Source organism: Nocardia sp. NPDC059764, assembly GCF_042732555.1.
Lineage (GTDB): Bacteria > Actinomycetota > Actinomycetes > Mycobacteriales > Mycobacteriaceae > Nocardia.
On record NZ_JBHWHH010000007.1, the window covers coordinates 1 to 83,400 of the forward strand.

The following is an 83,400-nucleotide window of genomic DNA, read 5'->3' on the forward strand; positions in this document are numbered from 1 at the left end:
CGCAGGTACTGGGTCGCCATGGCGTCGGGCCCGGCGGCCGGGTCGAGCGGCGGCAGACCGGGCGCCGGGCCGGACTGCGCGGCACCGAAATCGGCTCCCGGCGCGCGGGGTTCGGGCTGTGCGCCAGCGGGTTCCAGCGGCGAGAACCCCTGATCAGGCTGTGCCGAGCCGGGTTCGGGGAAAGCCGACCCGGGTTCGGGGAACAGCGCGCCCGGTTCGGGGAACAGTGCGCTCGGTTCGGGGAACAGTGCGCTCGGTTCAGGGAACAGTCCGCCCGGTTCAGGGAACAGTCCGCCCGGTTCAGGGAAGGGTGCGCCCGGTTCGGGCAGTATGGCGCCGGGTTCGGTCAGCGGCGCGCCGTTGCGGAGCGGGTCCGCGAGGCCGAGGTCGATGGCGAGCGGGTCGCGCAGGGCGGGGGCGGTCTGCAGATATTCCAGTGCCACCCGGGCGAATTCGTTGTCCTGGGTCTCGAGCCATTCGCGGCCGGCCCGCAGGGTGTCGATCAGGTGTCCGCCGACGCCCTGTTCGATGGCGGCGCACAGCGCGTAGTACCCGTAGCCGCGGTAGTCGTCGTGGCCGACGCCCTCGGTGATCAGCAGTTGCGCATATCTGCTTGCCAGGTCGTGTCTTTCGATGTCGCCGAGCAGGGTGCAGGCGGTCATGGCCGCCATCAGCACTTCGGCGTGTTCGCCGTGGGCGCGGCGCAGGTCGATGCAGCGGTCTGCCATGAGGACGGCGCTGTCGGGCAGGTCCTGCTGGGTGGCGGCCTCGACGGCCATGGAGTACATGGTGGCGAGGGTGGCGGGCGGGATGTCGGCTGGGTAGCGAGCCGGGCCATGTTCGGCCAGGTGCAGGGCCTGGGCGTAATCGCCCGCGGCGAAGGCGGATCGGAAGCGGTAGGAGACGATCCAGCCGTATTCCTTGGGATCGGGGACCCCGGCCAGCTCGTCGTCGAACGCCGACAACCGCGCCAGCGCCTCCTCGGCCCGGCCGGTCTCCAGCATGCCGCTCGCCTCGTTCATCACCTCGACGAACGCATTTCGATCCATGGCCTACTCGCCTTCCCGCATATGTCAGCCCCGGATCGTATGACCGCACCACGATCCCGCGCGGTCACTGAGGTCAAGGTCATAGTTTGACGCCACCCCACATGACCACGCGTTGTCATTCGCGTGGCACGTTGTGTCACAACGGTATTCCCGCACCTCGACACGAACCCGCCTCCCTGCGGGCCACTCTCGCGTCGCGGCCGATCCGTCCTGCCCCCAATCTAACGACAACACACCGAACGAACCCGCAACTACTCTCGGCGCGTCTCGTTGGGCGATTCCGGATCGGCGAGCCGCCCGCGCACCGGCTCGGATATACTTCAGGAACGATTTATATATCCCTCCGGAGGTGACCATGACGAAAACCCTGATCGACATTCCGGATGACCTCATGGAACAGGCCCGGCGGGTCACCGGTGGGGCCACGAAAACCGAGACCGTTCGCACGGCGCTGCGCCTCCTGGTCCAGCAGCGTCAGCAGCACGACGCCATCGCGTGGTTCGCCGACTCGGCGCCCTTCCTACCCGAGGCCGAGCAGACCGGAGAGGCCGAGCCGCAGCAGCCGCGATGACCGGCGGCGGAAATCTCGCGCTGTACCTCGCCGATCACAGCGCGGTATCCCGAATTCAGACCTGCCCGGCCGTGCGCGCGGCATTCGACCGGCTGAACGCCGCCGTCGGTGTCCTGTGCTCGAATGCCGTCACGCTGGACGAGGCCTGCTACAGCGCCCGCACTGCTCAGGATCTGGAACGCATCATCACGATCCATACGGGAGTGTTCCGTTTCCTCCCGATGGATCCCGCGATCGACCGGTTGGTACGCACGATCCGGCAACAACTCTGGGCGCACGGTCACGGCCGTTCCGCCCAGGCGACGGATGTCCTGATCGCGGCGACCGCGGTCCATTACGACGCCACGGTTCTGCACTACGACAAGCATTTCGAACTGATCGCCGGCGTCTTCCCGACCCTGCGACACCACTGGATCGTTCCGTGCGGAACCGCCGAGTGACCGCGCGGTCCGTCACAGGGCCGGCAGGGCGGTGTCCGGGGCGGGGTGAAGGTGACGATGCGGCGGCGGGGCATGCGCAGCAGTTCGGGACGCGGTGCGGCGGAGGCGGTTTCGGAGCGCCGGGCGGGCGAGCGCGTGCAGGCGCTCGATTTCGACGGGGTTGAGGCGCAGGGCGGCGGCGAGGGAGTCGAGGACTTCGGCGGAGGGGTTGGCGGCGCGGCCCTGTTCGAGACGCTGGTAGTACTCGGCGCTGATTCCGGCGAGGTGCGCGAGTTCGGCGGTCACCCTCGACTATTCGAGCGTGTGGGGTGGTGCGCCCGCAACGGTGAATCCTGGTCAGATTCGACCGGATTGGGAGAAGTTGATCGGCGCGTTCGACGCCACGCAGCATCTGCTGGGCAATCATCTGGTGACCGTCGATGGTGATCGGGCCGAGTTGACCGCCGTCTTCCAGGCGGTGCATCTACTGGCCAATCCGCTCGGTTCGCCGCGCTGGACGCTGGGCGGCACCTACCGGATCGGCTTGCGCCTGGTGGTCGGTGCGTGGAAGGTCGAGGCCATGGTGATGACGGCGCAGTGGGCCGACGGCAACAAGGACATCATGAACCTGGTGTCGGGCGGGCAGCGGCCGACCGCCGCGTAGCGGCTGCGAGAAGGGGGATCGGGGAAGGGAATCGGGGAGGGCTGTACCTCTCTCCCCTTTCAACATATATCCCAGTGGGGGGCTTGCGGCAAGGCCCCCGTGGTGGCGCACAATCGCTGGCCGAGGGCCGCGGCCTGCGCGAATGGCGCGTGGGCGGCGGCCGGGGACCGGCTGGGCGGAAGGTGTGGTGCTGATGTCTGATCAGGGGTACGAGAAAGAACTGCGCTCCGAGCGCGAGTACGTGGCCGGGCTGTACGCGCGGTTGGACGCCGAGCGGGCGCGGGTACGCGGCCGGTACGGCGAGACGCTGACCGTGCGCGGCAATGCGACGGTGCTGGTGGAGCGGGATGCCGAGGCGCGGGCGCTGGCCAAGGAGATGACCCGGCTGGGTGTGGCGGACAACGGCCTGTGCTTCGGCCGTCTCGACAGCGAGACCGGTGAGCACGCGTACATCGGCCGGATCGGCATCTACGACGAGACCAACGAATTCGAGCCGCTGCTGCAGGATTGGCGCGCCCCGGCGTCGCAGGCGTTCTACACCGCGACCGCCGCGACTCCGGAGAACATGCGCCGGCGTCGCCAATTCCACACGCGGGGCCGGGACGTGGTGGATTTCACCGATGAGGTGTTCGGTCGTCCCGGGGACGGGGAGCGCGGTGACGCGGCGCTGCTGGCGGCGGTGAACGCGCCGCGCGGCGAGGGCATGCGCGACATCGTGGCGACGATCCAGGCCGAGCAGGACCGGATCATCCGGCTCGATCACCCCGGTGTGCTGGTGATCGAGGGCGGGCCGGGCACCGGCAAGACGGTGGTGGCGCTGCACCGGGTGGCATATCTGCTGTACACGCAGCGGAAGCAGATGGAACGCAACGGCGTGCTCGTGGTGGGCCCGAATACGGCTTTCCTCAGGCACATCGGGCGGGTGCTGCCGTCGCTGGGCGAGACCAACGTGGTGTTCACCACCACCGCGGATCTCATGCCCGGCGTGCACGCGACCGCCGAGGACATTCCGGAGGTGGCCCGGCTCAAGGGCACACTCGGCACTCTCGAGGTGCTGAAGGCGGCGATCGCGGACCGGCAGCGGGTGCCCGCGGAGCCGGTGTCCCTCGAACTGTCGGATGTGACGGTCCGCATCGGCGCGGATATCGCGGACTGGGCGCGGTCGGAGGCTCGCGAGAGCGGCCTGCCGCACAATCTGGCCCGCGCCACGTTCGTGGAGGTGCTCACCTGGGCGCTGACCGAGCGCGCGATCGCCCGCATCGGTCAGGGCTGGCTCACCCGCGAGGACCGCGAGGCGTGGGAGAACATGCGCACCGACCTGCGCACCGAACTCTCCGAGCACGAGGGCTTCACCGCGCTGCTCGACGAGCTGTGGCCGGCGCTCACGCCGGAACAGCTACTGGCGGAACTGTTGTCGTCGACCGACCGTCTGCGCGCGGCGGGCGCCGACCAGTCGCTCTGGCGGGCCGAGGGCGAGGCGTGGACGGTCTCGGATGTCCCGCTGCTCGACGAGCTGGCCGACCTGCTGGGCCGCGACACCTCCGCCGAGGAGGCCGCGGCCGAGCGGGAACGCAAGGCGCAGGCCGCCTATGCCGAGGGCGTGCTGGATCTGCTGGTGAACCGCGCCGACCACATGGACGACGAGGACCATCTATTCGCCACCGACATGCTCTACGGCGAGGACCTGGCCGAGCGTTTCATCGAACGCGACACCCGCGAACTGGCCGAACGCGCTGCCGCGGACCGGGATTGGACCTACCGGCACATCGTGGTCGACGAGGCCCAGGAGCTGTCGGCCATGGACTGGCGGGTGCTGATGCGCCGCTGCCCCGGCCATTCCTTCACCGTGGTGGGCGATCTCGCGCAGCGTCGTTCCGCGGCGGGGGCGACGTCGTGGGCCGAGATGCTGGACCCCTACGTTCCGGACCGCTGGCAGTACCGCTCGCTCACCGTGAACTACCGCACGCCCGCGGAGATCATGGCTGTCGCCGCGGCCGTGCTCGCCGACTTCTCCCCCGACGTCACCCCGCCGGATTCGGTCCGAGCCTGCGGTGTCCAGCCGTGGGCCCGGCAGCTCGCCACCGACGACATGCCCTCGGCCATCGAGGAATTCGTCCGTGACGAGGCCGGCCGCGAGGGCACCAGCATCGTGATCGGCCCGCCCGGCATGCCGGGCACGGTCCCTGCCTCGGAGACCAAGGGCCTCGAGTTCGACGCCGTCCTGGTGGTCGAACCCGAGCACATCCTCGCCGACGGCCCGCGCGGCGCGGCCGAACTGTACGTCGCCCTCACCCGCGCCACCCAGCGACTGGGCGTCCTGCACCGGGGCCCGCTCCCGCGCGCCCTGGCCGGTCTCTACACGTCGAAGTAGAGCTCGAATTCGTAGGGGTGGGGGCGGAGGTTGATCTCGGCGATCTCGGTGTCGCGCTTGAGGCGGATCCAGGTGTCGATGAGGTCCTCGGTGAACACCCCGCCCTGGGTGAGGTAGTCGTGGTCGGCCTCGAGGCGGTCGATGACCGCTTCGAGGCTGGCGGGGGTCTGGGTGACCTCGGCGGATTCCTCGGGGGTGAGTTCGTAGAGGTCCTTGTCCACGGGCAGGGCGGGCTCGATCTTGTTGGTGATGCCGTCCAGTCCGGCCATCATCATGGCGGCGAAGGACAGGTACGGGTTGCCCGAGGAATCGGGGCAGCGGAATTCGAGGCGTTTGGCGCGGGCATTGGTGCCGGTCACCGGGATTCGCACGGCGGCGGAGCGATTGCGCTGGCTGTAGACCAGATTCACCGGGGCCTCGTAGCCGGGGACGAGGCGCTTGTAGGAATTCACCGTCGGGTTGGTGAAGGCCAGCAGTGAGGGCGCGTGGTGCAGCAGCCCGCCGATGTAGTGCCGGGCCAGGTCCGACAGTCCGGCATAGCCCGCTTCGTCGTAGAACAGCGGGGCGCCGTCCTTCCAGAGGGATTGGTGCACGTGCATACCGGACCCGTTGTCGCCGAAGAGCGGTTTGGGCATGAAGGTGACGGTCTTGCCGCCCGCCCAGGCGGTGTTCTTGATGATGTACTTGTAGAGCATGAGGTCGTCGGCGGCGGCGAGCAGGGTGTTGAACCGGTAGTTGATCTCGGCCTGTCCGGCGGTGCCGACCTCGTGGTGGCCCTTCTCCAATTCGAATCCGGCCTGTTGCAGGTGCGTGCACATGCGGTCGCGCAGATCGACGTCGGCGTCGTAGGGGGCGACGGGGAAATAGCCGCCCTTGGCCCGGACTTTGTAGCCACGGTTCGGAGTTCCGTCGGGATTGATTTTCTCGCCGGTATTCCAGTCCGCCGACGACGAATCCACTTCGTAGAAGGCCCGGTTCATGGTGGTGTCGTAACGGACGGTGTCGAAAATGTAGAACTCGGCCTCGGGACCGAAATAGGCGGTGTCGGCGATTCCGGTGGAGCGCAGGTATTCCTCGGCCTTGCGGGCCACATTGCGGGGGTCGCGGCTGTAGGCGGCGCGGGTGTGCGGGTCGTGCACGAAACAACTGATATTGAGGGTCTTGGCGGTGCGGAACGAATCCAGTTGCGCGGTCCGCAGATCCGGCAGCAGCAGCATGTCGGATTCGTGGATGGCCTGGAAGCCGCGCACCGAGGAGCCGTCGAAGGCGATGCCGTCCTCGACCAGCTCCGGGCCGAACATGCTCGCCGGGATCGAGAAATGCTGCTGGATGCCGGGGACGTCGCAGAAGCGGACGTCGACGTACTCGACTTCCTCGGCGTCGATGTAGTCCTGTACTCCATTGGTGGTAGGGGTGATCACCGCTGCCTCCTCGTGGCCGCGCACGCCTGCCCGATCGGACAGCCCGGTCGGGGTCCGGCGGTCCTGTTCGTGCTCACACGATACGTCGCGCAGACACCCGGAAGGACGCGAATGAGCTTGTGCACCAAGATCATTCGCCATCATGATCGACGCGCGGATGTCGGCGTGGGATCCACGACTCCGACCCGCCCTGCCCGCTCCCCCGCTTTTGGCACAGTGCACAAATCACCTGTCACAGTTCTTCGCCATCTGCGAGGCGCAGTTCGCGCCGCAGGTCCGCGCCGCGGTGGCGCTGGCCGCCGAGCGGGGCGCGACCGTGGAGCACGTGATCTGTGTCGACGAGGCGCTCGCGGGGTGCGTCGCGCTGGCGGAGATCGAGGCCACCGCGCCGGAGGGTATCGATTTCGAATCCGCCTGGCGCGCCGTGGCTCCCGAGGATCTGCTCACCATCGTCTACACCTCGGGCACCACCGGCCCGCCCAAGGGCGTGGAGCTCACCCACACCAACTTCCTCGAGAACGCCCGCGTGGTGGACGAATTCGGCGGCGGCTCCCCCGCCGACCGGGTGATCTCCTATCTGCCCGACGCGCACGCCGCCAATCGCTGGCTCTCGCACTATCTCTCGATCCTGACCGGCGGCCAGATCACCACCTGCCCTGACCTCGGACAGGTCGCGGCCGCGCTCTCGGAGGAGGTGCATCCGACGGTGTTCCTGGGTGTCCCGCGGGTGTGGGTGAAAGTCAAAGCGGCGCTGGAGGAACGCTTCGCGGCACCGTCGGAACCGCGTTCCCCGGCACCGAGGTCGCCATCGCCGAGGACGGAGAGGTGCTGGTGCGCGGCGGCAGCGTGATGCGCGGCTATCGCGGCGAGCCCGCCAAGACCGCCCAGACCGTGGACGCCGACGGCTGGCTGCACACCGGCGATATCGGCGAACTCGACGCCGAGGGCTTCCTGCGGATCGTGGACCGCAAGAAGGAGCTCATCATCAACGCGGCCGGTAAGAACATGTCGCCGACCAATATCGAGAGCACCGTCACCGAGCACACGCCCCTGGCGGGTGCGGTGGTGGCCATCGGCGAGGGCCGCGCCTACAACACTGCGCTCATCTGCCTGGACCCGACCTGGCCGCCGCGTTCGCCGAGCGCCACCAGCTAACCGAGCGGGACATCGCGGCCCTGGCCCGCGATCCGCGCGTGCTCGCCACCCTCCAGGACGGCGTGGGCGCGGCGAACGACAAGCTCTCACGGGTGGAGCAGATCAAGAAGTTCGCGGTGCTGCCGGACGTGTGGGTCCCGGGCTCCGATCACCTCACGGCGACCGGAAAACTCAGTCGCAAACCAATAGCTATCACCTACGCCGCTACTATCGAGTCGCTGTACGGGTAGTAGGAGAGTTATGCACGCGCGATTACGGGATCGGACGCTCGAGGAGCTGTACCAACGCGCGGTCGTGGCGCGCGCGGAATTCCCCGCTCTCGCGCCGCCCTACCCCAAGCTCCCGGAATCCCTGGTGACCAGCGGTTTCGAGCGCGGCACGGCCTTGAACGTGGACCTGTTCTTCGAATTCCTGCGCACCGGTGTGCCACCCTCGCCCGAGGACACCGCCGAGGTCGTACAGATCGCGTTGAGCCGTATCCGCGATGGCGAGACCCTCGAGGAAGTGCTCAACCGCTACAGCCTGGGCGCGGAGCTGATCTGGTCGCGGGTGCGCGAGACCGCCCACGGCCCCGAACGCGAACTCCTCGACGATGCCGCGATCTCGCTGCTGCGCTACATCACCCTGCTCACCACCCGCATCGCCACCGCCTGCGTTCAGCGCGCCCACGACCCGCGCTGGGAGTTGCTGGAACGCCGCCGAGCCATTGCCGACGCGCTGCTCACCGGCCGCGACCCCGTCGAGTGGGCGGGCGAACCCGCCGTGGCGGTGCCCGACGCGTTCCTGCTCGCCGCCTTCCGGCTCGGGTCCGCGCGCGGCGGCGACACGAGCGAACTGCGCCATCGCATCGAAGCCATCCCGGGCGTGTTCCTGCGCCTGGACAGCGGCGGCTGGACGGCCCTGCTGCCACTGCACGCCGGCGACGACGGCACGGCGACCCTGGCGGCGCTCACCGCGCGCCTGCCCGGGCCCGGCCGGCTCGCCCTCGGGCAGACCGCACAAACCGAGCAGCCGCGTTCGGCCGCACCCGCCCCCTTCTGGGTCGGCGTCGCCACCGCGGCGAGCCGCGCCGCGATCCCCGAGGTGTTCGCCGAGGCGCGCACGCTGGCCGAGCTCGGCCGCTGCCTGGGCCGCCCGCAGCCGGTGTGCCGACGCGCGGACCTGATGTTCGAATACACCGTCGCCGCGGGCGGTTCCGCGCGCCCCGGGCTCGCGGCCGTGCTCGAGCCGCTCGACAGCCAGACGGTGTTGACCGAAACCCTGGACGTCTTCGTCGACACCGGCTTCAACCAGCTGGCCACGGCCCGCCTGCTCAACGTCCACCGCAACACCGTCACCTACCGCCTGGCCCGCGTGCACGAGCTGACCGGTCTGGATCCGCACCGCCCGACCGACGCCATGACACTCTCGGCCGCCCGCATCGCCCGGCGCCTCGAAACCTCCTGCTTCGCACCGTAGTTCGCGACCGCCCGACCCTCACACGCCGCGTTGGCCACTGCCCGCAGCGCGCCGCGGCCTGCTCGCCCGCCCCGCCACGCCCGGGTGGCGGGGCGGCCCGGGGTTTGGTCGGCTGCACAATGCCCTCGTCCACACTCTTGGCGATTGCCGATACCGGCGCGCGGGCTCTGTGCGGTGTGCTGAACACCGACGACGAGGTCATGCGGCGCGGCATCCGGTCCGCGCCCGCCGGGACCTCCCGACCATCCGCAGAGGTACTTCGTTGAGCAGCACCTTCCGGCCGCGCCGCTGCCGCCTCGCCCCCTGGGCCGTGGCGGGCTTCTCCGCGCTGGCCATGACCATCGCCGCCACCACGCCGACGGGGGCCGCGCCTGTGTTCGGGCCGGTGCCCGACGCGCCCGCGAATTTCGGCCTGCCCTCGGACTACCAGCCCACGCCGGCGCGGTACGGGGTGGGTTATCAACTGGGACAGGTGGTTTCGCTGTCCGACGGCACCCAGTTGCAGGCCGAGGTGCGGTATCCGACCGATCCGGCGACCGGGCAGCGGGCCGCGGGTGAGTTCCCGGTGGTCGTCAACTTCACCACCTACGGCGCGGTCGCCAGCGCGCTGACCGCCGCCATCACCTCGGTCATCGACGAACTGCACATCCAGCTGCCCGATCAGCTGAAGGACGCGCGCCGGGTCATCAATCAGGCCACCTCGATGCAGGATGTGCTGGTCCGGCACGGCTACATCGAGGTGACCGCGGACGTGCGCGGCACCGGCGGCTCGACCGGGGCGTGGAGTCCCGCGTCGCAGCAGGACGGCAAGGACGGTGTGGAGCTGGTGGACTGGGCGGCCAAGCTGCCCGGCTCCAACGGCAAGGTCGGCATGTACGGCTACTCGTTCCCGGGTCTGTCGGCCATCCGCACCGCCGAGACCATCGGACCGGATTCACCGTTGAAGGCGATCGTGCCGTTCGCGGTGCCCAACAATATCTTCGACGAGGTGCTCGATCACGACGGCATGATGAGCCCGCTGCTGCTGACCGTCATCTCGCTCATGGTCCCGTACCTGAGCCTGATCGGCCCGTTCCTGACCGCGCCGCTGTCGCCGCAGACCTTCCTGAAGTCCCTCGGCGATCACCTCGCCGCGCTGGTCGGCCCCGACACCAGCACCGTGAAACTGCTCTTCGACGCCTACTCCGGCGGACCCACCGCCTACGACAACTCCTGGTGGCGCGAGCGGCGTTTCGAGACCGACCTGCACAACCTGGTGGACAACGGCATCGCCATGTACCAGGTGGACGGCTGGTGGGACCTGTATCAGGAAGGCGCGGTGCGCAATTACGCGCAGTTGCAGAACCTGGCCGCCGGACGCGACCAGTTCGCCCCGATGGCCGCCGACCAGCAGGCCGACGGGCGCTACCAATTGCTCATGGGCCCTTGGTATCACGTCGGCCTCGGCCTGGGCCCGGGCTCGCGGATGGACACCGACCAGATCACCCTGGCCTGGTTCGACCGGTGGCTCGAGGACATTCCCAACGGCGTCGACGAGACCCGCACGCCGCTGCACGTCATCGACGCGAACAACACCGCCGCCGACACCGCGCGCTACCCGTTCGAGCAGACCACCGTCGAGCAGCGCTACTTCGACGGCGACCGCCTCGTCGCGGACAGGCCGACGGCCGTCGACGCCTCGGATCGCCTGAACTACACCGGCATCGACACCATCTGCAATCGCGAGACGCTGGGCCAGTGGGCGGCGGGGCTGTTCGACTTCGTGTTCCGGGTCTTCACCGTCTCCAACCCGTGCACCGAGTGGGTGCAGAACCCGACCGCCGGGCTGCGCTACACCATGGACCCGGTGACCGAACCGACCATGCTGGCCGGGCCGTCGGCCGTCACCCTGTACGCCTCCTCGACCGGTTCCGACGCCGCCTTCCAGATGTGGCTCGACGATGTCGCGCCGGACGGGACGGCCGTGAACATCACCGGCGGTTCGCAATTGGCCAGTCAGCGCACCCTCGACGACGGCAAGACCTGGCGCAGCGGCGACGGCACGGTGTACGCGCCCGAGCACACCGTGCTGAAGGAGAACGAGCAGTTGCTCTCCCCCGGTGACGTGGTGCGGATGGAGATCAAGATCCGCCCCGCCTTCCACCGGCTGGAACCCGGCCACTCGCTGCGTCTGCGCATCACCAGCGGCACGTTCCCGTCGACCATCCCGAACCCGGCCGATCTGGGCCGCCTGCTGGGCATCTCGCAGCAGATCCAGCGGACCGCCGCGTACCCGTCCGCGCTGGTGGTGCCACTCGGTCCGGCCACGGCGTTCGGGCACTAGGCCCGGTCGCCGGTCCGGTCCTTGCGGTCACTACCGCCCAGCCGCGAAGATCGACACCGTGACACAGTGAGGCTCTCGACGTTTCGGAGGTTCTCGATGCTCGAACCGCGCCAGGGCGGTTTCCGGCGGGCGCGCCGCCGCTCGACCGGCTCGGCCGACGGCCTGCCGACCCGTTCCGCGGCCCGCACCGCCAAGATCACCGCACTGCCGGTGGCCTATGCCGCGCGCCGGGCGGGCGGGCTCGGGCGGCGGGCGCTCGGAACACCGTCCCGCGAGGTCGAACTCGATATTCAGGCGCGCACCGCGCAGCACATGTTCGAGGTGCTGGGCGAACTCAAGGGCGTCGCGGCCAAGCTGGGTCAGCTGCTGGCGCTCTACGAACTGGCCTTGCCGCCGGAGCTGGGCGAGCCGTATCGGGAGGCGTTGACGCGGCTGCAGGATTCGGTGCCCGCAATGCTGCCCGCCGCGGTCGAGCGGGCCATGGCGGCGTCGATGGGCGACGAGTGGCGGAATCGGTTCGCCGAGTTCGACACTCGCGCGGCAGCCGCCGCCTCGGTGGGACAGGTGCATCGCGCGGTGTGGCCGGACGGGCGGCGCGTCGCGGTGAAGCTCATGTATCCCGGGGCGCGGGCGGCGGTCGCGGCGGATCTCGAGCACATGCGCCGGCTCGCGCCGCTGGCCAAGGTCTTCGCCCCGGACCTCGACGCCCGGGCGGTGACCGAGGCGTTCGCCGCCTGCATCGGCGCGGAACTCGACTACGCCGAAGAGGCCGCCACCCAACGGATCTTCGCCGCCGCCTTCGCCGACGACCCCGACTTCCACGTCCCGGCGGTGGTGGATCAGCAGGGCGACGTGCTGGTCACCGAATGGCTCGACGGCGTCCCGCTGCACCGGGTGATCGCCTCGGGCACACCCGCCGAGCGCACCCGGGCGGGACTACTGGTGACGCGTTTCGTCATGGCGAGTTTCGCGCGGACCGGGCTGCTCTACACCGATCCGCACCCGGGCAACTTCCGGATGCTGCCCGACGGCCGCCTGGGCGTCCTGGACTTCGGCGCGTGCTCACCGTTCCCGGCCGAATTCCCCACGCTGGTGGGCGATATCGGCGAGGCGGCCCTCAACGGCGGCCCCGCCGACCTGGAGGCGGCGCTGCGCACGCACGGATTCGTGCGCCCGGAACGGGAATTCGCGATCGCCGACCTGGTCGGCATGGTCGACCCGATCGTGGACCTGTACCGGCACCGCGACGCCCACCTGACCCAGGCGTGGCTGCGCTCCCAGGTGCGGCGCGCCACCGAGCCGAGCCTGTCCAATGTGTCGCGCCACCTCACCACGCCGCCGGAGTACGCGCCGATCGGGCGCACCATCCTGGCCGCCACCGGCGTACTCTGTCAGCTCGGCCTGCACGGTCCGCTGAGTGACGAACTGGTCGCTCCGCTCCCTCGATTGGCGGCGGCGGTGCGCACCTGCCGCGAACGCGAGGCGGCCGCGGCGGCGGTGGTCCGGCCGATCACAGGCGCATCCACTGCGGCCACACCTGTGACCACGGCTGCTTCCGGCCCGAGCACTTCCAGATGGTGACGTCCTGGGTGTTGCCCTTGAACCCGAGGCGGGTGTCGACCTTGCCGACCGGGTCGACGTGCTCGAACTGGCTGCGCAGCACCGCCTCGTAGCCGCCGACGGCCAGCACCACCGAGGCGTCGTCGGGCGGGGTCCCGAAGTAGCCGAAACCGCGGCTGGGACTGTAGAGCGGCGGCAGGTGCGCGCGACCGAACTCGTCCAGAGCGCCGGCCTGCCAATAGGTATCGGTGATGATGACCACGCGCTCACGCTCGGCGGGGCTGAGCGCGTCGTGGGCGCGGGTCACCTCGTCGGTGAGTTCGTGCCAGCCGAAGGACCCGTAGACGCCGATATTGATCGCCGCCTCGGCATCGTCCTTGGGCGGATGCACCTCCTCGGCGGGCCGCCACGGCGTCGAGTACAGCGTGAAAGCCGTTGCGCCCACGGCGAGTACGGCGATGCCCGCGGTCAGCACCCGCCGCCACAGCGGTGCGATGCGCTCGGCGGTGCCGACCACGCCGACCGCGCCCGCCGCGAGCATGACCGCGTACATGCCCGCCGCGTAATAGATCCGTCCGCCGGTGATCAGAAACGCCGCGAACAACAGCAGCAGCGTCACGCCCAGGAACCGATAGGGCCGCAGCACATCCCAGCGCAGCAGCACCCATAATCCCCACAACAGCAGCAGCGCTCCGAGGTATCCGGCCAGGCTGATCGACATGGGCAGGAACAGCAGCCGACCGCCCAGGATCCCCTGTTCGGAACCGATCACCCCGCCCATCTTCAGCTGCGGCCACGCATGGCGTTCCTGCCAGACGAGTTCGGGCACGGTGGCCAGCACCACGATCGCGCCGCCGGTCCACAACAGCGGCCTGCGCACCAATTCCCGCGGCCCGCACAGCATGCTGCTGATCACGACCGCGATCCAGAAGAACGGGATCAGCCACTTCACCTGCATGTCCACGGCGGTGACGAGGGCGGCGGCCAGCAGCAGCCGATCGTTGCGGGTCCGCACCCAGCGCACCACCAGCCAGGTGATGATGACCCACAGCGCGGTATCGACCGCATTGGTGGTGAGCATGGTGCCCTGCAACAGCAGGAACGGTGAGCTCGCGTAGCCGATGGCCGCCAGCAACTGCGCCCAGCGGCCGCCGTCGAATTCACGGGCCAGCAGGGCGCACAACACGATCGCGGTCACCGTCAGCGCGACCGCGGGCAGCCGCAGCACGAAGTAGGACTCCGGCGCGATGGTGTCCATCAACCGCGCCAGCAGGGGCAGCACCGGGCCCTGGTCGGCATAGCCGAACGCCGGGCGGCGGCCCGCGGCCAGGAAGTACAGCTCGTCGCCGAAGTAGCCGTAGCGTCGCGCCGACAGCAGCAGCACCACGGCGGCGGGCACCGCGACCGCGGCCACGGTCAGCCAGGCGAACGGCGGCCGCTCCACGGGCTTGGCATGCCGTCCACCACCGTTCGACCGGGCCGGTCGATCCACCACATCGGTCACCGCGCGCTCCTCGCCACCGGATCATGCTGCGAACACTCGAAATCTACAGCTTCTTCACAGCAAATTTCGGACGTGGCACCGCGCCGTTCGCCAGTGTCAGAAACACAACCGTGTCGCGATACCCGTTCGCCGGGTACCGTGGTTACGTGAAATAGCCGGACGCTCTGAGTGGCGATCCTCTGCGGCGAAGCGTCGCCCGGATCGCGCAGACAGGGATGTCTCGGTATCGCCGCAATAGTCCAGCGAATCACCCTCTCGCGCACGGCGACGTGCCCCACCTCTCGAATCCCCTTGCGACACAACCCGCTGCGTCAGCGTACTGAGCGCAGTCCGCGGGCAGGTGCGTCGCCACCGGCACGAACCACGCGAGCATCGAGCCCCCGTCGATGACGACTTGCGTGTCACCGACGGTCGTGGTGACGGGATTCGCCTCGACGTCGCCGACCAACCGCACGAAAGCGGCCTCCAGATCCGGATAGCGCTGCGCGCAGCCCGGCTGATCGGTGCAGGCCCGCACCATGGCGTCGAGAGCCTGCCGGGCGCTGGCCCACGTCCAGCCCAGGGCCGCCACCGACGGCGGTGTCACCCCGTCGAACGCGACCGTGCCGCTGGCCGCCGCGTCCGAGCGCAGATAGATCAGGGCCAGATCGGTGCCGTAGGAATGGGAGAACACACTCCACTTCCCGATCCCCAGGGCCTTGCGCAGATCGATGAGGTCGGCGGCGCTTTCGGTGGAGCCCGGCTTCGGATCGTGCGGGAACCCGGCCGCCGGTCGCCGGCGGTGCCGGCGGGGTGCCGCCGCAGGCCGGGAGCGTCAGCGCCACGGCGAGCACGACGATTCGGATCGATTGTCGGCCGCGCATACCCATCACCAACCGTCATCACAGTCGATCGGTTCGGCTATTGCTCAGAGGTAGATCGTCGCACAACGGGCATCCTCGTCGGCACCGGCAAGCACCCCTGGGTGAGCAATATCCGCACGGACGTCCCCCTGGAAGTGTCGTTCGGCGGCCCGAAGCACAGCGCCGACGCGGAGGTGCTCGCCGACGAGGACACCGCCGTCCGGCTCTCCGAGGCCATCGCCCGCCACAACAAGCGGTGGGCGAAGTTCAACGGCATCGGATTCGACGCCGACGGCAATCCGAACCGGGCCGACGCCTACCAGAGCTGGCAGCAGGGCTGCGTCATCATCCGGCTGCGGGTGCGCTGAACGGTCGCCGACCCGAGCTGAACCACCCCCGGCAAATTTCGAGCATGCCGCTCGTCAGCGGTCCACGGGCCGGGCCTGGACGTAGTCCGCGGCGTTCAGGCCCACCAGCACCTGCCGCACCAGCGGCGGCGCCCAGGACGCGCTGGCGTCGTGCCCGAGCACCGGATCGGTGAGGGTGACGGTGTGCCCTCGGGTCTCGAGCTCGAAGCCGCCCGCGGCGCGAATGTTCTTCAGCCAGTCCACGTCCCGCCCGTAGGTCAGCGCGATCCGGTAGCCGTCCTCGCGCCGGAAGACCATGACCGGGGAGCGGTACACCCGCCCCGACTTGCGTCCCCGGTGCACCACCACCCCGAACAGCGGCGTGACGCGAGCCGCGATCCCCAGCACCGGATTACTGATCCGGCGATTGATCCTCGCCAGTGTCCGCGGCAGTGGCATGGTCTCGTCCTCCCTGACGAAAACGGTTGCGCCCCTGAGGCTACGCCGCCGCGCGGGCCCCGGCAGCCCCCTCGCGACAGCGGGCGGAACCGCGGCGCGCCGCGATACTCGACCGTACCGCTCGCCCGCCCGGCGGCATCACTAAAGTGCTGTTCAGAGCGCCGGGTCCCGCGGCGCGGCAGCGAGGAGGGCCCGGAGATGCCGGAGATGATCGCGGTGTACGACGCGGTCGGACACGAGGTCGGCGCACAGGACCGCGCCGAGGTGTACGAGCAGGGCCTCTGGCACGCCAGCGCGGGTGTGCTGGTGCGGTCGCTCGACGGGTCGAAGGTGTACGTGCACAAGCGCACCGACACCAAGGCGGTCTTCGCGGGCATGCACGACTGCCTGGCCGGCGGGGTGCTGGGGCCGGGCGAGGATCCGGCCGAGGCCGCGGTCCGCGAACTGGGCGAGGAACTGGGCATCGTGCTGGGACCACACGACGACCGGCCGCTGCCGCTGGCCGCCGCGGCCTGGGACGGCGAGTGGGAGGGACGGCCGATGCGCTGCCACCTGTTCGCCTACGAGCTGCGCTACGACGGCCCCATCACCCATCAGCCCGAGGAAATCGCGGACGGCTGGTGGTGGAGCGACGAGGAGCTGCGCTCCTACCTGGAGGACCCGCACTGGCCGTTCGTCCCCGACACCCGGGTGCTGATCGGAGATCTGCTGCGTTGAACCGGCGTCACCGGCCGCCCGCGGGCGCGGCACAGTCTCCCGTGGCAGGCTCGCCGCGCAGGCGTCGATCCAGCCAGTCCATGGTCGCGCCGTAGGAGCTGACATAGGCGGCGAGGTGCTCACCACCGACGATGTTCTTCGTCGCCGCCACGCCCAGCGCGCACTGCTCGCGCCACAGTTCCTCGGCCTCCGACACGGGAACCCACGGATCGTGGACGCCGTGGTAGATGAACAGCGGCACACCCGATGTCCGGCCCCGCATGCTCAGCTGCTGGAACACCGATTCGGCCGCCGCGCTGTCCAGGGGCTTGTCGACCTTGGCCATGATGTCGACCGGGATGGGCGCGATCCCGAGCGCACCGAAACTCCCGCTGCAGTTGTCCTTGATCGGCGAGGTCGCCAGCCACTGCGCCGCGTGGTTCATGAGGCCGAGGATCTCCGGGTGCTCCCGGCCGAGCGCGAGCACGGTGCTGAGCAGGAACGCGGAGATGTAGGAGCCGTCGAAGGTGTGGGCGAAGCGGCGATAATCGCTGACCAGTCCCCCGAAGCTCGCACCCGCGAAATACGGGAGCAGCTCCGGCGCGTAGTCCGACACCAGCATGGCCGCGGCGTTCGACGCGATCGCCCCGCCGGAGTAGCCGGTCGAGGCGAAACGACTGCGGCCGAACTGATCCGGGGCGAACCCGCGCACCGCGCGCATCGAGTCCAGCACATTGTGCCCGGCGACCGACGGCTCCGAGTAGGCCATCAGCGGCCCCTCATGGTCGGGGATGATGAGCGCGTACCCGTGCTCGAGCGCCCAGGTGGTCGGTGACGGCGTGAAGTCGTTGCCGGTCGGCACCTCCATGCCGTGGGCCAGCACGTACCCGGGGGTGCACCGCTTGTTGAGCGAATTGGTGGCGGGCGCGTTCACCAGCACCGGCTGCGGCCCGGGCCCGGCCCATTCCTTCGGCGGCAGGACCAGGGTCGCGGTGCCGATCGAGGGCTCGCCCGCGGAGTTGGTGGTGCGGAACTTCAGGAGCGTGGCGCGCGAGATGCCGGTGAGGTTCAGCAGCAGCATGGTCGGCCGCGCCGAGTCCGTCACGTCCCGCGAATCCAGAATCTCACCGGGCTCGTAGCGGGCGAGATCCGCGGGCCAGGCGTCGAAGAGCGGATCCCCGGTCGGCGGGGACTGCATGGCGCTCCACAACGCCGTCAGCTCGGGCGGCAGATCCTCCGGCGCCGCGACCGGCCGCGACGCTCGCGGAACCATGTTCAGCGGCGCGGGCACATGCTCTTCGATCCACTGCTGCAGCGGATTCGGCACCCCGGCGGACGGCGCCACCGCCACCACCCCGGGCGGCTGCGAATCGGTCTCCGCTCTCGCGGAGACCTGCCCCAGGGTCATCGAAAGACTCAGAACCACGATCGTTGCGGTCAGCTGCCTCACGAGTGATCAACCTACGACATGACACCCCGAGAACGCGGGAGGCGGCCGCGGAAATGCCGAAAGCCCATCGAATCCCGCGCGATTCGATGGGCCCTCGGTTTCTTGCTACGTTCAGGCGGTCGGCTGGGTGCTACCACCGGCGCTGCCGCTGAACAGACCCGTGATGGTCTTGATCAGAACTGCAGCCAGGAAATCCTCAGCGGATCCGGTCACTTGCTACTCCTCATCTATCCATAACATGTCGGGTATGTGAATCATCCACGGTTCACAATCAAAGGGAAGGCCTTTGTCCGGAGAACTTTCAGCAACCCGACCGGAGTTACACGGTAGAACGCGTTCCATCTGCGTTTATATCGGTTTGATAAAAGTGTGATCTACATCACAATAGGTCATGGACTGTGGCATCGGTCGCGGGCGCGAGGCGCGGCAGGACCGATTCGCCGTACGCGTCGAGGGTCGCGGTCTTGGCGTCGTGCTGCAGGTAGACCGCGAACTGGTCGACGCCCAGCGCCTCGAGTTCACGCAGGCGGACCAGGTGCTGGTCGGGGGTGCCGAGTACGCAGAACCGGTCCACGATCTCGTCGGGCACGAAATCGGCGTGGATGTTCCCGGCCCGGCCGTGCTCGTTGTAGTCGTACCCGTGGCGGCCCGCGATGTAGTCGGTCAGGGCGGCGGGCACCTCGGAGTGCGTGCCGTAGCGGGCCACGATCTCGGCAACATGGTTGCCGACCATCCCGCCGAACCAGCGGCACTGCTCGCGCGCGTGGGTCAGGGCCTCGGGCGTGCCGTCGGTGACGTAGGCCGGGGCGGCCACGCAGAGGGTGATCGCGTCCGGATCGCGGCCCGCGCGTTCGGCGGCCGCGCGCACGCGGGCGATGGTCCAGGCGGTGATGTCGGGATCGGCGAGCTGCAGGATGAACCCGTCACCCACCTCCCCGGCGAGCTCCAGGGCGCGCGGCCCGTATCCGGCCACCCACACCGGCAGCCGCGACCGGCTCGCCCACGGGAAGTGGATCACCGTGTCCCCGATCCGCGCGCTGCGGCCATTGCCCAATTCCCGGATGACGCCGATGGATTCGCGCAGCGTCGCCAGATTCACGGGCCGGCCGCCCAGGGTGCGCACGGCCGAATCGCCGCGGCCGATCCCACAGACGGTGCGATTGCCGAACATGTCGTTGAGGGTGGCGAAGGTGGACGCGGTGACCGTCCAGTCGCGGGTGGCCGGATTGGTCACCATGGGCCCGACCACGACACGCCGGGTGGCGGCGAGGATCTGGCTGTGGATGACGTACGGCTCCTGCCACAGCAGGTGCGAATCGAAGGTCCACACGTGCGAGAACCCGTGCGTCTCCGCGATTCTGGCCAGTTCGATCACCCGGGAGGCGGGCGGGTTGCACTGCAACACCACACCGATGTCCATGCCGGAACTCTCCCCTCGTAGCCGATGGGTCAGATGAGACTCTGCGACAGACCGCGTTTCAGGAATCGGCCGTGCCCGGCGCTGCCCAGGTACTGCCCGCCGTCGACGATCACCCGGCCGCGCGCGAGCACGGTGTCCACGTGGCCGTCGATCTCGAAACCCTCGTAGGCCGAGTGGTCCATGTTCATGTGGTGGGCCTTGCCGACCCCGATGCTGGTGTGCCCGTTCGGGTCATATATCACCACATCGGCGTCCGCGCCGGGGCTGATCACGCCCTTGCGCGGGTACAGCCCGAACATCCGAGCCGGGGCGGTGCAGCACAGCTCCACCCATTTCTCGAGCGAGATGCGACCGTCCTTCACGCCCTGGAACATCAGGTCGAGGCGGTGTTCGACGCCGCCGATCCCATTGGGGATCTTGCTGAAATCGCCGAGCCCGAGTTCCTTCTGGTCCTTCATACAGAACGGGCAGTGGTCGGTGGCCACGGTGGAGACGTCGCCGGTGCGGATGTAGCGCCACAGCTCGTCCTGATGCCCTTCGGCGCGGGCGCGCAGCGGGGTCGAGCACACCCATTTCGCGCCCTCGAATCCCGGTGCGGCCAGGTTCTCCTCCAGGGAGAGGTACAGGTATTGCGGGCAGGTCTCACCGAACACGTTCTGCCCCTTGCCCCGCGCCTCGGCGATCTGTTCCAGGGCCTGCTTGGCGGAGACGTGCACGACGTAGAGCGGCGCACCGGTCAATTGCGCCAGCATGATCGCGCGGTGCGTCGCCTCCTCCTCCATCTGCCACGGCCGGGTCAGACCGTGATACACCGGGGCGGTCTCGCCGCGAGCGAGGGCCTGCGCGACGAGCACATCGATGGCGATCCCGTTCTCCGCGTGCATCATCAGCATCGCGCCCAGGTCACCGGCGGTTTGCATGGCGCGCAGGATCTGCCCGTCGTCGGAGTAGAAGACGCCCGGGTAGGCCATGAACAGTTTGAAGCTGGTGACGCCCTCGGCCACCAATTCGCTCATGCCCTTCAGGGATTCGGCGTCCACCGAGCCGACGATCTGGTGGAACCCGTAGTCGATGGCGCAGCGCCCGTCCGCCTTCTCGTGCCACAGCGCCAGGCTGTCCTGCACCCGCTCCCCCGGTTTCTGCACCGCGAAGTCGACGATGGTGGTGGTGCCGCCCCACGCCGCGGCGCGGGTCCCGGTCTCGAAGGTGTCGGAAGCCTCGGTGCCGCCGAAGGGCAGCTGCATGTGGGTGTGCGGGTCGACGCCGCCGGGGATCACGTACTTGCCGGTGGCGTCGATGACGGTGTCGGCGGCCGCGGCCAGGTCGGCGCCCAGCGCGGTGGAGCCCGGCCGGACCACCGCGGCAATGGTCTCGCCGTCGATGAGGACGTCGAGGGGTTGGGTTCCGGTGGCGGACACCACGGTTCCGCCGTGGATGAAGGTGATGCTCACGGCTCCACCAGCTTTCCGTAGGCGTCGGGGCGGCGGTCGCGATAGAAGGCCCAGCGGTCGCGCACCACCTTGATCAGGTCCATGTTCAGATCGCGCACGACGAGTTCGGGCGCGGTGTCGGAGGCCACCTCCCCCACGAACTGGCCCTCCGGGTCGACGAAATAGCTGGTGCCGTAGAAGTCGTCGTCCCCGTATTCTTCGATGCCCACCCGGTTGATGGCCCCGATGAAGTATTCGTTGGCCACCGCCGAGGCGGGCTGCTCGAGTTTCCACAGATAACTCGACAAGCCGCGCGAGGTGGCCGAGGGGTTGAACACGATCTCCGCGCCCGCCAGGCCCAGCGCCCGCCAGCCCTCGGGGAAATGCCGGTCGTAGCAGATGTAGACGCCGATCCGGCCGGCCGCGGTATCGAAGACGGGCCAGCCCAGATTTCCGGGCCGGAAGTAGAACTTCTCCCAGAACCCGTTCACGTGTGGAATGTGGTGTTTGCGGTATTTGCCGAGATAGCGGCCGTCGGCGTCGACCACCGCCGCGGTGTTGTAGAGCAGGCCGGGCTGTTCCTGCTCGTACACCGGCAGCACCATGACCAGGCCGAGTTCGCGGGCCAGCGCCGCGAATCGCTCCACGGTCGGGCCCGGCACCGATTCGGCGTAGTCGTAGAACTTGGTGTCCTGCAATTGACAGAAGTACGGCCCGTAGAACAACTCCTGGAAGCAGATCACCTTCGCCCCGGCCGCGGCCGACTGACGCGCGTATTCCTCGTGCGCCTCGAGCATCGACTCTTTGTCGCCGGTCCAGTTCGTCTGCACCAGCGCCGCTCGCACATTCGCCATCTCCTGATGTTCCACCTCCCGCGATGGCGGGCACGTAAAACACGGCGACATTTGGGGAACAGTTTCCCGGCCAGTGGGCCGGATCGAATACCCGGCGACCGAGCGGGCGTTAGGAAGGGATATGGACAATCTGCCCGACCGCCTCGCCCTGCGCGAACTGACCGAGCGTTATGCGGCCCATGCCGATCGCCGCCGCGACGCCGCCATCGCCGAACTCTTCACCGAGGACGGCACATTGGTCATCGACTGGGGATCCGGCCGGCCCGCCACCACGGTCCGCGGGCGCGCCGAGATCGAGGCGGCCATGAAGCCCCTCGACCGCTACCGCGTCACCCAGCACCTCATCGCCAATCAGCTGCTGGACTTCGACGGTGAGGCCGTCTGCGGCGAGACGTATTGCACCGCTTCCCATGTCTACGACGACGCCACCGGGCCCAGGATCTTCGTCATGAACATCCGCTACGCCGACACCTTCGCCCGCGACGGCGAGCGGTGGCTCTTCCGGGAACGCCGCCTGCACGTGGACTGGACCGAGGATCGCGCGCTGGTGTGATACGGATGCGCGCAGTGTCTATCGACGTTCCATGGAGGGGTTAATGAACACGATCACCCGCAGCGTCACCTGGCTGGCCGCGGCCGCCGTCGTCACCGGGACCGCCTTCACCCTCGGCGCCGGTACCGCCTCGGCCGACGATTGGCCGGTCCAGCAGCCGAACAGCCCGATCTACGTCTTCGAAGCCAGGGGCTTCCTGACCCCCAGCGACCTCGACTACTGGAACCCCCTGGTCGACCGCGCCCGTCTGACCTCGCCCTTCGGCAACTCGACCCGGATCGTCTGCTCCGGTTTCCACGGCGTCACCACCAGCTGCTTCCAGGCCGACGCCGACGGCAACCCGCACCAGCTCGAGCGGCTGTCGATGAACTTCCCCAATGTCACCGGCTACCTGGCCCCCGGCGGCGGGGTCAGTCACTGGGTCTACCCGGGCTTCATCCCCGGAAGCTGACCCGCGACTTCGGCTTCCGCGCAGACGAAGAGGCCCGCCTCCGAAAGGAGACGGGCCTCTTGGCTTTTCCGAACCTTACAGGTACTGACCCGTGTTGGACTCGGTGTCGATGGCACGGCTGGCGCTGGCGTTCTTCCCCGTCACCAAGGTGCGGATGTAGACGATGCGCTCGCCCTTCTTACCCGAGATGCGTGCCCAGTCATCGGGATTCGTGGTGTTGGGCAGGTCCTCGTTCTCGGAGAACTCGTCCACGATCGAATCGTAGAGATGCTGGATGCTCAGACCCGGGTTGCCGGTTTCCAGGACCGACTTGATGGCATACTTCTTGGCCCGGTCCACGATGTTCTGGATCATGGCGCCGGAGTTGAAGTCCTTGAAGTACAGGACTTCCTTGTCACCGTTGGCGTAGGTGACCTCCAGGAAGCGGTTGTCGTCGCTCTCGGCGTACATGCGATCCACCACACGTTCGATGGTGGCCTGCACGCACTTGCCGCGATCGCCGTCGAACTCGTTGAGATCGTCGGAGCGCAGCGGGAGCGTCTCGGTCAGGTACTTGGAGAAGATATCCTGCGCCGCTTCGGCATCGGGCCGCTCGATCTTGATCTTCACGTCCAGGCGGCCGGGCCGCAGGATCGCGGGGTCGATCATGTCCTCGCGGTTGGAGGCGCCGATCACGATGACGTTCTCCAGGCCCTCGACACCGTCGATCTCCGAGAGCAGCTGCGGCACAACGGTGGTCTCCACGTCGGAGGAGACGCCCGAACCGCGGGTGCGGAAGATGGAGTCCATCTCGTCGAAGAACACGATCACCGGGGTGCCCTCGGACGCCTTCTCGCGGGCCCGCTGGAAGATGATCCGGATGTGGCGCTCGGTCTCACCCACGAACTTGTTGAGCAGCTCGGGGCCCTTGATGTTGAGGAAGAACGACTTGGCTTCCTTGGCGTCCTCACCGCGCGCCTCGGCGATCTTCTTGGCGAGCGAGTTGGCGACGGCCTTGGCGATCAGCGTCTTACCGCAACCGGGAGGACCGTAGAGCAGCACGCCCTTGGGCGGGCGCAGCGCGTACTCGCGGAACAGATCCTTGTGCAGGAACGGCAATTCGACGGCGTCGCGGATCTGCTCGATCTGGCGGGACAGGCCACCGATGTCCTCGTAGTTGACATCCGGGACCTCTTCCAGCACCAGGTCCTCGACCTCGGCCTTGGGGATCCGCTCGAAGGCGAAGCCGGCCTTGGTGTCGACCAGCAGCGAATCACCCGGGCGCAGTTTGCGAATCGGGCGATCCGGGTCCTCGAGGTCGTCCACGTCCACCAGTGCGGACAGCGGACCGGAGAGCCAGACCACGCGCTCCTCGTCGGCGTGCCCGACGACCAGGGCCCGGCGGCCGTCGTCGAGAATCTCACGCAGCGTGCCGATTTCGCCGATGGCGTCGAAGTTCCCGGCCTCCACCACGGTCAGCGCCTCGTTCAAGCGAACGGTCTGGCCGTAGGTGAGGGTGGTGGTGTCGATGTTCGGCGAACAGGTCAGCCGCATCTTGCGTCCGGAGGTGAACACATCGACCGTCTGATCGTCGTACACACCGATGAGAACGCCGTAGCCCGAGGGTGGCTGGCCGAGGCGATCCACTTCCTCACGGAGAGCGACCAGTTGCTGGCGCGCTTCCTTCAGGGTGTCCATCAACTTGGTGTTGCGAATCGTCAGCGAATCAACACGCGCTTCCAATTCCCGTGTGCGATCGGGTGTGTCGGCGAGTTGCCTCCGGAGTGCAGCTGCCTCGGCACGTACGGCCTCGAGTTCCCTCCAGGCTGCCGAATCCGAATGTTCGATGGGGCTCATGATGCTGCTCCTCCCAGTCCCGGTCTATCAACGCTACCGGGCTCTAACCGTTCCCGCTTTCCGACATGGTTTCGTCGTGATCACATCTAGGCTGCGGCCCACGGGCCGGACAGGCATGTTAGCCTGCCCTAACCTGTTTCCGGCGAGTTAACGCCGGCCCGAGCCGAAAGGTGCCGTTGATGCTCCTTCCCACCAGTCGTACTCCTGGTATGCGCAACGTCTCCCGGACGCTTCGTGTTTCCCTGGCTACCGTCGCGGCCTTCGCGGCCGTTACCGCAACTGTGACCGCATGTAGCTCCGACGACAAGGGTTCTTCGCCCACGAATACGTCCGTGTCGTCGGCCGCCGCCGCGCCCGCGCCGACCGCGGAGAGCCTGCAGAGCGTCCTCACGGCCTTCGCCGACCCGGCAAAACCGGCCGCCGACAAAGCCAAACTAGTCGTCGACGGCGACAAGCGTCTCGGAAATATCGAGACCATGAACCAGGGACTCGCGCATTACCAGGTCAGTTTCACCGTCGGCGAGATCAAACAGGACGGCGCCAAGGCCGACGCCAAGGTGAGCGTGACCTCCCCGCACGGCACCATGCCCGACGTCCCGATGGCTTTCCAGTACTCCGACGGCGCCTGGAAGCTCTCCGACGCGGGCGCCTGCACCGTCCTCGGAATGGCCCGCGCCGGCTGTGCTTGATGGCCCCTCCGCTTCGCTCCGGGGCGGGTTCGCGGCGCTGGAGGTCTCGTTCTTCCCTCCCTCCGCTCCTCCGCTTCGCTCCCCCGCTCCAAGGCGGAGGTCTATCACGCCGCAGTCCAGCACGAGACGCGCCGCGAACTCCCGGCTGGCCAAGACAAATGGCACCTCGGCAGCATCCCGCCGCTGAGGTGCCATTTCGGGTTTCGGGTCAGCCCTTGGAGGGGCGGCGCTGCGGGCGCGGCGCGGTGACGCCGTCGGCCAGGCGGCGGGCCTTCACCAGGAAGGCGGTGTGGCCCTGCATGCGGTGCTCGGGGCGCACGGCCAGGCCGACCACGTGCCACGGGCGGACCATGGACTCCCACGCGGTGGGCTCGGTCCAGCAGCCCTGGCGGCGCAGACCCTCGACCACTTCGGACAGCTGCGTGGTGGTGGCCACGTAGGCCAGGAAGACACCGCCGGGGATGAGCGCCTTGGAGACCGCCTCGAGGGCCTCCCAGGGCTTGAGCATGTCCAGGACCACCCGGTCGACCTGCTCGCCGGCGTACTCGGTCACATCGCCCAGCGTCAGTTCCCAGTTCTCGGGGCGTTCGCCGAAGAATCGCTCGACATTCTTGACGGCGTGCTCGGCGTGGTCCTCGCGGATCTCCCAGGAGATGACCTTGCCCTCGGGGCCGACCGCGCGCAGCAGCGAGCAGGTCAGCGCGCCCGACCCGGCCCCGGCCTCGAGCACCTTCGCGCCGGGGAACATGTCGCCCTCGTGCACGATCTGGGCGGAGTCCTTGGGGTAGATGACCGCCGCGCCGCGCGGCATGGACAGCACGTAGTCGGTGAGCAGGGGGCGCAGCGCCAGGTAGGGGGTGCCCTTGGCGGAGTTCACCACGCAGCCCTCGTCGGCGCCGATGAGGTCGTCGTGGTTGATGTGGCCGGCGTGGGTGTGGAACTCCTTGCCCACCTCCAGGATCACCGTGAACTTGCGCCCCTTGGCGTCGGTCAGCTGTACCCGGTCACCGATCTGGAAAGGGCCGGTCCGTCTGGCCGTCATGAAACTCCGTTCTGCGTGTTGTCGTGAAACCTGCGTCGCTGCGATTGTGCTGCGGCGAATTCGTGCGCACCTTGTCGGTGCCTGCGTTTAGCCTGCCAGGTATGTCGGTCGACGCGATCAGTACCCCGGAGACAGAGCGGTTCGTGCCGCGGGGACCCGCGCTGTCCCCTTCGCGCGCAATCGATTTCAAGCAGTGCCCGCTCAAGTACCGGCTGCGGGTGATCGACCAGATCCCCGAGCCGCCCTCGCGGGCGGCGGTACGCGGCACGGTGGTGCACGCCGTGCTGGAGGCGCTGTTCGGGCTGTCCGCCACCGAGCGGGACGTGGCGGCCGCGGCCGCGCTCGTCGAACCCGCCTGGACCGGGGTACGAGAGTCCCGGCCCGAGGTGGAGTCGCTGATCCCGGACGAGGAGCTGCCCGGGTTCCTGGCCGAGGTGCGCAAGCTGGTGGACGTGTACTTCCGGCTGGAGGATCCGGCCGGGTTCGAGCCCGAGTCGTGCGAGACCTTCATCGAGGCCGATCTGCCCGACGGCACCCCGCTGCGCGGCATCGTGGACCGCATCGACCGCTCGGCCGACGGTGAGCTGCACGTCATCGACTACAAGACCGGCCGCGCCCCGGGCCTGGCGTACGAGACCCGGGCGCTGTTCCAGCTGAAGTTCTACGCCCTGGTCCTGCTCCGCACCCAGGGCCGGGCCCCGGCGCAGCTGCGGCTGATGTACCTGGCCGACGGCGTCACCCTGACCTACGCCCCGGACCCGGAGGAGCTGCTGCGCTTCGAACGGATCCTGTCGGCACTGTGGGCGGCCATCATCACCGCCGCCGAGACCGGCGAGTTCCCGCCCAGCCCGGGCTGGATGTGCCAGTACTGCGATTTCAAGCGACTATGCCCCGAATTCGGCGGCACGCCACCGCCTTTCCCGTCCGGTCAGGACGAGCCGGAACCCGGCCCGGCCTGACCTGGCAGCGGGATCAGAAGGCGCGGCAGGACCGGATGTCGGTGGCCAGGATGGCCTTGGCGCCCAGGTCGGCGAGCTGGTCCATGAGCTCGTTGCCGTTCTTGCGCGGCACCAGCGCGCGCACCGCGACCCAGTCGGGATCGGTGAGCGGGGACACGGTCGGCGACTCCAGGCCGGGGGTGATCTCGACGGCCCGCTCCAGCAGCGCTTTCGGGCAGTCGTAGTCCAGCATCAGGTAGTGCTGGGCGAAAACCACGCCCTGGATGCGGGCGACGAGCTGGTTGCGGGCCTTGTCGTTCTGGTCCGCGCCCTTGGCCTCGATGAGCACGCCCTCGGAGTCGCACAGCGACTCGCCGAAGGCGACCAGGTTGTGCTGGCGCAGGGTGCGGCCGGAGCCGACCACGTCGGCGATGGCGTCGGCGACGCCGAGCTGAATGGAGATCTCGACCGCGCCGTCGAGGCGGATGACCTCGGCCTCGAGGCCGCGCGCCTTCAGATCGCCCCGGACCAGGTTCGGGTAGGAGGCGGCGATGCGCTTGCCCTGCAGGTCCTCGACCTTCCATTCGCGCCCGGCGGGGGCGGCGTAGCGGAAGGTGGAGCGGCCGAAGCCCAGCGCGAGGCGTTCCTGTACCGGCGCACCGGAATCCAGGGCCAGGTCGCGGCCGGTGATGCCGAGGTCGAGCTCGCCGGAGCCGACGTAGATGGCGATGTCCTTGGGCCGCAGGAAGTAGAACTCGACCTGGTTGACCGGGTCGATCACGCTCAGTTCACGGGAATCGGTGCGTTTGCGGTAGCCCGCCTCGGTGAGGATGCCGACGGCGGATTCGGACAGGGCGCCCTTGTTCGGGACTGCGACGCGAAGCATGGGGAGGTCCTTTCGGAACGGGAAGGGAAGACTGGGCCGACGGGGGACGGAACGGTCGCTCCGCACGGGGTGTGCGGAGCGACCGGTGCGTCACAGATGTCGGTACACGTCCTCGAGCCGCAGCCCGCGGCCCACCATCAGCACCTGCACCCAATACAGCAGCTGCGAGATCTCCTCGGAGAGCTCATCGTCGCTCTGGTACTCGGCCGCGATCCAGACCTCACCGGCTTCCTCGAGCACCTTCTTGCCCTGCGCATGCACGCCGGCGTCCAGGGCGGCGACGGTGCCCGACCCCTCGGGGCGGTTGGCGGCACGATCCTGCAGCTCGGCGAACAGGGCTTCGAAAGATTTCACGGGGAGTGATTCTCTCAGACGAGCGCACACTCCCCGCAATCGGTTATACGGTGAGCAGTTCGGTGAGTTCGGCCACGGCCACCCGCAGCTGGTCGGCGAACTCGTGCATCTGCTGCGCGACGTGCTTGGGCGTGGCCAGGTAGAGGTTCCAGCGGTCGGGCAGCAGCACGTAGGCGATGCCGATGCACTTGGGGCTGGTGGAGCCGAAACCGAAGTACTGGATGTTCACCGACGGCGCGGAGCTGGTACTCAGGTAGTCGTCGCGGGTGATGGTCCAGCCGGGGCTGTCGAAGAACGGCATCGCCTCGGTCGCGCCGAGCTGTTCACCGCGGCGGCGCTGGATCCACTGCAGCTCCCACAGATGCTGTTCGGGGGCCTCGCCGCGCTGGCATTCCTGGGCGCGGCGCACGTGCGCCTCGGCGGCGGTGCGCAGGGCCACCAGTTTGCGGTCCCGGTCCACGGACGGATCCTCCATGGCGGCAACGAAATCCAGCATCTCGTGGGTGATGACGCGCATGGCCTCGGTGCGGCCGTTGCGGAACTGGCGGGTGGCGATGGACTCGTAGGTCGCCCCGTTGAGGCCCTTGCTGCGGCGGTGCGCGAGCTGGTAGCTCAGCTGGGCCAGCGCGTCCGGGGAGATGCCGAGCTTCTTGGCGCGCTGGGTGCCGAAGTCGAAGGACACCGTGGAGGTGGCGGTGTCGGCGGCGAACTGGGCGAACGAGGCGGCGGCCGAGGCGATCTCGGTGCGGGCCTCGGGGCCGAAGGTGAACTCGACGGGTTCGACGGCGGGCAGGCCCTGTGCCTGCGCCCCGGATTGCGCGGCGTGGTCGCCGACGGGCGCTTCGAGCAGGGTGTCGACGAAGGACAGGATGGTGGTGCCGTCCAGGCCGCAGTGCTCGACATTGATGCCGGCCTCGCCGTCGGCGAACACCACGAACGACACCGCCTTGTCGAACCAGCGGTTGCCGCTGTCGCCGTGCAGCAGCTGGTCGCAGGCATGCAGGGTGTCGCGGGGCGCGAAGTCCTCGAGGCAGACGCAGAACAGCGCGGTCTCGATGGTCTCGAAGGCCGCGGCGTTGGCGGGGCGCAGGGCGGCGTAGAGCGGGGCCCAGTCGGCGCGCGCCATGGTGGTGAGGTGCCCGGCGGCGGAGCTGGTGGCGGCCCGGCGCGCCCCGGCCTTCATGACCGCGCGCAGGCCGTCGGTGAGGTCCTCGGGGGTGTGCGGGACGCCGCCGGCGCCGATGACGTCCATCCGGAACATGTTGCCGCGGTAGAAGACCACGATGTGGCGGGCTTCGGAGTGCCCGGGCCAGTCGTCGCTGTAGGGCACGCGCACGGTGTCCTGCGGTGCGCCGGGAATGCGCGTTTCGGAGAACAGGAACTTGTTCTGCGCCATATTGAGTCGCGTGCCGCGCTGGGTGGCGGGCGGGATCTGCTCGGCATCCAGGAGCAGCTTGTAGTTCACCGCCGCCGAGATCAGGGCGGCGGCGCGTTCGCTCTGCTCGGAGCCGGTGGAGCCGGCCAGCGCGGTGTCATCGCGGAACAGGAAGAAGAAGTTGGCGTTCAACGCGATTCGGTCGCGGCGGCCCAGGTAGCGGGAGGGCCAGAACTCGTCGAGCCAGCTGCCGACGCCCGGGGTGGCGTCGAAGCGCTCCAGGTCCGCGTGCAGGGTGCGGGCGGGGCCCTCGGGGCGCAGCAGGTCCTCGACGGTGGCGGCGGTGGCCGCGTACTCGTCGGAGGTCAGCAGCGGCGCGCACCAGTGCAGGAAGCGGGTGCAGCTCTCCTCCAGGGTGGGCAGCGGGACGCGGGGCAGCTGCTCGTCGAAGGCGAAGGTGCTGTCGCTCAAGGGGTGTCCTCATGGTCGATGGGGTGGGGCAGCCTGGCTGTGCACACGTGTCACCGTCCCCCGGCGGTCACGCCACCATTCTTGCCATCGTTACCGTCCGGGCGCCACATTTTCGCGCGAAACCGCCACGGACCGACCAGGATGTGGTTTTACTGCGCGACAACAGTTTTCATGCGGCTATCCGGTTTGCCCGAACCGGCCGGCTTCGTTCACGCCGGGTCGCCGAGTTCCTTCACCACCCGCGGCACCTCGTTGGCGGGCAGGTAGCACCCGGATTGTTCGAAGCCGCCGATGGTGTGGACCTTGTGGTCGGCGTACCCGATGCGCAGGAAGTCGTCACCGGCCAGACCGTGCACGGCCCAATCGAAGGCCACCCGGGCGCGGGCGACGATGGTACGCAGCGCCATGAGGTGGTAGCCGCGCGCCACGAATTGCGCCGGCACGCCGCGCAATCCGAGGCCGAGCGGCCGGGCCAGCGCGTCGCGCCCGCCCAGGTCGACCACCATGCCCAGGTCCGGATGACAGTAGGGCGCGGGCGTTTCGCCGCGCAGCGTGGCGACCAGGTTCTTGCCCAGGTGCCGTCCTTGGCGCATGGCGTGCTGCGCGGTCGGCGCGCAGACCTGCCCGTCGCCTTCGGCGGTGTCGGGGACCGCGGCCGCGTCGCCCAGTGCCCACACGCCGGGCAGGCCCGGGACCGACAGGTCGGCCTGGGCGACGATGCGGCCCTTGTCGGTTTCGGCGCCCAGATGCGCGGCCAGGGGGCTGGGCGCGACCCCGGCGGTCCACAGCACCGTGCGGGACGGGATGAATCGGCCGTTGGTGAGTTTCACGCCGTTGGCGGTGACTTCCGCGGCCGAGGCGCCGGTGATGAGTTCGATGCCGCGTTCGGCCAGAATCCTTTTCGCCTCGGCGCCGAGCTTGTCGCCGAGTTCGGGCATGATGCGGTCGCCGCGGGTGACCAGGTGCCAGCGCACCATCCCCGACTCGACCTCGGGGAAGAAGCGTCCGGCGGCGGCGCGGCAGACCTTGTTGAGGACGGCGGCGGTCTCGGTTCCGGCGTAGCCCGCGCCGATGGTGACGAAGTTCAGCCGTTCCTGGTCCTCGTCGAGGCCGCCGCGCATGGCGGCGATATCCAGCTGCCGCAGCACGTGGTCGCGCAGGTACATGGCCTCGGCCAGGGTCTTCATGCCGAATCCGTGCTCCTGCAACCCCGGAACGTCCATGACGCGGGTGATGGAGCCGGGCGCCAGGACGAGATGGTCGTATTCGAGGGCGGTTTCGACACCGGAGGTGCGGGTGCGGCGCACCACCACCCGCCGGGTGCCGGGCTCCACGCCGACGGCCATGCCGGGCACCACTTCGGTGCGGCGCAGCAGCCGGCGCAGCGGCACCGACACCGAGCGCGGGTTGAGGGTGCCGGAGGCGACCTGCGGCAGCAGCGGCAGATACAGAAGTCCGGCGTCCGGGGAGACGAGTTGGACGAACGCCTCCTCGGGGCGGAGGCGTCGCTCCAGATAGCGGGCGCATTCCACGCCCGCGAATCCACCGCCGATGATCACGATCTTCGCTGGTGCCACGACTTCACCGTAGCTCGTACCGCCCGTTTCGCGGTGAATCCCGCGATTTCCGGGTCCGCGGGATCAGTGTTCGCGCTCGGTACCGGGTTTCGGCCGCGACAGGTACAGCTGGGCGTAGAGCCAGCCGTCGGATTCGGCGTCGGCGGTGTCGATTCCCTTGTCCGCCAGGGCGTTCAGCACCCGCGTCTGTTCGTCCGGGGAGGCGAAGCGGCGCTGCCGGTACGCGCCGGGGGCCCGTTCGGTGTGGTAGCCGAGGGTCTCCAGGTGGGCGGCGATCGGGTCGAAGGCGAACATCCGCAGCACGAAATGCGCCATCCACGGCAGTTTCCCGCCGTGGGCGCGGGCCACCCGCAGCAGGGTACGCTCGGTGATGTAGCCGACGCAGCCGGTGGAGATGATCAGGTCGGCCCCGGCCAGCGTCTGCCGCTGGGCTTCGGTGGGTTCGGCCGATTCCAGGTCGGCGTGCACGACCTCGTCGAGGAAGCCCGCGGCGTGGCCGTAGTCGAGGGCGGGGCGGGAGGCGTCCATGCCGATGAAGCGGACTCCGGGCAGCCGGTCGCCGGAGCGCAGCAGGGTGCGGTCCCGGTCGAGCAGGGCGGCGGTGTCGTCACCGTCGCGGCCGCGGTAGTGCCCGGACAGTTCGGTCATGGTGGTGTCGAGACGCAGTAGGGCCGCGTTGACGCCGTAGGAGCAGCCGAGGTCGAGGACCGCGGGGGTGGCGATGCCGGTGGCGGACCGGTATTCGTCGAGCAGTTTCTGGAAGTGCGGCTTCGCCAATTCCGGTATCTGGTAGTCCAATTCGGCCATGCGGGCGTAGTACTGGCGGGGATCGGGCCGATCGTAGATGTCGTCGAAGGAGGCTTTTCCGGTGGAACTGTGTAACGAAACCGGCACGCGCTGGTCCCCTCTCAGTCGAGCAATCGGTCGCCGCGGATCTCGCCGACCGCCAGATGATCCGGTGTCACCCGCCCGAACAGCTGCCGGGTCCGTTCGGCGGTGCCGATCAGTCCCGGACTGTCGCTGTAGGCGAAGATCGCCGAATGCCGTTGCACCGCACCGTGTACCGGTGCGACCCGGTGCAACGAGAACCTTCCCTGGAACAACTGCAGATCGCCGGGCCGCAGGGCCAGCCGGCGGATAAGCCGTTCCCCGTCGCCGGTGAGCACGGCGCGCACGTCGGCGAAGTTCTCCGCCTCCCGCGACCGGATGCCCGGGCAATACTCGAACACCCCACCGTCTTCCGGCTCCTGGGTGAGCATGCTGACGGTGAATTCGTTGGTGTCGAAGTGCCACGGATGCGACTGCCCCGGGGCGACCACATTGAGGCACAGTCCCGCCAGCGGATCGCTGTACTCGTGCAGTTCGGCCAGCCCGAAGCAGTCGGCCACGAACCGCTGGAACCGGGTGTCGCCGTAGAGCCGATGGATCAACGCCTCACGCGGAATGAGATCCCGTGCGACGAACGCGTTTCCACGCCGCAGCACGATCCGCCCCGGATGATCGGTGGGCAGCCCCGCGTCGAAGGGAATGTTGTACGCGTTGACGTTCTCGACGGTGTAGTGCGCCCGCGGAGCCAGCTCCTCCCCTTCACTCCGCAGCGTCTCCACCAGCTCGGGCCGGATGAACCCGCGCAGGACGCAACATCCCCCCGCCGCCAGCTCGGCCCGCGCCCCCTCCACCGCCCGCAGCCACCCGTCACTCCCCGGCGAATCCAGTGGATACCGCCCGACATCCACCCCCGGCACGCTCCCCTGCCCAACCGCAACCATGGGCCCATTCTTACGAACCGACCGCCCGACACGCCCGAAAAGCTCCCCGATTGTGAATTGCCACTTTTCCTGCGCCCCACCAGTTTTGATGTGGTATTGGCACCGCGAGGCAACGTGTCGCACGCCGCTTGACAGCCGCGTTCAAAGAGGTACACCGGTAGTGAGAGGACCGGTCGCATGGACAGTCACGGATCGTGGGAGACCGTCAACCGGGCACTGAATCGGGTGTCCGGACCGGGGAAGCGCGGGACCGAGTGGACGACCTACCTGTGCCCGGTGCACGAGGCGGACGGACGGCGGCATCGGGCCTCGCTGGGGGTGGTCTACAACCTGTCGCGGCAGCGGACGGTCGTGCGGTGCTTCGCCGGATGCTCGGATGTGGAGGTGTTGGCGCGCATCGGATTGCGGGTGCGGGATCTGTTCGACGCGCCCCCGGAGCCGAGGACGGGACAGCGGCGGAGCGCACCGGAGCCGGCCGTCGCGGATCGGGCAATTCTCGCTGCGGGGCTGGCGCTTTCGGTGCATCGGAAGGACGTCGGGCCGCCGATCGGGAGGCCGCGGCGAATGGCGGCGTATGTGTATCGGCGGCCGGACGGGAGTGCCGCCGGGTGCGTGGTGCGGGTACGGACGTTGCATCGGCAGGGGTATGTGAAGTCGTTCTATCAACGGCGGCTGACCGAGAACGGGTGGGAATCAGGGGGTTTCGCGCGGCTGCCGTTCCATCTGCCGGAAGTGATCGAGGCGGTGGCGGAGGGGCGCGACATCTTCGTGTGCGAGGGCGAGGCGGATGTGTTGACCGCGACGCGGGCGGGGTTGACGGCCACCTGCAATGCCGGGGGTGCGAGCGGGTGGTATCGGGAGCACGCGGAATGGCTGCGGGGCGCGCGCCGGGTGTGGGTGGTGGCGGATCGGGATGCGCCGGGGTATCGCCACGCGGCGCGCGTGGCGGAGTCGCTGGTCGATGTGGTGGCCCAGGTGCGGGTGGTGCAGGCGCGGGACGGGAAGGATCTGACCGATCACTGCAATGCGGGGCATCTGGTGTCGGAGCTGGATCCGGTTCCGGTGCTGGACGCGCATTTTCGCGGGGAGTGAGCACCGGCTGGGAGCGCGGCATCCCCGAGGCCCGGCTGCGCGAGCTCGCCCGGTACCGGCGCACCGAATTCGATGGATGGGCGCAGGAAGCGAAGCTCAACGCCTTCCCCCGGTTCACCACCGAGATCGACGGCCAGAACATCCACTTCCTGCACGTCCGCTCGCCGCGCCCGGCCGCGCGCCCGCTGCTGATCACCCACGGATTCCCGAGCTCGGTCGCCGAATTCCTGGGCCTGATCGGCCTGCTCACCGATCCGGCCGAGGGCCCGGCCTTCCATGTGATCGCCCCCTCGCTGCCCAGATACGCCCTGTCCACTCCGCTCTCGGGAACCGGGTGGACGCCTTCCGCCGGGAGGGCTCGGGCTATCTGGCGATCCAGAATTCCCGTCCAGCGGCGATGCGCCGATCCAGTTCCGCGATCAGGCGTTTCGCCGCTACCGTCCGGTAGGCGTCCTCGACGATCTCGGTGATCTCGTCCCAGTCCACGTCGACGTCCAGATACACTCCGAGCCATCCGCGATGGCCCACGTACGGCGGCCGGTAGAACCGTCCGGGCTCGGCCGCCACCAGGTCCGCCTGCACCCCGGCCGGTGCGGCGCACCAGAATCCGACCCGTTCGTCGTGGTGGTGGTCGGCGAACATGACGAACATCTTCTTCCCGCCCGCGAACCACGCGGGTTCGCCGTGGCTGACGCGTTCGCTCACCTCGGGCAGCCCGGCGCACACGCCGCGCAGCGATTCCAGCACCTTGTCCATATCCGCAGGGTAGGCGACCCGGACCGGCCCGCCTTGGACGAATGGGAACGGGTCAGGGATTCGCGCGCACGAGGTCATTCAGGTGCGCGAGTTCGAGCCCGACCAAGCTGTCGCGGAAGGTGCGGCCGGGCGCGTCCGGCACCGGGACCTCGCACGGCACCACCAGCAGCGCGCATCCGGCTTCCTGCGCCGCGATCGATCCGGTCGGCGAATCCTCGATGGCCACGGTGAATTCGGGTGTGACACCGAGCAGGCGCGCGGCCCGCAGGTACACGTCCGGCGCGGGTTTGCCGTGCGGCACCTCGTCGGCGCACACGGTGGCCCCGAAGTACTCACGACCGATGGTGTCGAGCCCGTACTCGGCCAGCGACCGCTTGGTATTGGTCACCAAGGCCATCGGCACCCCGGCCGCCCGCAACAGATCGAGGGCTTCCCGCGCACCCGGCCGCCACGGCACCGGACCCTGGAACAGCTCGGTAACCCGCGCTTCCATCCATTCCGAGGCCTGCTCGACCGCCTCGGGGGTGTGGTCGATGCCGAGCCCCTCGAACAAGATGCGGTACGCGTTCGGCCCGGACGCCCCGATCAGCGCGTGCCGCACCGCGTCGGTCAGCGCGCGCCCGTACTCCCCCGCCAGCTCCCGCAGTGCCATGTCCCAGAGCTTCTCCGAGTCCAGCAGCGTTCCGTCCATATCCCACAACACCGCGTCCAACCGCGCCACCGACCCGAACTCCTTCCGCCAACCCTGACCCGTGTCGAATCCGCCGACCCCGCAGGCAACTCCATCGGTGTCCGTGCGGACTCGGCGCACCCGGCACCTACGCCCTCGACGCGACACCGGTGCTCTCGTGCCCGGGCGCGCCGGCTCCGCCCGGACGGAGCCGGTCCAGCCTATCGGGGCGCGGTCACCCCGTAGAGCCGCGCGGTCACAGCCCGGACGCCGCGATCATCAGCCGCCCGCCCGAGGAGTCGGTCTGGATCCAGCGGTTCTCGGTGGACACCTGCCCCGACTTGGACACGTAGGTGAGCGCGACCACCGCGCGATTGTCGCCCTGTGGCGTCACCGCGCCCACGCTCACCGACCGGATGCCGCCCCAGAACTGGGCGTAGCTGTTGTAGCCGCCGGTGGCGGACTGATAGCCCGGTGACAGCATCGACCACGCGCCGCTGACATTGCCGGGCAGCATGCCGTAGTAACTCTGGATGAACGAGGTGACCGAGGCGGCCGACGGCGGACCGGCCGGAGTCGTGGTGAGCGGGGTCGTCGTCGGGTGCGCGGAGGAACTCGGGGCCGCCGACGAGGACGTGGCGGGGGTGGTGGTCGGGGCCTGGGTGGTCGCGCCCGCGCCGCTGGTGGGCTGCTGCCCGCCGTCGGCCGCGCCGAGGTTCTCCGGCGAGGTGGCCGGGATCGACGCCGGGGCCGACACCGACCCACCCTTGTCCGCCTGCGGCGTGCCGCCACCACCGCCGTTGCTGTTGACCGCCAAGGCGATCACGGTCGCCAGCACGATCGCGCCGACGACGCCGACCGCCACCAGCACCAGCTGTCGCGGATTGCCTTCCCCGCCACCGGTTCTCGCACCCGAGCCGATTCCGGGCGGCGGCACGGTGCCACGCCCGCCCGTGGACATGTCGACGTGCACGGTGGGGTCGGCCGCATTGCTCGGCGCACCCGTCCGAGAGCCCGGCAGCACGGTCGTGGCCGCCGAAGTGTCCACGGCGGCAACGGTATTCACCGATGGCAGCACCTTGGTCGGCTGGACCGGAACCGCCGGAGCCCGCCCCTCGGCGACCGCGTGCAGCCGTTCGGCGGCCTGTTCCATGGTAGGCCGGTCCGCCCCGTCGGCGGCGAGCAGATCCATCAGCACCGGCGCGAGGGTCGCGGCGTGCGCGGGCCGCGGCACCTGCGCCCGCGCCACCGAATGCAGTACGGCCAGCGGATTGTCGCCCTCCCCGAAGGGCGGCTTGCCTTCCACAGCCGCGTACAGCGTCGAGCCCAGCGCGAAGACGTCGGAGGTCGGTTCCGGGTTCTCCCCGCGCGCCACCTCGGGCGAGAGGTAGGCAGGAGTGCCCGCCAGGAACCCCGTGGAGGTGACGGTCACGTCGCCGGTGGCCCGGGAGATGCCGAAGTCGGTGATCTTCACCGTCCCGTCGTCGGCGACAAGGATATTGGCGGGCTTGACATCGCGGTGCACGATGCCGGCCTTGTGGGCCGCGGCCAGTGCCTCGGCGACCTTGGCCCCGATCCGCGCCACCTCGACCGGCGGCAGCTGCCCCTTCTCCCGCATGAGCGCGGCCAGGCTGGCCGCGTTCACGTACTCCATGACCAGCCAGGGCTGGCCGTCCTCCTCGGCCACGTCGAACACGGTGACGGCATTGGGGTGGTGCAGGCGCGCGGCGATGCGCCCCTCACGCATCGCCCGCATCCTGGCCTCCACGGCCTGCGACCGGGTCAGGCCCGGCGTCAGCAGCAGCTGCTTGACCGCGACGGTGCGTCGCAGCCGAACGTCGGTCGCGCGCCACACGACCCCCATCGCACCGGTGCCGATCGGTTCCGTTAGTCGGTACCGCCCCGCAATCAGCCGGTCTGAGCTCATGTGGTTGTACCCCTCCTGCTGGCTTTTCGCGCCGGGCGCCCTGCCACCCTGCGCGAAAGCCCGAAACCTGGTGAAGATATTAAGCGTTGAAGTACTTGGCTTCCGGGTGCAGCAGCACGAACGCGTCGGTCGACTGCTCCGGATGCAGCTGAAGCTCCTCGGAGAGAATCACGCCGATTCGATTGGCGTCCAACAACTCCACGAGCTTGGCCCGATCCTCCAGTTCCGGGCAGGCCCCGTAACCGAACGAGTACCGTGCGCCACGGTAGCCGAGTTTGAAGTAGTCGAGCACATCGGCGGGGTCCTCGTCGGCGACGGAATGTCCGTCCAGAGTGAGTTCTTCCCGGATGCGGCGGTGCCAAAACTCCGCGAGCGCCTCGGTGAGCTGCACGCCGATGCCGTGCACCTCGAGGTAGTCGCGGTAGTTGTCCTCCTTGAACAGGACGTTGGCGAAGTCCGCGATGGGCTGGCCCATGGTGACCAGCTGGAACGGCATCACATCCACCTGGCCGGTCTCCAGCGCGCGCTCACGCGAGCGGATGAAGTCGGCGATGCAGAGGAACCGGTCGCGTTGCTGACGCGGGAATGTGAACCGGAAGCGTTCCGGCGCATCGGGTTTCGGCTCGGTGAGAACAATCACATCGTCGCCCTCGGACACCGCCGGGAAGTACCCGTACACCACCGCGGCGTGCTGCAGCACACCCTCGGCGATCAGCCGGTCCAGCCAATACCGCAGGCGCGGACGGCCTTCGGTCTCCACCAGGTCCTCGTAGGACTGGCCCTCGACGCCGCGCTGCCCGCGCAGGCCCCACTGCCCCAGGAACAGCGCCCGCTCGTCGAGCAGCCCGGAGTATTCGCTCAGCGACAGACCCTTGATGATGCGCGAGCCCCAGAACGGCGGCGTCGGCACCGGCAGGTCCGCGGCCACATCGGAGCGCTCGGGCACAACGACCGGCGCCTCGGCGGCCTTGCGCTCTGCGGCGATGCGCTTGGAACGCTCATGCCGCGCCTTGCGCTCGGCGGCCTTCTCCCGTTCGGCGATGGCCTCGGGCGAATTCGGATCCAGCCCGCCGCCCCGCTTACGAGTCATGATCTCGTCCATCAGGTGCAGGCCCTCGAAGGCGTCGCGCGCGTAGTGCACATCGCCGGCGTAGACCTCGGTGAGATCGTTCTCCACGTACGCGCGGGTCAGCGCCGCACCGCCGAGGAGCACCGGGAACTGCTCGGCGACACCGCGGGAGTTGAGCTCCTCGAGGTTCTCCTTCATCACCACGGTGGACTTCACCAGCAGCCCGGACATGCCGATCACGTCGGCCTTCTTGTCCACGGCGGCGTCGAGGATGGTCGAGATCGGCTGCTTGATACCGAGATTGACGACCTCGTAGCCATTGTTGGACAGGATGATGTCGACCAGGTTCTTGCCGATGTCGTGCACATCGCCCTTGACGGTGGCCAGCACGATGCGGCCCTTGCCCGAATCGTCGGTGGCCTCCATATGCGGCTCCAGGTAGGCGACCGCGGTCTTCATGGTCTCGGCGGACTGCAGCACGAAGGGCAGCTGCATCTGTCCCGAACCGAACAGCTCGCCGACGGTCTTCATGCCCGACAGCAGCGTCTCGTTGATGATCTGCAGCGGCGGCACCTGCGCCATCGCCTCGTCGAGATCGGCTTCCATCCCGGCCTTCTCGCCATCGACGATGCGTCGCGCGAGCCGCTCGAACAACGGCAGCGCCGCCAGCTCCTCGGCGCGTGACGCCTTGGAGGAGGCGGTCGACACGCCTTCGAACAGCGCCATCAGCTTCTGCAGTGGGTCGTAGCCCTCGGTGCGGCGGTCGTAGACCAGATCGAGAGCGGTCTGGCGCTGCTCCTCGGGAATCCGCGCCATCGGCAGGATCTTGGAGGCGTGCACGATCGCCGAATCCAGACCGGCCTCGACGCACTCGTGCATGAACACCGAGTTCAGCACCTGCCGCGCGGCCGGGTTCAGGCCGAAGGAGATGTTCGAAAGACCCAGCGTGGTCTGCACTTCCGGATGCCGCTTCTTGAGTTCGCGGATGGCCTCGATGGTTTCGACACCGTCGCGGCGCGACTCCTCCTGGCCGGTGCCCAGGGTGAAGGTCAGCGTGTCGATGATGATGTCGGACTCGTCCAGGCCCCAGTTGCCGGTGATGTCGGCGATCAGCCGCTCGGCGATGGCCACCTTGTGCTCGGCGGTGCGGGCCTGCCCCTCCTCGTCGATGGTCAGCGCGACCACGGCCGCGCCGTGCTCGGCGACCAGCGCCATGGTCTGCTGGAACCGCGAATCCGGGCCCGCGCCGTCCTCGTAGTTGACCGAGTTGATGGCGCAACGCCCGCCCAGGTGCTCCAGACCGGCCTTCAGCACCGGGGTTTCGGTGGAGTCCAGCATGATCGGCAGCGTCGACGCCGTGGCCAGGCGCGAGGCCAGCTCGCTCATGTCGGCGGTGCCGTCGCGGCCCACGTAGTCGACGCACAGGTCGAGCATGTGCGCGCCGTCGCGGGTCTGGTCCTTGGCGATGTCGAGACACTTCTGCCAGTCACCGGCCAGCATGGCGTCACGGAAGGCCTTGGAGCCGTTGGCGTTCGTGCGCTCACCGATCATCAGGATCGAGGCGTCCTGCTCGAACGGGACCGAGGAGTAGATCGAGGACACGCTCGGCTCGTGCACCGGATTGCGCTTGGCCTGCTCGGTCTCGCGCACCGCCTCGGCGACCTGGCGGATGTGCTCGGGGGTGGTGCCGCAGCAGCCGCCCACCAGCGACAGCCCGAACTCGGACACGAACTGGCTCATGGAGACGGCCAGCTCCTCCGCGGTCAGCGGGTACTCCGCGCCCTTGGCGCCCAGCACCGGCAGGCCGGCGTTCGGCATCACCGACACCGGCAGCTGCGCGTGCTTGGACAGATGGCGCAGGTGCTCGCTCATCTCGTCCGGGCCGGTGGCGCAGTTCAGCCCGATCATGTCGATGCCGAGCTTCTCCAGCGCGGTCAGCGCGGCGCCGATCTCGGAGCCGACCAGCATGGTGCCGGTGGTCTCCATAGTGACGTGGGTGATGATCGGGATCCGGCGGCCCGCCTTCAGCATGGCGTTGTGGCTGCCGGTGACCGCGGCCTTGACCTGCAGCAGGTCCTGGCAGGTCTCGATGAGGATGGCGTCGGCGCCGCCGTCGAGCATGCCGAGCGCGGCCTCGGTGTAGGCGTCGCGCAGCGAGACGTAGGGTGCGTGGCCCAGGGTGGGCAGCTTGGTGCCGGGGCCCATCGAGCCCAGCACGTAGCGCGGGGTGCCGTCGACGGACTTGCCCATCTCGTCGGCGACCTCGCGGGCCAGACGGGTGCCGCGCTCGGACAGATCGCGGATGCGGTCGGCGATGTCGTAGTCGGCGAGGTTGGGCAGATTGCAGCCGAAGGTGTTCGTCTCGACGGCGTCGGCACCGGCCTCGAAGTAGGCGCGGTGGATGTGTCGCAGCACGTCGGGGCGGGTTTCGTTGAGAATTTCGTTGCAACCCTCGAGGCCGCGGAAATCGTCGAGGGTGAGATCCGCGGCCTGTAGCATCGTGCCCATCGCACCGTCCCCGATAACGACACGCTGTCTGAGCGTGTCCAAGAAGGTGGTGTCGAATTCGGCGCGGCTGCGTACAGACATGTACTCAAGAGTAGTGGGAAGCAGCGACAATCCCCGCGTCGGTGTGGTGTCGCGGCGAGACTCGCACGTTCGCGGCCGTCTCGATTCTGGACCGAGTGGAGCGGAGGAGCGCAGCGGAGGGAAGGAAGAATCGAGACTTCGGGGCCGCGAACCGCCCGGAGCGTAGCGGAGGGCGATCGAACTCTGTGCGTCGCATGCACACGGGGTCTTTCCACACACTAGGCTGACCGGGTGAACGCCAGTGAATCCCCGGTGCCACCCGAATCGGACCTGCCCACGCTGCGGGATCCGGTGCTCGTGGCCGCCTTCGAAGGCTGGAACGATGCCGCCGACGCCGCCAGTGGCGCGGTCGAACATCTGGAACTGATCTGGGACTCCCAGCCGCTGGCCGAGCTCGATTCCGAGGACTACTACGACTATCAGGTCAACCGCCCGACCGTGCGCCAGGTCGACGGTGTGACGCGCGAGATCGTCTGGCCCTCGGCCATGCTCTCGGTCTGTTCTCCCCCCGGCAGTGACCGGGACGTAGTGCTGCTGCGCGGGGTGGAACCGAATATGCGGTGGCGCAGCTTCTGCAATGACATTCTCGAGTTCGTGGAACAGCTCGGGGTGTCCACGGTGGTGATCCTCGGCGCATTACTGGCCGATACCCCGCACACGCGGCCGGTTCCGGTCACGGGGACCGCTTATAACAAGGAAGCCGCGGAGCGCTTCAACCTCGAGCAGACCCGCTACGAGGGACCGACCGGTATCACCGGGGTGCTGCAGGACGCGTGCGTGCGCGCGGGTGTGCCGGCCATCTCCTTCTGGGCCGCGGTGCCGCACTATGTGTCGCAGCCGCCCAACCCGAAGGCGATCATCGCGCTGCTGCACCGGGTCGAGGACGTGCTCGATGTGGAGGTGCCGCTGGGCGCGCTGCCCGAGCAGTCCGAGGAGTGGGAGGTCGCGGTCAACGAGATGACCGCGGGCGACGAGGAGATCGCGGAGTACGTGCGCTCGCTCGAGGAGCGCGGCGACGCCGAGGTCGACATCAACGACGCGATGGCCAAGATCGACGGCGACGCGATCGCCGCCGAGTTCGAGAAGTACCTGCGCCGTCGTGGTCGGGGTGGCTTCGGCCTCTGACCCCTTCATCCCACTATGTCCGCTTCAGGCATGTCCGCTTCAGGGTGAATGTCCCGAAATAGCTCGAAAATCATTGCCGCACCCGCATTCTCGACGCGGGTGCGGCGGCTTTTCGGGCGCTGTGCCGAGCTAGTGCTCGACGGTCCAGACCTGGGCGGAAGCCTCGTGGGCCAGTTTCGCGATCAATAAGTCACGCGGAATGGTCTGCCCCGCAAGGTGTTCGAGCGACGGCACCACCACGTGGTGAGCGTCGGCCCGTTTGAGTTCGGCGGTCAGCTCCGCGAACGCGGTGCCATCGCCGGCGGTCGATTCATGGAAGGTGGCGGCGAAGCAGAGGCCCGCGGACTGAGCGAGTCCGCACATGGCGTTCTCCAGCTCGTCGCTGCGGCCGTCGGCCAAATCGTCACGCACGTACCCATAGATCAACGCTTCCACCCGAACCTCCGTTGGATTGGGGATCGCTGTCCTGATGTGTGCCCTGGTAAACAGTTTGGCGTTTTTGCGAATGCAATTGCAGATGTCAACCCACTGACATCCAGATGCCCTATCCGGGTCCATCCGCCGTTAACTGGTGAGATACTACAACTCGTGTCCGCCGGTGACGATCGACCTGTCTGGGCTGTCCGAATGCGTGCCGAACGTGATGCTCGGGGGTGGTCACAAGCCGACGCGGTGCGCGCGATGCGCGCCAAGTCGAGCCACAACCTCCCCACCGACAGCACACTCTTACGTAACTGGCGGCGTTGGGAATCCGGGGAATCGCGGCCCGACGATTTCTACGCCCCGATCATCGCCGCCTCTTTCGACACCGTGACGGCGGCGTTCTTCCCCAAGACCCGGCCCAATCGGGACGACGAGATGCTCTCGGCAACCGGACTGGACACCCTGGAATTCATTGGGCGGCTACGAATGTCCGATGTGTCGGCTTCCACGCTGGACGCCATCCGCATCACCGCCGACCGGCTCTGCTCGGACTACCCGTGCGCCGATCCGCACGAACTGCACGCCGAGGGCACCGCCTGGCTGCGCCGCATCACCTCGCTGCTGGACGGCAGACTCACACTGGCCCAACATCGCGAGGTGCTGGTGCTGGCCGGATGGGTCGCCCTGCTGGTCGGCTGTGTCGACTACGACCTGGGCTGGCGCACCGCCGCCGAGGCCACCCGCCGCGCCGCGCTGTCGCTGGGCCAGGAGGCCGACCACGCCGAGATCATCGGCTGGGGAGCGGAAATGGCCGCGTGGTTCGCCCTCACCCAGGCCAACTACAAGGGCGCCATCGACGCGGCCGAGGCCGCGTACGCCACCACCGGCCACTTGGGCGTGGGTGTCCAGCTGGCCGCCCAGCGCGCCAAGGCCTGGGCCCGCCTGGGTGACCGCCGCGAGGTGGAAAAGGCGCTCACCCAGGGCCGTTCGATCCTCGAGGCGATCGAGCACCCGGCCAATCTGGAGAACCACTTCGTGGTGGATCCGCAGAAGTTCGACTTCTACGCCATGGACTGCTGCCGGGTCGCCGGGGACGACCGGCTCGCGGAAACCTATGCCCGCCAGGTGATCGCGACCTCCACCCGCCCCGACGGCAGTATCCGCAAACCCATGCGGGTGTCCGAGGCGCATCTGACCCTGGCCGTGGTCGCGGTGCGCGATCGCAATCTGGAACTCGCACTGGACGAGGGCATGCGCGCCTTCACCGGCAAGCGGCGCTCGCTGCCCTCGCTCATGTGGATCGCGGGCGAGGCGGCCCGGGAGATGGTCGCGCGCTTCCCCGGAGATCCGCGCACCAGAACCTATCTCGACCAGCTGCGCTCGCTCGCGGGCTGACCGCGCGCCCCGGCCGTGTTCCGCGGCGGCTGTCGCGGGGCCTGGGTACGCTCCAGCGCATGGACTTCAGTCTCTGGACCTGCGCCGCCCGAGGGCACGAGACCTACGCCCCGACCGAGCCCGAGCTGAAGGCACGACTCCACGTCGCCACCCCGGCGGGCGAATCCTGGCGCTGTCTGCGCTGCGGCGATTTCGTGCCGGGCGAGCCGCGCCGCAGCGGTCCCGCCGACGACGCGCCGGAGGTGCCGCGCGGGCACCTGTTGCGCGACCGCATCATCATGCGACTGCTGGCGGCCGAGCGGGTCGGCCGCGCGCTGGTGCTGATCCTGCTCGGCGCGGGCGTGCTGAAGCTGCGCGGTTCGCGCGAGCACTGGAAGGCCAGCTGGGACAAGGATCTTCCGCTCATCCGCCAGCTGGCCGACCAGATCGGTTTCAACCCAGACCATTCCAAGATCATCCGGGGCATCGACACGGCCTTCACGCTCTCGCCGACGATTCTGATCTGGATCGCGGTCGCGCTGTTCGCCTACGCCACCATCCAGCTCGTCGAGGCCGTGGGCCTGTGGCTGGTCAAGCGCTGGGGCGAGTACTTCGCGGTGGTGGCCACCAGCCTGTTCCTGCCGCTCGAGGTGTACGAGTTGACCGAGAAGGTCACCTTCCTGCGGGTGGCCGCGCTGCTGGTGAACCTGGCCGCGGTGATCTGGCTGCTGTGGAGCAAGTCCCTGTTCGGCCTGAACGGCGGCGCGGCCAAGTACTACGCCGAACACCACTCCGAGAGTCTGATGACCGTCGAACGCGCCGCCGTCGCAGCCGAATCCGACCTGCTCGCCGCGAAGGCCGGTGCCCCGCATCGGTCCTGATCAGGCGGGCAGGTCCAGTCCCTTGGCCAGCACCGGCCAGGACTTCAGCAGTTCGTCGCGGAACACGCCCCAGGAGTGGGTGCCGTTGGCCGGCAGGTCCACGGTGGCCGGAATGCCGAGTTCGGTGAGCTTGGCGGCGAGGTTGCGGGTGCAGTAACCGGTGGCGGCCTCGATGGTGCCGTCGTAGATCATGTGCACCATCAAGCCGAGCGCGCCCGGGTAGATAACGTACTTGCCGTCGACCACGTCGTACTGCCCGGGCAGGCCGTTGCCCGCCGACAGGTAGAGCTCCATGCCGCGCAGCCGCTCGGCGTGCAGGTACGGGTCGTTGTCCGCCCACATCGGGTCGTCGGACGGGCCGTACATATTCTCGGCGTTGCCGCCCTCACTGGCGACGACGATCCGTGCGAACGCCTGGCCGATCGGGTCGCTGGTCTGCACGCAGCCGCTGTAGGTGGCCGCTGCCCGGAACAGGCCCGGCTTGGCGAGGGCGAGATTCAGCGCCGGGGTCGCCGACATCGACACCGCCGCAATGGCATTGCGGCCGTTGGTGCGCAGGCCCGCGTCGATCAGCGGGGGCAGTTCCTCGGTGAAGAAGGTCTTCCACTTGTTGAGCCCCAGCTGCGGATCCGGTGCGCGCCAGTCGGTGTAGTAGCTGGCCAGGCCGCCGGTGGGGACCACGACATTGACGTCCTTGGCGCCGAGGAAGTCGAAGACCTCCGGCACCTGGGTCTTCCAGTTCTTCACGCCGTAGCCGGCGTCGGTGCCGTTGAACAGGTACAGGGTGGGTCGCGGCTTCGAGGTGTCGCCGGGGCGCAGCACGTCCAGGTGCACCGTCTTGTCCATGGCCGCCGAGTACACCTCGAGCGACAGGTTGCGGTCGTCGACGATGTCCGCGCTCACCACTTTCGACGCGTCGACGGTGGTCGCGGCGGTCAGCTGCGCCGCGGTGTCGGCGATGGCGCCACCGGCCGCATCGGGCTCCGCGCCCGCCGTCCCCGGCACGGTCGCGGCGATCGCCAGACACCCGACGACCACCGCGTTCCGCAGTCGATTCCGCACAGCCACTCCCACTCTCGTCGAACAAGTGAGAGGGACTCTGCCATATCCACCCGCGATCAGGGCGTGACGATGTTGAAGTTGGGGTCGGGCTTGTCCATCACGTCCACGAGCTGCTTCAGCTTGGCCGGATCACCGGTGGCCTTGATCGCCCCGGAGGCGACCTCCTTCACGAAGTCCTTGCTGCGCGTCATCACCGCGATGAGTTCGAGGCGCGGCAGGGTGAAGGTCGCGTCGGCGGCCGGGCCCTTGAAGTCCGGTGGCACCACGTAGTGGATGAGCACGCCGTTGCGCAGTTCGGTGCGGTAGGTCTTGTTCTCCTCCGGGATCACCCAGTCGTTGACCAGGTGCAGGCCCCACGCCTTGGGCCCGTTGATCTGGAAGGCCGCGGCGTCGAAGACCTGGTCCACGCTCAGCGCGCTGATCATCGACGCCGAGTTGGCCTTGGTCGGGGTGCCGAAGTTGCCGTTGCGCAACTCGTAGGCGCCGGAGAGGAAGAAATTGCGCCAGGTGCCGTTCTCGGAGCCGTAGCCGAGCTGCTCGAAGGCGCTGGCCTGCAACATCTTCGCCTTCTCGTTGTCCGGCTCGGCGAAGATCAGGTAGTTGAGCACCTGGACGCACCAGCGGTAGTCGCCGTCGGAGTAGGCCTTGCGGGCCACCTTCAGCACGCCGCTCGCGCCGCCCATGGCGTCCACGTGCCGCTTGCCCGACTCGACCGGCGGGTGCTCCCACAGATGCGCGGGATTGCCGTCGAACCAGCCCATGTAGCGCTGGTACACGGCTTTCACGTCGTGGCTGACCGACCCGTAATAGCCGTGGTTGTACCACTTCTGCTCGATGGCGGGCGGCATCTGGATCTGCTCGGCGATCTCGATGCCGGTGTAGCCCTGATTGAGCATGCGCAGGGTCTGGTCGTGCAGGTAGGCGTAGGTATCGCGTTGCAGCGACAGCCATTCGGTGAGCTTGTCCGACCCCCAGGTGGGCCAGTGGTGCGAGGCGAACGCGACATCGGAGACGCCGGCGAACATGGTGATGGTCTCGGTCAGGTACTGCGACCACACGTGCGCGTCGCGAACCAGCGCGCCGCGCAGGGTGAGCAGGTTGTGCAGGGTGTGGGTGGCGTTCTCGGCCATGCACATGGCCCGGAAGTCCGGGAAGTAGAAGTTCATCTCCGAGGGGGCCTCGGTGCCGGGCGTGATCTGGAAGACCATGCGCACCCCGTCAATGGTCTCCTCCTGCCCGGTGCGGGTGATGTCGCGGTTGGGCGGGACGAGGCTCACGGTGCCGGTGGAGGTGGTCATGCCCAGGCCCGCGCCGACCTGGCCCTTGTCCCCGCGCGGCAGGGCCGCGCCGTACATGTAGGCCGAGCGGCGCGCCATGGCGGTGCCCGCGAAGATGTTCTCCGCGACCGCGTGTTCGACGAAACCCTGCGGGGCGAGCACCGGAATGCGGCCCGAGGCAGCGTCTTCGGCGGTGATGACGCCCAGCGCGCCGCCGAAGTGGTCGACATGGGAATGGGTGTAGATCATGCCGGTGACGGGTTTGTGCCCGCGGTTGGCGAAGTACAGGTCCATGCCCGCCTTGGCGGTCTCGGTGGAGATCAGCGGGTCGATGACGATGACGCCGCTGGCGCCCTCGATGATCGTCATGTTCGACAGGTCCAGGCCGCGGATCTGGTAGATGCCCGGAACCACTTCGTAGAGGCCCTGTTTCACCACCAGCTGCGACTGCCGCCACAGCGACGGGTGCACCGAGTTGGGACAGCTGCCCTGCAGGAAGCCGTAGGAATCGTTGTCCCAGACGACGTTGCCCTTGGCGTCGGTGACCCGGTCGGGTTGCAGCCTGGCGATGAAACCCTTGTCGGTGTCGGCGAAATCCTGGGTGTCGGAGAACGGCAGCGAGGACCGCGCCTTCAAGTGCTGATCGGTGATGTGACCGCTGGGATCGACCGGATTCTCGGACGTCTTCTCGGCGGCGGATCCGTTGTCACTGTTGCTGTCGCAGCCGGTCACGGCCGCGCCGACGCCGACCACCGCCAGCGCCGCCGCGCCCACCCCGAATACCCCGCGTCGGGACACCGTGAATCGGCCCTGCGTGGTGTCCCCGTGGTCCGTGCGGTTGTTCTCGGTCATCGGCGCGCTCCTGTCTCCATCCGGCTGACGTGCGTAGCAAGATCGTTAGCTGAATATTCGCCAACCTTCTGGCCCGAGCCTCAGCCTACCTCGCTATTGCAGTAACACTGCAATATTGTGGCCGTGTGACCTGACCCATACGCCGGGACCTGCGCGTGAGCGGCCCGGCCCGATGTGATCGGATTCTCCCCATGAGCGAGGGCAAAGGCGACGGCCCGCGGCGCCGGCGCAATCCGCCGCAGACCCGCAGGGCCATCATCGATGGCTTGCTGTCGGCGGTGCACGAGGGCGAGTTCGACCCCACCACCCGCGATATCGCCGAGCGGGCCGGGGTGTCCGAACGCAGTATCTTCGTGCACTTCCCGTCCCGGACCGCGCTGCTCACGGCCGCGGTGGACCAGCAATCCGAGCAGGTCGAGGCGCTGATCGCGGACATCGATCCGGACCGGCCGCTGGAGCAGCGCATCGACGCGGTGGTGCGGCAGGGCGAAGCGATCTTCCGGTTGCAGCGCGAGCCGCGGGTGCTGGGCCTGATCGAGTCACTGCGCACGCCGGCGGTCGATGAACGGATGCGGCTGACCGACAAGCGGATTCGCGAGGCGCTGGCCCGCGGCTTCGCCCCCGAACTGGCCGCCGACACCGGTGAACAGTTGCTCGACCTGCTCGACGCCACCATCGGCTGGCCCTACCGTCACCATCTGATCGACCGGCGCGGGCTGTCGGCGCGGGCCGCGTCCGAGGCGGTCCGCCGCACCCTCACCACCCTGCTCACACCCGCGAACTGAACCGACCTTCCGGATTCCGTGGCGTCCGAACGGGTTCCGGCCCCTGCCCGAGTCGTCTCGACCCACCCGCCTACGTGGTAGCCGGAGGTGCGCCGGGGATGAAGAGCGCGATGAACACGGACACCACGCACACGATCAGGACCACCACCGTGGCCATGGCGATGGCGCGCGGCCCGTGCGCGCGATGCCCGTGGTGCAGGGAGTTGTTGCGCGCGAAGCTGATCCCCGCCAGGAACAGCAGCCCGACCGCCGCCAGCGCGGGACCGATGGCCGCCGGCCGCCAGCCGCTGACGACCGCGTGGTTCACGAACAAGCCCGAGGTGCCCATGGCGGCGATGGCGGTGCGCCGCCAGGCCAGCGCGGTGCGCTCGGAGTAGTAGGTGGGCGCCTCGGTCATGTCCACACCGTCGCGACCGCCGCGAAGATCGACACGATGGCGATGCCGCCCGCCAGGATCGGCACCAGCAGCGTGTTCCCCAGCGCGTCGCCGCGGGTCATGCGGGCCTGTACGTCCCGCCAGTGCGTGTACGCCCCGACCGCCAGCGTGATCGCGAGCACGATGCAGCTCAGCGAGAGCGCGCGCCGGATCCCGGCGTGGTGGAACGACTGCACCAGGGTATGGACCGCGACGCCGGCGGCGAGCAGCCCGAGCGAGGTGCGGATCCACGCGAGGTAGGTGCGTTCGTTGGCGAGGGTGAAGCGGTAGTCGAGCGGCTGCTCCGCATCACTCGTCGGCTGGCCCTGGTCTTCCACCCTCACCACCTGTCCGATAGCGCTGTCGCGGTCGCGGCGCACGAGCCCGCCGCCGACCCGATCATGACACGAATCGGGGAGAAAACGACGACACCGCAACTGCGGGCATTCCCCCGCAATTCGGGGCCGGGGCGCGTCGCGATCCCGTACGATCCCGGTTTACCTGCCGAACAATGGATTTCACGGCGGAGGCACGCCATACAGTATCGGCCCACCGCACCGCAGGTGCTTGCGGCACTCACCGCCGGTACCGAATCACCGAGGAGATTCAGGTGCGCCGTGTCGCGGGTTACCTGTTCGGTTTCCTGCGCCAGTCCGCCCCCAAGGGCGTCTGACAGGCTACTTCAGCAGCCGCTGCTCGTTGGCGACCGCGACCGCCGCGGCCCGGGTGTCGACGCCGAGCTTGTCGTAGATGCGGCCCAGGTGGGTCTTCACCGTCGCCTCGCTGACGTGCAGGGCGCGCGCGATCTCGCGATTGCCCAGACCTTGGGCGAGCTGGCCGAGGATGTCGAGTTCGCGGGCGGTCAGCGCGGGCTGCGGGTTGCGCATGCGGTTGAGGACGCGGTCGGCGATCGGCGGGGAGAGCGCGGTGCGGCCCTGGGCGGCGGCGTGGATGGCGGCGAAGAGTTCTTCGGGCCGTTCGGCTTTGAGCAGGTAGCCGGTCGCGCCCGCGGCGATGGCGCGGGTGATGTCGGCGTCGGTGTCGAAGGTGGTGAGGACCAGGATGTAGGGGGCGGGCCGCACGGTGGTCGTGATGCGGCGGGTGGCCTCGATGCCGTCCATGTCGCCGCCGAGCTGCAGGTCCATCAGCACGACGTCGGGGTGCAGGCGTTCGGCGAGAGCGACGGCCTCGGGGCCGCTGCCCGCCTCGCCGACCACCTCGATGTCGGAGGCGCTGCCGAGCAGGGCGCGCAGACCCGCCCGGACCACCGCGTGGTCGTCGCAGAGCACCAGGCGGACAGGGGTTTTCGCGCCGTTCACGGCCGCTCCAAGGGAACTTCGGCGGAGACGACGGTGCCGTCCCCGGGGGCGGATTCGACGGTGAGGACACCGCCGAGCTGGCGCAGGCGGGCGCGCATGGCGGGCAGGCCGTGCCCGCGGTCGGCGGCGGTGGGCAGCGTCGCCGGGTCGAAACCCGTTCCGTCGTCGGCGATGTCGAGGACCAGGCGGTCGCCGAGATCGGTGAGGGTGATGGTGACGGTGTTCGCGTCCGCGTGCTCGCGCGCATTGGCCAGCGCGCCCTGCGCGATCCGCAGCAGCGCGGCCTCCACCCCCGCGGGCAGGCCCACCGCCGCGCCCTCGACGTGCACGCGCACGGTGAGGACGTCGCCGCCCTCCCGCCGCGCCATCGCCTCCAGTGCCGCGACCAGGGAGCCGCCCGCGGCGAGGTCGGTCGGCGCGAGGTCGTGGACGAAGCGGCGGGCCTCGGCCAGATTGTGTTCGGCCACCCCGGCCGCGCCGCGCACGTGCTCGCGAGCCGCGCCCGGGTCGCTGTCCCAGATCCGGTCGGCGGCCTGCAACAGCATGCGCTGACTCGACAGCCCTTGCGCGAGGGTGTCGTGGATCTCCATGGCCAGGCGCTGGCGTTCGGCGAGGGTGCCCTCGCGGCGTTCGGTGGCGGCCAGTTCGCGGCGGGTGGCGCGCAGGTCGTCGATGAGCGCGGCCTGTCGTTCGGTGGTGCGCAGCAGGCCCAGGAACAGCGCGGTGGTCAGGGCGGCGACCGCGGGCGGGGCCAGCAGCAGGTTCGGGTCGATCCAGCCCGCGAGCTTCAGCTGCGCCCAGACCACGAACGCGGTCAGCCCGGCGACCAGGGCCAGCGCCACCCGCACCGGCAGGATCCGCAGCCCGGTGTAGAGCAGCGGGACCGCGCACCACGCGAAACTCGGTGCGAGCAGGACCAGTACCGCCCAGCCCGACACCAGCAGCGCGAACCACACCAGCCGTTCGGAGGCGCGCAGCTCGCTCACCACGTAGAGCACGGCCAGCGCCAGCGAGAGCCCGATCACCCACGGCATGCGCGGACTCTCGGGATGCCGCAGCACGAATCGCAGCAGCGACGCGGCCAGCAGCACGTAGAAAGCGCTGTGCACGATGGTGCCCAGCAGCCGGGTGTCGTCACGGGACGACGGCATGCGAACACCTCCTCGGCGACAGTGACGGGCAAACACCCTCATTCTGCCGTGCACCCGCGGCCGTCCGGGTCATCCGATCGGTTGATACGGGGTTCGGCCGGACCGCGCGCCGAATCCCAGCCACTGCGCCGATGTGCCGGGACGTTCCGGGCCGCACGCTGGATGACGAACCGAGCGAACAGCTTTCACCGGAATCCCAGGAGGATGTCATGACCCCCGAACAGCCCGCGAACCCCACCCGCAAGCGCCTGATCATCGGCGGCGCGGTCGCGGCCGTCGCGGCGGCCGGGGTGTTCGGCGTGGTGTCGGTCAACGCCCAGGATCCCGACCCGGGCACGAAGACCCCGGTCGCGGCCGATGTGGCCAATGGCAACCTGGCGCAGAGCACCCACCTGACCATCGCCGCCGCCACCAAGGCCGCGCAGGCCGCCCTGGACGCCGCGGTCAAGGAGAACCAGCACGTGACGGTCGCAGTGGTGGACCGCGACGGCAATACCGTCGTCACCCTGCGCGGCGACGGCGCGGGCCCGCAGTCCTACACCTCCGCCCAGCAGAAGGCGTTCACCGCGGTGTCCTGGAACGCCCCGACCTCGGTGCTGGCCAAGCGTCTCGACGGCGCGCCGCACCTGGCCGACATCGACGGCACCCTGTTCCTGGGCGGCGGCGCGCCGGTCACCGCCAAGGGCGGCGCGCCGATCGCGGGCATCGGGGTCGCTGGCGCGCCGAGCGGCGATCTGGACGAGAAGTTCGCGCAGGCGGGGGTCGCCGCGCTGGGCAACTGATCGTCCGGTTCACACCTCGTCATCAGGACCGTGAGCAGCGGAACCGGTCACCCCGGCCGGATCGGGCGCGCCGACACTCGGCACGATTCCGAACCGGTCGGCAGGGGGTACTAACCTTCTCCCGGTGACCGAGTCCGCTGACGGATTGCTGCCCGCCCCGAAGGGGGTCGGGTCCGAGGAGATTCCAAGCGCGGAGAGGCGGAGCGACACCGACCGGCTGCGGCTGTTCTCCTTCGCCACCGCCGAGAAGCGGGCCGACTACCTGTGGGTATTGCGAGCCTTCGATACCGCCCGCGCCGCCTATGTGGTGCTGCTCCACGCCTCCGACGTGGCCGACACGCTCGAACGTTGCCCGGGTGCGCCCGCGCTCACCGCCACCGAGGTCGGGCCGCTGCTCGAACAGCTGCATCACTGGGGCGTGCTGGAACGCAGTTACGACGGCACCCGCGCGGCCACCCTGGCCGAGTACCGGAACCGGCACTTCGTCTACCAGTTCTCCCAGGCCGGATATCAGGCCTTCCGCGCGGTGTCCGACGTACTCGAGGCCCGCCTCGACGAGGCGGCGCTCTCGCGGCTGGTGCTGCCGGAACTGCTCGCGGATCTGCACACCCTGGCCGAGGCCAACAAGAGCGCCGACGCCCCGCGCGTCTACCGGGTGCTGAACCGGCTCGACCGGGCGCTCACCGATCTGGCCGAACGCGCCGCGCACTTCTATCTGACCCTGGGCGATCTGGTCCGCACCACCGAGGCCACCCCCGAGGCGTTCCTCGCGCACAAGGACGCGCTGCTGGCGCACATGCGCGAATTCTCCATGGACCTGGCGCGTTTCGCGCCCCGGCTGGCCACCGCCATCCGCGAGGTCGAGGACACCGGCGTCGAGGACCTCATCGAACGCGCCGCCCGCTGCGACGAACGGGTGCTGCTCGACCCCGAAGAACGCCAAGCGGATTGGCGAGCCCGCTGGCAGGGCCTGCGCGGCTGGTTCATCGGCGACGACGAGGGCGGCCTCACCGAATGCGAGCGACTGCGCGAGGCCACCATGAGCGCCATCGCCGCCGTGCTGTCGCTGCTGCGCCGGGTGACCGAGACCCGCAAGGGCGGCGTCAGCCGCGAATCCGCGCTGCGGCACCTGGCGGGCTGGTTCACCGCCGCCCCCAGCGCGGACGCCGCGCACGCCCTCTACGACGCGGTGTTCGGCCTGGGACGGCCACGGCACCTGGCCATGCAGCATCCCGACGCCGACGTGATCCCCGCCATCCGATCCTGGTGGGACGCACCGCCATTGGAGATCGCCCGCACGCTCGCCGAGACCGGGCGGCCGCCCACGCCGGGCGCGCCCGCGCGGCTGCAACGCAATGACGCCGGCATCCGGCGGCTGCGCCAGGCCCAGCTGGACGCCCAGCGCGCCCGCGCCGAGGCCGCGCGCTCGCTGGCCACCACCGACCTCTACGACCGCGAACTCGACGAGGGCGAGACCGAGGTCCTGCTGAAACTGCTCGACGCCGCCTCCACCGCGTGGGTGCCGGTGAGCGGCCGAGTGCCCGGCACCTCTGGTTCCGACAACGGCGTCACCCTCACCGTCTCCGAACACGAGGGGTCCACGCTGGTCCGCACCTCCAAAGGCGTGCTGTACCTGAACAACCGACGCCTGGAAGTGCGCGAGACGGGCTCCTTGCGAGGACGTAAATCCCCTGCGGCGCAGAAGGATCGGGCCGACTCACCGCCACCGGGCGACGAGCCCGGCGGCCAGGGCGAGGAGGTCCGCTGATGCACGCGCGCACCATCGATTCACTGGCCCTGGACAGCTACCAGCGCGCCGCCCGGGTCATCCTGGCCAACCATCTGGTCACCCGCACCTATCCCGATCGGATCGCGCTGCCGCTGTTGCGGCGGTGGGCGACCGAACTGCGCGAGGATCTGGCCGAACTGTTCGGCTACCGCCTCGAGGTCACCGAGACCACGGCGCGCCTGTTCCCGGTCCTCGACGAGCTCGACGCGGGCCGTCCCGCCCGCACCACCGGCGACCGCGTCTTCGACCGCCGCCGCTACGCGTACCTGGCGCTGGCGCTGGCCGCGCTGGGCCGCGCCGGGGATCAGATCACCTTGTCGGAGTTGGCCGATCAGGTGGCCGCCTACACCGAACGGGTCGACGGACTCGAGCTCGCGCCGGACCGGGCCGCCGATCGGGACGCCTTCGTCGACGCGGTGGGCTGGCTGGCGGCGCGCGGCGCGGTCACCCTCGCCGACGGTGACGCGGGCGGCTGGGCCAGCGACCCCGAGGCCGGGGAGGCGCTCTACGACATCGACCGGTCCATCGTGTTCGCCCTGTTCCGGCCGCCGCGCGCGCTCCAGCACCTGCAGAGCGTGACCGGGCTGCTGTCGGAGGCGGCGGGCGGCGGGGCCGAAACCCGTTCCCCCGCACAGGCCGCCGCGGCCCGCCGGGTGCGCCGGGCGCTGGTCGAGAAGCCGGTGGTCTACGCCGACGAACTCGAGGAACCCGAACGGTCGCTGCTGGCGCAGGAGAAACTGGTCACCGAGGTCGAGTCGCTGACCGGGCTGAAGGCCGAGCGGCGCGCGGAAGGCGTTGCGCTGATCGACAGTTCGGGCCGGCTCTCCGATGTGCGGTTCCCCGGCACCGGCACGCTCGCCCAGGTGGCGCTGCTGCTGGCGGGTGAGATCGCGGACCTGGTCCTCGACATCGACAATCCGGTCGAGCGCAGGCCGCGACCCGAGCGTCCGTACACCGATCTGGTGGAACAGCTCGACAGCGCCATCCCCGCCACCACGGTCTTCGCGCCGCTCGCCGACCCCCTGGATGTGTTCGGCGCCCAGGAGGATTCGGACGAGCCCGCCGAGGAGCCCGAGATCGCGGAGTTCCCGTTCCTGGAATCCTCGTGGATCCGCGACACCGTGAAGATGCTCACCGACCGGTACGGCAATACCTTCGCCGCGCAGTGGCAGGCCGATGTCGCGGGCCTCACCGGCGAGGTGGTGTCACTGCTGGAACGGCTACGCCTGGTGGAGCTGGTCGACGGCGGGTTGCTCATCCTGCCCGCGCTGGCCCGCTACCGGGGCGCGATCGTGACCATCCGCACCCGCGCGGAGTCCGAATTGTTCCTCTCCCCCACCGAACTCGGCGCGGACGACGCGCCCACCGACAGCACCGCGGGCACTGCGTCCGACAGCACAGCGAAGGGATCGGGGAACTGATGGCCGACCACATTCACGGTGGAGTCCGCTTCGTCCCGACCCGGGCGGGCATCATCAACCTCTGGGACTACCGCGACCAAGAATTCTGCTTCGCCGACGGCCGCCTGGTGCTGCGCGGCCCCAACGGCTCCGGCAAGACCAAGGCCCTCGAGGTGCTGTTCCCGTTCGTGCTGGACGGCCGCATCGAGCCGCGCCGCCTCAACCCGTTCGCGGGCGAGGAACGCACCATGAAGTCGAACCTGCTGTATCGCAAGCAGGAATCGGCCTACTCGTACGTGTGGATGGAGTTCGCCCGCGGCGACTGGGACTCCCCCGAGACCGTCACCATCGGCATCGGCATGCGCGCCACCCGCTCCAACGACAAGGTGACCCGCTGGTACTTCGTCGCCGACGGCCGTGTCGGCGTGGACTTCTCGCTGCTGGGCCCCGACGACCGGCCGCTGACCCGCAAGCAGCTGGCCGAGCAGATCGGCTCCGACACCATCGTGGACCGGCCGGTCGAATACCGGGCGGCCATCGACGCCCGCATGTTCGGGCTCGGGCAGCAGCGCTACGACCAGCTGATCAATCTGATCCTGACGCTGCGCCGCCCGCAGCTGGCCAAGAACCTGGACCCGCGCGGACTCTCGCAGGCCCTCACCGACGGCCTGCGCCCGCTCGACGAACAGCTGATCCTCGACGCCGCCCGTTCCTTCAGCGATATGGAGGAGGTCGGGCGCACCCTCGAGGGCCTGGTGCAGGCCGACACCGCGACCCGCGATTTCGTCACCGTCTACCGGAAATACCTGGCCGTACAGGCGAAGACGGACGTCGACCAGGTGCGGACGCGTCTGGACACGGTGACCCACGCGGGCACCGCCCTGCACGCCGCGGCGGCCCTGCGCACCCGCCGCGACACCGAACGCGGCGCCGCCGAGACCCGCGCCGAGGACGCCGACCGCGCCTACGAACAGGCCCTCGCCGACCGCGAGACCCTGCAGCGCTCCAGCGCCTACGAGGGCAAACAGCAGCTCGACGACCTCGCCGACGCGGTGCGCCGCCTGGAGACCTCCGCCGCGGTCCACCACGACAAGGCGCTGAAATCCCGTCAGACCGTGGACCAGCGGCTCGAGGAGGCCGAGCGGGCGCAGGCGGCGGTCGCCCATGCCGGCTCGGCGCTGTCGCGCGGTGAGGACGAATTGCGCGCGGTCGCCGAGGAAGCCGGCATTCCCTGGACCACGCTGCCGGAATCGGCGCGCGCCGACCACCTCACCACCACGGTCCGCTCGCACGCCGAGGAACGCGACGGCGACGTCCGCGCGGTCCGGCGGGCGCTCACCCTGGTCGACCAGGCGGGCGCCGAACGCACCCGCGCCGAACGCGCCTCCGGCCGCGCGGTGGAACTGCGTGATGCCGCGGCCGCCGAGCTCGCCGAGGCCGAAGCCGCTGTCGCGCTGGCCCGTTCGAACACCGCCATCACCCTGCGCGACTGGTGGGACACTCACCGCGAGGTGTATACCCCCATCCGCACCGGGCTGTTCGAAGCGCTCAACGAGGCCCTCGGCGAGGTCGGCACCGAACCGCTCGCCCGCGGTGGCGGCACACCGACCGGCCGCGCCAAGAAGGGCAAGGGCGCGTCAGGCACCGAGACACCCGCGACCGGCGAATCCGCCCAGGACGCACCGGGTGCCGGGGCGGCGCTGGAGGACTTCCCCGTCCCCGCCACGCCCGCCGAGGTGCTGGCCGAGCGCGCCGAACCGCTCACCGAGGAGATCCGGGGCCGCCGTCAGGAGGCGCGCGCCCGCGTCGCCCAGGCCACCGCCCGCGCGAGCGAACTGCGGGCCGAGCGGGAGCGGGTCGCGGCCGAACGCGACGACGCGCCACCGGCTTTCGCGGCCCGTACCGACGCGCGCGCGGAGCGTCCCGGCGCGCCGCTGTGGCGTCTGGTCCGCTTCGCCGACGGTGTCGCGCCGCAGCAGGCCGCCGGACTCGAGGCGGCGCTGCAGGCCGCGAACCTGCTCGACGCGTGGGTCTGCGCCGAGACCGAACTGCCGCCGCACGCGTCCGACCAGTTCCTGGTGCCGCTGCCGCCCGAACAACGGCCCGGCGGACGCACGCTCGCGGATGTCCTGGTCGTGGAGGACGATTCACCGTCGCTGACGGTTCCCCGGGAGACCGTCGCCGGGGTGCTCGCCTCGATCGCCCTCTACGAATCCCCGCACGCGGCGGCCATCGGCGCGGGAGCGGACAAGGCGCACATCGTCTCCGGGGCCGCCGCGCAACCGGTCGGCGTCGAGGGGCGGCTGACCATCGCGACCGACGGCCGCTATCGCCAAGGCGTCCAATCGGGTCGGCACGTCAAGACCGACGCCGAATTCGTCGGCGCCACCGCCCGCGCCCGCCGCCGCGAATTGCGGCTGGCCGAATTGGCCGCTGCCGTCGAAACGGCCGTCGCCGAGGCCGAGACCGCCCAGACCGAGGAGCAGGCCGCCACGGCCGAGCTGGGCCGGATTTCGGCCGCCGCCAAGGCGCTTCCGCGCACCACCGCCGTGACGGCCGCCCTGCGCGGCGTCGCCGAGGCCGCGGGCATGCTGCGCTCGCGCTCGGAGGCGGCCGCGCAGGCCGAGCGGGACCTCGATCAGGCGGTGGCCGAATACACCAACGCGGACAAGAAGGTCCGGGCCATCGCCGCCGACCACCGCGCGCCCCGCGATCCGGTCGAGCTGGACGCGCTGGCGGCCGCGGTCCGGCACTTCGAGAACGCCGGAACCGCGCTGCTGCGTCTGCGCGGCGACCATCAGCGCGAACACGAGCGGGCCCGCGAGGCCGGGGACCGCCTCGACGAATCCAAGGATCTGGCCGAGGCGTTCGCCGAGGAGGCCGAGGCCGCCCGCTCCGGATACGAAGAGCAGCTGCGCAAACTGGAGACCCTGCGCGAGGCGCTGGGCGCCGGCGCCGCCGACATCGATCGCGAACTGGAACTGGCCCGCGAACGCATCGACGCCGCCCGCGCCGAGCAGAAGGCCGCCCGCAAGGCCGCCGCCGAGGCCATCGAAGCGGTCGGCGCCGCCGAGGGCGCGCACCGCGCCGCCCACGACACCCTGGGCACCGCGCTCACCGAATTGCTCGCCGACGTCCGCCATCTCGCCCCCTACGCGCGCCCGGACCTGCTCAGCCTGCTGGGCGCGCCCGCCGACAGCCGCTGGCCCGCCAGCGACGCCGCCTGGTCCACCCCCGAGCAGCTGCTGTACCGCATCGAGAACGGCGATCCCGAGCAGGAACCGGCCGTGCTGCCCGCCGAGGTGGCCGCCCTGTTCGAGAACCTCGCCACCGCAACCGCTTCGGTGCGCGCGGGCGAGGCGGCCCGCAAGGCCACCCGCAGCGCCGTCACCACCGCCCTGCAGGAGTTCGACGCCGCGCTCGCCGCGGCCCGCCAGGACTACCGCCTGCACTGGGACGCCGCCGACGGCCTCACCGTGGTGCAGGTGCACGACGACCACGGGCTGTCCTCGCTGGCCGATTTCGCCGAGCGCATCGGCGCGGCCCGGCGCGATCAGGAACTGCTGCTCACCGACGCCGAGCGCCGCATCCTCGAGGACGCGCTGCTGACCGGGCTGGCCCAGCAGATCCACGAACGCACCTCCGACGCCCGCGATCTCATCTCCCGGATGGGCGCGGAGATGAAGCAGCGCCGCATGTCCTCGGGCAACACCATCGGCGTGCACTGGGTGCTGGCCGACAACCTGTCCGAACCGGCGCGCTCGGTGTGCAAGCTGCTCGACCGCGACTCCGCCGATCTCACCCCGGAGGACCTGTCGACCGTCCGCGCCTACTTCGCGGCCGAGATCCGCACCGCCCGCGCCGCGCACCCGGAGCGCTCGTTCCCCGAGATCCTCGCGGCCACCCTCGATTACCGCACCTGGCGGGTGTTCTCGTTCACCATCCTCACCGCCGACGGCACCGAGGACCGCCTGACCGTGGCCCGCCACAGCGCGCTCTCGGGCGGCGAGCAGTCGGTCTCGCTGCACCTTCCGCTGTTCGCGGCCGCGCACGTGATGCTCGACTCCGCCGACCCGCAGGCGCCGCGCCTGCTGGCGCTGGACGAGGCGTTCGCGGGTGTCGACGACAACGGCCGCAGCGAACTGCTCGGGCTCTCGGTGCAATTCGACCTCGACCTGTTCATGACGGGCTACGACCTCTGGATCACCTACCCGCACGTGCCCGCCTGCGCGCACTACGACCTGGCGCACTCGGCGGCCGAGAACACGGTCAGCGCCACACTGCTGGTGTGGGATTCGGACGATCTGCTGGCCGAGCACGACGGCACCGACCTCACCTCCGCGCTCGGCTCGCCCAACCGGCGGCGCCTGCCGCACGGACTGGAGGGCGCGATCCCGATGGACGAGGAACTCGAGCTGACCGATTGACCCGATCCGGGCATCGGCAACCCCACTGGACACCGGCCGCGGCGGCGGGTTCGTCCTGCCCGGACGGACACCCCGATCCGCGTGTCGCAGTGCGGCGCGCCGTAAGGATTGGACCAACGGCAAACCAACAGTTTCGCGGTTGGGCGTGTATCGACTAGAAATGTCTTCCGTGCCTACCGGAATCACGTGCCAGCCATCGGGAGTCCCTGGACGGGGGACCAATTGACGATCGACAACCCGCGCGAGGACGACGTCACCCAGCTGGCGCTACGGGTCGAGAAGGCCCGCGGCCGGCTGGCCTACCAATACGATCCCGCGCTGACCGACGCGCTGTCGGAGAACGAGCTCGTCGCCGAGCGCGACCTCGCCGAGCGCATCCGCGAGCAGGAGCGCGCGCAGCGCTGGAAGTACGCCGAGGCCTCGGCTGCCGCGGCGGATCGCGCCCGCCAGACCACCGAAGAGATTGAGAAGGCCGACATTCGCGACTTGCTGCTCGCCCGCAAGGCGATCGCCGCGCAGCGGCGGGAATCGAGCCCGCACGCCAAACTGGCGTCGCTGTACAAGCATCGGGCGTGGAGCCAGCGCGCGCTCGCCGGTGTCGTCGCGGCCGGCATGCTCTGGTCCGCGGTCAACGTGCAGCACAATATCGCCCCCGGCGGCGCCTCCGATCCCCTCTACTGGTTCAGCTACCTGCTCGAAGGCATGATCTCGGTCTGCCTCGTGATCATCATGATCGGCACCAACAAGGTCGCCGAGTGGGGTGTGATCGACAGTCGCCGCCAGGTCGTGGTGGCCGAGATGGCGCTGCTGAGCCTGACCGTCATCCTCAACACCTACCCGTACCTGAAGAACGGCAGCTGGTACGACGTGGCCGTGCACGCCATCGCGCCGGTGATGATCGGTGTGGCGCTGCTGATCCACAATGCCGCGGCATCCCGGTACGGCCTGGCCATCGTGCGCGCCACCGACCAGATCCGGGACCTGCCCGATCCGGGTGAGCAGATCCGGCGCGCCATGCCGACCGTCGTGGCCTGGCCCACCCGCCCGACGCCGACGTCGGCCGGCGGCACCGCCACCGGACCCGCCGCGCTGACCGCGGGGCCCGCTGAGGGCGACAAAACCGTTGACGCAGAAGCACAAGTGGTCGAACCTCGGCCCACCGCCAAGGCCGAAAGCCAGGCGGAACCCGCGAAGTCTGCGGACAAGGAGCGTCGCTCGGCGACGGGCAAAAGTCGCAAGCCCGACGAGGACGAACGGTCACCGCTCGCCGATCTGACCGATCCCGTCCCTCCGCTGAATGTCTATGACACCGGCCAGTTCCGGATCGCCGAGACCCTGGAGCAGGAACTCGCCGAACTGCAGGCCGCCCGCCGCCGCGCCCGCGCCGCGTCGCGCCCCCGCAATGGCGCCGCCGTCGACGACTGACACGCGAACGTCCGCGCTCGTGTCCTGACCGAACGAAATCGACCCCGGTACCGCTGGTGCGGCGCCGGGGTCGATTCGTGTGCGGATCAGGTGGATCGGATGATCGGGATCCCGCCGATCCGGTCAGTGCCCGCCCGGGCGGGCCGGGTCGACCGGCACCACGACCGCCGAGCGCGGCTGGGCCGGAGTGCCCACGTGCTGGAGGTACCCGAGCCAGCCGGTGCCCACGAAGACCGCGAGCAGCACCGCCGTGGGGAGTTCGAAGAACAGCCAGCTGGTGGCGAAGAAGATGTCTCTCCACGGGTGAACGGGTCGCTGAGCGATGCGGACGGGCGGGCGCTGGTGCCGGAGCGTGCCGTGATTCGAACGGTACTGCCTGCCCTGCCTGCCCACCGTGCCTCCGTTGCTGAAGAAGTGCCGAACCAGGATGTCGAGCCCGCGCCGTGCGCACACCGGTGAACGAGCCGTCGCCGCGCGCACTCGCACCAGGCAGTATGCCGAACAGAACGAACATTCGGGTCGCAATGACCGAATATTCCGGTGCGTCGGGCGGATTGCCCCCGACTAACCGGACAATCCCGAAAAATCGCGCAGGACAACGTGATTACGATCGGCACAACTGCCCAGCGCGTGATCCGGGTGCAGTCCAAGATATTGGCTGCGCGTGCGGGTGCTCCAACGCCGCGCCGCCTCGGACCGCGTCTTGAAGAAGTTGATCGTGTAGCCGCCCTCGTAGACGCGGATCAGGGTGTATCCGCCCGGATACTCCTTCACCGCACCCACTTCCAGGAATTCCACGCCGATCCCGGAATCCGGGCGGGTGCGCCGATTCCGGTGGGTGTGCCCGCTGTGGTGCAGGAACACCCCGGGCGCGCTCGCGTACAGAGCGTGCAGCGCGGCCGCGTTGGAACGGTCCAGCACGAACCCGGGCCCGCCCGGATTGCTCACGGCCGCATGCCGGGTGACCGGGTGGTGGCCGAAGATCAGTGTCGGCCGGTCGGGTTCACCGCGCAGCAGTTCGCGCAGGTGGGCCAGTTGCGGCGCGGCGAGGGTGCCGCCCGCGCCCCGCACCCGGGTGGTGTCGAGACCGATGAGGCGCAGTCCGCCCGCGAAATACTCGACCAGCCGGTCGCGCGGCTGGAAGACCTCGCCCCAATGGTCGGGCTCCTCCGGCGGCCGGACATCGTGATTCCCCCGGCACACGAAGTAGTCCCGGCCCAGCTCGCCCCATTCGTCGAGGCGGGCGCGGACGCCCCGCGACTGCTCGGCGGTGCCGGAATCGGTCAGGTCGCCCGCCACCACCAGCTGATCGGCGGCCCGGTCGGGCAGGCGCAGATCCTCGAGCAGGGCGGTGAGCATGAAGTCGGGATATTCGTCGGTGCCGTGGCGCAGGCCCTCGAACAGGCCCGCGAACAGCCCGCTGGCCGGTTCGCCGTAGTGCAGGTCGTTGGCGAGGGCGATGGTGCGGATCAGCCGCCCGGGCGGCGGGGTGGCGGTGGTGAAGACACCGGTGGATTCGGGTGTTCCGGAACGCCGGGTCACCAGGGTGCGGGCGGACACGGCCCGGCGGCCGTCGGAGTACGCCTCGAACCGATAGGCGCGCCCCGGTTCCAGGCCCCGGATCTCCGCGTAGTGGTAGGGAGTCCGACGCCCTTCGGACAACCAGGTGCGCGGTTGCCCGCGTCCGTCGGCGGGGGCCAGGCGCACCTCGGTGTCGGCGGGGACCGGCCGCAGCCGCCCGGCGCGGTTGCGGGCCCGGGTGGTCCAGGTCAGGATGGCCGAATCAGCGGTCACCGTCACCAGTTCCAGATCCGAGGCCACCACCGTCTCCTGCGGGGTCCGGGTCCGGTCGGCGAAGATCGGGCGCGGCGTGCGCACGGCGACGGCCGCCGCCCCGCTCGCCGCATTGGCCAGCCACATGGTTCGAAGTCGCGGTTCCAGCATCACATCTCCGTCCGCTGCGCTCCCCCACGAACGATGGTAAGGCGGCCAGTTGAACCGCCCGATGCCCGGACATGACCGAACGGCTTCCGATTCCGGACATTCAGGCCATGTCCCGGCAATGGGGACGTCGAGCGTCAGAACGGCTTGGTCGGCAGGTACTTTCCGTCCAGGGTGATCACCGCGCGCTCGCCGCCCTCGGGGTCGGCGACCTTCTTCACGTCCAGGCGGAAGTTGATGCCGTCACCGAACTGCTCGTGCACCAAGGCCTTCAGCGTGGTGCCGTAGACCTGCAGCATCTCGTAGAAGCGGTAGATGGTCGGGTCGGTGGGGACACCGCCCGGGATCGAGCCGCGCAGCGGGATGGTCTGCAGCAGCCAGGTCGCGTCGGCGTCCAGGTCCAGCAGCTCGGCCACGGCCAGCGCCGACTTCTCCGGCAGCGGGTGCTGGCCCAGGATGGCGGCGGTGGTGAAGGCGGGCGAGAGCCCGGCGGCGTCGGCGATCTGCTGCCAGGTCAGGTCCTTGGCGATCTTGGCGGCGACGGCGGCGTCGGCCAGGGCTTCGCGGGCGGTGGGATCGAACTGTGCGTGCACCATGGGAGGTTTCCTTTCGAAGGGAGGGAATCAGGCGGCGAGGGTGGAGAATTCGCCGGCGGCATCGAGCGCCTCGACGCGCCCGGAGCCGATGTCGTACACCCAGCCGTGCAGGGTGAGGGTGCGCCGGGCCAGGGCCCGGGCCACCGCGGGATGGGTGGCGAGATTGGCCAGCTGCGCCACCACATTGTGGCGAACCAGCGCGGATACCGCTGCGGCGCCGGTGATCTCGGGATCGACGGCGGCGCGGGCGGCGTCGGCATGCCGCAGCCAGCCCGCGACCGCGGGCAGACCGGACAGGTCCTGGCCCTCGGCGAGCGCGGTCATCGCCCCGCACGCCGAGTGGCCGCACACCACGATGTCGCTGACCCCGAGCACGCCCAGCGCGTACTCGATGCTGGCGACCACACCGCTGGCCGCGCCGGGGGTGTGCGGCGGGACCAGATTGCCCGCATTGCGGATGACGAACAGCTCACCCGCTTCGGCGGAGGTGATGAGTTCGGGCACCACGCGGGCGTCGGAGCAGCCGATGAACAGCGCACCCGGGCGGTGGTCGCCGGCCAGGCGGGCGAACAGCCCCGCCTTGCCGGGGAAGACATCGCGCTGGAACCGTCCGAGACCGTCTGCGAGGTTCGGCATGGGAACTCCTTCCGAGTGCGGCGGCCCCGTTCGGGCCGATGCCATTCACCCTGTCCGACCTGTGGCTATAGTGTCCAAGACTTGATATCGATGGAGGTCATTGTTGTCATCTATAGTCAGGCTGTGACCCCGGAACTCCGGCATCTGCGCTACCTGCTCGCCGTCGCCGAGCACGGCAACTTCACCCGCGCGGCCGAGGACCTGCACCTGTCCCAGCCCACACTCTCCCAGCAGATCCGTCAGCTCGAACGCCTGGTAGGGGTGCCGCTGCTCGACCGCACCGGGCGGTCGGTCCGCCTCACCGACGCGGGCGCGGTGTACGCCGAGCACGCCCGGCGGGCGCTGCGCGAGCTGACCGCCGCCGACCGCGCGGTCCACGATGTCGAGGACCTCGCCCGCGGCACCCTGCGCCTCGCGGTCACCCCGACCTTCACCCCCTACCTGGTCGGCCCGCTCATCGCCGAATTCCGCGACCGCCACCCCGGTATCACCCTGGAGGTGAGCGAAAGTGCCCAGGAGGCCATGGAATCCGCCATCCTCGCCGACACCATCGACATCGGCATCGCCTTCCTCGGCACGACACCACCGGGCATCGCGGCCACCCCGCTGTTCGAGGAGGACCTGAGCCTGGTCGTCGGCGAGCACAGCACCGTGCGCTCACCCCTGCCCATCGCCGCTCTCGCCGATCAGGAACTGGCCCTGCTCAGCCGCGATTTCGCCACCCGGGGCCACATCGACGACTACCTCCGCGACCACGCGGTGACACCGCGAATCACCGTGCAGGCCAATGCCGTCCAGTCGGTCATCGAAATCGTGCGCCGCACCGCCCTGGCGACCGTCTTGCCGCCCCCGATCGCCGCCGCCTACCCCGGTCTGCGCCCCATCAACCTCGATCCCCCGATGCCCACCCGCACGGTCGCCCTGCTCCGCCGAGAGCAGGCGTATCAACCGGCCGCCGCCCGCGCCTTCACCGACCTCATCCGGCAGTGGGTCCACGACCATTCCTTCGAGTACGGTTGTCTGGTTCCGAATATTGCTGAGGCACAAGATCGCTAGGTGCTTCATGTCGACGGTGGGACGACCGGCTGGGTGCTCACCGGCCGCTCGCGCGGCCCTCGTCGAGTCGGTGCTTCACCGGTATGGATGCCAACGGGCATTGAGAGTCTCCTCGCGGAGTGTGCGCAGTCGGTGTTGATGCTCGGCCGCGACCTCGGGCCGTCGGCCGAGGTCGGGTAGCGCGCTGGTGACGAGGATAAGCTCACGAATGCGCCGGAGCGTCGGCCACTCGCTCGTTTGGGTGACGTCCCAGCCGCAGGCTGCCGAGAACTCTCTGTAGAAGCCGGTTCGCCCGAATCGTTGAGCGACCACCGCGCAGACGACGAGATCCCATGCCACCGGACCGATTCCGGTACTGTCGAGGTCGCCGAGCATGATCCGTCCGGACGGATCTCGCAATAGATTTCCCGTGTGCGCGTCTCCGTGAATCACAGCACGCGTCGGAGAGATGCGTTCGAATTTGTTCACGGGCGCAATCCCATTGGCCCGTAAGCCAATCGAGGTCGCTGTTGATGCCCCACGCGGCAGACGCCCGGAGATGCCAGAGAGATGTAGGGCTCCCAGATATATCCTGGGAGCCCTACCGCGTTCGCTAGCCACCTCAGTAGTCGCCTTCGCCTCGCTGTCTCCGCGGCGAGCCCCCGACAGCCTGGATTTCCTGAGCCGCCGCGACGAGCATCTCCACCACACGATCAGCGCCAGCAGGGTCGACACCGCGCAGCGCTGCGTGCGCCTCTTCCCAGATCGCCTGAAGCCGCTTCACCAGACTCTCCGTCGCCGCCCTGGTGTCAGCCGGTGCACTGGGAGTTTCATCGGTCATGGGTCAATCGCCCTCCTTCGGGGGCCGATTCTCGCAGGTGAGCACGTTCCTGTATTCGGAATGGGCGTCGTAGCCGAAGTCTCCGCTGGAGTCGTTGCCCTTGACGTGGAAACTCATCCGCCAGGTGCCGTTGTAGCAGTGAGTCGAAACCCTGAAATCGACTTGGGGAGCAGGGATATCGGCGTTGTTGGCGAACTCGGCGACCACCCAGTGATCACCTTCCTCGTATTCGAGGGTCAGCGTCCCGAAATGGGTAGCCGGGGCCTTGGTGCAGCGAGCTGTACCGAAGCCGAGGATGTTGGGCTGTACGACCGTGGGCGTGCCGGTGAAATCGAACGTGCAGTAGTTGATGCCGGGCCATGCTTCGGCGGTCCCGGTGCCAATGGTGACCACCGCCGTCACTGCGGCGATCATCACAGCGGTGATGGCGCAGGATATCCTGGTGTGGCGCATGGGATTTGACCTCATTCAGTTGCGGCGTCGTTGGCAGGCTGACCGGGGTCGCGCGGATGCCTGATGCCCGCGAAGTAGTCGGCCAGCATCTCGTTTTCCTCGAATCCCAAGACGGTGGCCTCGATGTTGGTCTTGCTGAACCAGCGCAGCTCCTGGCCCTCGGTCAGCGTGATCTCGCCCAAATCCAGATCCAGGCGGGTTCGGAAGGTGTGTTCGCGCAGTCCCCAATGCCGATCACGCGTGCAATGGTGCTCGACCTTGGCGGGATCCAGGATCACGCCGATTTCTTCCTCGATTTCTCGGATCACGTTCTCGAGCGGCGTTTCTCCGTCCTCACGGACCCCACCGAGCAGGGCCCACATCCCAGGGCACGGGATGTCGGGCTTGTCGTCGCGCAAGAACAGCAGCACCTCGTCACGGCTGTTGCGGATGATGATGTTCGAGCCCTCTTGGGTGATCGTCATTCAGCTGCTCCTCGTAGTCGTCGGTGCGGTGACCTCGGGTATTGGATGCGGGGCGGCGCGGATCGCGGCGGATCGGGTCGTCGTCGTCCAGGTCGATCACCGAGAGCGGTTCGGCATCGATAACGTCGGCGATGAGGCCGGCTGCCTCGAGCGCAGCCACATCCCGCCGTACGGCCCCGAGCATGCCGCACGGCGTGATCGAGGGCCCAGGCCATCCGTCCGAGCCGAGCAGTGCCCAGGACCCATCCTGATAGCAGACCCACCCGGTATGGTCGCCCTTGTTCAACTGCGCCAAGATGTCCTCGATAGACACCGCAACGCCTAGCTCTTCGCGGGTCCGGTCCGGGCGGCGGTTCTCCTCTGGCCCGGTTCCGGAATGTCAAGCAGTGCGCGACCGCGCCTGCCGATCGCGAAGCGTGATCCTGTGGATGTCAGCGTCCATGCGTTGCCGCGCATGCCCTTAGTGCCGACGGTGAAGCCTTTGGCGGCGAGCGATCTCATACCGGTCTGGGCGCTGCGGACAGATATGCCTGCGGCGCAGGCGATCTGATCGACCGTGAGCTGGCCGCCTGATGCCAGCGCGCGCATCACTCTGACTTCTGTCGTATTCACGGAAGGTCCCCTCCCGAGCTTCGATGCGTCGCTGCCGGGTTCGGCAGCTGATTCCCAGAATGCCACTGGTCAATGTCCCAAGACACGTCATTTGAGGAGACATAGCAGAGACATTTTCCGTCTCCATGAGGACATAGATTCCCGACCACGGGGGTAAGATGGTGCGGCATGACATCCCCACTTCGCCTGGCGCGCTTGAGTCTTGGCTTCCGATCCCAGGAGGATCTGGCGAAGGCCCTCAACGAAACCGCTCGGAGCATCGGTCTCCGCATCGCGGTGACGAAGAAAACGATCGGGCGATGGGAATCGGACGCACCGCCATGGCCGCAGGCAGACCATGCACAGGCCCTGCAGGCCTTGTTCAATCGGCCGATCACCGAGCTGGGCTTCAGCTCGTCCCGCAGATCCGGCTCCGAATCAGCTCGCCCGCAGGCGATCGGAAGTCGCGAGACCTGGGCGTCTCGACATGCGGGCGCGGTACTGGGGGCGCTGCCCCAGTCGGTGGCATCGGACTTCATGTCCGCGGCGGCCGCGTACCGCCGGATGTATTGGTCGGTGCCCGCTGACCGGCTGCAGCAGCTGGTAGCCACCCATTCCGCGCTGGGATGGGATCTGCTGGAACAGGTTCCGGCGTCCGGCCAGAAGCTGATGGCCCGTGCCGTTGCCGAAACCAGCCTCTTGGCGGGCCGTCTGGAGTTTTTCGATCTGCGGCAGCCGCAACTCGCGGTGGCGAGTTTCGGTCTTGCGCTACGAGCGGCGGGCCGTGCCGATGACGCACTTCTGGGTGCGGCGACCTTGGCGCACATGGCATTCGCACCTGCGTTCGCAAACGACGCCGAAGGCACGGACCCCCCGCCGCAACGGCTCGAGGCTGCACGCGAGAGCATGCGCGGTGCACGCGTCTTCGCACAGCGCGGAGACGCCGGAGCGGAGATGATCGCGTGGCTGGACGCGGTCGAGGCCGAGGTCGAAACTCGGATCGGCGGCGTCGACCGCGCACTCGAACTGCTCGATCACGCCGAGCAGGTATACGCCGAGCACGACCCGGAAGCAGCCCCGAGCCCGGCGTGGCTGGATTGGTTCTCGCCCGCACGGCTCGCTGGTTTCAAAGGCAACACCCAAATCGCCGCCGGACAGGGCGTGGCCGCGCGTGAGACGCTAGAGCGGGCGCTGGCGGACTTGCCCCTCGATGCGATCAAACAGAGGGCAGTGCTCTACGCCGATCTGGCTGCTGCCGAGGTACTCGACCGGAATCCGGAGAAAGCGTGTGCGCATCTCGGCAAGGCGTTGGAATTACTCGGCGAACACTGGTACGCGACCGCGATGGACCGTGTACGAACCGTGCGGCAGACCCTCCGGGAATGGGATTCGAGCGCCGCGGTGCGCGATCTCGACGGCCAGCTGTACAACTGGCACACCATGATCAGGTCGCTGGCCACCTAACCGCTCTCTGCGACAACAATTTCCGGTAGTTCGTGGAGGTCGCGGATCGTCCAGTCGGATAGTTCCGCGACCTCTGGCAGGTCTCGCTGAATCCACCCCCAGGGCCCACGCTGGATGTACGCGGTGCGCATGCCTACCGTCTTCGCGGGAGCGATGTCGTTCTCGACGCGGTCGCCGACGTAGACGATCCGAGAGGCCTCGCAGGGTGCGACCTCGACCACTTTCTCGAAGAACTCGACCGCAGGCTTCTGAACACCCCAATCGTCCGACGTGGCGATGAAATCGGCTGGCAGATCGAGACTTCGGAGGATCCGGCCCGACCGAACCGTCTGGTTGCCGACGATCCCGACCCACACTCCCAACTCCCGCAGCTTCGACAACGCGGGTCGAACGTCGATGTAAAGGTCCTCTTCCCCATAAGTTTCCGGCTGCCCCGCTCGCGCCCGCGCTTCCCGCTCCTCAGCCAGATCGAAACCGGGCCGGAACACCTGAAACGCGTCACGATAATCCTTGCCCTGAGCGATCGTCGCACCGAACACGGAAACGAACGTATGCCTCGGCACCCCGAGCCAATCAGCCCATGTGCCGTACTCCCGTGTCTCATCCACGAGCGTTTCCCCGACATCGAACACAACAGCCTCGATCATTGGCCAAACGCTACCCGGTACCGATCAAACCCTCAGCGGCTGATCGCTTGGCATGCTCCGTCAGCATGACAGCCACAGGCTTCCCAGTGCCACCGGACAAGTGACGAACAAGCATTCGCCCAATCTGCCCACACCTACAACGGATGTGTGAGGTTTGGTGCTCGGCGATACTGGGTCGAAAAGGGTATCGAATTCGGCTGCGCGGTCTCGTGCGCCGGGCTCAGCGCTGACTGGCGTCTGGCAGACGGGCCGGGCAGGGGCCGTCGGGGACGGTGGCCAGTTCGAAATGCCACCACTCGTTGTCGTACATCCGGCACAGGCCCCAGTGGGAGCCGTTGGCTTCCAGCCACGTAGCGCCCTCGATCGGGCCCACGTCGATGGCCTGGCCGGTGACGTGGGTGGATTCGCCGGGCGGCAGCACCCAGCGGCGCGCCGCCTCCGGGCTGCCGTAGGTCTGTAAGCCGTCCTCCCAGAGAACTTCCTGCTCGCCGGGCGTGCGGTAGCCGGAGGTGATCCAGAGGGTGACGCCGGCGGCGTCGGCATCGCGCGCGGCGGCGGCGAAGGCGGCGGCCAGCCGGGGGTCCAGGCCCTCGGTGCCCTCGGCGACGGCCTCGGCGGACGGGATGCCCCCGGGGGCCTGGTCCGGAAGCTGCTCGGCGGCAGCGCGGGTCGCGGTCACCACCGTGACCGAGCCGCCGACCAGTCCAGCGCTGGCGAGCACGGCCAGGGCCGCCGCCCGGCGGGTTCCGGCGGGCCGTCGCCGCCGCTCGACCAGGTCAGGACCGGCCACTCGCATCCACACGCCTCCAGGTTCGAAGTTCAGCCTCGGGTATACCCGAACCGGCCATCCGGTCCGATCACTTCGCGAATTTTCCTACCCGCCAGTCGATTCCGCGATTCAGCGCTGACTCGCGTCGGGCAGCCGCGCGGGGCAGCCGAGGCCGGGCACGGTCGCCAGCTCGAAGTGCCACCACTCGTTGTCGTACATCCGGCACAGCCCCCACCGGTTCCCGTTGGCTTCCAGCCACGCCGCGCCCTCGCGCGGCCCGACATCGATGGCCTGCCCGCTCACGTGCGTGGACTCGTTCGGCGGCAGCACCCACCGGCGCGCGGCCTCCGGACTCCCGTAGGTCCGAATCCCGTCCTCCCACAACACTTCCTGCTCGGCGGGGGTCCGATATCCCGACACGATCCACAATGGCACGCCCTGCGCCTGCGCCGCGCCCTGGGCGAGCCGGTAGGCGAACGCGAGCAGCGGATCGAGATTGTCGGTCTCCGCCGCGACCGGGGCGACCCGGGGATTGGACGACGCGACAACGCCTGTGGGAGAGGTCATGTCGTCCGGGGCGGCGTGGGCGACCGCCGGGGTCAGCGCAGCCACCGTCAGCACGGCGGCGCACCCGAGCAGGGTGGCCCCGCGCCGGAAGGATCGGGGCCCGAGGGCGGCGGGTGCGGTGGCCGTGCGCCCGGCGGTGTTCCACCGGGGCGCAAGGTTGTCCGAATACCGCATCCGCCTGCCTCCTGCTGGTTAGACGCGCTCCTTGGAGCGCTCGCGCACGCGCAGCGCGATCGGCTTCGAGGTCTCGGCGAAGAAGTCGTTGCCCTTGTCGTCGACGACGATGAAGGCGGGGAAGTCCTCGACCTCGATCTTCCACACGGCTTCCATGCCGAGCTCAGGGTATTCGAGGACCTCGACCGACTTGATGCAGTCCAGCGCCAGACGCGCGGCGGGGCCGCCGATGGAGCCGAGGTAGAAGCCGCCGTGCTCCTTGCACGCCTTGGTGACCTGCGCGGAGCGGTTGCCCTTGGCCAGCATGACGTGCGAGCCGCCCGCGGCCTGGAACTGGTCGACGTAGGAGTCCATGCGGCCCGCGGTGGTGGGGCCGAACGAGCCCGACGCGTAGCCGTCGGGGGTCTTGGCCGGACCGGCGTAGTAGACGGCCATGTCGCGCATGTACTGCGGCATGGGCTCGCCCGCGTCCAGGCGTTCCTTGATCTTGGCGTGCGCGATGTCGCGGGCCACGACCAGCGGGCCGGTCAGCGACAGGCGGGTCTTGACCGGGTACTTGGAGAGCTCGTCGCGGATCTCCGACATCGGCCGGTTCAGGTCGATCTTGACGACGTCGCCGCCGAGGATGGCGTCGGTCTGCTCCGGAAGGTACTGCGCCGGTTCACGTTCCAGCTGCTCCAGGAACACGCCCTCGGGGGTGATCTTGGCCAGCGCCTGACGGTCCGCCGAGCAGGACACGGCGATGGCGACCGGGCAGGACGCGCCGTGGCGGGGCAGGCGGATGACACGCACGTCGTGGCAGAAGTACTTGCCGCCGAACTGCGCGCCGATGCCGAAGGACTGGGTCAGCTGGAAGACCTGCTCCTCGAGCTCGAGGTCGCGGAAGCCGTGCGCGGCCATCGAGCCCTCGGTGGGCATGTTGTCCAGGTAGTGCGCCGAGGCGTACTTGGCCGTCTTCAGCGCGAATTCGGCCGAGGTGCCGCCGATCACGACCGCCAGGTGGTACGGCGGGCAGGCCGCGGTGCCCAGCGAGCGGATCTTCTCGTCCAGGAACTCCAGCATGCGATCGGGGTTCAGGATCGCCTTGGTCTCCTGGTACAGGAACGACTTGTTGGCCGAGCCGCCACCCTTGGCCATGTACAGGAACTTGTACGACGGCTGCGCGGGATCGCCCTGGTTGGAGTACAGCTCGATCTGCGCGGGCAGGTTGTTGCCGGTGTTCTTCTCGTCCCACATATTGATGGGCGCGAGCTGCGAGTAGCGCAGGTTCAGCTTGGTGTAGGCGTCGAACACGCCGCGCGAAATCCATTCCGCGTCATCGACTCCGGTGAGCACGCCCTCGGACTTCTTGCCCATCACGATGGCGGTGCCGGTGTCCTGGCACATGGGCAGGATCCCGCCCGCGGAGATATTGACGTTCTTCAGCAGATCCAAGGCCACGAACCGGTCGTTGCCGCTGGACTCCGGATCGTCGATGATCTTGCGCAGCTGCGCGAGGTGCGCGGGCCGCAGGTAGTGGCTGATGTCGTGCATCGCCTCCGCGGTCAGCATCCGCAGCACCTCGGGCTCGACCTGCAGGAAGGTGCGCCCGTTCGCCTCGAACGTGCTCACGCCCTCGGTGGTGAGCAGCCGGTACGGCGTGTCGTCCTTACCGATGGGCAGCAGATCCGAGTACAGGAAATCAGGCGCGGTCACGAAGCGGACTCCTCGAGCAGGGCTGGGGCTGGTCAGCCGACGGTTCAAGCACAGTGACTCTATCCAGCGCCCGCCGCGCCCCCGCCGACAGGTGCGGGTTGCGGGCCCTGCACAGGTACAGGTTGCACCTTCAACCGGGCAGGTGTTACCTGTCCATGATGTGCTTGTCGGCGGCGGGGAGGACTTAGCATGGTGGCGGAACCCTGGAGTGGAACTGTGGCGCAGACCCGTTGGCTCGATGATGTCGAGATGCGCGCGTGGCTCGGATTCGTGTTCACCCGCGATCTGATCGCCGCCGCGGTCGGACGCGATTCCCTACGCGAGTCCAATCTGACCTACGTGGAGTACACCGTGCTGGCCCGGCTGGCCGACGCCCCGGATCACCGGCGGTCCTTCGCGGAGCTGGCGGCGGTGCTGGAGTGGTCGCAGAGCCGGTTGTCGCATCAGATCACGCGGATGGAGAAGCGCGGGCTGGTGGCGCGGGAGTCGATTCCCGACGACGCGCGCCGCACCGCGGCGGTGCTCACCGACAAGGGTGTGCACGTGCTCGATTCGGCCGCGCCCGCGCACGTGGACAGTGTTCGCCGCCACATGGTGGATGTGCTCGATCGTGGCCAGCTGGCCGCATTGGCCGACATCTACGACACCCTGCTGGCCCATCATCGCGGCACCGAACCCTCACTCGGCCGGGCCGTGAGCCGTGAGCAGCACACCTGACACGAAATCGCCTGCCCACCTCGGTTTGGTTTGGCACCCATCGGGTAGTGGGTAAGACTAGGCTCGGCACCGGCTTCCCATGTTGGTCGGCACCGAGCACACGGCTGGCTACGGTCGTGGAAGTGAGCACCCGACCTGGCCTTAGCGAAAGGGGCAGGAGTTTTCATGTCCGACGTGTCCATCGGTCTCTCGGCGGATTCGCTGCCCGCGAATTCCGTCGACAATCTGCTCCCGCAGCTCGTCGAGCACCTGCGGCAGAACCGCACCGAACTGCGCGAGGAGTGGGCCCGTCGCATCACCGATGCCCAGCTGCTCACCGCTATGACCCCCGAGGAGATCTTCTCCGAAGCGACCTCGGTCTACGACAACTACGTCGAGGTACTCGAGACCGGTAGCGTCGAGGCGCTGCAGGCCTACGCGCGCGACCTGTCCGAACGCATCATCCCCCGAGGCGTCGAGACCGACGAGGTCGTCGGCATCGTGCTCCTGCTGCGAGACGTGCTGGCGCGCAGCCTCTTCGAGAAATACCAGTCCGACTTCGAGCTGCTCAAGCTGGTTCTCGACGCCTACGAACCGGCCGCGAACCGGATCGCCAACACCGTGGCCGTGTCCTTCGTGCAGGAGCGCGAGCGCGTCATCCGCCAGCAGCAGGAAGCGATTCGCGAGCTGTCCACCCCGGTGCTCCAGGTGCGTGAGCAGCTGCTCATCCTCCCCATCATCGGTGTGCTGGACTCGCAGCGCGCCCGGCAGCTCACCGAGCAGCTACTGCGCGCCATTCGCGCCAACCGCGCCAAGGTCGTCGTCATCGACATCACCGGTGTGCCCGCGATCGACTCCACGGTGGCCAACCACCTGGTGCAGACCGTCGACGCGTCGGGCCTGATGGGCGCCAATGTCATCATTACCGGCCTGTCGTCGGAGATCGCGCTTACCCTGGTCACCATCGGCCTGGATCTGTCGAAGATGAATGCCGTCGGTGACCTCCAGGGTGGCATCGAGGAAGCGGAGCGGCTGCTCGGCTACGAGGTGTCGCGCGTCACCGACCGCGACGGACGGTAACCAGGGCGGGGCACATGCCGGTACCCATTCTGAAGCAGGGCACCTATCTCATCGCGTCGGTGCAATCAGCGCTCACCGATGCCGATACCGAACGCCTGCAAGACGATTTGATGACCTATGTCAGCAGATATCGCGCACAGGGCATCATCGTCGATGTCACCGCAATCGACGTAATGGACTCCTTTGCCGCCAGATCGCTGCGTACCATCGCCCACATGACCAAGCTGCGCGGTGCGGAGACGGTCATCGTCGGCCTGCAACCCGAAGTCGCTTTCGCCATGGTGCAATTGGGACTCACCTTCGAGGGCATGCACACCGCGCTGGACCTCGAAGAGGGCTTGTTCTGGCTGAACGACAAGATCAAGGGCAGAGGTCAACGAGACGGTCGTGATCGTGGCCGCTGACGACGTGGTGATCGCGGTGACCGTGTCCAACGACATCGTGACCGCTCGGCAAGCGGGGCTGGAGTTGGCTGCCAAACTCGGCTTCTCGCTCTCCGATCGCACCATGATCGCGACGGCCATTTCCGAAGTGGCGCGCAATATCACCAGTTACGCCGGCACCGGGGAGATCCGGCTGGCCGTACAGGATCGGGACGGCCGGCCCTCGATGGTGGTGCAGGCCAAGGACAATGGTCCCGGCATTCCCGACATTCCACGTGCCATGGAGGACGGCTATTCCACCGGACGCGGTCTGGGCCTGGGCCTTCCGGGTTCACGGCGCCTGATGGACGGCATGGTCATCAATTCCCAGCCCGGCCAGGGCACCCTCGTCGAGATGTGGAAGTGGGTGCCCAACGGTGCGTGAGGACGGTTACGTCGGCGCGGTCGAATGGGCCGTCGCCGGACGCGCCCTACCCGGGCAACGGGTTTCGGGCGACCGCTCGGTGGTGCTGGACGCGGGCGGCGGTTCCGTGCTCTTCGCCGTGCTGGACGGTCTGGGCCATGGCGCGGCCGCGGCGGACGCCTCGGATCGGGCCGCGCAGGTGCTCTCCGAGAACCGCGCCGAGCCGCTGGACGTGCTGCTGCTGCTGTGCCACCGGGCCATGAGCGACACCCGCGGCGCGGCGGTCTCGTTGGCGCTGTTCGATTCTCGCGACCGGGTGCACTGGCTCGGGGTCGGCAATGTCGAATCCCGCATCGTGGCCGCGGCTCCCGGCAAGCCCGCCATCCGGGCGACGGTCCTGCTCTCGGGCGGCATCGTCGGCTATCTGCTGCCGCCGAACCTGCAACCGCAGACGGTGCCGGTGCGTCCCGGCGACCTGCTGCTGATGTCGACCGACGGCATCACCTCGAACTTCGCCGACGCCGTCGACCTGTCCAAGCCGACCTCGGAGATCACCGCCGAGATCCTGGCCCGCCACGCCAAGGACACCGACGACGCGCTGGTGCTGGCGGCCCGCCACCGCGGGCAATCCCATCCCTCCCAACCCATTCCGAGTGTGAAGCCATGAGGCCGTAGTGAGCGCGGTACTGGCCGCTTTCCGCGAGGCGTACGCCGCCGCGCTGCGACTGCACCTGCGCGCCCCCGATCAGAACACCCTGGCCGAGGGCTACGAGCTCGGCCGCCGCGCACTGGTGGAGGGGGTGAGCATCCTCGACCTGACCGAGCACCACTACCGGCTGCTCGAACAGGAGGGGCTGGGTCCCGCGCCGGACGGCACCGATCGCGGTGAGGCCGCCCTGGAGTTCCTGCTCCAGACCATGGCGGCGCTCGACGTGGCCACCCGCGGCTTCCTCGACGGCACCCGCCGCTACGAGCAACAGCGTTCGCGCGCCGAGGATCTCGCGGGCCGCGACGCCTTCCGGACCGCGCTGGTGGAGTCGCTGCAGGACGGGTTCTTCGTCGTCGACGCCGAAGGCACGCTGATCGAGGTCAATTCGGCGTTCGGCGCGCTCACCGGCTACGGCCCCGACGGCATCCCGTATCCGCTCCCCCATCCCTGGACCGTCCCCGAATCACCGCGCTACCCAGACCTGGGCACCGAGGCCGCCCGGTTCGTGATGCCCATCCGGCATCGGGACGGGCGGCAGCTGTGGCTGGCGGTGTCGACATCCTCACTGGTGAAACCCGAGAACGGGGAACGGGTTTTCGTCGGCACGCTGCGTGACGTCACCGCCGAGCACGATGCCCAGGCCCGCGATCAGGCGGTGTCGCGGCTGGCCACGGCGGTCGGCGCGGCCACCAGTGTGGTCGAGGTGCTCACCGTCGGGCTCGAGGAGCTGCGCCGCGCGGTCGGCGCGGAGGCCGCGGTGGTCTCGGTGTGGCCCAATCACCACGCCGGGCCGGAACTGTATGTGTCCGAGGACAATCAGTACACCGCCGCGGGCCTGGCCCCGCACATCACCCAGCCCATCCGGCGGCCCGGCAGCGGCGACGCGGAAACCCTCGGCGGCGCCGAGTCGCGCCGCGTGCTCGACGCCCGCGCCCGCGCCCTGCTCGATCGGGCCCGATTGCAGCCCGGCCGCAGCATGTTCGCGATCCCGGAGGGCGTGTCCAGCTCCGAGGGCATCGTCGCGCCGCTGGGCGAGAGCGCGGATTCGGCGCTGTGGCTCCGCTTCTCCGCGCCGCGGGTGATCACGCCCGGCGACTGGGCGCTGTTCTCGCTGCTGATCGGGCATCTGAGCCTGGCGGTGCAGCGGGCCCGCAACTTCGACCAGGCCCGCTCCACCTCCCTGACCCTGCAACGGGCCATGCTCGGCCCGATCGAACTGCCGCCGCGATTCTCGGTGCACTACGAGCCCGCGCTGCCGCCGCTCGAGATCGGCGGCGACTGGTACGACGTGGTGCGCCTGGAGGACGGCGCGATCGGCGTGGTGGTCGGCGACTGCGTCGGGCGTGGCCTGTCGGCGGCGGTGGTGATGGGCCAATTGCGCACGGCCGCACGAGCCCTGCTCCTGCGCGGCGCGGGCCCGGCGCAGCTGCTGGCCGAACTCGACACCGTGGCCGCCCGGATTCCCGGGGCCATGTGCACGACGGTGTGCGCGGCCATCCTGGATCCGGTGCGCGGGCTGGTGCGCTACTCCAATGCCGGGCACATGCCGCCGGTGCTGGCCGAGCCCGGCAAACAGGGCCGGCTGCTGGAGGGCGGGCGCGCGTTCCCGTTGGCCACCTTCGACGTTCCACGCCGCCCGGAGGCCACCACCGCCATGGCGCCCGGCGCGACGCTGGTGCTGTTCACCGACGGTCTGGTGGAGCAGCGCGGCGTCGACATCGACGACCGCTTCGTGGAATTGGCCGACGAATTGTCGCGGGTGGCAGCGCAATTGCCGCGCGAGGTGTCCGATTCGGTGCTCTCGCGGCTGCGCCCCACCGGTGGCTACGACGACGACGTCGCCATGGTGGTGTACCGGCAGCCGCCCAAGCCGCTGCGCCTGGACGTACCCGCCGACGCCCGGGAGCTGTCGCAGCTGCGGCGCGCGCTGCGCACCTGGCTGACCGCCGCCGCCGTCCCGCACGATCTGGCCGTGGATCTGGTGTCCGCGGCGAACGAGGCATGCAGCAACAGCATCGAGCACGCGTATCTGGGCGGTGAGCCCGGCCGGGTGCGGCTGAGCGCCGACAGCGGCGTGGACACCCTCACCATCGAGGTGTCCGACACCGGCGTGTGGCGGCCGCTGCCCGCGGACCCGGGCAACCGCGGCCGCGGGATCGCCATGATGCGGGCGCTCACCGATCAGCTCGATATCGACCATTCCGGGCCGGGCACGCTGGTCCGGATGTCGGTGAGACTCGTGGCCGCGTCCTTCTCCGCGGCCGGGAGAATGTGAATCAGGGCCTGCGGTCCGCCTTCGGCAGGCGGCCCACCTGCGAGCCAGTGCCGATGTGGCAAACGATGCAGCACGAACGGACGGATCATGGCAGATTTGAACAACGTGACCACTAATTCCGCAGACGGCCACCCCTTCGCCGAAACGATGACCACCTCGGTCACCCGCACCGACGAGGCCACCGTCCTCACCGTGACCGGCGAAGTCGACCTGGCGACCGCATCCGCCCTGGAGAGCGCCCTCGACGCCGCCCTGGCCGCCGAGCCCGCCGCCCTCGTGATCGACCTGACCGCCGTCAGCTTCCTCGCCTCGGCGGGGATGGCGGTCCTGGTCAGCGTGCACAAACGGGCGGGCGGCACCCGCCTGGTCGTGGTGGCCGACGGGCCCGCCACCAGCCGGCAGCTGAAGATGACCAGCCTGGACCAGGTGTTCTCACTGCACTCCACCCTCGACGACGCGCTGGGTTCGCTGCGCTGAGCCGGTGTGCGCGGCGTGTGTGGCGCGGGCGCACCCCTCCCCTGAAACGACGAAGCCGAGTCCGGATCACCCGGACTCGGCTTCATTGTTCATACGGAGCTGTCAGAGGAGCTCGCGCAGCTGCTCGATGAGCTTCACCCGCTCGGCGGGGGTGCCCGCCATCGGCACCACATTGAGGACGGTGACGCCGGCCTCGCGGAACGCGGCGACCCGCTCCTTCACGAACCCGGCCGAGCCGATCAGGTTGATGTCGCGGACCAGATCGTCCGGCACCACCTTGGCGGCCTCCTCCTTGCGGCCCGCCAGGTACAGCTCCTGGATGCGGTCCGCCTCGGCGCCGTAGCCGTACTTGGTGGCCAGCGCGTGGTAGAAGTTCTTGCCCTTGGCGCCCATGCCGCCGATGTACAAGGCCAGGTGCGGCTTGACGCCGTCGCGCCAGCCGTCCACATTGTCGCCGATGGCCAGGGCCGGACCGGCGTAGATGTCGAGGTCGCCCAGCGCCGGATCACGCTTGGCCAGACCGGCTTTCACCGAGTCGCCCCAGACCGCGTCGGCCTTCTCCGGCAGGAAGAAGATCGGCTGCCAGCCCTCGGCCATTTCCGCTGCCAGCTCGACGTTCTTCGGGCCGAGCGCGGCCAGCAGCACCGGAATATTGTCGCGCACAGGGTGATTGATCAGCTTGAGCGGCTTGCCCAGGCCGGTGCCCTCGCCCTCGGGCAGCGGGATGTTGTAGTACTTGCCGTTGTATTCCAGGCGCTCGCGCTTCCACACCTTGCGGCAGATCTCGAGCACCTCGCGGGTGCGGCCGATCGGCGCGTCGTAGGGCAGGCCGTGGAAGCCCTCGATCACCTGCGGGCCCGAGGCGCCCAGGCCGAGGATGTAGCGGCCGTCGGAGACGTAGTCCAGGCCGGCCGCGGTCATGGCGGTCAGCGTGGGGGTACGGGTGTAGAGCTGCAGGATGCCGGAGGCCAGCTGCACCCGCTCGGTCTTCGCGGCCAGGTAGCCCAGCGCGCTCACCGCGTCGAACGAATACGCCTCGGGCACGAACACGATGTCCAGGCCCGCCCGTTCGAGGTCGGCGACCTCGGCGGCGATCTCCTTGAAGCCGTCGGTGTAATTGATCGACAGTCCGATACGCATGATCCGGACAATACCCAACTATTTGCATACCCCCAGCGGGCGGGTCGCCGTATTGGCGAAGCGACAGCGGGCAGGTTGCCAGCGGTGCCGCGGCGACCGGTACCGTAGGCGGCGAAATCACCCGAATTCCGGGTATTGCCAGCAGGACTGCCAAGGGAGGCCACCCCGCATGACTCAGGACACCACCACGTTCGGTGACTCGACGCTGCGGGAGTACCTGGACCAGCTGGCCGCCAAGGTGCCCGCGCCCGGCGGCGGCGCGGTCGCGGCGCTGCACGCGGCCCAGGGCGCGGCCCTGGTGGCCATGGTGGCGCGCTACACCACCCGGGCCAAGGACGCCGACAATCGCCCTGTCATCGACAGGATCATCGCCGCGGCCGACACCGCCCGGGAGCGCTCGCTGGCGCTGGCCGACGCCGACGCCGCCGCCTTCACCGCGGTCGGCGCGGCCTACAAGCTGCCCAAGGAGTCCGAGGCCGAGCAGGCCGCCCGCGGCGAGGCGATCACCGCCGCGCTGCTGCAGGCCGCCCGGGTGCCGGCCGCCGTGGTCGCCGAGGCCGACGAGATCGTCTCCCTCGCAACGGAACTGCTGCCCATCGGCAACCCGAACGTGGTGACCGATATCGGCGCGGCGGCCGACTGCGCGCGTTCGGCGGCCGCCAGCTCGCAGCTGAACATCGCGATCAATGTGGCTTCGCTCGACGCGGGCGCGGGCGCGGAGTTCGCTCCGGTGCTGAAGCAGATCGAGGAAGTCATCGCGCGCGCTGATGCGCTGCACGACGACGTTGTGGCGGCCATCACCCGCTGATCACGCGAATCCGCTTGTCGCGGTGCCCCGTTCCGAGCCGGAATGGGGCACCGTTTCGTTGCGCCACCTGCGCAGTTGCTTCCGAGCCCCACTACCCCCCTACCCGAAAACGACAAAATACCCACGCCGGTACAATTGTCACGAACCGGAAACGTTTCCGGATGGTACTCAAGATCAAGTCATAGTCTGAGGAACCAAGCCCCACACCCTCTCGAAGGGACGGAAGAATGCGGAAAGCGATTCGCTCTCTGTTCGTCGCAAGCCTTGTCGCCGCGGCGGCCGCGTTCGGTTCCGGAGCCGCCGGCGCGGCCCTCCCGGCATCCAATCTCCCAGCGGTCCAGGCGATCTCGCCGGGCCCCGGCCAGGTGGTCGGTATCGCAGCTCCCGTGACCGTGCAGTTCGCGGAAGCCGTCACCGACCGCGCCAAGGCCGAACGCTCGGTCGACGTGAAGGCCGAGAATTCCCTCGCGGGACAGTTCTCCTGGCTCGACGACCGGCAACTGGTGTGGACCCCCACGCGCTATCTACCCGTGTCCTCGCCGATCACGGTCTCGGCGGGTCGCGACCACATCAAGTTCCAGACCAATGGCGGCACCACCGCGGACGCCGACATGTCGGCGCACACGTTCACCGTGTGGATCAACGGCGTGGCCCGCACGATGCCCGCGTCCATGGGCAAGCCGGGCCGTGAGACCCCGGTCGGCACCTTCCCGGTGATGTCGCGCGAGCGCTCGGTCACCTTCGACTCGCGGACCATCGGCATCCCGCTCAACGATCCCGAGGGCTACCTGATCACCGGTGAGTTCGCTGAACGGCTGACCTCCGGCGGCGTGTACGTCCACTCCGCCCCCTGGTCGGTGGACTCGCAGGGCAACTCGAACGTCAGCCACGGCTGCATCAACCTCGCACCCGCCGACGCCGAGTGGTACTACGACAACGTCTCCGTCGGCGACCCCGTCACCACCCACTGGTGAGGCACCACCTCTAGAGACGAGTTCAGGGAGCGCTCGGCGCGCGGAATCGGACCGATTC

General features: G+C 69.0%; 81 protein-coding genes and 2 pseudogenes. 39 read left to right on the plus strand and 44 right to left on the minus strand.

Annotated elements, in window-relative coordinates; translation table 11 throughout:
• Positions 1 to 1,049, minus strand: a pseudogene (locus ACFV4K_RS02400) (hypothetical protein); the annotation flags it as partial.
• A gap of 355 nt (positions 1,050 to 1,404) precedes the next feature.
• On the opposite strand from ACFV4K_RS02400, the gene ACFV4K_RS02405 reads away from it, so the two are divergent.
• Both ACFV4K_RS02405 and ACFV4K_RS02410 read left to right on the plus strand, forming a co-directional pair.
• A complete protein-coding gene (locus ACFV4K_RS02405) occupies positions 1,405 to 1,620 on the plus strand; it encodes a type II toxin-antitoxin system VapB family antitoxin (RefSeq protein WP_379271433.1) in 216 nt (71 codons plus the stop codon).
• Positions 1,617 to 2,060: a PIN domain-containing protein gene (locus ACFV4K_RS02410; RefSeq protein WP_379271435.1), complete on the plus strand. Its 444-nt coding sequence runs from the start codon at positions 1,617 to 1,619 to the stop codon at positions 2,058 to 2,060. Before ACFV4K_RS02405 ends, ACFV4K_RS02410 begins: the two co-directional genes overlap by 4 nt.
• Before the next feature lie 12 nt (positions 2,061 to 2,072).
• On the opposite strand, the gene ACFV4K_RS02415 is transcribed toward ACFV4K_RS02410, so the two are convergent.
• Positions 2,073 to 2,345 carry a helix-turn-helix domain-containing protein gene (locus ACFV4K_RS02415; RefSeq protein ID WP_379271437.1) on the minus strand — a complete coding sequence of 91 codons (273 nt, stop codon included), beginning with the start codon at positions 2,343 to 2,345 and terminating at the stop codon, positions 2,073 to 2,075.
• A 40-nt stretch (positions 2,346 to 2,385) separates the two neighbouring features.
• Between ACFV4K_RS02415 and ACFV4K_RS02420 the strand changes: the two genes are divergently transcribed.
• Together ACFV4K_RS02420 and helR are read left to right on the plus strand one after the other, a co-directional pair.
• Positions 2,386 to 2,703, plus strand: a complete 318-nt coding sequence (locus ACFV4K_RS02420) for a nuclear transport factor 2 family protein (protein WP_379271439.1) — start codon at positions 2,386 to 2,388, stop codon at positions 2,701 to 2,703.
• A gap of 193 nt (positions 2,704 to 2,896) precedes the next feature.
• Positions 2,897 to 5,074, plus strand: a complete 2,178-nt coding sequence (gene helR / locus ACFV4K_RS02425; RefSeq protein ID WP_379271441.1) for an RNA polymerase recycling motor ATPase HelR — start codon at positions 2,897 to 2,899, stop codon at positions 5,072 to 5,074.
• Here helR and glnA read toward each other — a convergent pair.
• Positions 5,059 to 6,495 (minus strand): type I glutamate--ammonia ligase, encoded by a 1,437-nt coding sequence (gene glnA, locus ACFV4K_RS02430; RefSeq protein WP_379271443.1) that lies wholly within the window; start codon positions 6,493 to 6,495, stop codon positions 5,059 to 5,061. The two genes, helR and glnA, sit on opposite strands and share 16 nt — an antisense overlap.
• A 142-nt stretch (positions 6,496 to 6,637) precedes the next feature.
• Here glnA and ACFV4K_RS02435 point away from each other — a divergent pair, with 142 nt between their 5' ends.
• The 6 genes from ACFV4K_RS02435 (at position 6,638) to ACFV4K_RS02460 (ending at position 13,012) form a co-directional block, all read left to right on the plus strand.
• Positions 6,638 to 7,345 carry an AMP-binding protein gene (locus ACFV4K_RS02435; protein WP_379271445.1) on the plus strand — a complete coding sequence of 236 codons (708 nt, stop codon included), beginning with the start codon at positions 6,638 to 6,640 and terminating at the stop codon, positions 7,343 to 7,345.
• A complete protein-coding gene (locus ACFV4K_RS02440) occupies positions 7,321 to 7,650 on the plus strand; it encodes a hypothetical protein (RefSeq protein WP_379271447.1) in 330 nt (109 codons plus the stop codon). Before ACFV4K_RS02435 ends, ACFV4K_RS02440 begins: the two co-directional genes overlap by 25 nt.
• Before the next feature lie 38 nt (positions 7,651 to 7,688).
• Entirely contained in the window at positions 7,689 to 7,880 is a 192-nt protein-coding gene (locus ACFV4K_RS02445) for a hypothetical protein (RefSeq protein WP_379271449.1), read from the plus strand.
• A 10-nt stretch (positions 7,881 to 7,890) separates the two neighbouring features.
• A complete protein-coding gene (locus tag ACFV4K_RS02450) occupies positions 7,891 to 9,108 on the plus strand; it encodes a PucR family transcriptional regulator (protein ID WP_379271451.1) in 1,218 nt (405 codons plus the stop codon).
• Positions 9,109 to 9,370: 262 nt separating this feature from the next.
• The gene (locus tag ACFV4K_RS02455; RefSeq protein WP_379271452.1) at positions 9,371 to 11,431 is read left to right on the plus strand and encodes a CocE/NonD family hydrolase; all 2,061 of its coding nucleotides are present in this window, start codon (positions 9,371 to 9,373) and stop codon (positions 11,429 to 11,431) included.
• Positions 11,432 to 11,527: 96 nt separating this feature from the next.
• Positions 11,528 to 13,012, plus strand: a complete 1,485-nt coding sequence (locus tag ACFV4K_RS02460) for an ABC1 kinase family protein (protein ID WP_379271454.1) — start codon at positions 11,528 to 11,530, stop codon at positions 13,010 to 13,012.
• Here the strand turns inward: ACFV4K_RS02460 and ACFV4K_RS02465 are convergent.
• Both ACFV4K_RS02465 and ACFV4K_RS02470 read right to left on the minus strand, forming a co-directional pair.
• Positions 12,942 to 14,495 carry a glycosyltransferase family 39 protein gene (locus ACFV4K_RS02465; protein ID WP_379271456.1) on the minus strand — a complete coding sequence of 518 codons (1,554 nt, stop codon included), beginning with the start codon at positions 14,493 to 14,495 and terminating at the stop codon, positions 12,942 to 12,944. The genes ACFV4K_RS02460 and ACFV4K_RS02465 overlap by 71 nt on opposite strands.
• 247 nt (positions 14,496 to 14,742) lie before the next feature.
• Complete coding sequence (locus ACFV4K_RS02470; RefSeq protein WP_379271458.1) at positions 14,743 to 15,168, minus strand: hypothetical protein; 426 nt, start codon at positions 15,166 to 15,168, stop codon at positions 14,743 to 14,745.
• A 291-nt stretch (positions 15,169 to 15,459) separates the two neighbouring features.
• Here ACFV4K_RS02470 and ACFV4K_RS02475 point away from each other — a divergent pair, with 291 nt between their 5' ends.
• Entirely contained in the window at positions 15,460 to 15,705 is a 246-nt protein-coding gene (locus ACFV4K_RS02475) for a hypothetical protein (protein WP_379271459.1), read from the plus strand.
• Between the two features lie 54 nt (positions 15,706 to 15,759).
• Here the strand turns inward: ACFV4K_RS02475 and ACFV4K_RS02480 are convergent, their stop codons facing one another.
• Positions 15,760 to 16,143: a nitroreductase family deazaflavin-dependent oxidoreductase gene (locus ACFV4K_RS02480; protein WP_379271461.1), complete on the minus strand. Its 384-nt coding sequence runs from the start codon at positions 16,141 to 16,143 to the stop codon at positions 15,760 to 15,762.
• Positions 16,144 to 16,341: 198 nt separating this feature from the next.
• Between ACFV4K_RS02480 and ACFV4K_RS02485 the strand changes: the two genes are divergently transcribed.
• On the plus strand, positions 16,342 to 16,860 hold the full coding sequence (locus tag ACFV4K_RS02485; RefSeq protein ID WP_379271463.1) for an NUDIX domain-containing protein: 519 nt from the start codon (positions 16,342 to 16,344) through the stop codon (positions 16,858 to 16,860).
• Positions 16,861 to 16,867: 7 nt separating this feature from the next.
• On the opposite strand, the gene ACFV4K_RS02490 is transcribed toward ACFV4K_RS02485, so the two are convergent.
• The 4 genes from ACFV4K_RS02490 to ACFV4K_RS02505 all read right to left on the minus strand — a co-directional run bounded on the left by ACFV4K_RS02490 (position 16,868) and on the right by ACFV4K_RS02505 (position 21,993).
• Entirely contained in the window at positions 16,868 to 18,289 is a 1,422-nt protein-coding gene (locus tag ACFV4K_RS02490) for a lipase family protein (protein WP_379271465.1), read from the minus strand.
• 379 nt (positions 18,290 to 18,668) lie between these two features.
• Positions 18,669 to 19,709 (minus strand): TIGR03842 family LLM class F420-dependent oxidoreductase, encoded by a 1,041-nt coding sequence (locus tag ACFV4K_RS02495; protein ID WP_379271467.1) that lies wholly within the window; start codon positions 19,707 to 19,709, stop codon positions 18,669 to 18,671.
• A 29-nt stretch (positions 19,710 to 19,738) separates the two neighbouring features.
• On the minus strand, positions 19,739 to 21,160 hold the full coding sequence (gene hydA / locus ACFV4K_RS02500) for a dihydropyrimidinase (RefSeq protein ID WP_379271468.1): 1,422 nt from the start codon (positions 21,158 to 21,160) through the stop codon (positions 19,739 to 19,741).
• Complete coding sequence (locus ACFV4K_RS02505) at positions 21,157 to 21,993, minus strand: nitrilase-related carbon-nitrogen hydrolase (protein WP_379271470.1); 837 nt, start codon at positions 21,991 to 21,993, stop codon at positions 21,157 to 21,159. The genes hydA and ACFV4K_RS02505 overlap by 4 nt, the downstream gene beginning before the upstream one ends.
• A gap of 121 nt (positions 21,994 to 22,114) precedes the next feature.
• On the opposite strand from ACFV4K_RS02505, the gene ACFV4K_RS02510 reads away from it, so the two are divergent.
• Complete coding sequence (locus tag ACFV4K_RS02510; protein WP_379271472.1) at positions 22,115 to 22,546, plus strand: nuclear transport factor 2 family protein; 432 nt, start codon at positions 22,115 to 22,117, stop codon at positions 22,544 to 22,546.
• A 43-nt stretch (positions 22,547 to 22,589) separates the two neighbouring features.
• Positions 22,590 to 22,997 (plus strand): hypothetical protein, encoded by a 408-nt coding sequence (locus ACFV4K_RS02515; RefSeq protein WP_379271473.1) that lies wholly within the window; start codon positions 22,590 to 22,592, stop codon positions 22,995 to 22,997.
• Positions 22,998 to 23,072: 75 nt separating this feature from the next.
• On the opposite strand, the gene arc is transcribed toward ACFV4K_RS02515, so the two are convergent.
• Complete coding sequence (gene arc, locus ACFV4K_RS02520; RefSeq protein WP_357284036.1) at positions 23,073 to 24,833, minus strand: proteasome ATPase; 1,761 nt, start codon at positions 24,831 to 24,833, stop codon at positions 23,073 to 23,075.
• A 332-nt stretch (positions 24,834 to 25,165) separates the two neighbouring features.
• Between arc and ACFV4K_RS02525 the strand changes: the two genes are divergently transcribed.
• The gene (locus ACFV4K_RS02525) at positions 25,166 to 25,522 is read left to right on the plus strand and encodes a hypothetical protein (RefSeq protein WP_379271475.1); all 357 of its coding nucleotides are present in this window, start codon (positions 25,166 to 25,168) and stop codon (positions 25,520 to 25,522) included.
• Positions 25,523 to 25,730: 208 nt separating this feature from the next.
• Here ACFV4K_RS02525 and ACFV4K_RS02530 read toward each other — a convergent pair whose 3' ends face one another.
• The gene (locus tag ACFV4K_RS02530) at positions 25,731 to 26,564 is read right to left on the minus strand and encodes a tRNA (adenine-N1)-methyltransferase (RefSeq protein ID WP_357284042.1); all 834 of its coding nucleotides are present in this window, start codon (positions 26,562 to 26,564) and stop codon (positions 25,731 to 25,733) included.
• 101 nt (positions 26,565 to 26,665) lie between these two features.
• Here ACFV4K_RS02530 and ACFV4K_RS02535 point away from each other — a divergent pair, with 101 nt between their 5' ends.
• Complete coding sequence (locus ACFV4K_RS02535; RefSeq protein ID WP_379271477.1) at positions 26,666 to 27,523, plus strand: RecB family exonuclease; 858 nt, start codon at positions 26,666 to 26,668, stop codon at positions 27,521 to 27,523.
• A 13-nt stretch (positions 27,524 to 27,536) separates the two neighbouring features.
• Here the strand turns inward: ACFV4K_RS02535 and hisG are convergent, their stop codons facing one another.
• From hisG to ACFV4K_RS02565, 6 genes are all read right to left on the minus strand, one after another.
• Complete coding sequence (hisG, locus tag ACFV4K_RS02540) at positions 27,537 to 28,388, minus strand: ATP phosphoribosyltransferase (protein WP_379271479.1); 852 nt, start codon at positions 28,386 to 28,388, stop codon at positions 27,537 to 27,539.
• A 90-nt stretch (positions 28,389 to 28,478) separates the two neighbouring features.
• Positions 28,479 to 28,742: a phosphoribosyl-ATP diphosphatase gene (locus ACFV4K_RS02545; protein WP_357085381.1), complete on the minus strand. Its 264-nt coding sequence runs from the start codon at positions 28,740 to 28,742 to the stop codon at positions 28,479 to 28,481.
• A gap of 43 nt (positions 28,743 to 28,785) precedes the next feature.
• Positions 28,786 to 30,588, minus strand: a complete 1,803-nt coding sequence (locus ACFV4K_RS02550) for a choline/carnitine O-acyltransferase (RefSeq protein ID WP_379271481.1) — start codon at positions 30,586 to 30,588, stop codon at positions 28,786 to 28,788.
• Between the two features lie 209 nt (positions 30,589 to 30,797).
• Positions 30,798 to 32,165 carry an NAD(P)/FAD-dependent oxidoreductase gene (locus tag ACFV4K_RS02555; RefSeq protein ID WP_379271483.1) on the minus strand — a complete coding sequence of 456 codons (1,368 nt, stop codon included), beginning with the start codon at positions 32,163 to 32,165 and terminating at the stop codon, positions 30,798 to 30,800.
• Positions 32,166 to 32,228: 63 nt separating this feature from the next.
• Positions 32,229 to 33,059: a class I SAM-dependent methyltransferase gene (locus tag ACFV4K_RS02560; RefSeq protein WP_379271485.1), complete on the minus strand. Its 831-nt coding sequence runs from the start codon at positions 33,057 to 33,059 to the stop codon at positions 32,229 to 32,231.
• 14 nt (positions 33,060 to 33,073) lie between these two features.
• Positions 33,074 to 33,934, minus strand: coding sequence for an arpA protein (locus tag ACFV4K_RS02565; protein ID WP_379271486.1), 861 nt, complete (start codon positions 33,932 to 33,934; stop codon positions 33,074 to 33,076).
• Positions 33,935 to 34,111: 177 nt separating this feature from the next.
• Between ACFV4K_RS02565 and ACFV4K_RS02570 the strand changes: the two genes are divergently transcribed.
• On the plus strand, positions 34,112 to 35,026 hold the full coding sequence (locus tag ACFV4K_RS02570; protein ID WP_379271488.1) for a toprim domain-containing protein: 915 nt from the start codon (positions 34,112 to 34,114) through the stop codon (positions 35,024 to 35,026).
• Positions 35,023 to 35,496 (plus strand): epoxide hydrolase N-terminal domain-containing protein, encoded by a 474-nt coding sequence (locus tag ACFV4K_RS02575; protein WP_379271490.1) that lies wholly within the window; start codon positions 35,023 to 35,025, stop codon positions 35,494 to 35,496. Before ACFV4K_RS02570 ends, ACFV4K_RS02575 begins: the two co-directional genes overlap by 4 nt.
• On the opposite strand, the gene ACFV4K_RS02580 is transcribed toward ACFV4K_RS02575, so the two are convergent.
• The 4 genes from ACFV4K_RS02580 to metH form a co-directional block, all read right to left on the minus strand.
• Positions 35,390 to 35,782, minus strand: a complete 393-nt coding sequence (locus ACFV4K_RS02580; RefSeq protein WP_379271492.1) for an MmcQ/YjbR family DNA-binding protein — start codon at positions 35,780 to 35,782, stop codon at positions 35,390 to 35,392. The genes ACFV4K_RS02575 and ACFV4K_RS02580 overlap by 107 nt on opposite strands.
• 52 nt (positions 35,783 to 35,834) lie before the next feature.
• Positions 35,835 to 36,503: an HAD family hydrolase gene (locus ACFV4K_RS02585; protein ID WP_379271494.1), complete on the minus strand. Its 669-nt coding sequence runs from the start codon at positions 36,501 to 36,503 to the stop codon at positions 35,835 to 35,837.
• A 205-nt stretch (positions 36,504 to 36,708) separates the two neighbouring features.
• On the minus strand, positions 36,709 to 38,379 hold the full coding sequence (locus ACFV4K_RS02590) for a serine/threonine-protein kinase (protein ID WP_379271496.1): 1,671 nt from the start codon (positions 38,377 to 38,379) through the stop codon (positions 36,709 to 36,711).
• A gap of 79 nt (positions 38,380 to 38,458) precedes the next feature.
• Positions 38,459 to 42,037: a methionine synthase gene (gene metH / locus ACFV4K_RS02595; protein WP_379271498.1), complete on the minus strand. Its 3,579-nt coding sequence runs from the start codon at positions 42,035 to 42,037 to the stop codon at positions 38,459 to 38,461.
• A gap of 231 nt (positions 42,038 to 42,268) precedes the next feature.
• Here metH and ACFV4K_RS02600 point away from each other — a divergent pair, with 231 nt between their 5' ends.
• A complete protein-coding gene (locus tag ACFV4K_RS02600; RefSeq protein WP_357085358.1) occupies positions 42,269 to 43,162 on the plus strand; it encodes a PAC2 family protein in 894 nt (297 codons plus the stop codon).
• Between the two features lie 129 nt (positions 43,163 to 43,291).
• On the opposite strand, the gene ACFV4K_RS02605 is transcribed toward ACFV4K_RS02600, so the two are convergent.
• Positions 43,292 to 43,597 carry a hypothetical protein gene (locus tag ACFV4K_RS02605; RefSeq protein ID WP_357284077.1) on the minus strand — a complete coding sequence of 102 codons (306 nt, stop codon included), beginning with the start codon at positions 43,595 to 43,597 and terminating at the stop codon, positions 43,292 to 43,294.
• A gap of 192 nt (positions 43,598 to 43,789) precedes the next feature.
• On the opposite strand from ACFV4K_RS02605, the gene ACFV4K_RS02610 reads away from it, so the two are divergent.
• Positions 43,790 to 44,980, plus strand: a complete 1,191-nt coding sequence (locus ACFV4K_RS02610) for an XRE family transcriptional regulator (RefSeq protein WP_379271499.1) — start codon at positions 43,790 to 43,792, stop codon at positions 44,978 to 44,980.
• A 59-nt stretch (positions 44,981 to 45,039) separates the two neighbouring features.
• A complete protein-coding gene (locus ACFV4K_RS02615) occupies positions 45,040 to 45,840 on the plus strand; it encodes a DUF2127 domain-containing protein (RefSeq protein WP_379271501.1) in 801 nt (266 codons plus the stop codon).
• On the opposite strand, the gene ACFV4K_RS02620 is transcribed toward ACFV4K_RS02615, so the two are convergent.
• Together ACFV4K_RS02620 and ACFV4K_RS02625 are read right to left on the minus strand one after the other, a co-directional pair.
• Positions 45,841 to 46,902: an alpha/beta hydrolase gene (locus tag ACFV4K_RS02620; protein ID WP_379271502.1), complete on the minus strand. Its 1,062-nt coding sequence runs from the start codon at positions 46,900 to 46,902 to the stop codon at positions 45,841 to 45,843.
• A gap of 56 nt (positions 46,903 to 46,958) precedes the next feature.
• Positions 46,959 to 49,031: an alkyl/aryl-sulfatase gene (locus ACFV4K_RS02625; protein ID WP_379271504.1), complete on the minus strand. Its 2,073-nt coding sequence runs from the start codon at positions 49,029 to 49,031 to the stop codon at positions 46,959 to 46,961.
• Between the two features lie 191 nt (positions 49,032 to 49,222).
• On the opposite strand from ACFV4K_RS02625, the gene ACFV4K_RS02630 reads away from it, so the two are divergent.
• Positions 49,223 to 49,816 carry a TetR/AcrR family transcriptional regulator gene (locus ACFV4K_RS02630; protein ID WP_379271505.1) on the plus strand — a complete coding sequence of 198 codons (594 nt, stop codon included), beginning with the start codon at positions 49,223 to 49,225 and terminating at the stop codon, positions 49,814 to 49,816.
• Between the two features lie 70 nt (positions 49,817 to 49,886).
• Here ACFV4K_RS02630 and ACFV4K_RS02635 read toward each other — a convergent pair whose 3' ends face one another.
• Together ACFV4K_RS02635 and ACFV4K_RS02640 are read right to left on the minus strand one after the other, a co-directional pair.
• The gene (locus ACFV4K_RS02635) at positions 49,887 to 50,213 is read right to left on the minus strand and encodes a DUF202 domain-containing protein (RefSeq protein ID WP_379271507.1); all 327 of its coding nucleotides are present in this window, start codon (positions 50,211 to 50,213) and stop codon (positions 49,887 to 49,889) included.
• Positions 50,210 to 50,575, minus strand: a complete 366-nt coding sequence (locus ACFV4K_RS02640; RefSeq protein WP_379271508.1) for a YidH family protein — start codon at positions 50,573 to 50,575, stop codon at positions 50,210 to 50,212. The genes ACFV4K_RS02635 and ACFV4K_RS02640 overlap by 4 nt, the downstream gene beginning before the upstream one ends.
• Before the next feature lie 181 nt (positions 50,576 to 50,756).
• Between ACFV4K_RS02640 and ACFV4K_RS02645 the strand changes: the two are divergent.
• Positions 50,757 to 50,904: pseudogene (locus ACFV4K_RS02645) on the plus strand (acyl-CoA dehydrogenase); the annotation flags it as partial.
• Positions 50,905 to 50,908: 4 nt separating this feature from the next.
• Here ACFV4K_RS02645 and ACFV4K_RS02650 read toward each other — a convergent pair.
• A complete protein-coding gene (locus ACFV4K_RS02650; protein ID WP_379271510.1) occupies positions 50,909 to 51,550 on the minus strand; it encodes a response regulator in 642 nt (213 codons plus the stop codon).
• Positions 51,547 to 52,701 (minus strand): histidine kinase, encoded by a 1,155-nt coding sequence (locus tag ACFV4K_RS02655; protein WP_379271512.1) that lies wholly within the window; start codon positions 52,699 to 52,701, stop codon positions 51,547 to 51,549. Before ACFV4K_RS02655 ends, ACFV4K_RS02650 begins: the two co-directional genes overlap by 4 nt.
• Before the next feature lie 209 nt (positions 52,702 to 52,910).
• Here ACFV4K_RS02655 and ACFV4K_RS02660 point away from each other — a divergent pair, with 209 nt between their 5' ends.
• The 5 genes from ACFV4K_RS02660 (at position 52,911) to ACFV4K_RS02680 (ending at position 62,524) form a co-directional block, all read left to right on the plus strand.
• On the plus strand, positions 52,911 to 53,483 hold the full coding sequence (locus ACFV4K_RS02660; RefSeq protein WP_379271513.1) for a heme-binding protein: 573 nt from the start codon (positions 52,911 to 52,913) through the stop codon (positions 53,481 to 53,483).
• A 217-nt stretch (positions 53,484 to 53,700) separates the two neighbouring features.
• Positions 53,701 to 55,251, plus strand: a complete 1,551-nt coding sequence (locus ACFV4K_RS02665) for a TIGR02677 family protein (protein WP_379271559.1) — start codon at positions 53,701 to 53,703, stop codon at positions 55,249 to 55,251.
• Positions 55,251 to 56,693, plus strand: a complete 1,443-nt coding sequence (locus tag ACFV4K_RS02670; RefSeq protein WP_379271515.1) for a TIGR02678 family protein — start codon at positions 55,251 to 55,253, stop codon at positions 56,691 to 56,693. The genes ACFV4K_RS02665 and ACFV4K_RS02670 overlap by 1 nt, the downstream gene beginning before the upstream one ends.
• Positions 56,693 to 61,099, plus strand: a complete 4,407-nt coding sequence (locus ACFV4K_RS02675; RefSeq protein WP_379271516.1) for an SbcC/MukB-like Walker B domain-containing protein — start codon at positions 56,693 to 56,695, stop codon at positions 61,097 to 61,099. Before ACFV4K_RS02670 ends, ACFV4K_RS02675 begins: the two co-directional genes overlap by 1 nt.
• A gap of 222 nt (positions 61,100 to 61,321) precedes the next feature.
• Entirely contained in the window at positions 61,322 to 62,524 is a 1,203-nt protein-coding gene (locus tag ACFV4K_RS02680; RefSeq protein ID WP_379271518.1) for a hypothetical protein, read from the plus strand.
• Positions 62,525 to 62,647: 123 nt separating this feature from the next.
• On the opposite strand, the gene ACFV4K_RS02685 is transcribed toward ACFV4K_RS02680, so the two are convergent.
• From ACFV4K_RS02685 to ACFV4K_RS02700, 4 genes are all read right to left on the minus strand, one after another.
• The gene (locus tag ACFV4K_RS02685) at positions 62,648 to 62,977 is read right to left on the minus strand and encodes a hypothetical protein (RefSeq protein ID WP_379271520.1); all 330 of its coding nucleotides are present in this window, start codon (positions 62,975 to 62,977) and stop codon (positions 62,648 to 62,650) included.
• 111 nt (positions 62,978 to 63,088) lie between these two features.
• Positions 63,089 to 64,468: a metallophosphoesterase gene (locus ACFV4K_RS02690; protein ID WP_379271522.1), complete on the minus strand. Its 1,380-nt coding sequence runs from the start codon at positions 64,466 to 64,468 to the stop codon at positions 63,089 to 63,091.
• Positions 64,469 to 64,602: 134 nt separating this feature from the next.
• A complete protein-coding gene (gene cynS, locus ACFV4K_RS02695; protein ID WP_379271524.1) occupies positions 64,603 to 65,061 on the minus strand; it encodes a cyanase in 459 nt (152 codons plus the stop codon).
• Positions 65,062 to 65,088: 27 nt separating this feature from the next.
• Positions 65,089 to 65,697 carry a carbonic anhydrase gene (locus ACFV4K_RS02700; RefSeq protein WP_379271526.1) on the minus strand — a complete coding sequence of 203 codons (609 nt, stop codon included), beginning with the start codon at positions 65,695 to 65,697 and terminating at the stop codon, positions 65,089 to 65,091.
• Positions 65,698 to 65,787: 90 nt separating this feature from the next.
• On the opposite strand from ACFV4K_RS02700, the gene cynR reads away from it, so the two are divergent.
• Positions 65,788 to 66,753 carry a transcriptional regulator CynR gene (gene cynR, locus ACFV4K_RS02705; protein WP_379271527.1) on the plus strand — a complete coding sequence of 322 codons (966 nt, stop codon included), beginning with the start codon at positions 65,788 to 65,790 and terminating at the stop codon, positions 66,751 to 66,753.
• A 75-nt stretch (positions 66,754 to 66,828) separates the two neighbouring features.
• Here cynR and ACFV4K_RS02710 read toward each other — a convergent pair whose 3' ends face one another.
• The 6 genes from ACFV4K_RS02710 to ACFV4K_RS02735 form a co-directional block, all read right to left on the minus strand.
• The gene (locus tag ACFV4K_RS02710) at positions 66,829 to 67,221 is read right to left on the minus strand and encodes a phosphotransferase family protein (RefSeq protein WP_379271529.1); all 393 of its coding nucleotides are present in this window, start codon (positions 67,219 to 67,221) and stop codon (positions 66,829 to 66,831) included.
• Between the two features lie 133 nt (positions 67,222 to 67,354).
• Positions 67,355 to 67,573 (minus strand): hypothetical protein, encoded by a 219-nt coding sequence (locus tag ACFV4K_RS02715; RefSeq protein WP_379271531.1) that lies wholly within the window; start codon positions 67,571 to 67,573, stop codon positions 67,355 to 67,357.
• 3 nt (positions 67,574 to 67,576) lie between these two features.
• On the minus strand, positions 67,577 to 68,026 hold the full coding sequence (locus ACFV4K_RS02720; RefSeq protein WP_379271533.1) for a hypothetical protein: 450 nt from the start codon (positions 68,024 to 68,026) through the stop codon (positions 67,577 to 67,579).
• Between the two features lie 11 nt (positions 68,027 to 68,037).
• Positions 68,038 to 68,490 carry an NUDIX domain-containing protein gene (locus tag ACFV4K_RS02725; protein ID WP_379271535.1) on the minus strand — a complete coding sequence of 151 codons (453 nt, stop codon included), beginning with the start codon at positions 68,488 to 68,490 and terminating at the stop codon, positions 68,038 to 68,040.
• Positions 68,441 to 68,803 (minus strand): hypothetical protein, encoded by a 363-nt coding sequence (locus tag ACFV4K_RS02730; RefSeq protein ID WP_379271537.1) that lies wholly within the window; start codon positions 68,801 to 68,803, stop codon positions 68,441 to 68,443. Before ACFV4K_RS02730 ends, ACFV4K_RS02725 begins: the two co-directional genes overlap by 50 nt.
• 8 nt (positions 68,804 to 68,811) lie before the next feature.
• A complete protein-coding gene (locus tag ACFV4K_RS02735; protein ID WP_379271538.1) occupies positions 68,812 to 69,102 on the minus strand; it encodes a hypothetical protein in 291 nt (96 codons plus the stop codon).
• Between the two features lie 168 nt (positions 69,103 to 69,270).
• On the opposite strand from ACFV4K_RS02735, the gene ACFV4K_RS02740 reads away from it, so the two are divergent.
• The gene (locus tag ACFV4K_RS02740; RefSeq protein WP_379271540.1) at positions 69,271 to 70,545 is read left to right on the plus strand and encodes a helix-turn-helix transcriptional regulator; all 1,275 of its coding nucleotides are present in this window, start codon (positions 69,271 to 69,273) and stop codon (positions 70,543 to 70,545) included.
• Here the strand turns inward: ACFV4K_RS02740 and ACFV4K_RS02745 are convergent.
• The 4 genes from ACFV4K_RS02745 to ACFV4K_RS02760 form a co-directional block, all read right to left on the minus strand.
• The gene (locus tag ACFV4K_RS02745; RefSeq protein ID WP_379271541.1) at positions 70,542 to 71,192 is read right to left on the minus strand and encodes an HAD family hydrolase; all 651 of its coding nucleotides are present in this window, start codon (positions 71,190 to 71,192) and stop codon (positions 70,542 to 70,544) included. The two genes, ACFV4K_RS02740 and ACFV4K_RS02745, sit on opposite strands and share 4 nt — an antisense overlap.
• A 220-nt stretch (positions 71,193 to 71,412) precedes the next feature.
• A complete protein-coding gene (locus ACFV4K_RS02750; protein ID WP_379271560.1) occupies positions 71,413 to 71,988 on the minus strand; it encodes a M15 family metallopeptidase in 576 nt (191 codons plus the stop codon).
• A 102-nt stretch (positions 71,989 to 72,090) separates the two neighbouring features.
• On the minus strand, positions 72,091 to 72,702 hold the full coding sequence (locus ACFV4K_RS02755; RefSeq protein WP_379271543.1) for a M15 family metallopeptidase: 612 nt from the start codon (positions 72,700 to 72,702) through the stop codon (positions 72,091 to 72,093).
• A gap of 18 nt (positions 72,703 to 72,720) precedes the next feature.
• Positions 72,721 to 74,397: a fumarate hydratase gene (locus ACFV4K_RS02760; RefSeq protein WP_379271545.1), complete on the minus strand. Its 1,677-nt coding sequence runs from the start codon at positions 74,395 to 74,397 to the stop codon at positions 72,721 to 72,723.
• Positions 74,398 to 74,613: 216 nt separating this feature from the next.
• On the opposite strand from ACFV4K_RS02760, the gene ACFV4K_RS02765 reads away from it, so the two are divergent.
• From ACFV4K_RS02765 to ACFV4K_RS02795, 7 genes are all read left to right on the plus strand, one after another.
• A complete protein-coding gene (locus ACFV4K_RS02765) occupies positions 74,614 to 75,114 on the plus strand; it encodes a MarR family winged helix-turn-helix transcriptional regulator (protein WP_379271547.1) in 501 nt (166 codons plus the stop codon).
• A gap of 165 nt (positions 75,115 to 75,279) precedes the next feature.
• Positions 75,280 to 76,173 carry an STAS domain-containing protein gene (locus ACFV4K_RS02770; protein ID WP_357284127.1) on the plus strand — a complete coding sequence of 298 codons (894 nt, stop codon included), beginning with the start codon at positions 75,280 to 75,282 and terminating at the stop codon, positions 76,171 to 76,173.
• 14 nt (positions 76,174 to 76,187) lie between these two features.
• The gene (locus ACFV4K_RS02775; protein ID WP_357085279.1) at positions 76,188 to 76,577 is read left to right on the plus strand and encodes an STAS domain-containing protein; all 390 of its coding nucleotides are present in this window, start codon (positions 76,188 to 76,190) and stop codon (positions 76,575 to 76,577) included.
• Entirely contained in the window at positions 76,567 to 76,980 is a 414-nt protein-coding gene (locus ACFV4K_RS02780) for an ATP-binding protein (protein WP_379271562.1), read from the plus strand. Before ACFV4K_RS02775 ends, ACFV4K_RS02780 begins: the two co-directional genes overlap by 11 nt.
• The gene (locus tag ACFV4K_RS02785) at positions 76,973 to 77,626 is read left to right on the plus strand and encodes a SpoIIE family protein phosphatase (RefSeq protein ID WP_379271549.1); all 654 of its coding nucleotides are present in this window, start codon (positions 76,973 to 76,975) and stop codon (positions 77,624 to 77,626) included. Before ACFV4K_RS02780 ends, ACFV4K_RS02785 begins: the two co-directional genes overlap by 8 nt.
• A gap of 7 nt (positions 77,627 to 77,633) precedes the next feature.
• Positions 77,634 to 79,943 (plus strand): SpoIIE family protein phosphatase, encoded by a 2,310-nt coding sequence (locus ACFV4K_RS02790; protein WP_379271551.1) that lies wholly within the window; start codon positions 77,634 to 77,636, stop codon positions 79,941 to 79,943.
• Between the two features lie 147 nt (positions 79,944 to 80,090).
• The gene (locus tag ACFV4K_RS02795) at positions 80,091 to 80,420 is read left to right on the plus strand and encodes an STAS domain-containing protein (RefSeq protein WP_379271564.1); all 330 of its coding nucleotides are present in this window, start codon (positions 80,091 to 80,093) and stop codon (positions 80,418 to 80,420) included.
• Positions 80,421 to 80,522: 102 nt separating this feature from the next.
• On the opposite strand, the gene ACFV4K_RS02800 is transcribed toward ACFV4K_RS02795, so the two are convergent.
• Complete coding sequence (locus ACFV4K_RS02800) at positions 80,523 to 81,560, minus strand: LLM class F420-dependent oxidoreductase (RefSeq protein ID WP_379271553.1); 1,038 nt, start codon at positions 81,558 to 81,560, stop codon at positions 80,523 to 80,525.
• 169 nt (positions 81,561 to 81,729) lie between these two features.
• On the opposite strand from ACFV4K_RS02800, the gene ACFV4K_RS02805 reads away from it, so the two are divergent.
• A complete protein-coding gene (locus tag ACFV4K_RS02805; RefSeq protein ID WP_379271555.1) occupies positions 81,730 to 82,368 on the plus strand; it encodes a cyclodeaminase/cyclohydrolase family protein in 639 nt (212 codons plus the stop codon).
• A 227-nt stretch (positions 82,369 to 82,595) separates the two neighbouring features.
• Positions 82,596 to 83,342: a L,D-transpeptidase family protein gene (locus ACFV4K_RS02810; protein WP_379271557.1), complete on the plus strand. Its 747-nt coding sequence runs from the start codon at positions 82,596 to 82,598 to the stop codon at positions 83,340 to 83,342.
• Positions 83,343 to 83,400 lie beyond the last annotated feature (58 nt).

Coding starts and splice junctions, on each gene's coding strand:
- ACFV4K_RS02405 (WP_379271433.1), top strand. CDS start 1,405: ATGACGAAAACCCTGATCGACATTCCGGATGACCTCATGGAACAGGCC.
- ACFV4K_RS02410 (WP_379271435.1), top strand. CDS start 1,617: ATGACCGGCGGCGGAAATCTCGCGCTGTACCTCGCCGATCACAGCGCG.
- helR (WP_379271441.1), top strand. CDS start 2,897: ATGTCTGATCAGGGGTACGAGAAAGAACTGCGCTCCGAGCGCGAGTAC.
- ACFV4K_RS02435 (WP_379271445.1), top strand. CDS start 6,638: ATGATCGACGCGCGGATGTCGGCGTGGGATCCACGACTCCGACCCGCC.
- ACFV4K_RS02450 (WP_379271451.1), top strand. CDS start 7,891: ATGCACGCGCGATTACGGGATCGGACGCTCGAGGAGCTGTACCAACGC.
- ACFV4K_RS02460 (WP_379271454.1), top strand. CDS start 11,528: ATGCTCGAACCGCGCCAGGGCGGTTTCCGGCGGGCGCGCCGCCGCTCG.
- ACFV4K_RS02480 (WP_379271461.1), bottom strand. CDS start 16,143: ATGCCACTGCCGCGGACACTGGCGAGGATCAATCGCCGGATCAGTAAT.
- ACFV4K_RS02485 (WP_379271463.1), top strand. CDS start 16,342: ATGCCGGAGATGATCGCGGTGTACGACGCGGTCGGACACGAGGTCGGC.
- ACFV4K_RS02495 (WP_379271467.1), bottom strand. CDS start 19,709: ATGGACATCGGTGTGGTGTTGCAGTGCAACCCGCCCGCCTCCCGGGTG.
- ACFV4K_RS02505 (WP_379271470.1), bottom strand. CDS start 21,993: ATGGCGAATGTGCGAGCGGCGCTGGTGCAGACGAACTGGACCGGCGAC.
- ACFV4K_RS02510 (WP_379271472.1), top strand. CDS start 22,115: ATGGACAATCTGCCCGACCGCCTCGCCCTGCGCGAACTGACCGAGCGT.
- ACFV4K_RS02515 (WP_379271473.1), top strand. CDS start 22,590: ATGAACACGATCACCCGCAGCGTCACCTGGCTGGCCGCGGCCGCCGTC.
- arc (WP_357284036.1), bottom strand. CDS start 24,833: ATGAGCCCCATCGAACATTCGGATTCGGCAGCCTGGAGGGAACTCGAG.
- ACFV4K_RS02530 (WP_357284042.1), bottom strand. CDS start 26,564: ATGACGGCCAGACGGACCGGCCCTTTCCAGATCGGTGACCGGGTACAG.
- ACFV4K_RS02535 (WP_379271477.1), top strand. CDS start 26,666: ATGTCGGTCGACGCGATCAGTACCCCGGAGACAGAGCGGTTCGTGCCG.
- hisG (WP_379271479.1), bottom strand. CDS start 28,388: ATGCTTCGCGTCGCAGTCCCGAACAAGGGCGCCCTGTCCGAATCCGCC.
- ACFV4K_RS02565 (WP_379271486.1), bottom strand. CDS start 33,934: ATGGTTGCGGTTGGGCAGGGGAGCGTGCCGGGGGTGGATGTCGGGCGG.
- ACFV4K_RS02570 (WP_379271488.1), top strand. CDS start 34,112: ATGGACAGTCACGGATCGTGGGAGACCGTCAACCGGGCACTGAATCGG.
- ACFV4K_RS02580 (WP_379271492.1), bottom strand. CDS start 35,782: ATGGACAAGGTGCTGGAATCGCTGCGCGGCGTGTGCGCCGGGCTGCCC.
- ACFV4K_RS02590 (WP_379271496.1), bottom strand. CDS start 38,379: ATGAGCTCAGACCGGCTGATTGCGGGGCGGTACCGACTAACGGAACCG.
- metH (WP_379271498.1), bottom strand. CDS start 42,037: ATGTCTGTACGCAGCCGCGCCGAATTCGACACCACCTTCTTGGACACG.
- ACFV4K_RS02610 (WP_379271499.1), top strand. CDS start 43,790: ATGCGTGCCGAACGTGATGCTCGGGGGTGGTCACAAGCCGACGCGGTG.
- ACFV4K_RS02615 (WP_379271501.1), top strand. CDS start 45,040: ATGGACTTCAGTCTCTGGACCTGCGCCGCCCGAGGGCACGAGACCTAC.
- ACFV4K_RS02625 (WP_379271504.1), bottom strand. CDS start 49,031: ATGACCGAGAACAACCGCACGGACCACGGGGACACCACGCAGGGCCGA.
- ACFV4K_RS02630 (WP_379271505.1), top strand. CDS start 49,223: ATGAGCGAGGGCAAAGGCGACGGCCCGCGGCGCCGGCGCAATCCGCCG.
- ACFV4K_RS02635 (WP_379271507.1), bottom strand. CDS start 50,213: ATGACCGAGGCGCCCACCTACTACTCCGAGCGCACCGCGCTGGCCTGG.
- ACFV4K_RS02655 (WP_379271512.1), bottom strand. CDS start 52,701: ATGCCGTCGTCCCGTGACGACACCCGGCTGCTGGGCACCATCGTGCAC.
- ACFV4K_RS02660 (WP_379271513.1), top strand. CDS start 52,911: ATGACCCCCGAACAGCCCGCGAACCCCACCCGCAAGCGCCTGATCATC.
- ACFV4K_RS02670 (WP_379271515.1), top strand. CDS start 55,251: ATGCACGCGCGCACCATCGATTCACTGGCCCTGGACAGCTACCAGCGC.
- ACFV4K_RS02675 (WP_379271516.1), top strand. CDS start 56,693: ATGGCCGACCACATTCACGGTGGAGTCCGCTTCGTCCCGACCCGGGCG.
- ACFV4K_RS02690 (WP_379271522.1), bottom strand. CDS start 64,468: ATGCTGGAACCGCGACTTCGAACCATGTGGCTGGCCAATGCGGCGAGC.
- cynS (WP_379271524.1), bottom strand. CDS start 65,061: ATGGTGCACGCACAGTTCGATCCCACCGCCCGCGAAGCCCTGGCCGAC.
- ACFV4K_RS02700 (WP_379271526.1), bottom strand. CDS start 65,697: ATGCCGAACCTCGCAGACGGTCTCGGACGGTTCCAGCGCGATGTCTTC.
- cynR (WP_379271527.1), top strand. CDS start 65,788: ATGGAGGTCATTGTTGTCATCTATAGTCAGGCTGTGACCCCGGAACTC.
- ACFV4K_RS02715 (WP_379271531.1), bottom strand. CDS start 67,573: ATGACCGATGAAACTCCCAGTGCACCGGCTGACACCAGGGCGGCGACG.
- ACFV4K_RS02720 (WP_379271533.1), bottom strand. CDS start 68,026: ATGCGCCACACCAGGATATCCTGCGCCATCACCGCTGTGATGATCGCC.
- ACFV4K_RS02725 (WP_379271535.1), bottom strand. CDS start 68,490: ATGACGATCACCCAAGAGGGCTCGAACATCATCATCCGCAACAGCCGT.
- ACFV4K_RS02740 (WP_379271540.1), top strand. CDS start 69,271: ATGACATCCCCACTTCGCCTGGCGCGCTTGAGTCTTGGCTTCCGATCC.
- ACFV4K_RS02745 (WP_379271541.1), bottom strand. CDS start 71,192: ATGATCGAGGCTGTTGTGTTCGATGTCGGGGAAACGCTCGTGGATGAG.
- ACFV4K_RS02750 (WP_379271560.1), bottom strand. CDS start 71,988: ATGCGAGTGGCCGGTCCTGACCTGGTCGAGCGGCGGCGACGGCCCGCC.
- ACFV4K_RS02755 (WP_379271543.1), bottom strand. CDS start 72,702: ATGCGGTATTCGGACAACCTTGCGCCCCGGTGGAACACCGCCGGGCGC.
- ACFV4K_RS02770 (WP_357284127.1), top strand. CDS start 75,280: ATGTCCGACGTGTCCATCGGTCTCTCGGCGGATTCGCTGCCCGCGAAT.
- ACFV4K_RS02775 (WP_357085279.1), top strand. CDS start 76,188: ATGCCGGTACCCATTCTGAAGCAGGGCACCTATCTCATCGCGTCGGTG.
- ACFV4K_RS02795 (WP_379271564.1), top strand. CDS start 80,091: ATGACCACCTCGGTCACCCGCACCGACGAGGCCACCGTCCTCACCGTG.
- ACFV4K_RS02800 (WP_379271553.1), bottom strand. CDS start 81,560: ATGCGTATCGGACTGTCGATCAATTACACCGACGGCTTCAAGGAGATC.
- ACFV4K_RS02805 (WP_379271555.1), top strand. CDS start 81,730: ATGACTCAGGACACCACCACGTTCGGTGACTCGACGCTGCGGGAGTAC.
- ACFV4K_RS02810 (WP_379271557.1), top strand. CDS start 82,596: ATGCGGAAAGCGATTCGCTCTCTGTTCGTCGCAAGCCTTGTCGCCGCG.